Below are 114,092 nucleotides of genomic sequence, written 5' to 3'. Positions count from 1 at the left end.
ACCATCGTTCCCTCGTCTCCCTCGCGTCCCACAACCATCGTTCCCCCCGTTTCCCCGGCAACCGCCGCCATGGATCCCGCGACCACGTCCTCCCCAGCCGCCGCCATCGCTCCCCCGATTCCCTCGCTGCCCGCCGTCACCGTCGCCCCTCCGTCTCAGTCCGCCACGACGCGGACCGCGCCCGGTACGTACTCGCGCTGGCGCACCACGCGGTACCAGCCCTTGGGCAGCGGAATCGCCGCGTGCTCCTCGTGCACCACCCGTCCGCCCTCCGGGAGATGGAGGTAGGAGGTGCCGAACGGGCCGGTCTCGCGGACCAGGGTGCCCGGCCCGACGACGGCGTGCGCATGGCCGGTGACCTCGCCGAGGGCCAGCACCAGCCTGCCGCGGGCGTCCCGCGGCTGACGGGGCAGCCGATCGGTGCCGGGCGGCACGGCCTCCGCCGCCACGGGCACGATCAGGACGTCTCCTTGCCGGTACACAGGTGTCCCCTTTCCTCGTCGGCACCTCGCCGACCGATGACCACGACGCTACGCGGGGGGTCTGACAACGCCCCCTGGCCGAGGGGCTTCCCACAGCCCGTCACCCGCGTTGTCAGTGCGGCTTGGTAGAACTCTTGGCACCACCGCACGATCACGGTCCCGGGAGGCCAGCGCGTCATGTCGAACGTCGAGCACCTGAAGGAACTGCACGGGCTTTTGGCCTTCGAGTTCGAGACCGAGCCGCAGCGGGAGCTGCCGGAGGCGGGCGCCGTGGCGTGGCGGGTGTCCGTCGATCCCTACGGCGACTCGGACGAGGACTTCGAGGAACTGTGGGACCGCTTCCTGGAAACCGTCGATCCCGCCGGCATACGCGCGATCATCGTGGGCCCGTGGGGCGAGGCCTACGACAACGACTCCGGACTCGTCGTGAACTGCCTGGTGAAGGACCGGGAGCGGCTGACCGGTCTGCGAGCCGTGTTCATCGGCGACCTGGAGATGGAGGAGGCGGAGATCTCCTGGATCGAGCAATCCGATGTCACTGCGGTCCTCGCCGCCTATCCGATGCTGGAGGAGTTCGGGATTCGCGGCGGCACCGGCCTGCGTTTCCCGGCGGTGCGCCATGAGCACCTGCGCACGCTGCGGTTCGAGGCCGGCGGGCTGCCCGGCGAGGTCGTGCGCGGTGTCGCCGGAAGCGAACTGCCCGCGCTGGAACACCTCGACATGTGGCTCGGCGTCTCCGAATACGGCGGCGACGCGACGGTGGCCGACCTCGCTCCCATCCTGGCCGGGGGCGGCTTCCCCGCGCTGCGCCACCTCGGCCTGCGCAACAGCGAGATCCAGGACGAGATCACCGCCGCCATCGCGGGCGCCCCGGTCGTCGCCCAGCTGACCTCGCTCGACCTGTCCATGGGCGTGCTCACCGACGAGGGCGCGATCGCGCTGCTCGACGGTCAGCCGCTCACCCATCTCACCCGGCTCGACCTGCACCACAATTACGTCACCGAGCCGGTTGCCGAGCGGATCAGGGCGGCGCTGGAGCCGTCCGGCGTCGAGGTCGACCTGTCCGAGCCCGGCGACACCTGGGAGCACGACGGCGTCGTGCACCGCTACACCGCGGTCGCGGAGTGAGGCTGCCATGATCTTCACCGATCACCGCGAGACCCTGCACGGGCTGCCCGTCTTCACCCTGCCCGAGCCGGGCGAGGAGCCGCTGCCGGCCGCGGGCGAGGTCGCCTGGCGGCTGGACTGCTTCGCGGCCGGGGACATCCCGTTCCCCGAGGTGTGGCGGAGCTTCACGGAGCGGGTGCCGAGCGCGGAGGTCCGGGCGCTCGTCATCGGGCCCTGGTGGGAGGACGAGTACAGCGGGCTGCGCCCGGTACTGGAGCTGCTGCTGGCCGACGCCGGGCGCTTCCCCGCGCTGCGCGCCCTGTTCCTCGCCGACGTCATCGCCGAGGAGTGCGAGATCTCCTGGATCCAGCTCGCCGATGTCACCCCGGTCCTGGAGACGTTCCCGCTGCTGGAGGAGCTGGGAGTACGCGGCGGCGGCTCGCATGAGCTCGACGAGGAGGCCCTGTCGCTGCGGCCCGTGCGGCACGAAGCGCTGCGTGTGCTGCGGTTCGAGTCGGGCGGACTGCCGGGCCGGGTGGTGCGGGCGGTCGGCGCCTGCGAACTGCCCGCCCTGGAGCGGCTGGAGCTGTGGCTCGGGGTGGCGACGTACGGCGGCGATGCGACGGTGGCCGATCTCGCGCCCATCCTGGCCGGGGGCCGCTTCCCGGCATTGCGTCATCTCGGCCTCCAGGACAGCGAAATACAGGACGAGATCGCGGCCGCCGTGGCCTCGGCACCGGTCGTGGCCCAGCTGGAGTCGCTGGATCTGTCCATGGGCATCCTCACCGACGCCGGCGCGGAGGCCCTGCTGCGCGGTCAGCCGCTCACCCATCTCAAGCGGCTCGACCTGCACCACCACTTCCTCGGCGATTCCATGGCCGAGCGGATCGAGGCGGCCCTCGGCTCCGCCGGGACCGAGGTGGACCTCTCCGGTCGTCAGGTGCCGCGCCGCCGGCAGGACGAGGAGTGGCGTTATGTCGCGGTCTCCGAGTAGTCCGGCGACTGGTGCGAGCCTCCGGTTCGCGGTCGTCGGCAACCCAGAGAACCGGCGGACGACCCTGTTCACCGACGCCGTACGCGCCGCCGGGCACCCGGCGCCGCGGGTGCTCGCCTGGCGGGACGTACTGCGCGGCCGGTACGGCTTCGCGCCGGGCGAGCGGGTGCGGATCGACTCCCCCGGTGAGAACACCGAGGTCGACCGGCTTCTGCGGGGCATCGACGATCCCACACGGGTCGAGGGCACAGCCCTGTGGTACCGCCGTTTCATCGCCGCGGTGCGGGAGTTGACGCGAGCGGCGCGCGAGGCGGGCGCGGTGCCGAGCGCGGACGCCGAGGAGATCGCCGTGATGTTCGACAAGCGGCGCTGCCATGCCCGGCTCGCCGCCGCGGGCGTCCCGGTCCCCCCGGCGCTGACCGGCCCGTTCGACGGCTGGGACGGGCTCCGGCGGCAGCTGAAGGAGGCGCGTTTCCCGCGGGTGTTCGTGAAGCCGGCCCATGGCTCGTCGGCCTCCGGTGTCATGGCGCTGTCGGTGGCGGGCCCCGGCCGGGTCAAGGCGACGACGTCCGTGGAGCGGACCGAGGACGGCCGGCTGTACAACTCGCTGCGGGTGCGCGACTACACCTCGGAGCGGGAGGTCGCCGCCCTGGTCGACGCACTGGTCCCGGACGGGATCCATGTGGAGCGCTGGCTGCCGAAGGCCACGCGGGGCGGCCGGGCGGCCGATCTGCGGGTGGTCGTGGTCGCGGGCCGCGCCACGCATGCCGTCCTGCGGACCAGCCGGCACCCCATGACCAACCTGCATCTCGGTGGCGCACGCGGCGATCTGGACGCGGCCCGCGCGGCGATCCGGGCCGCGGGCGGTGACTTCGCAAAAGTCCTGGACGTGGCCGAGCGGGCGGCCGCCTGCTTTCCGGGCACGCTCTGCGTCGGCGTGGACGTCCTGCCCGCCACCGGATGGCGCCGCTTCGCCGTCGGCGAGGTGAACGCCTTCGGGGATCTGCTCCCCCGGCTGACCGGGCTGCCCGGCAGTGGCGCCGAGCGCCTGGACACCTACGCCGCGCAGGTCGCCGCGGCCCCTGCCGTCGTACAGCCGGCGGAAGACATCCCACGGCGGCCCGAGCACGCCGTACCACCCCCGGAGTACGCCGTCCCAACCGCGGCTCACGCCGTACCACCCCCGGATCTCGTCCTGCGGCGGCCGGAGCACGAGGAGCACCACCATGACATCCCCGCTTGACATGACCGAGATCGTGGGCAGCCACGATCTGCTGCTGGTCACGCTCGACACCCTGCGCCACGACGTCGCGCAGGAGCTGGCGGCGGCCGGGCGCATCCCGAATCTGGCCCGGCATCTGCCGGGCGGCGTCTGGGAGCGGCGGCACGCGCCGGGCAGTTTCACCTACGCCTCCCATCAGGCGATGTTCGCGGGTTTCCTGCCGACGCCGGCCGCGCCCGGTCCGCATCCGCGGCTGTTCGCCGCCCGTTTCGCGGGCAGTGAGAGCACCGCGGCGGGCACCTTCGTCTACGACACGCCGGATCTGGTCTCGGGGCTCGCCGCCGTGGGCTACCGCACGGTGTGCATCGGCGGTGTGGGCTTCTTCAACAAGCAGGGCCCGCTGGGCTCGGTGCTGCCGGGGATGTTCCAGGAGAGCCACTGGGAACCGGAGTTCGGGGTCGCCTCCCCCACCTCGTTCGAGGCCCAGGTGGCGTGCGCCGAGAAAGTCGTCGCCGATCTCCCCGAGGACCAGCCGCTGTTCCTCTTCGTGAACGTGTCGGCGCTGCACCAGCCCAACTGGTTCCACCTGCCCGGCGCCACCAAGGAGGCCGGCGACACGCGGGAGTCCCACGCGGCGGCCCTGGAGTACGTGGACCGGCACATGGGCCGGCTGCTGGCCGCTGCCTCCGCCCGCCGCCCGTGCCTCGCCATCGTCTGCTCCGACCACGGCACCGCGTACGGCGAGGACGGCTACACGGGCCACCGCATCGGCCATGACGTCGTCTGGACCATCCCCTATGCCCACTTCTTCCTCGACGAGGCCCGATGACCAGCGCCACCGCGACGGCCACCGCCGTCCGCCCGTACCAGCAGTACGTCTACGCCTATCCGCACAAGACCGCCTACCGCCCGCTGCCCCGTGCGCAGGCGTCGTTGCGCGATCTGTGGGCGGACGAACCGAAGGGCGCCCTGTCGCTCTACTTCCACATCCCGTTCTGCGAGGTGCGCTGCGGGTTCTGCAACCTCTTCACCCGGATCGGTGCGCCGGACGGCCTGGCCGGCGCCTATCTGGACGCGCTGGAGCGGCAGGCGTCCGCGGTGCGCGAGGCGCTGGGCGAGGGGGCGCGGTTCGCGAACGCGGCCTTCGGCGGCGGCACTCCGACGTTCCTGGAGGCGGCGGAGCTGGAGCGGCTGTGCGACCTGGCCGAGCACGCACTGGGCGCCGACCTGACCGCGATCCCCCTGTCGGTGGAGGCCTCGCCCGCCACGGCGAGCGCCGACCGGCTGGCGGTGCTGGCCGAGCGGGGCACCACGCGGCTGAGCCTGGGCGTGCAGAGCTTCGTGGACGCCGAGGCGCGCACCGCCGTACGGCCGCAGCGGCGGGCGGACGTGGAGGCGGCCCTCGGCCGGATCCGCGATGTGCGGATCCCCGTCCTCAACATCGATCTGATCTACGGCATCGACGGGCAGACCGAGGCGTCCTTCACCCGTTCCCTGGACGCGGCCCTCGCCTGGCGGCCGGAGGAGCTGTATCTGTATCCCCTCTATGTGCGCCCGCGCACCGGTCTCGGCCGACAGCGCGAGCGGGCGGCGTCCGGCAACACGGACCGGACGGTGTCCGCCGACGCGGAGTGGGACGAGCAGCGGCTGCGGCTGTACCGGCACGGCCGGGACCATCTGCTCGGGCAGGGCTACGAGCAGGTGTCGATGCGCATGTTCCGCCGCGCGGACGCCCCGGACACCGGCGCGGGCGACTACGCGTGCCAGACGGACGGCATGGTCGGACTCGGCTGCGGCGCGCGCTCGTACACCTCCCGGCTGCACTACTCGTTCGACTACGCGGTGGACATGCACCGCATACGCGGGATCATCGACGCGTACACCGCCCGTTCCGTGGCCGGGTTCCGGCACGCGGACTTCGGCTGGGAGATGACGGGGGACGAGAGTCGGCGCCGTCATCTGCTCCAGTCGCTGCTCCAGGCCGAGGGCATGCCGGTGGCCGGCTACCGGGCCCGGTTCGGCAGCGCGCCCGGCGACGACTTCGCGGCCGAGCTGGACCGGTTCGCCGAGCGGGGCTGGCTGGACGAGACGGCGGGCCCCGGCTTGCTGCGGCTGAGCCCCGAGGGTCTCGCGCATTCGGACGCGGTGGGCCCCGAGTTGTTCTCCGCCGCCGTGCGGGCGCGCATGGCCGCGTACGAGGTGAAGTGACGGCATACGCATGGACCTGACGATTCTCTACCGGGGCCCGCTGGCGTCGTGCGACTACGACTGCCCGTACTGCCCGTTCGCCAAGCGACGCGACAGCCGTGCCCAACTGACCGCTGACCGCGCCGCGTTGGAGCGGTTCGCCGGGTGGGCGGCGGAGCAGCAGGGGGACCGGCTCTCGCTGCTGTTCACGCCGTGGGGCGAGGGTCTGGTGCGGTCCTGGTACCGGCGGGCGCTCGTGGAGCTGAGCCGGCTCCCGCACATCCGCAGGGTGGCGATCCAGACCAACCTCAGCTGCCGCACCGACTGGCTGTCGGCCGCCGACCGGGACACGCTCGCGCTGTGGTGCACGTACCATCCGGGGCAGACGCCGTACGACCGCTTTCTCGCCAAGTGCCGTGATCTGGCCGCCCGCGGCATCCGGCACAGTGTCGGTGTGGTCGGTCTGCCCGAGCACCTGGAGCACGCCCGCCGGCTGCGCGCGGAGCTGCCCGAGCAGGTGTATCTGTGGGTCAACGCCGCCGAGGGACACACCTACACGGACGCGGAGGCCGACGAGTGGACGGCGCTGGATCCGCTGTTCCCCTACAGCCGCCATCCGCACCGCAGCGCGGGCCTGCCCTGCCGTACCGGGGAGTCGGTCGTGTCGGTGGACGGCGAGGGCACGGTGCGCCGCTGCCACTTCGTCCGCGCGGAGCTGGGGAACCTCTACGACGGCTCGTACCGGCGGGCCCTGCGTCCGCGGGCCTGTCCGCTCGCGGTCTGCGACTGCCACATCGGCTACGTCCACCTGGAGACGCTGCCGCTGTACGACGTGTTCGCGGGCGGGGTGCTGGAGCGGATACCGGCGTCGGCTCCGCGCTGAGAGCCGGCGCCGGTCCGTCGACGACGCCATCGCCTACGCGGCGGCGCACGGCGGTCCGTTCGACCGTAGGGTGCTCACCGCGCCGGCCGGTCGATGGCCGCACCCGCTCCGCCGCAGGACGTGATTGACGGAACCGGCGGCACGGGATGATCGTGGGCGGCATGAATGATCACCGTCCGGGCCCCGGCGCCCCCGCCGACTCCCTCCCGGCCACCTCCGCGCATCGCTCGGATGACGAAGCCGCGGAGGTCCGGCGCTTCTGGGGCCGGCTCGGGCTGCCCGGTCTGATCGACGTGCACACGCACTTCATGCCCGAGCGGGTCCTGCGCAAGGTGTGGGAGTACTTCGACGCGCGGGGTCCGCTGACCGGCGGGCTCGCCTGGCCGATCAGCTACCGGCAGCAGGAGGCCGAACGCGCGGCGGTGCTGCGGCGGTTCGGCGTCCGCGCCTTCACCGCCATGCTCTACCCGCACAAACCCGGTATGGCCCGCTGGCTGAACGGCTGGGCGGCCGACTTCGCCCGGCGGACCCCCGACTGCCTGCACACGGCGACCCTGTTTCCCGAGCCGGGCGTCGAGACGTACGTCCGCGAGGCGATCGAGGCGGGCGCGCGGGTGTTCAAGGCGCATGTGCAGGTGGGGGCGTACGACCCGGCCGACGAGCTGCTCCAGCCGGCCTGGGGGGTGCTGGCCGAGGCCCGGATCCCCGTGGTGATCCATTGCGGCTCCGGGCCCGCGCCCGGCAAGCACACCGGCCCCGGACCGATCGCGCGGGTGCTGGCGCGCCACCCGGAGCTGCGGCTGATCGTCGCGCATCTGGGAATGCCGGAGTACGAGGAGTTCCTCGGCCTCGCCGAGCGGCACCGGGAGGTACGGCTGGACACGACGATGGCGTTCACCGATTTCACCGAGGCGTTCATGCCGTTCCCCCGCCGGGTGCTGCCCCGGCTCGCGGAACTCGGCGACCGCGTCCTGCTCGGCTCCGACTTCCCCAACATCCCCTACCCCTACCTCCATCAACTCCACGCCCTGGAGCGGCTGGACCTCGGGGAGGAGTGGCTGCGGGCCGTGTGCCACGACAACGCGGCGGAGCTGTTCGGACGGGCGTGACACCGGCGCGGCGGCCCCGGAGCTGCCGGGCCGGTCAGAGATCCGGGTTGGGGTTGATGATCACCGTGGTGGCGCTGACGCCGTGGTAGTACATCTCCTCGCCCGACCAGTAGCCGTGGAACGACAACTCTCCCCCGTTGACGGTGTACATCCGGGCGGCGGCGGGCTCGAGCTGCTCCTCGTCGCCGGCGAATGCCTCCAGGGTGACGCAGTCGTCGCCGTCCCTGGCCACCACCGCGGCCGCGTGGAACTGGCTCATCTCCCTGTCTCCGGGTTTCAGCGCGACGATCACGAACGCCTGGCCCACCTGGGGGTTCGCAGCCTCGTCGCGGGCGCCGGTGAACTCCCTGGCCATCCGGCGGTTGGTCCCGTCGCTGGGCTGGCCGAAGAACTCGGTGCGCGCGCCCTTCTTGTTGCTGAAGGTGTCGATGGTGCTGGCGTACTGGCCGTGCGGCAGCTGGTTGACGCGGTTGTTGATGATCTCCTCGGCCACGTGCAGGCACTGGTTCAGCACATCGCCGCCCAGCGAGTAGCGGTGGTAGGTCGCACCCAGGAAGTCGGCCTGCTGGTTGTCCGACTGGAGGGCGGGGGAGATGGTGCCGAGGGCGTCGGCCCGTACCCACAGGTAGTGCGCTCCGTCGACGATGGCGAAGGCGCCGCCGGCCGAGACCCGCAGTTCCCCCATACCCTCCACGTCCTGGTCCGTGAAGCGCTGCACGGACCCTTCGGCCTCCGCGGCCGACCGGCCGGCGGTCTCCTCCCGCTCCTGCCGCGCGGCGGGCACCGGACCGGCGAGCACCCGGTGGGCGTTGGCCTCGGCGGCCCGCTCGAACCGGTCGGCGGGATCGCTGACCCGCAGTCCGTCGCCGGTCGGTGTGCCCGCGACCGGGCCCTGCCGCTGCTGGAGGACGTGGGTCAACTCGTGGGCGAGCGTGTGCCGGTCGGCGCCGCCGGGTCCGATCACCACATGGCTGCCGGACGTGTAGGCGCGGGCGCCGAGACCGGCGGCGGAGGACTGGGCAGTCGCGTCGTCATGGACGCGCACATCGGAGAAGTCCTCCCCGAACCGGGCCTCCATCTCCTGCCGGACCGGCTCCGCCAGCGGCCTTCCGGGAGCGCGCAACACCCCGTGCACGGCGGACCGTTGGACCGCCGCCTCCTCTTCGGCGCCGTGCCCGGCCGCCTCTTGGCTCCGGCGCAGAATCCGCACCACGGCCGCGTTGCCGACGCTGCGCTGGAGCGGCGCCAGCGCGCCCGGAGCCTGCCGCGCCGGGGCACTCGGAGCCGACGCCTTGCGGGTGCCGGTGCGCTCGGCCGCCTCCGCGGTGTCTCGGGCGTGCATAGAGGGCTCCTTCACTAGGCTCCTGCCCTCTGGATACAGGCCCGCGGCGGCGGACACCAGGTACCCGAGGGCAGAGCGGTTGCCCGAACGGGCGGTGGCGGGAGCACGGTTCGGCACGCCCCCGCGTACGAGGCCGCCGGTGCCCGCGCACCGCCCTCGGGCTCCGCGGTGATCGCGCAGCGGGAAAGGGCCTGGTCGGCGCGATCGGAGCGGTCCTCCCAGCGAGCGCGTCCGCGGGGCGCGCGGGGCGGGGGGCGAGGATCCGTACGACCGCCCCTCGAATGCCGGCGGCTTGCCGGAGTGGCGCCTGACCATGCGCGCGGCGGGCAGCCTCCGACCGTTCCTTGGCGGCAGATCCTGTCGGGAACACCCGGCGCCGCCCGCCCGGTTCCGGCCACCGGCGGGCTCAGAACAGCAGCACGACCTTGCCCGACAGACCGCCCGCCTCGAAGCGCTCGTGGGCCGCGCGCACCTGCGTGAAGGGGTAGTACGCGGCCACCCGTACCCTCAGCCGCCCCGCGTCGACCAGGCCGGCCAGTTCCGTGAGATCCTCGGCACTCTCCTGAACGTAACTCTTCGCGGCGCCCGGCACATCCGGCAGGGGCGCGTCGGAGACCGAGATGTACGACCCCCCGTCCGCGAGCGCGCTGGAGACGTCGACGCCCGCCGTGTCGAGCACGGCGTCGTACGCCCCCTTCGGAAGCTCCGCGGCGGAGTGCGTCACGGTCGACGCGCCGAACTCCCCGACCACCTCAGTGTGTTCGGGGCGGGAGACCAGGCCGTCGACCGGTACGCCCGCCTGCCGGGCCAGTTGGACCGCCAGGCCGCCCACGGCTCCCGCGGCTCCGGTGACCAGGAGCCGGGTGCGGCTCCCCAGACGAAGCGCCGCGAGGGCCTGTACCGTGGTGGTCCCGGCGAGCGGCAGCGTCGCGGCTTCCGCGAGGGTGAGCGTCGTAGGGGCGTGAGCGAGCAACCGTGCCGGCAGGCGCACCAGTTCGGCCCAGGTACCCAGGCCGGTGGCGAGCTGCGCGGACATCGCGATCACCCGGTCCCCGGCCGCGAACTCGGGCGCGGAACTCGCGACGACGATGCCGGCCAGGTCCCAGCCAAGCGTCGCCGGCAGGGCAGGGCCGACGTCCCAGGCGCGGGTCTTCCAGTCCACCGGGTTCAGACTGCTCGCGACCGTCCGCACCAGCACCTCACCGGCACCCGGCTCCGATCCCGGCTCCGATTTCAGCTCCGACTCCGGGGCGGCGACCTCTCGTACGGTGAGCACCTCGGGCCCGCCGTGGGCGTCGATCCGGACAGCACGCATGGCGACAACTCCTCAAGTTCCGGGCCGGGTCACGGCCGTGCGGGGACCGTCGTGGTCCCGCGTCGGAGCTCACGCTAAAGTCTGACATCGGTGTGAGAGTCAAGCCGGGGAGGGCCGGGATGCGCATCGGCGAGATGGTGCGGCGCACGGGGGTCGGCGAGCGATTGCTGCGCTACTACGAGGAGCAGGGCCTGCTGGCGCCGGAGCGCCTGCCCAGCGGGTACCGCGTCTACACGGACAAGGACGTCGAGACGGTCCGTCGCATCCGCACCCTGCTCGCCGCCGGGCTCACCACGGAGACCATCGCGAAGGTGCTGCCGTGCGTCCGCGACGAGGGTGAACGGCTGGTGCCGGTCTGTCCGGAGCTGGTCGCGGAGCTGCGCCAGGAGCGGGCGCGGATCAGCCGCGCGATCGACGACCTCCAGGCGTCGCGCGGCCTGCTGGACGTCGTCATCGCGGCGGGCCCGCGGCCGGCGGCGGCCTCACGGTAGGCCGGCCGCGACGCGCCGGGCATCCCACCGGGTCGGCTCACCCGGACCACCCGTTCCCCGGCCCGCTCTGTCGAAAGCCGTCACTCCGGCAGTGGTCCGGTGTCCAACTCCAGGAGTTCGCAGCCCAGGTGGTGCAGAGCGCGGTCTATCCCCGGCCGGGTGGCGAGCCGGGGGGTGCGGGCCACGTCGTTGACGACGGTGAGGACGCTCTGCACCCGGACGCGGGCCTCGGCCGGGGTCATGGCCGGGTGGACCGCGCCCAGCAGGTGCAGCCACTCGGCGATGTAGTCGCGCTGGAACTGCCGGGCGCGCAGCCGGTCCGCCTCCTGGAGGTGCTCGGCCTCGGTGGCGATCACCGTCACCAGATGGCGGGAGACCAGCGCGTTGCGGGTGTAGCGCCACACCAGGCGGCGCAGCGCACCCGCGTGGTCCCTCGCCGAGGCGAGCACCTCGGCCAGGTCGACCCACAGCCGTTCGACGCCGCGGTGCACGGCGGTGGCGAGGAGGTCGTGCTTGCTGGCGAAGTGGTGGTAGATGCTCTGTCCGGCGATCCCGACGGCCGCGCCGGTGTCCTCCAGGCTGACCGAGGCGTAGCCGCGCTCGGCGAACAGCTCGGTCGCGGCGGCGAGCAGCGCCTCCCGGCGGGAGCGGTGGCGCAACACGCCGTGCGGCGCGTCGAGTCGGGGTTCGCCGAGTCCGGGCGGGGTCGAGGTGGCGATCCGGTGCATCAGGCCCGCGACGAGATCGGGCTCCGTCAGTTCCACATGCTGGTAGGCGAGGCTCGCCGCCACGCCGAGCGTGCCCCAGGACAGCAGCTCGGTGTGGGCGGGGTCCAGCCCCGGCCGGGCGGCGGTCAGCTGGCCGGCGAGGGTGCGCCGGGCGGCGTGCAGCCGCCGGGTGAGCTCCGCGTGCTGCTCGGCGGGCAGATGCCGGGCCTCGCGCTGCCAGAGCACCCCCAGCTCGCGCCGGGCCAGCGCGGACCCGGCGAAGTCCTTCACCAGGACGTCGAGTTCGCCGGGACCCGCCGGGTACAGCCCGGACAGGCAGGAGTCGAGGGCCTCGGCGACGACGGCGTGCAGCAGTTGCTGCTTGCCGCCGAAGTGCCGGTACAGGGCGGAGGGGCCGATGCCGACGGCGGCCGCGATGTCGCTCATCGCCGCGTTGGCGTAACCGTCGCGGGAGAACAGCTCCCGCGCGGCGGCGATGATCAGCTCTCGCCGGTTGCGCGGACGCGTCGCCCGCACGAGCGGGGCGGCCGTCTCCCCACCGGGCCCGGCCGCCACCGTACAACTCGGGGCGGCCGATCCCGCACCGGACACCGATGGCCCCGCGCCGTCCCCCGGCGCCCCCGTTCGGACCGCGGCCGCAGCGGCCCCCGTGTCCGCCCCCGCTGCCTCCGCCGCGCCCGCGGGCGCGCTCCCCCGCTCCGTTCCGACCCCGATCCTCACCGGCACCTCCAGACAGGCCAGCCGACTCCTCCTGAACCCGTGGACCAGGGCCTTTCTTCCGGATCTTGCCGGGCTCGGCCGTAAGGCACCGCCAACCCGAGCCGACATGATCCGGAAGAAAGACCCTAGCCGAGTTCCAGCGAACGGCCGATGATCTCCTTCATGATCTCCGTCGTGCCCGCGTAGATCCGGCTCACCCTGCTGTCCTGCCAGGCGCGCGCGATCGGGTACTCCAGCATGTAGCCGTACCCGCCGTGCAGCTGGACGCAGGCGTCCATGACCCGGCCCTGGAGTTCGGTGCACCACCACTTGGCCTTGGCCGCGTCGACCACCGTCAACTCGCCCGAGTTCAGCGCCAGTACGCAGCGGTCGAGGTAGTGCTGGGCGATCTCGATCTCGGTGGACAGCTCGGCGAGGCGGTGCCGGGTCACCTGGAGGGAGCCGATCGGCTTGCCGAACGCCTTGCGCTCGCGCACGTACTCGACGGTCCACTCGAAGGCGGCCGTCGCCTGCGCCAGCCCGGCGATCGCGACCGACATCCGCTCCTGTGCGAGGTTGCGCGTCAGCGCGAAGAACCCCTCGCCCTCCTGCCCGAGCAGGTTGGCCGCCGGCACCCTGGCGCCGGTGAAGACCAGCTCGGCGGTGTCCTGCGCGTGCAGGCCGACCTTCTCCAGCTTCCGGCCGCGTTCGAACCCCGGCGTGCCGCGCTCCACGACGATCAGGCTGAGCCCGCGGTGCGGGTGCTCGCCCGTGCGTACGGCGACGACGACCAGGTCGGCGTTGATGCCGTTGGTGATGAACGTCTTCGCGCCGTCGATGACGTAGTGGTCGCCGTCGCGGACGGCCTTGGTGCGGATGCCGGACAGGTCGGAACCGGTGCCGGGCTCGGTCATCGCGACCGCCGTGATCAGCTCGCCGGAGGCGATGCCGGGCAGCCAGCGTGCCTTCTGCTCGTCGTCGGTCTGGTCGAGGAAGTAGGGCAGGACCACGTCCGCGTGCAGGGTCGGGCCGAGGATAGCCGGGATGGCGCCCACCCGCGCGCCCTCCTCGTGCAGGATCGTGTTGTAGCGGAAGTCCTTGATCCCCGCGCCGCCGAACTCCTCGGGCACGGCGATGCCGAGCGCGCCCAGCTCGCCCAGACCGGTGAACAGTGCACGGGGCACGATGCCGGCCTTGTCCCAGTCCGCGTAGTGCGGCACCACGTGCTTGTTGACGAAGGCCCGCACGCTCTCGCGGTAGTCCTCGTGCTCGGCTTCGTAAAGGGTTCGCTTCATGATCAGCTTTCTCAGAGGGATCGAGAACCGCGGTGGTGCCGCCGTGCGACCGAATGCGCCAGCGGAGACTACTCAAGATTCACTTGCGGCGGAAGTAGTGAAATGACGGCGGGTGAAGCGGGGCACTCCGGGACGGTGCGCCCCGCCGCCACACTGATCGAGATTCACAAAAGGTGTCGCCGACTGTGTGCCTGGTCACATCTCGTTCGACTATTGCGCTTTACTAGGACGTCCTAGTATTTCCCTGATCAGCGTCCCCCGACCTGTCCCGGAAGGCCCCCGATGAGCGAACTGCACTCCCCCGTGCACCCCGTACGCCTGGTCACCGCATCCGCTCTGTTCGACGGGCACGACGCGTCGATCAACATCATGCGGCGGATCTTCCAGTCCCAGGGCGCCGAAGTGATCCACCTCGGGCACAACCGGTCGGTGCAGGAGGTCGTGAACGCGGCGCTGGAGGAGGACGCGCACGGCGTGGCCGTCTCCTCCTACCAGGGTGGCCATGTCGAGTACTTCGAGTACCTGGTCGAGTCGTTGCGGGAGCGGGGCGCGGAGCACATCCGGGTGGTCGGCGGCGGGGGCGGGGTGATCGTGCCCGAGGAGATCACCCGGCTTCGCGCACACGGGGTGACCATCTTCTCGCCCGAGGACGGGCAGCGGATGGGCCTCGCCGGGATGATCAACTCGGTGGTGCGGGACTGCGACTTCGACCTGTGGGAGGGCAAGCCCGCCGACGTGGACGCCGTGCTCGCGGGCGACCGGTTCGCCACCGCCCGCGCCATCACGGGCGCCGAACTCGGCAAGCTGCCCACGGAGTTCATGGACCGGCTGCGGACCGCCGCGGCCGGGCGGGTGGTGCCGGTGCTCGGCATCACGGGCACCGGCGGCTCCGGCAAGTCCTCACTGACCGACGAGCTGGTGCGCCGCTTCCGCGTGGACCAGCAGGACAAGCTGCGCATCGCGGTGATCGCCGTCGACCCGACCCGGCGGCGCGGCGGGGGCGCGCTGCTCGGCGACCGGATCCGGATGAACTCCCTCGACGGCAACCGGGTGTTCTTCCGCAGCCTGGCCACGCGCGGCAGCCACGAGCTGCCCGAGCACCTCACCGATGTGATCGACGTGGTCAAGGCCGCCGGGTACGACCTGGTGATCGTGGAGACGCCGGGCATCGGCCAGGGCGACGCGGCGATCGTGCCGTTCGTCGACACCTCGCTGTACGTGATGACGCCGGAGTTCGGCGCCGCGTCCCAGCTGGAGAAGATCGACATGCTCGACTTCGCCGACGTGGTCGCGGTCAACAAGTTCGAGCGGCGCGGCGCCAAGGACGCGCTGCGCGATGTGAGCCGCCAACTGGTGCGCAACCGCGAGGCGTTCGACAAGAAGCCCGAGGACATGCCGGTGTACGGCACCTCGGCCGCGACCTTCCACGACGACGGCGTCACCGCCCTCTTCCAGCATCTGAAGGCGGAGCTGGACGGGAAGGGGCTGCACCTCCAGGAGGGCACCCTCGCCCCCGTCGACGTCCGCCACTCCTCCGGCATCCGCCAGGTGGTGCCCGCGGACCGGGTGCGCTACCTCGCGGAGATCACCGAGGCGGTCCGCGCGTACCACGCCGAGACCGAGGTGCTGGCCGAGGCGGCCCGGCGGGTGCAGCGACTCGACCTGGTCGCGGGCGAGCTGGCGGCAGCCGGTTCGGACGCGGACAGCGTGGCGGCGCTGCTCGCCGACGCCCGCAAGCAGCTCCCGCACGAGGTCGGCGAGCAGATCGAGAACTGGCCCGCCGTCGTCGCGTCGTACTCCGGCGACGAGCAGGTCGTGCGGGTCCGCGACCGGGAGATCCGCACCAGGCTGACCCGTGAGTCGCTGTCCGGCAACAGGATCCCCCGCGTGGCGCTGCCCCGGTTCACCGACCACGGTGAGCTGGTGCGGTTCTGGCGGCGGGAGAACCTGCCCGGCTACTTCCCGTTCACCGCCGGGGTGTTCCCCTTCAAGCGCGACGGCGAGGACCCGGCGCGGATGTTCGCCGGCGAGGGCGATCCGTTCCGCACCAACCGGCGTTTCAAGCTGCTCTCGGAGGGCCAGCCCGCCACCCGGCTGTCCACCGCCTTCGACTCGGTCACCCTCTACGGCCGCGACCCCGGCGAGCGCCCCGACATCTACGGCAAGGTCGGCACCTCCGGCGTCTCGGTCGCGCACCTGGAGGACATGAAGGCGCTGTACGACGGCTTCGACCTGACCGCGCCGACGACCTCGGTCTCGATGACGATCAACGGCCCGGCGCCCACCGTGCTGGCGTTCTTCCTCAACACCGCGATCGACCAGCAGATCGACCGGTTCCGCGCCGACGAGGGCCGCGAGCCCACCACCGAGGAGGCGGCGCGGCTGCGCGCCGACGCGCTGGCCGGCGTCCGCGGCACGGTGCAGGCCGACATCCTCAAGGAGGACCAGGGGCAGAACACCTGCCTGTTCTCCACGGAGTTCTCGCTGCGGATGATGGCCGACATCCAGGAGTGGTTCATCGCGCACAAGGTCCGCAACTTCTACTCGGTCTCCATCTCCGGCTACCACATCGCCGAGGCGGGCGCGAACCCGATCAGCCAGCTCGCGTTCACCCTCGCCAACGGCTTCACCTACGTGGAGGCGTACCTGGCGCGCGGCATGGACGTGGACGACTTCGCGCCCAACCTGTCGTTCTTCTTCTCCAACGGCATGGACCCCGAGTACTCGGTGCTCGGCCGGGTCGCCCGCCGGATCTGGGCGATTGCGATGAAGCGGAAGTACGGCGCCAACGAGCGCGCCCAGAAACTCAAGTACCACGTCCAGACCTCGGGCCGCTCCCTGCACGCCCAGGAGATGGACTTCAACGACATCCGCACCACGCTCCAGGCGCTCATCGCCATCTACGACAACTGCAACAGCCTGCACACCAACGCCTACGACGAGGCGGTCACCACGCCGACCGAGGAGTCCGTCCGCCGGGCCCTGGCCATCCAGCTGATCATCAACCGGGAGTGGGGCCTCGCGATGAACGAGAACCCGCTCCAGGGGTCGTTCATCATCGACGAGCTGACCGACCTGGTCGAGGAGGCGGTGCTGCTGGAGTTCGAGCGGATCAGTGAGCGCGGGGGCGTGCTCGGCGCGATGGAGACCGGTTACCAGCGCGGCCGCATCCAGGACGAGTCGATGCTGTACGAGCAGCGCAAGCACGACGGTTCGCTGCCGATCATCGGCGTCAACACCTTCCGCAACCCGCACGCGGAGGGCGCCGAACCGGGCGCCATCGAGCTGGCCCGTGCCACGGAGCAGGAGAAGCGCTCCCAGCTGGAGCGGGTGCACGACTTCCAGTCCCGGCACCAGCAGGAGGCGCACGCCGCGCTGACCGCCCTGAAGGCGGCGGCGGTCAACGGCGACAACGTCTTCTCGGTGCTCATGGACGCCGCGCGGGTGTGCACCCTCCAGCAGATCACCGAGGCGTTCTTCGAGGTGGGCGGCCAGTACCGGCGCAACGTCTGATGTAGGGCGAGGGGGGCGGGCCACGTGGGCCGCCCCCCTCCTGCCGTCACGCCTGGTACGCGAGCAGCGCCATCATCCCCGCCTCGCCGTGGTAGGCGTTGTGGCAGTGCAGCATCCACTGGCCGGGGTTGTCGGCGTCGAAGTACACGGACACCGTCCGGCCGGGCAGCACGATGGTGGTGTCCTTGCGCGGGCCGCCCGTGCCGAGCTGGTACGTGTGTCCGTGCAGGTGCATCGGATGCCACATGTCCGTCTTGTTGACGAAGTCCAGCCGGACCCGTTCGCCCTGCTCGACCAGGAGGGGGTGAGCGGCGGGGCGCTTCATGTCGTACCGCCTGCCGTTGATGCCCCAGTCGTACGTCGCCATGCCGCCGGTGAGTTCGATCCGGTGGACGCGGTCGGTCCTCTTCGTGTCCAGGCGGACGTCGTCGGCGGCCTTCAGCCCGGCGGCGGACATGATCATGCCGTCCAGTTCCTTCGGGCGGACGGTCGGTTTCGGCGCGGCACCGGAACCGGTGCGCACCAGCGCCATACCGCCGGCGTTCTTGCCCTCGGCGCGGGCGACCAGCGGGAAGACCCCGTCGGCGAGGGTGACGAGGACGTCGTACCGCTCCCCCATGCCCACCAGCAGCGCGTCCACCCGCTGGTGGGCGACCGGGAAGCCGTCCGTATGGGTGATGGTCAGCTGGTGGCCGCCGAGCGCGACCCGGTACGCCGTGTCGCCGCCGGCGTTGACGACGCGCAGCCGCACCCGTGTGCCGGGCTTGCCGGTGTAGACGTCGGGATCGGCCGGCACCCGCCCGTTGACCAGGTGGTACGGGTATGCGACGTCACCGGCGTCGCCGCCGAGCAGGCTGCTTCGGGCGCCCATGAGCATGAACTTCATCGAGCCGGACGACTGCCCGCCGCCCTTGCCCGCGGTGCCGCCGCCCATGTCCATGCCGCTCATGCCGCCCATGCCGTGGCCGGAGGAGCCACCGTGCCCCGGACCGCCGTGCCCGGCACCGCCCGCGTCCATGTCGCCCATGTCCATGTCGCCCATGCCGTGGCTCAGTTCGGCGAGGACCTGGTCGGGGGTGCCGGTGACGCCGTCGATCCAGTCGTCCAGGACGACGACCCACTCGTCGTCGTACGACAGCGGTTCCCGCGGGTCCTCCACGATCAGCGGGGCGTGCAGTCCCCGGTCGAGCTGGACACCGACGTGCGGGTGGAAGAAGTAGGTGCCGGGCGTGTCGGCGAGGAAGCGGTAGGTGAAGGTGTGCCCGGCGCGCACCGGGTCCTGGGTGGCCGGGGGCACGCCGTCCATGTCGGCGCGCAGGGCGATGCCGTGCCAGTGGACGGACGTCGTGGTCCGGTCGGGGAGCTGGTTGGAGAGTTCGGCGGCGAGGGTGTCACCGGCCGAGAGGCGGATCTCCCCGCCCGGCGTACGGCCGTCGTAGGCCCAGCTCTTGGCCATCACCTTCGCGCCGAGGTCGAGCATGGCGGGCGCCGCGGTCAGGGTCACCTCGCGCACCTTTCCGGTGCCCTTGCGCTTCCTCTCGGTGGTGGCCACCACCTTGCTGTCGGGGCTCACCAGGGCCGGCGCGGACCCGGAGCCGCCGCAGGCGGCGAGCGCTCCCGTCCCGGCGACGGCGAGACCGGCCAGCAGGGCGGAACGACGGTTGATGCTGTTCATGGGAATGCCTCTTCTCGGAATGCCGTTTCACCTGCGCGCATGCGGCATCGCCCCCACGGTGTACGGGGGTGCGGGCCGCGCGGTGCCGGCCTAGATCAGCAGTCGGGAGAGGCGGGCGAGATCCGGCGGCGCGCGGTGCGGGTTGCCCGGCAGGCCGCGCCGGGCGAGGACGCCACCCGGCGGGGCGCCTTCGGCGGTGTACGCCGGCACGGTCGGCGGCGCGATCCACTGCGGTGAGCCGACGGCACCGGAGGTGCAGTGCTGCGCGCCGGAGCAGGCGCCGCCCATGTCGTGATCCATGCCGTGGTCCATGACCGAGGCCGACGCGACCGTGTGCCGCCCGTCCCCGGTGGCGCGGTGCGCGGTGGCGCGGTGCGCGGTATGGGCCGTCCCGGACATCGCGGTCATGGTGGTCGCGGGGGCCGCGGGGGCCGCGGGTGCGGTGGGGACCGGGCCCACGTCGTGGTGGACCAGGACGACGAGAGCGGCGAGCAGCGTCAGCACGGCGGTCCGGAACCGGCGCACCGCGCCGCTCCGCGCACCCATCCGCCGGTACATCACCTGCCGCCATCCCCTTTCCGAGCCGCGCCCGCGGAGGCGCTCCTGCTGGCACGTCACTGTACCCCCTGGGGGTACGGGATCGGACGACCGGGGAGAAGGACCCGGCAGGACGTACGACCGCGGGGGTCCCTCGCCTCGCCGGAGCTCTCCGCCCCGGCCGGCGTCACCGCGGGTCAGGGCCGCCGGCCGCATCGGCGAGGTGACAGCGCCCTCCGCCGCTCCGGCGGCTGTCCAAGTGGTTACGGCACCCCGGCTTCGGCCGCCGCCGACCGGACGAGGCGGCTCCCCTGGCGCATGGACGCCATGACACCAACGCGCCAGATCAACCGTCGGCATTCCGCCGATATTTTGTTGCTCCACCACCACGCGGGAACCACGTCTCGGAGGCCATCAGCATGTGCAGGATCTTCGGCTCCTTCGCGGTCGCGGCCACCGGCGCCGAACTGGCCACCGTGTCGGCCCGGCAGCGGCACGGGGGGCCGGACGCCCGCGGGGTCCGCACCGGCCGCGGCTGGTCCCTCGGCTGCGACCGGCTCGCCGTGACCGACCCGGCGGGCGGCGCCCAGCCCTTCGCGCTGCCGACGGCACCCGGCGTGCTGGCCGTACTGAACGGCGAGATCTACAACCACCAGGAACTGCGCGGGCAGTTGACCGCCCGCGGCCACCGCTTCCCGGACCGCTGCGACGGCAGCCTGCTGCCCGCCCTCTACACCGAGTTCGGCCCCTCCTTCACCGACCGGCTGGACGGCATGTTCGCGATCGCCGTGCTCGACCTGCGCGAGCGCCGGCCCCAACTCGTCCTGGCGGTGGACGCGATGGGCATGAAACCCCTGCACTACCACCAGGGTCCGCGCGGCGCCCTGCGGTTCGCCTCCGAGATCCCCGCGCTGCTCGCCTTCGACGGAGTGCCCGCCGCGCCGCGCGAGGACACCCTCGACACCGTCCTGTCCACCCGGACGCCCTTCGGCACCGAGACCGCCCTGCGCGGCATCCGCGTCCTGCCGCCCGGAAGCCTCGCGGTGGCCCGCGGGGGCGAGGGGCTGCGGATGCTGCGCTGCGGGCCGCGCGCCGCGGCGCCCCGCGGCGGGCCGGCGCCGTCGGCCGCGGACGTGCGGGAGTCGCTGCGCCGCGAGGTGCGCCGGCTCGCCGACGTCGACGTGCCGCTGTGCGCCCTGACCAGCGGCGGCCTGGACTCGGGCCTGGTGACCGCCCTCGCCGCGGAGCGCACCGAGCCGCTGCACACCTTCCACCTCGGCTACCGCGGCCGGCTGCCGGGCGCCGAGCACACCTATGCGAAGGCCGTCGCCAAACGCGCCGGCACCCGGCACCACCAGGTCGTCCTCGATCCCGCCGAACTGCCCTCGCTGCTGACCCGCACGGTGCGCCATCTGGGCCAGCCGCACGCCGATCCGACGACCGTCAGCACCTACGCGCTGTTCCGGGCGGTGCGTGAGGCCGGGTTCACCGCGGCGCTCACCGGGGACGGCGCGGACGAACTCTTCGGCGGCTACGACCGCATCCGCGCCGCCCTGGCGGCGCCCGCCGGGTCCGACTGGACGGCGGCCTACGCCGACGCGCTGGCTGCCGCGCCCCGGCTGCTCCGGGAGTGGCTCTACACCCCCGAGTACCGGGCGTTCATCGCCGAACAGGGTTCCGCGGCCGACCGGGTCACGGCCGAGCTGCGCGCCTGCGGCACCGAACGGGCCGCGGCGCTCCAGCGGTTCGAGACGCGGCGCCGGCTGCCCGCGTATCACTTGCGGCGCGTGGACCATCTGAGCATGGCGTGGGCGGTCGAGGCCCGGATGCCGTTCTGCCAGCCGGGCGTGGCGGCCCTGTCCCACCGGCTGCCCGCCGAACTGCGCACCGGCAAAAGGGCGTTGTACGAGGCCGGGCGGGGACTGCTTCCGGCGGCCACGCTGCGGCGGCCCCATCAGCCTTTCACGCTGCCCCTGTCCGCGGTGCTCGCCGCCGACGGGCCGCTGCTGTGGGCCCTGCGCGAACTGCTCTCGCCCGCGCGGCTGCGGCGCACCGGGCAACTGCGCGCCGACCGGGTGCAGGCGCTGTTCGCCCGGCACGCCGAACGCCCCTCCGACCAGGATGCCCTCACCCTGTGGGCGCTCGGCGTACACGAGTTGTGGACCGATGTGGTGCAGGGCCTGCGGGTGTCGACCGGACTCGCGGCGTGACCGGCTCCGGGTGCCCGGTGTCCGCGGTGGGGCAGAAGCGGCGGCACGCTCCTGCCCCGGCGGCCGCTTCCTCCCGGAGGTGCAAAAGGGCCGTGGGCCGAGCCTAGCAGTTCATTTGAGTGGACCAAAGGTGTTGGCTTACCCAAAAAGGCGCGGCGTCTTATCCGCGCCATGGCGGGTCTACGACTCGAAGGAAACATGGACTCCGAGTCCAGGGAGGGCGATTATGGAAATGTCTTCGGAACACGCCCGGCGGCACGGGTCCGAGGACGAAGACCATCGCTCGTTTCCTGGAGGAAAAATTGTCCGCGCCTTCCCGCACCGCCGACTTCCGCACCACCGCCGGCAACAACTGGCCCAGCGCCACGCCCCCGGACAACAACTGGCCGACGGCGACCGCGGCGGTCTGACGCGGCGCGTTCCCCGGCGCCGGGTGAGCTGGACGGCCAGCTCACCCGGCCCCGCCCGTCGTCCAGTCGTCGTCCGCTCCTCATCCGGTCGCGGAAACCACCGGGCGGCAGTCCGGGCACCGGCCCTTGAAAACGATATCCGCGTCGCTCACATCCCAGTCCGGCAAATCCTTCCGCGGGAGCATGGGGGCGTGGTGTACGACGTTTTCCACGCGCCCGCACCGCACACACAGCGCATGCTGGTGCCGAGGGCCCGCGATTTCGAAAACAGCCGGCCAGCCAGGTCGCTCGAATTTCGCGACCAGACCGGCTTCCAGGAAATGCCGCAGCATTTCGTAGACGGCCTGGGAGGTGAGGGTGCCCAGCCGTTCGCGTGCCGCGGCCGTCAGGCTCTCGACGTCGAAGTGATCACCCGACGCGAGCACCTGAAGCACTTCCAGGCGCGCGCTGGTGACCCGCAGCCCCACGTCACGGAGTCGCCGGATCCCCGCCTCGCGCCCCTGAGCCACCGCTTCGCGCGCCATCTCCCCCGCCGGCTGGTGAGACCACAAGTCCGAACGCATCGTACCTCTCGGCTCACCAGGCGCTCGGGGCGCGCGAGGACGGCGACGGCCGGCAAGTCCCGCACCTGGCAGCGGTGTTCAGCCGAGCCAGCCGAGCCGCGCGGCCCGCACGCCCAGCTCGAAGCGGCTGGACGCGCCGAGTTCCTGCATCAACTCGGAGATCATCCGGCTCACCGTGCGCAGCGAGACGCCGAGGCTGCGCGCCACCTTCTCGTCCTTCATCCCGGAGGCGAGCATGCGCAGCGCCGCCCGCTGCTGCTCCGAGAGCCCGTCCCCGCCCCGCGCGGGCAGCGCCTGTTCCCCGTACGGCGTCGCGGTGTGCCAGCAGTGCTCGAACAGCGTCTGGTACGACCGCACGATCGCGGAGCCGCGCGCGAGGATGGCGCCGGCCGAGCCGTCCTCCGGGTCGACCGGAAGGATCGCGAACTGCCCGTCCGCGATGATCATATTCATGGGGACGACGGGCGACAGGCGCACCTGGACGCCCAGCTTCGCCTTCATCCGCAGATGCTCCGCGTCCTCGGGCACCGACGTCAGACGCTGGCTGAAGATGGAGCGGACCTGGACCCCTTTCTCGATCTGCCGCCGGTCCCGGTCGAGGGCGCGCTCGGGGATCTCCCGGCCCCGCGCGATCGGATGCATCGAGGCGAGGTTGCTCTGCACCGTCACCGTGATGTCCTCCAGCACCTGCTGGATACGCCGGTAGTCCGAGAGGATCTCGATCTCCACGCCGACCGTGCGGGCCAGCGTCTCCGTGTGCAGGAAGTTGCCGGCGAGCGTCTTCAGCGTGTGGTGCGCCCGGTCGGCCTGCTCCAGGTGATCGCGCAGCCGGGTGCGCTCGCGCTCCAGCAGCCGCAGCAGGGCGACCTCGGGGGCGATGACCGTGACGACGTCGCTCTCGGCCTCGTCCGGCGCGTCGGGTTCGAGGCGGTTGGCGTGCAGTCGACTGGTTCGCACGATCAGACCGAGGTCGATCAGTTCCGTACGGCAGCGCCCGAGGTCGGCCTCCGACAGACCCATGTCGCAGGCGGCCTTGCGCAGGCTGGACGCCCCCCGTGCCCGAAGATGCCGGTAGAGAGTGAGAGCCAGATCAGTGGATTGCACCCCCGCACCGCCACTGCCATTGATCACCGCGACGCAGCCCCCCTTGTGATTGCGCGAAGCTCTCTCATCACACCTTGTCACAGAGGGGGCCGCAGATCTCCGATGCTGCTTAGTAATGTGACGGTCGTCACGCGCCGGTGCGGCAGGGATGCGCGTTCACGCCAATACGCGGGTAGGCCGGGGCCGTTCACCGCGTCGGCTCACAGCGGCCTCTGCGGTGGAGCCTCGTCCGCGAGCCGGTGACCCGAGGCGCGCAGGGCTGCCGCCAGGACGGACACGTCCTCCGGTGACATGTGCCGAACGAAGTGCTGGAGCGCGGCCTGCCGGTTCCCGGTGCTGCCGAGCGCCTCCTGCATCAGGCTCGCGGTGTACTCCTCGCGGCTGCGCAGCGCCTCGTACAGCCAGGCGCGTCCGGCCTTCTCGCGCCGGAGCATGCCCTTGCGGTGCAGGATGTCCGCGACCGTCATGACGGTCGTATAGGCGACCGGGCGGGTCCGGTTGATGTCGTCGACGACTTCCCGGACCGTGGCGGGCCGTCCCCAGTTCCAGAGACGGTCCATGATTTCGGCTTCCAGACCACCGAGCCGTCGCACCTGTTCCCCTCCGCCGCCCGTCACCGAGGCGCTTCACATCGTAGGACAAGCCTTCCGGATGTGGCATCGCTCCGATCGCGCCCCCGCACCCGATGGTGGGACGCGAGCGGATCAGTCCCCGGCCGAACGGGTGCTCATTCCCCCCGAGCCGTGGAAGTAACCGGTGTTTTGTGTGCTTGCCATGACGAAGCAAGGGCATTCGGTGGCCAGGAGGTTGATAACTATGGTTCCCCTGATTCTGGTTCTTCTGCTGGCCCTGATCCTCTTCGGCGCGGGTTTCGCCCTGAAGGCGCTGTGGTGGATCGCGGTGATCGTGCTTGTGGTGTGGCTGCTGGGCTTCCTGGTCCGGCCCACCGGGAGCGGCGGCCGCCGGGGGCGCTGGTACCGCTGGTAGGCGAGACGGGCCGCCTCGCCAGACGGTAGGCGACACGGACCTCGCGGTACTCCCGGCCGGCGGCAACGCGGTCGGAGAGGTTGGCCCGCTCGCTGCGGGAGGAGGACTCCCGTACGCCGTCGCCGGAGAGCGTACGGCGGTCCGGGGCGCCTCGAACGAGATGTCCCATTCCGGGGATCCAGCGGAGCCGCGCGCGGCAGGTGATCGTTTCACCGGCCCCGTGGCGGCTCCGCCGGGTCCCCGGCGGTCGTTCGTTCACGGGATTCGTCCCGTGACTGCCGGGCACGGCGGCGGACAGGACGCTCCGGCCGCTCGTCGCCGCCTCTGCCCCGCCCCGGCGCCCTTGCTCACGCCCTTGCCGTCACGGGTACGGCGTGTGCGGGCGGTGGTACCGGCCTCGCCCGGCGTCACCGCCCTCCCCCGGCGGCCCTCCTGGCCAACCGCGCGGTCTGCCGGATCGCCCTGCACTCGGCCGCCTTCCCCGCCACGCCGACCACCTCATCTGCGGCAGCGCCCGCCTCCCGCACGGTGCGCCCCACGTCCTCGACGGCCCCACCCGCGCCCGCGCCGACATCCCGCACCGCCGAGCCCGCGCCCCGGCCCACATTCCGAGCCGCACTCCGAGCTGCGCCTGCGCCTCCACGCCGGAGATCCCCAAGTGCACCCGTCGCCGTCCTCGTACGGTGTGCCGACGCGCGGGACCCCGGCGGCGCCGTACCCGGCCGCACGACCGCGAGGTGGCGGCGGGCCGGTGCGCCGGACGGGTGACCACGGCGGACCGGTGACCACGGCGGACGCGTCGCCCGTCGCGGACCGCGGACCCGCCCGGACTGCGCGGGCCGCCGGGCGACGGTTCAGGACGCGAACGCGTCCACCCCGGTCAGCTCGGCCGACAGCGTCCACAGCCGGGCCGCCTGCTCCGGGTCGATCGCCCACTCCTTGACGCCTTCGCGGGCGTCGCCCTCCGGGGCGGGCTCGGCGATGTCGCAGTCCTCCAGGTAGAGGCCGCCGAGACCGTCGAGCTGCGGGGAGGTCGCCGCCCAGACCTGGGTGGCCGCGCCCTGCTGCGGGGTCTTGAACGCCTCGGGGTGGAGCAGGTTGCCGTGCTCGTCGATCCAGCCGCGCTCGATCATCTCCTCCTGCGCGAGGTGCCGTTGGAGCGGGGTGAGGATGCCGCCGGGGTGCAGGGCGAAGGCACGGACCCCGGCGTCGCGGCCGAGCTTGTCGAGATGGACGGCGAACAGGACATTGGCGGTCTTGGCCTGGCCGTACGCCTGCCACTTGTCGTAGCCGCGCCGCCAGTGGACGTCGTCCCAGCGGATTCCGGAGGCGTGGTGGCCGCGCGAGGACACGGAGACGATCCGCGCGCCGCCCGGCGCGATCGCCGGCCACAGCCGGTTGACGAGGGCGAAGTGGCCGAGGTGGTTGGTGGCGAACTGCGCCTCCCAGCCGTCTCCCACCCGCGTCTCCGGGCAGGCCATGATCCCGGCGCTGTCGATCACGATGTCCAGGCTCCGCCCGGAGGCGAGGAACCGCTCCGCGAAGCCGCGCACGCTGTCCAGGTCGCCGAGGTCCAGCTCGTCCACCTCGACGCCGGGCAGCCCGGCCAGTGCCTGCTCGGCGGTCTCGGGACGGCGCGCCGGTACGACGACCGTGGCGCCGGCCTTGACGAGCGAGCGCGTGGTCTCCAGCCCGATCCCCGAGTAACCCCCGGTGACGAGGGCGAGTTTGCCGCTGAGGTCGATGCCCTCCAGGACCTCGTCGGCGGTGCTGGTGGCGCCGAAGCCGGACCCGATCTTGTGCTGTGCAGTACTCATACCGGGAACGCTACGAATTGGAGTGCTCTCCAAGTCAAGTACCGCACCGAGCGCCGGCCGGGAGCGGTCGCCCGGCCGGCTGGCCCTCGGCTGCCCACCACCGCGACCGGCCCGGCGCCCCGGGGACCCGGACATGCGTCAGGGCCTGCGATCCACGGCGGATCGCAGGCCCTGACCGGTCGCCCAGGAGGCCCTGAGCGCGCTACTTGCCGGTGTCCTCGTGGGACAGTTCGAGGTCGAAGTCCGTGGTGCCGCCCGCGTCCACGCGGACCGACCCGGCGACCGGGGCGTACCCGCTGGCGATCACGGTGTACTCGCCGAGATCGAGGTCGGTGAACCCGTAGGCGCCGTCGGGGCCGGTGGTCGCGGTGCCGAGCACATTGCCGGCCGCGTCCAGCAGCGTCACCTTGGCGTCGTCGAGCGGGCCGCCGGTGGCGGCGCTGACGACTCCGTGCAGTCGGGCACCGGCTTCGAGACGGATCTCGCAGGGCTCGCAGGCACCGGGCGTCACCTCGACGGGGACCGCGGCCGGGCGGTAGCCCGGCGCGTTCACGGCGAGGGTGTAGCTGCCCGGAACCAGGTTCGCCAGCGAGAAGCCGCCGTCGGCCGCGGAGGTCGCGGAGGCCACGACCTCGCCGCGCAGATCGGTCGCGACCAGCAGGGCACCCGGCAGCGGGTTCCCCTGAGCGGCGTCCCGGACGGACCCGGCGAGCGCGGCGCTGCTGCCGGTGAGCACGAGGTCGCAGACCACCGGATCGTCGCCGACCAGCACGGTGACGGCCTGCGGCTGACGGGCACCGGCCGCACCGATCAGCACATAGGTGCCGGCGCCCGGCACCGACAGCGTGTACGCGCCGTCCACGCCGCTGACCGCGCGGTCGAGCTGCCGGCCGCGGACGTCGATCAGGGTGATCGCCGCCTGCGGGACCGGGGCGTCCGTGCCGTCGAGGACCCGGCCGCGGACGACCTGTCCGGCCGGCACGGATGCGACGGCCGCGGGGGCGTCCTCGACGAGCGGCGCGGCAGTCGCCTGGCCGCTGTCCGCCGCCACGGCGCTCACCTGGGCGTCCTTCACATCGGCGTCCTCGGCCGGGCTGCCGTTCGCCTCGGCGGCCCGTGCCTCCAGGCCGGACACCTTGCGCAGCGGCACCTCCTTGGTCCACACGGCGACCAGGAAGCCGAGCACCATGATGGCCGCGGCGCACAGGAACACCACGTGCATCGCGTCGGTGAAGCCCTCCTTGAAGGGCTGGGCCAGCCGCGGGTCGAGCTGCTGGATGAAGGAGGAGTCGTCCAGCACGCCCGAGCCGCTGCCGCTCGCGGCGGGGTGCTTGAGCATGTTCAGCACGGGCGCGTTGGCCGGGTCGGAGCGCACGGCCGGGTCGTGCAGGGCGGCCTGGAACGCGGGCGTGCGGGCGGCCGCCCGGAACGCGGAGCTGATCTTGTCGCCGACGGTGCTGAACAGCACGGACAGGAAGATCGCCGTACCGGCGGTGCCGCCCATCTGGCGGAAGAAGGTGGCCGACGCGGTCGCGACGCCCATGTCCTTGGGCTCGACGGAGTTCTGCACGGCCAGGGTCAGGATCTGCATACAGCCGCTGAGGCCGAGGCCGAACAGCGCCATGTAGGCCATGGTCTCCGGCAGCGGGCTGTCCCACTGGACCCGGTAGTGGAACAGCAGCATGGCCGCGATCAGCAGGACCGTGCCGATGACCGGGAAGATCTTGTACTTGCCGGTCTTGGCGATGATGCGGCCGACCACCATGGTGCCGGCGATCATGCCGACCATCAGCGGCAGCATCAGCAGGCCGGACTTGGTGGGGCTGACGCCCTTCACGATCTGGAGGTACAGCGGGACCATCATCATCCCGCCGAACATGCCCATACCGATGAGGATGGACAGCAGGCTCATCTTGCTGAACACGGAGCTGCGGAACAGGCGCATCGGGATCAGCGCCTCGTCGCCCATGGCCCGCTCCACGAACACCCAGGCCACCAGGCCGACCACGCCGACGGCGTAGCAGACGTACGACCTGGTGGAGGTCCAGCCCCAGGTCTGGCCCTGCTCGGCCACGAGCAGCAGCGGCACCACGCCGATGGCGATGGTGAGCGCGCCCCACCAGTCGATGCGGTGCTCGCGCCGGGTGTGCGGAAGGTTCAGCACCTTGGCGACGACAAAGAGCGCGATGATGCCGACCGGGACGTTGACGAGGAACACCCAGCGCCAGCCCGTGATGGCCAGGATGCTGCTGCGACCGGCCAGGAAGCCGCCGATCAGCGGGCCGAGGACGCTGGAGGAGCCGAACATGGCGAGCATGTAGCCCTGGTACCGGGCGCGCTCGCGGGGCGGCACGATGTCACCGATGATCGCCAGCGCCAGCGACATCAGACCACCGGCGCCGATGCCCTGGAAGGCGCGGAAGGCCGACAGCTCGTTCATCGAGGTGGCGAAGGAACAGGCCGCCGAGCCGACGATGAAGATCGTGATGGCCGCGAGGAAGAAGGGCTTGCGGCCGTAGAGGTCGGACAGCTTGCCGTACAGCGGGGTGCTGATGGTCGACGTGATCAGGTAGGCGGTGGTGACCCACGCCTGAGCGCTGAGTCCGTGCAGATCGTCCGCGATGGTGCGGATCGAGGTGCTGACGATGGTCTGGTCGAGGGCCGCGAGGAACATGCCCAGCATGAGACCGCTGAGGATCGTCATGATCTGGCGGTGCGACAGCCGGCCGGCCGGTGGTGGCGGCGCGGATATCGCTGGGGTTCCCCCGCGGGCCGGGGACGCGGACATGGTCATGCGTGCAGATCTCCTTGCCTAACCTCGCCCACCGGGCGCTGCCCGGTCCCGAGGCTCGTGTACGTGCTGTCCACCAGGTCGTCGTTGAGGCGCTTCAGCAGACGGGTGAGATGGGCGCGGTCCTCGGCCGGCCACGGCTCCAGGAGCCGGATCAGCTCCGCCTCGCGGCGGCGTACGGCGCTCTGGTACGCGGCGCGTCCGGCCTCGGTCGCGCTGAGCAGCGAGCCCCTGCGGTCCTCCGGGTCGGGGTGGCGTTCCACCAGCCCCCGGTCCACGAGCGAGCGCACCTGCCGGCTGACCGTCGACAGGTCGAGGAAGACGTCCGCCGCCAGATCGGTCGCGCGGCGCCGCCCGTAGGTCACCAGGCGGGCCAGCAGCACGCGGTCGGCGGCCCCGCACTCGACGCCGGCACGCTGCGTCCAGGCGGCGAAGTGCCGCATGAGGCGCACCATCTCGGCCCCCAGGCCGGACGCGGCGGCCTCGGCGCTCACGGCCTCCTCGCTCGCGGTCCCGGTCCCCCCAGCGGACATACTCACCGCCGCGCTCCCGGCCGCCGTCGCGGTCGTGCCCGCCGTCGCACGGGCGGACGGTACGTCGTCAGGGCGCGCGTCGTCGGCCCGCACGGCGTCCACCCGTACGGCGCCCTCCTGCCCTCTGCGACTCTCGGTGCCGATCATCACTCACATTCCGTTGCTTGCGGCTACCAAGTGAGTGTAGAGCCTGGCCGACACCCCGTGTACGCCGGTGTCGGGTCACGCTTCGGCAATACGACGGGCCGGGCGGTGGGGGGTGCAGGGTACCCGGCCAGCCTGTGTGCCAGGACCGCGCTCCCCGCTGGCCGGGCATCGCGGTACGGCCGCGCCGCCGGGCGGACCGGGCTCTAAGGTGACCGCTGCCGCGCCGGGCCCGTCGGGGACGGGACGCCGGACGGACGCGCGCGCGGGTGACGGCGGGGGGGTGCCACACGGCCGGGTCGGGTCGGGCCGGTTACGGGGGCGTGCGGCGCATACAGGGAGCGCGCACGACGCGTCGTGCATCCGTAGCCCCGCATTCCCGGAACGTTCAGCTCTCCTCCCTGCCAGGGTTCTTCGGCACCCGCCTACGGTCCTTGCGGTCTTCGAGGAGGGGTTCATGGACGCAGTGCTCGCGGTGCGGGCGCGCGGGATCACGAAGTGCTTCGGTGATGTGGTCGCGCTCGACGGTGTCGACCTGGACGTGTCCCGGGGTCGGATCCATGGCCTGGTCGGGCCGAACGGGGCCGGGAAGACGACGCTGCTCGGCCTGCTGCTGGGGCTCGCCGTCGCCGACGCGGGCACTCTGGACATCCTCGGCGTGCCGGTCGGGCGTCCACTTTCGGCCGTTGACGGAGTGGCCGGATTCGTCGACGGTCCCGGCCTGTACCCGTCGTTGACCGCCCGGCAGAACCTGGCCGCGCTCGCCTCGCTGCGCGGACGCGACGCGCGCACGGCGGGGATCGGGGACGTGCTCACCGAGGTCGGGCTGCGCGATGTCGCCGACGACCGGGTGCGCGGCTTCTCGCTCGGCATGCGGCAGCGGCTCGGGCTCGCCGCCGCCCTGCTCACCCGGCCCCGGCTGCTCGTCCTGGACGAGCCGTCCAACGGCCTCGACCCCTCCGGCAAGCGGCAGGTGCACCGGGTCCTTGCCCGGCTCGCGGCGGACGGCACCGGCGTGGTGCTCTCCAGCCACCGGATGGACGACGTCGAGGCGCTGTGCTCCGAGGTGACCATCATCGCCACCGGACGGGTCGTCTTCTCCGGACCGCTCGCCGAACTGGCCGCCGGGAACCGCGAGTTGGAGTACCGGCTGGTCACCTCCGACCCCGCGGCCGCGCGCCGGCTGGCCATCGAGGCGGAGGGCGTCCGGGTCGTCGAGGGCGGCGGCCCGCGGTACGGCGGCGAGGCGTTCGTCGTACGGGCGTCGGTGCCCGCGCTCGACCGGCTCGTGGACCGCGTGGTGCGGTCGGACATCGCGGTGCGCGAACTGGCGCCGGTGGTCTCGCCGTTGGAGGCAGCCTTCCTCGCGCTCACCGAACAGCAGGACCAGCGGGACCAGCAGGAGGCCGGCCGATGACCGCGACGCCGACGGCGGAGCGCCCCGCCCCCGCCCGGCCGGTCTCCGTGTGGCGCGGTTACCGCTTCGAGCTGGTCAAACTCGTGTCGCAGTGGCGGATCCGGCTGCTGGTGCTCGCCTGCTGGGTCGTCCCGGCGGTGTTCGTCGCCGCGGTGAGCGTGCAGAGCACCCTGCCCTCCGACACGCTGTTCGGGCGCTGGATGCACGCCACCGGCTGGGCGGGGCCGCTGGTGGTGCTCGGTTTCGCGGGCACCTGGGCGCTGCCCCTGCTGACCTCGCTGGTCGCGGGTGACGTGTTCGCCGCCGAGGACCGGCTCGGCACCTGGCGCCATCTGCTGGTGGTCGTACGGTCGGCCCGGCGCATCTTCGCCGCCAAGGCGCTGGCGAGCCTGACCGTCATCCTGCTGCTGGTGGCCGGGCTGGCCGTCTCCGGCGCGGTCGGCGGTCTGCTGGCGGTCGGCGATCAACCGCTGGTCGGTCTCGACGGCCGGCTGCTCGCACCCTCGGACGCCGCCGTCAGGGTCCTGCTGGCCTGGGTCGCCGTCCTCGCGCCGACGCTGGCGCTCGCCGGGATCGGGCTGCTGGGCTCGGTGACCCTGGGCCGCTCCCCCATGGGCCTGCTGCTGCCCGCGGTGGTGGCGCTCGCGATGCAGCTCGCGCAGATGCTGCCGCTGCCCCTGGCCGTGCGTCTCGCGCTGCCCGGTTACGCCTTCATCGCCTGGAACGGCCTGTTCACCAGCCCCGAGCAGGTCGGCCCGCTGCTCATCGGCGTCGCGGTGAGCCTTGCCTGGGCCGTCACCGCGACCACGTTGGCCTCCGTGCTGTTCCTGCGGCGCGACTTCACCGACCAGGACTACGACGGCTCGGGCCGGCGCGCGGTGACGGCGGGAGTGCTGCCGCTCGTGGGCCTGCTCGCCGTCTCGGCCGCCGTCATCGCACCGGCGACCGGCGTGTCGGGCTCCGGCATCGAGCAGGACAAGGTACAGCGCTCGCTCGCCACCGCCTTCGCCCACCTGTACCGGATGCAGACCCGGCAGCTCCACCGGCCGGCCGTCACCGAGGAGCAGCTCAGGGCCACGGCAGCCTGCGACAAGGGCAGCGACACGGTCGCCGCCCGCGGTCCGGGCAACGACTGGCGCTGCGTCGTGTCCTGGCATCTCCCCGGCGTCGAGGCCACCGGTACGGCGGTCTACCAGCTCGACGTCACCTCGGACGGGCGGTTCGTCGCGGACGGCGACGGACCGAAGGAAGTGAACGGCTACTTCCTGGTGCGCACCCCCGAGGGGGACGCGCCGAACCCGCTGTGGCAGTTCGACGGGAACGTCGGGCTGCTCCCCACTTCGAAGGGATAACCCATGCAGGTAACACGCCGCAGGCGTGTCCGGAAGGAGCGCCGGGGCTTCCTGTCCAGACGCTCCGGCCGCCGGATACCGCTGGTGACCGCTGTGACCTCCGCGCTCGCGCTCGTCGCCGCCGGTGCCGCCTTCGCGCAGACGCACCAGTTCGGCACCCAGCAGGTCGGCCAGGTCACGCACAAGGGCCAGGTGATCTCCAGCGACCAGTACCTCGCGCCGTACGGCGAGCACCTGGTCGTCGACAACGGCAAGATCATGTCGTCCACGGTCAGCCCGGACGGCACCCACCTCGCCGCCTCCGTCGCCGACGGCGGCGCCGCGCTGGCCGTCGTGGACCTGGACGGCTGGAAGGTGCAGCAGGTCGTCGGCAGCGCCGCGTCGTCCAGCCCGCGCATCAAGGGCAACGACGTCGGCCAGGAGGGTCCCACCTACTCCCCCGACGGCAAGCAGCTGTGGCTCGGCCAGGCCGACGGCTACACCCGCTTCACCGTGAACGCGGACGGCACGGTGGCCGACCCCGCGTACATCAAGATCCCCGCGGACGGCACCAAGCGCGCGCTGGTCGGCGCCGCGGTGTTCTCGGCCGACGGCTCCACCGTGTACTCGGCGGTCAACGGCCAGAACCGGGTGGTCGCCATCGACGCGGCGACCGGGGCCATCGAGCAGAGCTGGCCGGTCGGCAACGCCCCGCGCGGCCTGGTGCAGGTCGGCGACAAGCTGTACGTGAGCAACGAGGGCGGACGCCCGGCGAAGCCCGGCGACACCACCATCAACTCGTACGGCACCCAGATGCCGGCGGACCCCAGGACCGGTGCCACCACGACCGGCACGGTCAGCGTCATCGACCTGGCGCACCCGTCGCAGCCCCCGAGCAGCATCGACGTCGGTCTGCACCCGACCGCGCTGTACGCCAGGAAGGGCGCGGTCCTCGTCACCAACACCGCGACCAACGACGTCTCGGTCATCAGCACGGCCAACGACAAGGTCGTCCAGACGATCTCCACCCAGCCCTGGCCGGAGGCGTCGGTGGGCTACGAGCCCGACGCGGTGGCCCTCACCGGCGACGGGCACCTGCTGGTGACGCTCGGCCGGGCCGACGCGGTCGCCGTCTACCGCTACACCAGCCCGCAGGAGCCGGTGAGTTACATCGGTCTGCTGCCGACGGACTACTTCCCCGCGGAGATCGCGAGCGTCGGCGAGCAGGTGGTGGTCTCCAACACCCGCGGCATCGACGCGCTGCGTCCCACCACCGCCGCCGGGCACGCCACCCACGACACCACGTCGAGCGTGCAGCGCTTCACGCTGCCCGACGACAGCGTGATCCGGGCCCAGACGTCCAAGGTCTTCCAGCAGAACGGCTGGACCGCCGGCTCGGTGCGGCTCGCCAAGGGCAGGAGCGACGCCAGGCCGGTGCCGGTGCCGGCGCGCCTGGGCGACCCGTCGACGATCAAGCACGTCTTCCTGATCGTCAAGGAGAACCGCGCCTACGACCAGGTGCTCGGCGACATGCCGCAGGGCAACGGCGATCCGGCGCTGGCGGAGTTCGGCGAGAACGTCACGCCCAACCAGCACGCCATGGCCGCCCAGTTCGGTCTGTACGACAACACGTACGACATCGGCACCAACTCCGCCGAGGGCCACAACTGGCTGATGCAGGCGGACGACCCGGAGTACTCCGAGTCCTCCGCCGGTGAGTACGCGCGCAGTTACGACACCGAGGACGACGTCCTCGGCCACCAGAAGTCCGGGTTCCTGTGGACCGGGGCGCAGGCGGCGGGCAAGTCGGTGCGGGACTTCGGCGAGTTCCAGCAGTTCCTGACCAAGCCGGCGGGCTCCAGCTGGCAGAACCTGTACTGCGACGCCAGGAACATGGACGCGACGGGGCAGGGTTCCGCCTACAGCCTGTACTCGTCCTCGCCGATCCCGTCGCTCAACGACGTGTCGGTGCACGGCTTCGCCAAGTTCGACACCAGTGTCCCGGACGTCTACCGGGAGCAGGTCTGGAAGCAGGACTTCGAGAAGAACGGTCCGGCGGACCTGAACATGTTCTGGCTCTCCAGCGACCACACCGGTGGTCCGGCGAGCGCCGCGGCCCAGGTCGCGGACAACGACCTCGCCACCGGCAGGATCGTGGACGAGATCTCGCACAGCAGGTACTGGAAGGACTCGGCGATCTTCGTGGTCGAGGACGACTCCCAGGGGGGTCTCGACCACGTCGACGGCCACCGTGCCCCGATCCAGATCATCAGCCCCTGGGCGCAGCACGGCAGGACGGACAGCCGCTACTACTCGCAGATCACCGTGATCCGCACCATCGAGCAGATCCTCGGGATCCACCCGATGAACCAGAAGGACAGCGCGGCCACCCCGATGGCCGGGGTGTTCACCTGGCATCCCGACTACACGCCGTTCACCGCGCTGCCCAACCGGACCTCGCTGACCGACGGTCTGAGCACCCCGCCGTCGTGCGGTGTGGACACTCCGGCGCCGCAGGACCCGAAGGCCGCCGCGGTGCCGGCCACGAAGGTGCCGGCGGCCGAGAAGCCGCTCGCGGCGCAGTGGGACGCCTGGAAGTCCAAGCAGCGGCTGACCGGGCCGAACGCGGTGCCCGACTACGCCAACCCGGCCCAGCTGAACCACTACACGTGGTACCAGACCCACAACTGGGCCAAGCCGTACCCCGGTGAGAAGAAGCTGTACGCACCGGACGACGTGCCGGGCGCGTACCTGCCGTCATCGGAGAACGACGGCTGACGCGGCCCGAGCGGACATGAGGAGATCCCCGGCCGGCGTCACGACCGACCGGGCGCAGGGGCCCCGGCCTGCGTCACCGTCGGCCGGGGGCCCTCTGACTGTTTCCGGTGGGGTGTGCCGGTGCAGGGTTCTTCCATGGCTGATCCTCTTGCTGGAACATGGCCGGCCGGATATCGCGTCCGCCCGGCCACCACCTCGGACACCGGCGCGGTGCACCGTCTGGTCACCGCGTGCGAGCGCGCGCTGCACGGCCGGGCCACGACCGCCGCCGATCGCATCGCGGCCGATCTCGGCATGGCCGGCGGCGAGTCGGCGTGTGACACGGTGCTGGTCACCGACCACGGCCGGAACCCGGCGGCCTGGGGCTGGATACGGGGCCGGCGCGCCACCGTCCATGTGCACCCCGAGCACCGGCACCGGGGGCTCGGCGCCGCGCTCCTCGCCTGGACGGAGGCGCGGGCACGGGAGCTGGGCGGCGACCGGCTGGCCCAGACGGTCTCCGACAGCGATCTCGCGGCCACGGCGCTGCTGCGCTCGGGCGGGTACGCCCGGATGGTCAGCGAGTGGCTGCTGGAGATGCCGCTGCCCGAGGAACCGGAGGTGCCGGAGCCGCCCGCCGGGATCACGGTACGGGCGTTCCGCGCGGGCGACGAGGAAGCCGCGTACCAGCTCACCGAGGACGCGTTCGACGAGTGGCAGCAGCGGCGCAAGCCGTACGCCGAATGGGCGCGGCACACGGTCGGACGGCCCACGTTCGCACCGGCGGCGTCGCCGCTCGCCTTCGCGGGGGACCGGCTGGTCGGTGCGGTGCTGTCGCTGGATCCGGGTGATCCGGGTCCGGATGCGGACGCGGTCGGCGGCGAAGGGTACGTCGAGCGGGTCGCGGTCCGCCGTGACCACCGCGACCGGGGCATCGCACGGCTGCTGCTGCGGGAAGCCTTCCGCGCCTTCTACCTCCAGGGGAAGCGGAGCTGCGTCCTGTGGACCCACTCGGACACGGGGGCGCTGCCGCTGTACGAACGGATCGGGATGACGGTGCGGCGCAGTTCCACGGTGTACGGCAAGGCCCTCGTCGCGGGGTAGCCGACCGGGGCTTCGGGTGTCCCCGAACCGGACTGCCCGTACACGGTGTTGCGCCCCCGGCCCTGAAGCGTCAGGGACCGGGTCCGCGCAGGTTCGCATCCTGCCCTGTCCGCCGACCCGGTCCGCCTCGATGAAGACGTACCGGCGCGCCTCTCGACCGAGCGGGTGCCTTCCGGCGTGCCGGGCCGGTGTCCCCCGCCGCCGGCCGCCGCCGGCTCCTAGCCTCGGAGCATGCCCCGGCTTCCCGCACATGTACGCGCCTGTCTGTTCGACCTCGACGGCGCGCTCACCCAGACCGCCAAGGTGCACTCGGCGGCCTGGAAGGAGATGTTCGACGCCGTGCGGGACTACGACGAGTACGTGGACGGGCGGCCCGGGGAAGACGGGGTGCGGACGTTCCTCGCGGCGCGCGGGGTACGGCCGGCCGAGGGCTCCCCGCAGGATCCGCCGGACGCCGAGACGGTGCACGGTCCGGGCGCCTGGAAGAACGCGCTGGTCCTGCGCCGCATCCGGGAGGACGGCGTGGAGCCGTACGAGGGCTCGGTCCGCTTCGTGCACGAGGTGCGTGCGGCGGGCCTGGCCTGCGCGGTGGTGTCGTCCAGCGCGAACGCACGGGACGTGCTGGCCGCGGAGCCCGGCGCGGCGGCCGTGTTCGAGGACGCCCTCGCGGGTGCCGAGGCCGGGCGGGCGGGGCGGTTCGGACTGGTGGTGGGGGTGGGCCGGGTGGGGCAGGCGGAGCAGCTCCGGGCGCACGGCGCCGACGTGGTCGTCCGTGACCTGGCGGAACTTCTGGAGTCGTCGTGATCACGCATCCCAGCTACACCGTCGAGCCGTGGTCCCTGCGCGAGACCGAGCTGAATCTGGATGTGCTGGCGCAGAGCGAGTCGGTGTTCGCGCTGTCCAACGGGCACGTCGGCTGGCGCGGCAACCTCGACGAGGGCGAGCCGCACGGACTGCCCGGCGCCTATCTCAACGGAGTCCACGAGCGGCACCCGCTGCCGTACGCGGAGGCCGGGTACGGCTATCCCGAGTCAGGTCAGACGGCGATCAACGTCACCGACGGCAAGGTGATCCGGCTGCTGGTGGACGACCACCCGTACGATCTGCGCTACGGTCGGCTGCTCTCCCACGAGCGGGTGCTGGACTTCCGCACCGGTGTGCTCAGCCGCACCGCTCGCTGGACCTCGCCGGGCGGGCGCACGGTCCGGATCACCTCGCGGCGGCTGGTGTCCTTCACGCAGCGCGCGGTGGCCGCCGTGGTCTACGAGGTGGAGCCGGAGGACGGTCCGACCTCGGTGGCCATCCTTTCCGAGCTGATCGCCAACGAGCAGCTCCCGCACGTCGAGGGCGATCCGCGCGTGGCCGCCGCGACCGAGTCCCCGCTGACGGCGGAGGAGCATTACGCCGAGGACACCCGGCTGCGTCTGGTGCACCGGACGGACCGCAGCGGGCTGCGGGTGGGCGCGGCGGCCGACCACCTCGTGGAGGGGCCCGAGAGCACCCGCTGGTCGGCGCAGTGCGAGCCCGATGTCAGCCGGCTGACGCTGACCGCGGACCTGACGCCCGGACAGCCGCTGCGGCTGGTCAAGTTCGTGGCGTACGGCTGGTCCGGGGAGCGTTCGCTGCCGAGCATGCGCGATCAGGTGGACGGGGCGGTGGCCGTCGCCGTCAGTACCGGGTGGGACGGTCTGGTCGCCGAGCAGCGGGCCTATCTCGACGGGTTCTGGTCGGGTGCGGACGTCGAGGTGGAGGGGGACCCGCAGATCCAGCAGGCGGTGCGGTTCGCCCTCTTCCATGTGCTCCAGGCGGCGGCCCGCGGCGAGAACCGGGCGATCCCCGCGAAGGGGCTGACCGGGACCGGGTACGACGGGCACTCCTTCTGGGACACGGAGTCGTATGTGATGCCGGTGCTGACGTTCACCGCGCCCGAGACGGTGGCGTCCGCCCTGCGCTGGCGGCACAGCACGCTGCCCGCGGCCCGTGAGCGCGCCCGCCAACTGGGGTTTCGGGGCGCGGCGTTCCCCTGGCGGACCATCGACGGCGCCGAGTGCTCCGCCTACTGGCCGGCCGGGACCGCCGCCTTCCACATCAACGCGGACATCGCGCTGGCCACGGTCCGCTACATCGCGGCGACCGGCGACGAAGAGTTCGAACGGGGGGTGGGATTCGACCTCCTGGTGAACACCGCCCGGCTGTGGCGCTCGCTCGGCCACCACGACCCGGAGGGCGTCTTCCACGTCGACGGGGTCACCGGGCCCGACGAGTACAGCGCCGTCGCGCGGGACAATCTCTACACCAACCTGATGGCCCGGCAGAACCTGCTGGCCGCCGCGGACGTGGCGATCCGCCATCCGGACCGGGCCGACGAACTGGGGGTGGACGACGAGGAGGCCGCGGCCTGGCGGGACGCGGCGACCCGGATGGCGATCCCGTACAACGAGGCCCTGGGCGTCCACGAACAGTCCGCCGGGTACACGCACTTCCAGCGCTGGGACTTCGAGAGGACCCCGCCCGAGCACTACCCGCTCCTGCTCAACTACCCCTACTTCGACCTGTATCGCAAGCAGGTGGTGAAGCAGGCCGACGTGGTGCTGGCGATGCTGGAGTGCCCGTACGCGTTCAGCGAGGAGGAGAAGGCGCGCAACTTCGCCTACTACGAGGCGCTGACGGTGCGCGACTCCTCCCTGTCGGCCTGCTGCCAGGCGGTGCTCGCCGCCGAGACCGGGCACCTCCGGCTGTCGTACGCCTATCTCGCCGAGGCCGCGCTGATGGACCTGGACGACCTGGAGCACAACACCCGCGACGGGCTGCACATCGCGTCGCTGGCCGGGACGTGGATCGCCCTCGTCGCCGGTTTCGGGGGCCTGCGCTGGCACCTCGGCAAGAGCGAACGGCCGGACGTGCTCGGCTTCGCCCCGCGGCTGCCCGAGGCGCTGTCACGGGTGGTGTTCACGGTGCAGATGCGCGGGCGCCGGCTGAAGGTGGACATCGGCCCGGATCAGGTGCGGTACCAGCTGGTGGAGGGCGAGCCGGTGACGATCCTCCACTACGGCGACCCGGTCGCCGTGGCCGCCGACGCGCCGCAGGACCGGGCCGTCCCGCCCGCGCCGGTGCGCCCGGAGCCGCAGCAGCCACGGGGGCGGCGCCCGGAGGGACTGGCCGAGCAGGACGGCACACCGGAGCAATAGCCGTGGCGGAGGTTCGAGTCCGGTCCGGCGCGGCCCCTGGGCCGGATCTGGGGGCGGGCCCGGAGCCGGGCATGGGCATACCGGCCGTTCACCCGGATGGGTAGATCCCGGCAAGAGTCACGGCGTGGGCGCATGACCGGCCGCCAGGCGGTGAGACATCGGTCATGGAGATGAGCATGGACGAACCGCCGCGGGGCGACCCCTTATCGGCCGCCCCGCGATTCCCGGACGCGTCCGATGTGGTGTTCACCGCGGACTTCACCTCCACGACCCAGTGGGTCGCGGGCCGTTCGCGGGCGTTTCCGGGGGGCGGTCCGGCCCATCCGGACGAGGACCGGCTCGACCGGCTGGCGGCCGACCCCGGCTACTGCCGCTCGGGGGTCTTCCGGGCCACCCGCCGCGCGGACGGGCGTTGGGACACGGGGCTGCTGACCACGGAGGGCAGCCGTGAGGGGTTCACCGTGCAGCCGGGCGACGTACTGGAGGCGCGGGTGCGGCTGCCTCGGGAGACCGGCGCCTGGCCGGCGATCCGGACCTGGCGGGACGGCGGCCAGGGGGTGGACGTGTTCGAGTACCACGTGGACAACCCCGACCATCTGGAGTTCACCAACCGGGTGCGCAGCGCCAGTTGCTACCTCCGCGACGACGCGATCCGCCCCGGCGCCTGGGTGGACCTGCGTACCGAGTTCGGGCCTCGCTGTGTGATCTGGTCGCTGAACGGCGCCTCGGTGTTCGCGGACCACCGGGGCGTGGGACAGGCGTGGCGGGCCCATCTCATCGTCGGTCTCTCGGTGTGCGCCGGGCGCTACCACCCGCCGCCGGAGCCGGCCACGAACGAGATGTCGTTCGAGGTGAGCGCGCTGACCGTGCGCCGTCCCTACGGTGGCGGGCGGACGGCGTACGCGCGCCCGGTATGAGCCGTCCCCCGCGGGTTCCCGTGACGAAGGTGGTCCGTCCATGTCCGTGCCGAGCCTGCTCGCGGTGTTCGCCCACCCGGCTGCTGGGATACGCCGACGCGCGGGTGCCGTGGTCCGCGCCGGGCCGCGCCCGGTTCTGCGACGCTCCGCTGGACGAGGCGGTACGGCGGCTGGTGGCGCACATCCGCGCGTTCCGCCCGGAGATCGTCGTCACGCACGACGCGTACGGCGGGGTGACGGGGCATCCGGATCATGTGCACACGCACCGGGTGACCGTGCTCGCCGTGCCGGGAGGCGGGCGGGCGCCCCGTTGGCCATGCTGGGCTGAGAGTGGCAGTTCTGCGCGATACGAGGAGCACGGCATGCCGACGGACACGATCGGACGATTCATGGCGGCTCTGGATCCCGACCAGCGAGCGGCCATCGGCGCGAAGCCGCGCGCCGAGCAGGAGCAGCTGGCCGCGGCCTGGGAGCGGGAACTGGAGGCCGACGACGAACTGGACACGCTGGACGAACTCTCCCCGCCGGCCGCCGAGGCCGAGGCGGCCCGCCGGGTACTGCACCGCGAAGCGGGGTGAGCCGCCCCCGCTGTCCCCTCCCCGGTCCCGAACCGCCCCGGAGCGCAGGGCCGCCGCGGGTGATCGGCGCACGCTCCCCCGCTCACGCGCGCAGCGCCGCGTCCAACCCCCGGATGTACTCCCCCACGCGCCCGCCCCCGGCAGGAGCCGCGGGCAGGCGGCCGAGGACGGCGGCGACGGCGGCCGGGGCGTGTGCGCGTGCCCGCGCGAGCGCGTCGGCCGCGGCCGTGTGGTCCTCGTCGGCCGCCAGTTCCTGTGCGCGGGCGGCGTGAGCCGCCGCGCCGAGGATGTGTTTGACCTGGTGGGCGTGGGCGAGAGGGTGGAGGAACGCGGCGCCTGCCGCGTGGCTCGCCGCGCGGGCGGCGTCGGCGGCGGCCGGTGACGCGGCCTCGTGTGCCGCGCGGAACGCCGCGAAGCCGCTCAGCCGCAGCGCCTGGGTACGGCGTCCGCCGGCCGCGAAGGCGCGTGCCGCCTCGATGGCCTCACGGGGGCGCGAGTCGTCGGGAACGATCTGTTCGAACAGATCCAGGACCCTGCCCGCGCAGTCGGCCGCGTAGCCCGTGATCTCCCGAAGCTCGTCCTCGGTCAGTTCTATCCGGTCCGCCCGGTCCGGCTTGCTCGGTTTCGTCGGCACGGGCCCATCCTGCCGCAGACCGGACCAGCCGAACGTTTCCCGCTCGACGCCGACCGGCGGGTCCCTGCCGGCCGGCGAGGACGCCGCGGCCGTGCCCGGTCGACTCGCCGAGCACGACCCTGCCGCGATGGGGCGCGCCGCAAGCGGCTACTGTCACCTGTCGTCCGGTGTGCTCCCGATAGGCAGGTGGAGGAAGCTTTTCCATGTCTGGTCACGCGTCGGCCGTGGTGGCGGCCGGGAGCCTGCCGGAGCTGACACTCGCACGCGCGCTGGGGTCGTGGCAGATCGACGTGCCCGCGCTGATACTGATCGCGCTCCTGGGCGGCCTGTACGGCTGGGGTGTGCTGCGAGTGCGCCGGGCGGGCGGAACCTGGTCGCCGGGCCGGGCCCTCGCGTTCACCCTGCTGGGCCTCGGCGGCCTCGCGGTGGCCACCATGTCGAGCCTCGCGGTCTACGACCATGTGCTGTTCTGGCCGGCCGCGGTGCAGAACGTGCTGCTGGACCTCATCACCCCGCTGGGCCTGGCCCTCGGCGATCCGCTGCGGCTCGCCATCGAGGCGCTGCCGGGTGAGGGCGCCGGGCGGGTGCAGCGCGTGATGAGCGGGCGGGTCGTACGACTGCTCACCTTCCCGCTGGTCAGCACGGCCCTGGTGCTGGGGACCGAGCTGACGGTCTACTTCACGCCGTACTTCGCCACCGCCCTGCGCGTCGGCTGGCTGCACGAGCTGATGTACCTGCACCTGCTGGCGGCCGGCTGCCTGTTCGTCGTGCCGGTCCTCACCCGCGAGGAGGCGCTGCCCGCGTGGTGCACTCACCCGGTGCGCGCGGCGCTGGTGTTCCTGGACGGCATCATCGACGCGGTGCCCGGCCTGGTGGTGATGACGCACGGCACGCTGATCGCAGGCGCCTGGTACCTGCGTCACGCGCCGTCCTGGTCGCCGGACGTCCAGCACGACCAGCAGATCGGCGGCGGCGCCATGCTGAGCATCGCGGAGCTGGTCGCGCTGCCCTTCCTGCTGGCGATCCTGGTGCAGTGGGCGCGCGCCGAGCGCGTGCAGGCGGTGGCCCTGGACCGGCGCCTCGACCGGGACCTCGCGCCGGTGGCGCCCCCCGCGTCCGGGTCCGGGCGGGCCGAGGCGCCGTCCGGCGAGGCCGAGGCGGTACGGGTACGGCCCTGGTGGGAGACGGAGCAGAACGAGGTGGCCGCCCGGATCCGCCGCCAGCACGGCGAGGACTGAGGGCGCGGTCAGGGGCGGGTGCCGCGGGCCAGGATGACGGCGTAGCGGCACTCGGCGTCCGTGGTGTTGGCGAAGACGCGCGGCGCGGGGTCGCCGAGTTCGAGGGTGTCGCCCGGCCCGAGTTCATGGATCCGCTCGCCGTCCTGGAAGGTCAGGCGGCCGTCGAGGACCCAGACGACCTGGTGGACGAAGGCGAAGGCCGCGGCCGGGTACGGCACCCGCGCCCCGGCGGGCAGCCGGACCTCGGCGACCTCCGCGGGGAAGTGCGCGCCGGTGATCTGGCGGCGCCGGTAGCCGGTGGCGGGGTCCTGCCACTCGGGCGTCTCGGTGCGGCGGCGCACACCCGCTTCCTCCGCGCCCCCCGGAGCCGGGCCCTCCGCGAGGGCGAGCAGGGAGGCGATGCTCAGCTGGAAGGCGGCGGACAGCTTGCCGAGCACGACGGCGGTGGGGCTGCTCTCGCCGCGCTCGATCCGGTTGATCATGGCGCGGGAGACCCCGGACGCGTCGGCGAGCTGGGCGAGGGTCCAGCCGCGCCGTTCCCGTTCGGCACGGATCCGGGCCGCGATCCGCCCCACCAGGGGATCTACTATGTTGGACATGCTTCCAATATATGAGAGGGATCGCCGGGTGACCGTACGCCCGGCGTGCGCCGGTGATGCGGAGGCGGTGCGGGCGATCCGCAACCACGCGATCGAGCACTCGACGGCCCTGTGGACGGAGATTCCGCAGTCGCCCGCCGAGGGCGCGGCCTGGCTGGGGCGGCATCTGGAGCGCGGTTCGGCGTTCGTGGCCGAGGCGGACGGCGAGGTGGCGGGGTTCGCCGTGTTCGCGCCGTGGCGGGAGCTGGAGGGTTACCGGCACACGGTGGAGGACTCGGTCTACGTGCGCGAGGGCCGGCACGGGCTCGGCATCGGCTCCACGCTGCTCGCCACGCTCATCGCGGCGGCGCGCGCGGCGGGCCACCACCTCGTGATCGCCGGTATCGAATCGGGCAACGGCGCGTCGATCCGGCTCCATGAGCGCTTCGGGTTCGAGCACGCCGGAACCGTCCGGGAGGCCGGGATCAAGTTCGGCCGCCGGTTCGACCTGACACTGATGCGGCTGGCGCTGGACTGAGGAGCGGGGCCGGAGCCCTGGGCTGTTCAGACGCCCGCCGAGATGCGGGGCGGGGCGGACGGCCGTTTACTCGGGACGGGACGGGCGGCCTCCACCGGGGACGGAACGGACGGCCGTCCTCTGGAGCCCGCCCGGCGTCGCCGAATGCCGTCCGGGGGCACCGTCGGCGGTGGAGGTGGAACGGGCGTGAACGACACGGTCGGACAGCCTTCGGCGGCCGGCGGCGAGCGGACCTCCGCGGGTGGTGACCCGGCGCGGACGCTGCTGAGCCGCGGATATCTCCGGCTGCTCGTGCTCTCGCTGGGGCTCGGTGTGCCGATCGCGCTCGCCAGCTTCTTCTTCGTGGGTCTCCAGCACTGGCTCCAGCACCAGGTGTGGCAGGAGCTGCCGCACGTGCTCGGGCTGGGACGCGCCCCCTGGTGGTGGCCGCTGCCCGCGCTGACGCTGGCCGGCCTGATCCTCGCCCCGATCGTCACCCGGCTGCCGGGAGCCGGCGGGCACATCCCGGTGCACGGGCTGGGCGGGGACCCCATCGGCCCCCGCGCCCTGCCGGGCGTGGTGCTGGCCGCCGTCCTCACGCTTCCCCTGGGCGTCACCCTCGGTCCCGAGGCGCCGCTGATGGCGGTCGGGTCCGCGCTCGCCCTGCTCGGGGTGCGCGTGCTGCGGCGGCACCCGGCGGACGCCGCCTCGGCGACGGTGGTGGCCACCGCGGGGTCCACGGCGGCCATCTCCACCATCCTGGGCGGCCCGGTGGTGGCCGCCGTCATGGTCGTGGAGGCCGCCGGTCTCGCCGGGCCCCGGCTCGCCGTGCTGTTGCTGCCCTGTCTCGCCGCGAGCGGGGCGGGCGCGCTGGTGTTCACCGGGTTCGGCCACTGGACCGGTCTGTCGATCGGCGCCCTCGCGCTGCCGAAGGTGCCGCCGGACGCGGTCCCCGACGCGGGCGACTTCCTGTGGGGGCTGCCGGTGGCCGCGCTCATCGCCGTACTCGTCTCGGTGGCCCGCGGGCTCGGGGAGCGAACCCACCGGTGGACCTCCGCGCACGCGACGGCGGTCCGCACGGTGGTGTGCGCCGTGGCCGCCGGGGTCTGTCTGACGGCGTACGCCCTGCTGACCGGCCGCTCGCCCGAGGAGGCGGCGCTGTCGGGGCAGACGACGCTCGGGCAACTATCCGAGAACCCTCAGGGGTGGCCGGTGCTCGCGCTGGTGGCGCTGGTCCTCTGCAAGGCGCTCGCCTGGGGCATCAGCCTGGGCAGCCTGCGCGGCGGCCCGATCTTCCCCGCGGTGCTGGTCGGCGTGGCGACCGGCCTGGTCTTCGCGGGCCTGCCGGGGCTGGGGGCCGCCCCCGCGTTCGCGCTGGGCATCTCGGCGGCCACGACCGTCGTCACCGGGCAGCCGCTGACCAGCTGTGTCCTGGCCGTACTGCTGCTCGGCCGCGACGCGTACAACCAGATGCCGCTGATCGTCCTCGCGGCGGTGACCGCCCTCCTCGTCGGCCGCCTGCGAGCGAGCCGCCGGCCGGAGCCCGCCCCGTCCGGCACATGAGCGGCACACTCGTCCTCGCCCCGGAGGGTCTCCCCGGCATCTCCGCGTCGCACTGGGCTTTCGGTCAGCCTGCCCTGGCCCGGCCGGTCCGGCCGCTGACCGCGCCCCTGGCCGGCACCACCGCAGCCGCCCCGGCCCGGCGCCGCCGGACACGGATGGCCCGGCACCCGCTGGTTCACAGTGCCGAGCGGCGGGCGAGCAGCGCCAGGACCAGCAGCCCCGGAACCAGCGGCAGCCATCCGGTCAGCAGGCGGTAGCCGAGGACCGCCGACACCGCCGCCGGTCCCGGCGCGCCGACCGCCGTGAGCGCGAGGACCAGCGCAGCGTCCAGCGACCCCAGTCCGCCCGGCGTGGGCAGCAGCGCCGCCGCGCCGCTGGCGACCAGGTAGGCCATGACCACGCGGTTCGCGGGCAGGCCGATACCGATCGCATGGACCACGGCAACGACCACTCCGGCATGCAGCAGAGCGAACGCGATCGACCCGCCCCACAGCGCACAGGCCCGCGCCCGGCACCGGTGCACGTCCCGCACGTCGGCGAAGGTACGGGCCACCAGTCGTCGGAGGCGGCCGCTGATCGTGACCACGAGGACGAGGGCTCCGGCCGCCACCGGCACCAGGACAAGCAGATGCGGGGCGCGCGCGGAGAGCCGGACCGTGCCGGGCGAGGCGATCAGCAGGGCCACACCCAGCGCGCAGCGGACGATCCCGCCGACGGCCGCCTTCACCGCCAGCGCGGTCACCGAGCGCCGGGTGGACAGCCCGCACCGTGTCAGGAACCGCAGGTTGACCGCCGTCGCTCCGGCCCCTGCCGGAAGCAGGTGATTGGCGGCGCCGGCCGCGAACTGCGCCGCCACCAGCCGCCACCTGGGCAGTCGTTCGAGCACCGCGCCCTGCTGAGCAACGGCCGCGCACACCCATGTGGCCGCGGCGGCAGCGCAGGCGACCACCAGCCACTCCCCGTCCGCGGCGGCCAGCCGGTCGGTACCGCTCTCCAACGTGGCCCGGTGCGCGGCGAGCATCCCGCCGGCAGCGGCGAGTGCGACCAGGGTCACTCCCAGCTGGACGTACAGGCGCCGGCCCGCGGCGACCAGCAGGCTCGCGGCCTCGGTCACGACGGTCATCTCCCTTTCCGTGCAGGGGGTGCCAAGGATGTGCGGTGAGCGGCGTCCGTCAGCTCGGTCACCGTGGTGCCGACGTCGTGCCCCACCGTCCAGGCGGAGCCGCAGCCGGTGGCCCCGCGCCGGTGGTGAGGCTCGGCGGACCGCGCGGGAAGCCTGGTGCGTGGGGCGCTGGTCGTCATGGCGTTCGGGCCGTCCGCCATCTCGCACCTCTCGTCGTCCCGCACCGGCCGCGGAGCCGGATGCTCCTACAGGTCGTAGGAGGAAGTTCCACCCTACGACGTGCAGGGTGAGAGGCGAGTGAGAAGACGCCTCCGTGCTCCGCAGGAGCGCTCGGCGGCGCCCCAGGCGAGGCGCCGCCGATCAGGTGCGTCAGCGCATGTCCGTGAGGAGAGTGTGGAGTTCGGCCTCCTGCTGCGCCGGCGACATCGGCGGGTTCGGATGGTCGATGCCGAAAGTCTTCAGGACCTGGTCCATCTGAGCGTCGAGGAACGTCCAGCCGGTGTTGTCCAGCGGCTGCAACGAGGCCTGGTCGGCATCCCAGAGATCGCGCAGGGACTGGGCGGCGGCGTGGGCCCCGGTCGCGTCGCCCGACCGTGCGTCCTTGAGCGAGGTGGATGCGAGCTTCCTGAGTGCGTCGACCTTCGCGGGCGGGAACTTCTTCACGGCCTGGCCAGGCGCGAGTTGAACGGTGGAGGTGGCGTCCGTCTCCGGCGCCGGGCCGACGTGCGGCTGGCTGTGAGCCCAGACCAGCAGGGCCGCCGTGGCGACGCCGAGGAGGCCGAAGCCCGCCAGCGCGATGCGCTCCCTGCGCGGGTCGGCGGTGATCTGCGGGGTGTGCGAAGCCTCGTAGGTCTCGGCCACGTCGGAGCGCGTCACCGTCAGGTAGACGACGGTCGCCAGGATCAGGCCGAGGAAGATCAGGCTGGTGGTGAAGGTGCCCAGCGCAAGGCCGGTCGGCTCGCCCGGCTGAGCGACCTTCGGGGAGGCGAGCCAGTCGCCGATGTTGGCGCCCAGCGGGCGGGTCAGGATGTAGGCGAGCCAGAAGGACAGCACCGGGTTCGCGCCGAACTTCCACAAGAGCGTGATCGCCGCGATAAGGCCGAGCGGCAACAGCACCGAAACCCCCGGACTCCACCCGGTGAGCTCCAGGGTCCAGTCACCGGTCGCGGTGCCGAGCGCGAAGGTGACGAGAACGGCGAGCCAGTAGAACGACTCACGCGGCAGCGTCGTGACCGAGTGGATCGAGAGGGTGCGCTCGCGCAGCCACCACACGCCGAAGACCACGGCGAGCAGGACCGAGAACACTGCGGAGCTGATCCACAGCGGCACGTTGAGCTGGTCGGTCAGGATGTCGGTGTAGAGCGTGCCCGTGACACTGACAACGACCACGGTGAGCCAGTACGGAAACGGAACGTACCGCTTCAGCCGCAACTGGACGCCCAGGACCACGACGAACACCGCGGTGAAGATCCAGGCCGTGTTCACCAGCCCGACGCCGAGCTTCATGTTGATCCAGTCGGCGAAGCTCTCACCGACGGTCGTGCACAGGATCTTGATCACCCAGAACCAGACGGTGACCTCGGGAACCTTGTTCAGCATCAGCCGCCCGCTGCGCTGCGCGCGGGCTTCGCTTGTCGTTGTCATGCGGCGAGGTTGGCTCGGCCAACCTGCACATAACCTGACTACGTGATCGCCTGCGGTGTGGGGAAGGTCACCTCGACGCGACCGTGACCATCCGCGATCGCACGGACCGCCACTCCCGCGGACGCGGCGAGACGCTTTACCACCGCCAGCCCCAACCCGTGCCCGCCGCCGCTGGTCACGCCCGCTTCGAAGACCCGGTCGACCTCTGCCGGATCGAACCCCGGACCGTCGTCGAGGACATCGATCACGACGCCCTCAGGCTGGACGCGCCCCGTGACCCAGACGCGTGAACTCGCATGCCGCAGGCCGTTCTCCAACAGGGGTGACAACACAGCCACTACGAGTTCGGTTGCCACAGCGACGTCGACGTCGGCAGGGATGGCGAGTTCGATCGAGCGACCGGCGATCGCCTGTCGCGCCGCCGCCCTGACATCGCAGCGGGTACCGCCGTCGATCCTCGTCCGGGCGGCACCCAGAATCGTCGTGATCGCCGTGTTCAGGCGGTCGACCTCGGTCAGCACAGACTCCGGTGCCACCTGGTGACCGGAGAGCTGCGCCAACTGGGCCTCGCCCCGCAGGGCCGTCAGGGGCGTCCGCAGCTCATGGGCGATCTCGTCGGTGAGCCGGCGCTCGTCCGCGAGCGCGTTGTCCACGCGGTCCAGCAGGCGATCGAGAGTTCGCCCGAGCTCTCCGAATTCGTCCCGCGGAACCCCGAGATCGAATCGGCGCCCGGCTTCCTGGTCGCCCCAGGCGTCGGCGAGGGCGGCCATCATGTGGACCACCCGCAACGCACGACTGACCACGATATGTGCGACGACGCCGGCGAGCAGGATCGAGATGCCGCCCAAGATGAGCGACATGGTCAGGCTGCGCTGCTCCGTCGTCTCGTACGGCGTCAGATCCACCCTCACGACCACCATGACGTGGTGGCCTTCCAGTCGGATCGGCTGGGCATACAGAAGGTCGCTGCCGACCGTGGTGGTCTGGGACCGTCCGGAGCCGACAAGCGCATCGACGCGGTCGAGGACGCTGCCCGGCACGATCCCGTCGATGAGGCGCCCATCGGCGTACACCCACGAGACCGTGTCCAGCGCTTCGTTGCCGCCCTCGATCAGCACCACATGGTCACCGCGTACGGCTACGTTCGCCGCCACCGCCTCCGCACGTGTGTGCGCGAGAGCGTTCGCGTCGGCGTCGGTCACCTGGCTCAGCAACACATGCGAGACCACCACCAGCACGGCGACCACCGCCGTCGCGATGAGAACCGCCAGCGCGACGACTCTCCCCCGGAAACCCGTCACTCCCATCGATAGCCCACCCCGCGGACCGTCGCCAACCGCTCGGCCACGCCCAGCGCGCCGAGTTTGGTCCGTAGCCGGCGGACGAAGGAGTCGAGAGTGTTGTCGCTGACCTGCGCGCCGTGCGGCCAACCCGCAGCGACGAGGGCCTGGCGGCGGACCGCGTCGCCCTGCGAGGCGACAAGCCTGCCCAACAACCGAAACTCGGTCGGCGTCAGACTCTGGCTCGTCGCACCGTGGCTCACGACGTGTTTCGCCGGATCGAGCAGGACACCCCTCGGCGGGGTCGTCGCGGTTGTTCGGCGCAGCAGGGCGCGGACCCTCACCAGCAACTCCGGGATGTCGAACGGTTTCGTCATGTAGTCGTCGGCTCCCGCCTCGAAGCCGCCCACCTTGTGCTGCATGCCGTCCAGAGCGGTGAGCATCAGCACCGGGGCATCGACGCCGCGTGCCCGCAGCGCCAGGCAGACATCCCGGCCGTCGGCGTCCGGGAGCCCCAGATCCAGGACGACCAGGTGAGGGGGCGGCTCAAGTTGCCGCAGCAGGCTGTCCGCGGTGGAAGCGACCGCGATCGTATGGCCGTCGCGCTCGAGTGCACGCTTGAGGACGTCACGGACCGCCGCGTCATCCTCACACACCACAATAGAAGCCACAGGCTGACCCTAGATGCTCCAGCGAACGTTCTCTGCTCTCCCTGCGGGTGCCGCCCGGCGCCCGCGGTCCCCCACCGTACGCCCTGTCTCTACGTGATGTAGTAGCCGTTCCGGGTAGCCTGTTACCCGAAGACGGCGAGGGAAGGCGGACGGTGGGGTGACGGGCCAAGGAGACGAGCAAGCCCACGAGGTGTCCGGCAGGCGAGCTCGCGGCCAACTGGAGAGCGATGTCCTTGCCGCCCTCTGGGCGGCAGACGGTCCGCGGACCGCGCGGGAAGTCCGGGAAAAGCTGCCGGGCGATCTCGCCTACACGACGGTACTCACCATCCTGTCCCGGCTGCACGACAAGGGCATGCTGGTACGGCACCGTGAGGGCCGTGGCTACGCCTACGCACCGGCCCGCGACGAGGCTTCGCACACCGCCCAGCGCATGCACTCCCTGCTGACGGGTGGCTCCGACCGTCAGGCGGTGCTGGCCCGATTCGTCTCGGAGCTGTCCGAACAGGACGAGCACCTGTTGCAGCAGCTGCTGTCCGGGCACGACGACGGGCTCCCCAAGAGCCGGCGCTCGCCCGGGAAGCGGTGAGCCGGTGCTGATCAGCGTCTACATCCCGTTCCTCGTCACGACGGCACTCGCCTTGCTCGCACCCCCCGTGGCGCACCGACTGCCCCCGCGCCCGGCTGCCCTGGCGCTGGCCTGCGCCGCGCTGGTGACGGCGGCCGGGTGGGCGGGATCCCTCGCCCTGCTGGCCTTCACCGGCGTGGCGCAGATCCCGCAGATCGCCGAGGAGGGCCGCTGGTCCGTGTCCGCACTGCGCTCCCACGACCCGGTCTGTGCCGTGGTCGCGGCCGTCAGCACCCTGCTGCTCGCGGCGTGTGTCTTCTCCCTCGGCGTGGCCGCCGTCCGGCAGGGCCGCCACCTGCTCCGGGCCCGGCGGGAGTGCGCCGAGCTGCCAGGGGACACGGAACTGGCCGTACTCGATGACGATGTCCCGCTGGCCTTCGCACTGCCCGGAGCACCGGGCCGGATCGTCGTCTCCCGCGGAATGCTGTGCTGCCTCGGCGACGCCGAGCGCGCGGCACTGCTCGCCCACGAGCGGGCGCATCTGCGCGGGCGTCACCACATCTTCCAGAGCGTGTGGCGACTCACGGCCGCATTGAACCCGTTGCTGCGGCCGGTGGCCGTCGCGGGCAACTTCGTCCTGGAGCGCTGGGCCGACGAGGAGGCCGCCGAGCGGGTCGGTGACCGTACGGTCGTCGCCCACGCCGTGGGCCGCGCCGCCCTCGCATCGGCTGGTGCGTCCCGTCCCGCCGCGCTGGCCGCGACCGGCGGGGTGGTGCCCCAGCGGGTACGGGCCCTGCTCGCCCCGCCGCCCGCCCGCCGCAGCCTGCCCTTGCTGGCGGGCGGCCTGCTGCTGGCCGTGTGCTGCGCGAGCCTGGCCAACGCCGCCTCGGACAGCGACCGCATGCTGGACAGCGCGCAGTGGGCACTGTGCAGGGCACATGCCGACACCCCCACCGCCGCCGCGCCGGCCGGTCACGACGATGCCCCTCGGCACGGACCGGACGGCTGTCGTGCCGTCCTGGATCGTCCGGAGCACGGAGAGCGGCACTTCTGACCTGACCGATCCTCAGCCCCCGTCGCGCGGTCGCCGAGGCGAACCGGGCAAGAGCACAGTGAGGGCGCCCCGCGCATGGCGCATGGGAGAGCCGGCCGCCGCCCAGCGAGAAGGCCGACTCACCGGCGAGCGTGATGGCGGCGCCCCGCCCCGCGCCGGTACGCATCGACTCGGCGATACCCGCGACCCCGATCGCCTTCCACGCCGAGTCCGCGTCCACCGATCCCGGCGGGCCCGCAGGGCGGCACCTCCGCGACGAGCTTCTTGACGACCTCGGCCGCGGCGAAGGCCGTGAGGACGGCGACCGGCGCGGCCGACGCGACGGTCATCGCCTGCGGGCCACGGCGCCCTGCGGTCCACCAGACCGTGATCATGAGGATGCCCCGAGGCCATTCGATCGCCCCTCCCCTCGGCGACGACCATTCTTCTACATCTCGTAGTAACTTGACCGGCGCCAACCGGGCGCCGGGGCCAGAGTGCCAACCGATCCCCACCCGGTGATCATTCCCTAAGCTCTACATCATGTAGTAGCTTCCTTTCTCGGCACCACAGCGGTCGAGTCGTGGCCCTGGCCCGCGCACAGGCGCGGCCTCGGCCTGCCCGCAGCGCCGTCCGGGCCGGGGCATGCCCGGCGTGCCCCGTAACCCATCAGGAGGCGATCCACCGTGGTCCACCGTGACGACCTGGTGCCGGCGTCGGCACCCTCGCCGTCCCCCGCACCGCCGCAGGGCGATACCGGGCGGATCGCGATCATCTCGGCCGGCGTCGGTGCGGGACACGACGGTGCGGCGGCGGGGCTGGCCGAGCGGCTGGCCGACCATGGGTACCTGGTGGACCGGCACGACTTCCTCGAACTGCTGCCCACCGGTACGGGCCGGCTGCTGCGCGGCACTTACCACCGCATGCTGACCTGGATGCCGGACGGCTACCAACGCCTGTACGCGGCCACCGACCGGGCCGCGCGCCCCGGTGCGGTGTGGCGGGCGCTGTTCCGCGCAGCCGAGCAGCGCACCCTGCGGGCGCTCGCGCCGGACACCCGCGCGGTCGTCTCGACCTACCCCGGCGCCAGCCAGGTCCTCGGCGCGCTGCGCCGGCGCGGCAAGCTGACGGTGCCGGCCTTCACCTACCTCACCGACTTCTCCGTCCACGCCCTCTGGGTCGCCCCCGGCATCGACGCCCACCTCGCCGTGCACCCGGTGCCGGCGGCTCAGGCCCATGTACAGGGCGCGGCCGCCGTCACCGTCGCCGGTCCGGTCACCGATGCCCGCTTCACTCCCGCCACGGACGGGCAGCGGACTGCCGCCCGCAAGCGGTTCGCCCTGCCCGCGGACGCGTCCCTGGCCCTGCTGGTCGCCGGGTCGTGGGGCGTCGGACCGGTGCGACGGGCCGCCGCGGAGATACGGGAGACCGGGGTCGCGGTGCCCGTGGTGGTGTGCGGGCGCAACGAGTCCCTCGTGGAAGATCTGCGCGGGGACGGCGTCGAGCACACTTTCGGCTGGGTGGACGACATGCCCGAGCTGATGCACGCCTGCGACGTCCTGGTGCAGAACGCGGGTGGACTGACCTCGCTGGAGGCGTTCGCCGCCGGGCTGCCGGTGGCCAGTTACCGCTGTATCCCCGGTCACGGCCAGACCAACGCGGAAGCCTTGGACGAGGCGGGCCTGGCGGCCTGGATCCGCGACCGGGCGGACCTCGGCCCGGTGCTGAACGAGCTCCTCCACGGGCCGCGCGGTCGGGCGCAGCGTGCGATGGGACTCGACCTGCACCGCCTGGCTCCCGGACCGGTGACCTCCATCGCCGCCAGAGCCGTGCCTCGTCCCGCGCCGGACGCGCAGCCCCCGGCGAGGCGCTTCGCCGGCCGACGGCGCATCGCCCTGACGGCCGTCGCCGTGGCGGCCACGGCCGGTCTGGGCGTCGCCGCCCCGCTGGCATGCGCCTCCACCGAGAAGACCCCCGCCCGTTTCACCGCCGTCGCCCACTACCTGGATGGAGACGGACGATGACCCCGGCCCGTCTCGCCCGTGCCACGGCGCTCGCCTCGGCCGCGGCGGTGCCCGCCCTCGCGGCTTTGCACGCGGCACCCGTGATCTCCACGTTCGGGCCGGTGCGCAACGCGGCCATGCCGCGCCTGGCCGGCCGGGGCCGGCCAGATCACGTAGCGCTCACCTTCGACGACGGTCCCGACCACCGGTCCACCCCGCGCTTCCTCGACTTCCTCGGCGCTCGCGGGCTGCGGGCCACCTTCTTCCTGCTCGGTTCCATGCTGACCGGCTCACCGGGGCTGGCCGAGGAGATGGCTGCGGCCGGGCACGAGATCGCCGTCCACGGCTGGCACCATCGCCCGCTGCTGCTGCGCGGTCCCCGTGCCGCCTGGGAGGACCTCGCCCGCGCACGCGACGCCGTGGCCGAGGTCACCGGCAGGCCACCCGTGTTCTTCCGGCCACCGTACGGAGTGATGAGCACCGCCGCCCATCTGGGTTGCCGCCGCCTCGGCCTGACTCCCGTGCTGTGGACCTGCTGGGGAGAGGACTGGCGCAGGCGGGCCACTCCCCAGTCCGTCGAGCACACCGTCCTGACGGACCTGCGCGGTGGCGGGACCATCCTGCTGCACGACTCCGACTGCACCTCCGCCAACGGCTCCTGGCGCACCACCCTCGCCGCGTTGCCCCGCATCCTCGACACGTGCCAGGAACGCGGCTGGCAGGTCGGCCCCCTGCGCGAACACGGCGTCCCCGGCCTGCCTCGCCGGTGAACGCCCCGCCCGGCGCCGGCTGCACGCGGCTGCGACCGAACGCATCACAGGTCGGGCTGCCGCTCTTTGGCCGGCCCGACCGAAGCAAAGGGTGAGCTGGTCACAGGTGTCGGTTCCGCGACGCGGCTGCGCCGACGGGTCCGGCTCGCGAACGAGACGGAGAGCGCGAGCGCGGTGACGAACGAGATGACGCCGCCCAGGACCAGGGTGAAGCGGGCTCCGAGAGCGTCGGACACCAGACCGACCAGCGGTGCGCCGACGGGGGTGCCGCCGAGGAGGACGAGGAAGTACACGGACAGGACGCGACCCCGCAGCCGGGGGTCGGCATGGAGCTGGATCAGCGCGTTGGCGGTGGTGGTCACGGTCACCGCGGCACATCCGGTGAAGAACAGCAGGACCAGGAACGAGCCGTAGCCCGGCATGAGCCCCTGCGCGGCTTCCAGCACCCCGAAGCCGATCGTGGTGGAGGTCAGACGGCGTGCGGTGGGGGGCTTGCGCTGGTTGGCCCAGTACATCGCGCCGAGGAGGCTGCCCAGGGCGTAGGCGGCGGAGAGGCAGCCGAACGTGGCGGCACCCGTGTGGAACACCGTGATGGCGACGAGCGAGATGGTGACCTGGAAGTTGAGGCCGAAGGTGCCGACGAAGGCGATGAGGCTGATCGGCAGGAGCAGTTCCGGGGTGGTGGCGATGTGGCGGAGGGCCTCGCGGACTCGGGCGGGGCCCGGTCGCGCGCGGACGGAGGCGTCCGGCGCGTCGGTACGGATGGTGATCAGGCCGTAGAGGACGGCCAGGTACGAGGCGGCGTTCAGGAGGAACACCGGGCCGGTGCCGAAGGCTGCGACGGTCAGGCCGGCAAGGGCCGGCCCCGCGGCGCGGGCCACGTTGAACTGGGCGGCGTTCAGACTGACCGCGCTGGCCGTGCGCTCGCGGGAGACGAGTTCACTGATGTAGGCGTTGCGGGCCGGACTGTCCACGGCGGTGGCGGTGCCGAGGGCGAAGGCCAGTACGTAGAGGGACAGCAGGTTGACGGCTCCGGTGACCGTGAGCAGTCCCAGCAGGAGCGACTGGGCGGCCATCGCCGTCTGGGTCCAGAGCAGCATCCGTCGCCTGGGATACCGGTCGGCCAGCACGCCTCCGGTCAGGCCGAGCAGGGTCTGCGGCAGGAACTGCAGCGCGGTCACCATGCCGACCGCGCTGCCGCTGTTGCCGGTGGTGTGGAGGACGAGCAGGTCCTGGGCGGCGCGCTGCATCCACGTGCCGATGTTGGAGACCAGCTGTCCGAACAGGTAGCGCCGGAAGCCGCGGACCGCGAGTGCGTGCGTCACCGGCAGGCGAACGGCGGCGCTCATGACGTCCGACGGGCATACGTGTCGCCTGCTACGGGCACGCCGGCGTCGTCGAGGTGATGGAAGGTCGGACGGGGGTGCATGAGGAACGCGTGGTGGGAGATGTTCCACGCGTAGGCGCCGGCCATGGCGAAGGCGACACGGTCGCCGACGCGCAGCCGTTCGGTCATGACCCGGCTTGCCAGCACATCCTTGGGCGTGCACAGCTGTCCGACCAGCGTCACCGGCTCGTCCCGGACCTGCGGACGGTTCCAGGGCCGCAGCCAGGTGTCGTCGGCGATCACCTCGAAGGGCTGGTCGTGCTGTTTCGCGGCCGGGGTGCGCAGGTGGTGGGTGCCTCCGCGCAGTACGGCGAACGCGTGCCCCCGGCTGAACTTGATGTCCAGGACCTGGGTGACGTACCAGCCGCAGTACGCCGTGACCGAGCGGCCGGGCTCGATCCGCAGGGTGAGGTGGGGGTGGCGGGCGAGGATCCTGCGCAGTCCGGCGCCGAGAGCGGGCCAGTCGAACGTCCTGAGCGGATGCGTGTAGTCGACGCCCATACCGCCGCCGACGTTGACTTCGCGCAGGTCCACCCCGCGGTCGCGGGCCCAGTTCCCGGCCCAGGCAAGGATCTTGTCGACGAGCTGAAGATGGGGCTGGGCCTCGAGGCCGCTGGCGAGGTGGAGGTGGAGGCCACGCAACCGGACGCCCGGAGCCGACTCCATCACCTCCAGGCAACCGTCCAGCTGAACCGGATCCATGCCGAACGGCCCGCCGCCCATGGCCAGGGCGACTCGGCCCACGTCGACGGGCAGGTTGACGCGCAGCAGGACGTCCACGGTCCGGTCGCCCAGCAGGGTGGCCAGCAGACGGAGTTCGTGTTCGCTCTCGATGTGCAGGCGCTCGGCTCCCGCGTCCAGTGCGCGGGTGAGCTCCTGCTGCGTCTTGCCGGGACCGCCGAAGGCGATCGGTGCGCCCGGCACGACCGCGCGGACATGGTCCAGTTCGCCGCCGGAGGCCACCTCGAAGCCGTGGACGTGTTCGGCGAGGGTGTACAGGATCCGGGGGTCGGAGTTGGCCTTGGCCGCGTACAGCAACTCGACGCGGTCCGGCAGTGCGGCCCGGATCATGCGCACGTGTTCGCGCAGGTCGGGCAGGTCGTAGACGTAGGCGGGCAGATCGTCGTCGGGCAGTGCGGCGACGAGGTCGTACGCCTCGGGCCTCATCGGACCACCTCGCGGGGGAAGTCCGCACCGAGCGGGCTGGGCAGGGGCACGTAACCGGCGTGCCGGTCGGCCTTGCGGGACCAGCGCAGCAGCAGGTTGGCCTTGGCCGGCAGCGGTACGCCGGACAGCAGGGCACGCAGGCGCGGCGGTTCGGCGGCGGTTCGGGCGTAGTCGGCGAGGTGGTCGCGGACCAGGCCCCACAGCGCGGGTTCCAGCGTCGGGTCGAGATCGGCCAGCGCGCTGAGCACTTCGGCGGTGTGGTTGACGAGGAGGCAGTACGCGACCCGGTTCCAGCCGTGTTCGGGATCATAGGTGAGGGAAGCGCGCACGTCGTCCGGGAGTTCGTCGAGGGCCTGCCGGTGACGCCCGGACAGGAGCTTGGTGCCCTCCAGGTCGCGGAAGAACATCTGCGCCGGCGTGCCGTCGGCCTCGACTCCGACGACGACGTTCTGCAGGTGGGGTTCGAGCACGACGCCGTGTTCGAAGTAGGCGGCCAGTACCGGCGGGAGCAACAGCCGGAGGTACGCGTCCCACCAGGCCAGGATGTCGCCGTCGCCGCGGTCGAGCAGCTGGGAGACATGGGCTGCGCTGGTCGGATACTCGTCCGCCACCGCGGCGGCGAGCAGGGGTGTGACCCCGGCACGCAGATGGGGGCGCAGGCCGGAGCGGACGATGACGCCGAAGCCTTCCAGGAGGGCGGTGTCGCCGGCCGTGTCGAGGGTGCGGTAGCCCGGCTCGGCCAGGAGCGCGCATCGCGGGAAGCGGTCGGTGAGCCGGGCGAAGACGGGCTGGAGCAGCCGGTTGAGTGCGACGGCACCGGACAGCTCGTAACTCGCGTGCCTGCGGACGCAGTTGGTGAGGCGGACGTTGAGGCTGAACTTCAGGAACGCGTCGGTCTCCGGGGCGTACAGCGTCCGCACCGATGCGGTCGGCACCAGCTCCGGTCCGCCCGAGCCGGTGTCCACGATGTCCCCGGCCCCGACCGCCTCGCGCAACCGGGGGTGCTCCTTCAGCAGCCGGTACTGCCAGGGGTGTACGGGGAGTACCGCGAACTCCGGGTCGGTCACCGGGTGCAGTACGTCCAGCGCGTGCAGCTCCCCCTCCTCCCGTACGAGGTGGCTGCGCACCGCCAGGTAGCGCAGGCGGAAGCTGGTGCCGGTCTCCGGGCCGTACACCAGCCAGTCCGCCGGGTCGCCGGTACGGGCCTTGGGCGTGGGGTGGAAACGGTGGCCGAACACCAGGGACTGCTCCGAGGCCACATACGGGTCCGTGGCCGCCCGGACACCCGCCCGCTCCTCCAGTACGACGCGGATCGTCTCCCGGCTGTCCGCCACCTGGCCCAGGAACTCCTCGTTGGCCAGACCCGTGCGCTGTTCCAGTTCGTCCTGGATGCACCGGGCCAGCTCGCGCCAGTCCACGGTCACCCAGGTGTCGCCGTCGAGCCGCTGCACCGAGTCCTGGAAGCGATGCGCTCCGAGCAACGAGGTCCGACGCAGCGCGGCACGCAGCAGAAGGCCCCGGCGGGGCAGTCGCAGCAGGAGGTGGTCGTCGACGACCGTCACCTGGTGCTCGGGGGCGGACACCTCGCGGACCAGGCAGTTGAGCAGCGTGTGGGTCGTGACGAGGTCGGCCGTCCGCGACGGCTCTGTGGTCGGGGAAGGGACGGTGGTGGCGCCAGCGGTGTGGGGGGCCGTGCCGGTGGTCATGTGGTCGCTCCAGTGGGACAGCGGTCGGTGCCGGAGGTCAACGGCACAGCGCGAGGGGGTTGGGAACGGACGTCCATTGCGCGGCGCCCGGGTTCTCGGACAGACGCATGGCGATGGTCGCCTTGAGCGGCATCGTGTCTCCGAAGAACGCTGCCGCGTCCTCCTGGTCCGGCAGGCTCGCGAAGACGCGGCGTCCGGCATCGGCGACCGTGCCCCACAGCGCTCGTGGATCAGCCGTCCGGGCCCGGCTGAGGACATCGACGAGTTCGCTGAAAACCCCGCTGATCAGGGCGCCGAAGAGTTTGGTGCGCAGCGCGTCGACGTCGTCGCCGGCGCGGGTGCCGAGCAGCGGCGGCAGCGTGAAGCCGCATCGGGCCAGGCGGCGCGGGCTGACCCGTACCCCGTCCAGGTCCCGGTACAGCACCCGCACCGGCCGCCCGTCGCGCAGGACGACCAGGGTGTTCTGGCCGTGTGCCTCCAGTGCCACCCCCATGGACAGCAGCGTCAGGGCCGGGGGCAGGAGGAGATCGGCGAGGTCCGCCAGCCAGCGCACCGGGTCCCCCGACACCATGGCGGCTCCGGTCGCGTGCACGGCCGTGAGCGGTACCGCGATCTCCCCGGCGTCGAGGTGGCACTCGGTCGATTCGCGGATCATGGTGGTGAGGCTCGCGGAGGGCTGTCCGTCCACGCAGACCGAGCCGCCGCCCAGTTCCCGCAGGACGCGCAGGCTGCCGCTGTGTCCGGCCTTGTCGGTGACGGCCGTGACCAGGTCGGACAGCGGGGGTCCGTCGGCGACCTCGGCCGGGGAGATGGTGCGCCGGTAGTTGGTGACCTGGACGTCGAGCGCGGTCTTGATGTGGCAGCCGGGCAGGGCGTCCAGCGGTGCGAGGGTACGCAGCGACAGCAGGGGGCGGGCTGGGATCGTCTCCTCCACGACGGCCAGGTCGGGGTGGTGCCCGAGCAGGTGGTCCCGCTGCCAGGGGTGCACCGGCAGCAGGTAGGTGTCGCCGTCGCGCAGGGTTCGCGGCCAGTCGCCGGCGCCCTGCCAGCGGTCGGCCGGGACCCGGACCAGGGCCAGCGGGACGACCGGGTGGTGTTCGGGCGCGTAGGCGAGCACGTCGGTGACGGACATGCCGGTGCGCGTCCGGCAGCAGGGGTGCTGCGGGTGCCCGTCGACGACCGCCTGCTCGGCATCCGCCGAGTCGGCCGGAGTGGCCTTCCGGTCCGCGTTCGCGGCTCTTGCCAGGGCCAGGTTGACGACGCTGTTGTCGAGTTCGGCCGCGAGTCGCTCCGCCGCGGGGCTGCGCAGGCCCAGGTGTGACAGCAGCCGGGCCGGGTCGCTGATCGGACCCTCCGGTCCCGACACGGCGAAGTCCTGCGGAACCTCGGCGAACGGCCGGGCGCCGGCCTCGGCCGCCGAGAGTGAACCGCCCCGCCGCAGCTCGACCACCAAGGATGCGGCCTCACGGCGACGCGCGCCCACACCGGGCAGGGGTTCTCGTGCGAAGGCACCCCACAGACGGCTCAGCACGGTCGCGCGTGCTCCCGGCAGTGCGATCGCGAAGGGTTCCGCCAGGTCCGGGCGGATGCGGCGCAGATCTTCCATGGGCATGTAGAGTTCCTGGATTTCGCGGTGACGGGTTGTCCGGTGGTGCTCCGGTGGCACCGACCGCACAACCGACGCTACGGGAAGACGATCAAGGGAATTGCCAGAGCGAATACAACGGGAAGTCCGGGATTCCCCCGAAGCGGCGTTTCGCCTTGCGCGATCGCGGCCGATCCGCCGAGGAGGACGCCGCGGCCTGCAAACTGACCTTGGATCAGGTTCCGGCTGCCACCTGGGAGAACGAGTGCCGGCGTCCGATCCCCTGACTCCTTGTTTACTCCGTGCTGGCCAGTTCCTTGATGTCGTTAACACGGCGCGCTTCGGCGAATGAGCCGACCGTGGAAGATCACTGGCTCGGGGGAGCTTGCGGCGTTTGCGCCACGCGCGGTGGCCGCCGTCTGTGAGCCTTTCGGCATGCGTGTCTTGCTGATCGAGGACGACGACCGGGTGGCCGGGCCGTTGGCGGAGGGGCTGCGCCGTTTCGGGTTCACCGTGGAACACGCCAGAACGGGGGCCGAGGGCCTCGCCGCGCCGGAGGTGGCGATGGTGCTGCTGGACCTGGGGCTGCCGGACATGGACGGCATCGACGTGTGCCGGACGCTGAGATCCCGCTCGTCCGTACCGATCATCATGATCACGGCCAGGGACGACGAGGTGGACCGTGTGCTCGGGCTCGAACTGGGTGCGGACGACTACGTCTCCAAGCCGTTCGGCGTTCGGGAGCTCGTCGCCCGTATCCGTGCCGTCACCCGCCGCGCCCGAGCAGCGGTTCCGGACCCGCAGGGTCAATCTTCGAACCCAGCGGACGGGCTGAGTCATTCCGGGACACCCGATGTCCAGCGGATCGGCCCTCTGACCGTCGACCGTCGCGCCCGGCAGGTACACCTGCACCAGTCGCCCATCGCCCTCGCGCCCAAGGAGTTCGACCTGCTCACCTGCCTCGCCACGGACCCCGGCGCCGTCTGCTCCCGCCGGCAGATCCTCGACACGGTCTGGGAACCCAACTTTTTCGGCCCCACCAAGACCCTGGACGTCCACATCGCCGCGCTGCGGCGCAAACTGGGCGACGCGTCCTGGATCGAGAACATCCGCGGAATCGGCTTCCGCCTCGTCCCCCCGGCACATCTCGACGCCACGCCCGCCGCGGTGCAGACGCGCGGCGGAGAGATCCGGTGACCCGTCGCATCCTGCTCAGCCACCTGAGCCTGATACTGCTCGTCCTGCTCGCGCTCGAAGTGCCCTTCGGCGTCCTCTACGCCCGCAGCGAGCTGTCCCGCTATGCGCGCACAGCGGAGCAAGGGGCGATGACCCTCGCCGAGGTCTGCGAGGACAAGATGGAGCACGGGCTGACAGCCGACCTGCCCGACCTCGCCCGCGCCTACGGGCGGCGGACCGGCGGCACCGTGCTCGTCACCGACCGCCGAGGCATCGTCCTCACCGACACCGCTGCCCGCGCCATGGTCGGCAAGGACCTGTCCGCCGAGCCGGACATCTCCACGGCACTTCACGATCACCGCGCTGTCGGGACGCGCAAAGCTCCTCGCACAGACGGTGAACTCCTTTTCGTCACCGTCCCCGGCGGGTCCGATGCCGCCGTCGCCTGCGTGGTGCGAACGGTGTATGCACTGGACCCGCTCAGAACGAGGGTGCACACCGCCTGGCTGGTCCTCCTGGCGGCCGGCCTGGGGGTCCTCGCCGCCGCCTCCCTGATCGGGTTCACTCTTGCGCGCTCGATCACCCGACCCGTTCAGGCCCTGGAACGCGCCACAGCTCAACTCGCCGAAGGCCGGATCACCGATCCGCCGGCCACCGACCACGGGCCACCGGAACTGCGTCGGCTCGCGGCGTCGTTCACGCGGACCGCGACCCGGCTTCAGCACCTGCTCCAGGCTCAGCAGGCGTTCGCCTCCGACGTGTCACACCAGCTGAAGACGCCCCTGACGTCTCTACGACTGCGCCTGGAGAACTTCGAGCCGCACCTCGCCCCCTGCGCACAGGACAGCCTCGACAAGGCACTCGTGGAGCTGGAGCGCCTCAGCCGCATGGTGCAGGGGCTGCTCGCTCTCGCACGGATGGAGAACGCCGAGATCCGGGCAGAGGCAGCCGACCTCGACAGCGTCGTCGCCGATCGCGCGGGCATCTGGACCGCCTTCGCCGACGAACAGCAGGTCGACATCATCGTGTCCGGAGGCACGTCCGTTCCGGTCTTGGCTGTCCCCGGCGCACTGGAGCAGATCCTCGACAACCTGCTCTCCAACGCGCTCCGCGTGTCCGCACCGGGAACCTCCGTCACGCTGTCCGTCGTCACCATTCCCGGACAAGGTCCCCGCATCCCGCCCATGGCCGAGCTGCATGTGATCGACCAGGGCCCCGGCATGACAGAGGCCGAACGCCACCGGGCCTTCGACCGGTTCTGGCGAGCTCCCCATGCCGACCACGACGGCACCGGCCTCGGTCTGCCCCTGGTCCGGCACCTGGCCCGCGCCGGAGGCGGCGAGGTCACCCTGGAGACGGCCCCCGGCGGCGGACTCGACGCCGTCGTCCGCCTGCGGCACGTCGAATGCCGCACCCAGCAGGATCGCCTTGTCACCGCAGCGGACGTCGACTCGGCAGCGCGATCGACACCTGCGCGGTGATCATGCTCGCCCACGCCGTCGTCGCCGTCGCCGCCGTCGCCGAGCAGCGGGAAGGGCGACGCCTGTTCCGGGACCCGGACGCCCGCGAAGCCGAAGGCGTGGTCCGGCCCCAGTCCGTCGGTGGCCCGCAGCACGGCTTCGGCGCACCGTCAGGGGGCGAGCGCGAGGTCTGCGCCGCACGGGAGGGAGACGACGGTGTCCTCACGGGCGATCGTGTACGGGGACCGGCCACGGTCGTAGTCGACGCCGCGAGGAACTCCATACGCGAGTCGATCGCGGCCCCCGGCCGATTGACCGTTCGCGCGTCGGCGGGATTTCATGAGGACCATGTCCAGCGGCGCGTCCCACACGAGTGATCCGGTGCTTTTCCCCGCCACCCCCGAGGAGTGGGAGAGGTGGCTGGAGGACAACCACGCGGTGGTCACGGGGATCTGGCTGAAGCTCGCCCGCAAGGGCGTCGCCGGGCCCGGCGGGGTCGACTACCAGGGCGCGCTGGAGTCGGCGCTCTGCTTCGGCTGGATCGACGGCCAGAAGCGGAAGCTGGACGAATGCCACTGGCTGCAGCGCTTCACCCCCCGGCGGCCCACCAGCCGGTGGTCCCAGGTCAACCGGGAGAAGGCCACGCGCCTCATCGAGGAGGGCCGGATGCGGCCCGCCGGGCTGCGCGAGGTGGAACGGGCCCGCGCGGACGGCCGCTGGGCGGCGGCCTACGCAAGTCCGCGCGCGGCCACCGTGCCCGACGACCTCCGGGCGGCCCTGGACGCCGTCCCGGCAGCCGCCGCGTTCTTCACCGCCCTGGACGGCCGCAACCGCTACTCGGTCCTCCACCGGATCGAGGAGGCGAAGAAGCCCGAGACCAGGGCGGCCCGCATCGCCCGGTTCGTCACCATGCTCGCCGAGGGGAAGAAGCCGCACCCCTAGGGCCACGGCTTGCCGCCGGTGCCACGCCTCCAGCGCCGCCACCGCCTCCACCGCTTACGATGCGGGAGCAAAGCCTCATCGAGCCGTATACCGACGTCGACTGGAGCGGTCATGACCGGTGGCCCCGAACCGATCAGTGCCGAAGCGCGGCGTGCGCTGGAGCAGGAGCTCGCGGATCTGCGGGAGGAACGGCGGATGGTCGCCGGGACCCTGAAGGACGATCCCGAGGTGGGTGACCAGGCCGACCAGGCGGACGAGTTGCAGCGGGTGGACCAGCTCGACCGGCTGGACCGGCGGATCGCCGACATCACCGAGCGGCTGCACGAGGCGGATCAGGCCGGGCCCGCGCGCACCGATGTGGTCGGGGTGGGCAGCACGGTCACCGTGCGGTTCGCGAACGGCTCGGTGGAGACGCTGTCCATCGGCGAGGGTGCCGAGGCGCTGGACCAGAACCTGGTCACCGAGGACAGCCCGCTCGGCCGGGCGCTGCTCGGCCGCCGGGCCGGGGACAGCGTGCGGTACGACACTCCGGACGGCCCCGCGAGCGCGGTGGTGGAGTCGATCGGCGGCTCGTCCGCGTAGGAACGCCGGGCAGCCGTAAGGGGGCCGGGGGGCCGGTCAGCTCTCGGGCTTGCGGACCGAGCAGTGCAGGGTGTCCTTCGCGACGTCCGCGACGATCGTGTCCCCCGGCTCGGCCTCGCCGCTCAGCAGCAGCGTGGCGATGCGGTTGTCCAACTCCGCCTGGATGGTGCGGCGCAGCGGTCGGGCGCCGAACTCCGGCTGGTGGCCATGGGCGATGAGCAGCTTCTTCGCGGCCTCGGTGACCTCCAGCTTCATGCCCTGGGCGTGCACCCGGCGCTTGCTCTGGTCCAGCAGGTGGTCCACGATCTGCGACAGGTCGTCCTCGGTGAGCCCGTGGAAGATGATGATGTCGTCGATGCGGTTGAGGAACTCCGGCAGGAAGCGGCCCCGCAGGTCGTCCATCAGCTCGTCCTTCAGCTCGGACACATCGCCCTTGTGGTCGAGGATGCGGTGCGCGCCGATGTTGGACGTCATGATGACGACGCAGTGCCGGAAGTCGACGGTGCGGCCCTGGGAGTCGGTGAGGCGGCCGTCGTCCAGGATCTGGAGCAGGGTGTTGAAGACATCGGGGTGCGCCTTCTCCACCTCGTCGAACAGCACGACGCTGTACGGCTGCCGGCGTACCTTCTCGGTGAGCTGGCCCGCCTCCTCGTAGCCGACGTATCCGGGCGGCGCGCCGACGAGGCGGGCGACGGTGTGCTTCTCCTGGAACTCGCTCATGTCGAAGCGGACCATGCGGTCCTCCTCGCCGAACAGCAACTCGGCGAGGGTCTTGGCCAGTTCGGTCTTGCCGACACCGGTCGGGCCGAGGAACAGGAAGGAACCCACGGGCCGGTTGGGGTCGCCCATGCCGGCGCGGTTGCGTCGTACGGCCTGCGACACGGCGGTGACCGCCTCGTCCTGGCCGACGATGCGGGCGTGCATCTCCTCCTCCAGCTTGAGGAGTTTCTCCTTCTCGCTGGCGGTGAGCTGGGAGACGGGGATGCCGGTGCGCCGGGAGACGATGTCGGCGATGTCGGCGGCGGTGACGGAGACGACGCCCTCGCGGCGCTCCTCGATGCCGGCGAGTTCGGCCTCCGTCTCGGCGATCTCCCGCTTCAGTTCCGACGCCCGCTCGAAGTCCTCGGCGGACACGGCCTGTTCGAGTTCGCGGCGCAGCTTGGCGATGCGGTCCTCGCGGCTGACGACCTCGGTGGAGCGGCCGGCGCTGCGCAGCCGTACCCGCGCGCCGGCCTGGTCCAGGACGTCGATGGCCTTGTCGGGCAGGAAGCGGTCGGTGATGTACCGGTCGGACATCTCGGCGGCGGCCACCAACGCGCTGTCGTCGAAACGTACTTGGTGGTGTGCCTCGTAGGCGTCCCGCAGCCCTTCGAGGATCTGCACCGTCTCGTCGACGGTCGGCTCGGGCACCATCACCGGCTGGAACCGGCGCTCCAGGGCGGCGTCCTTCTCGACGTACTTGCGGTACTCGTCGATGGTGGTGGCGCCGACGACGTGCAAGTCGCCGCGCGCCAGGGCGGGTTTGAGCATGTTGCCCGCGTCCATGGCACCCTCGCCGGTGGCGCCGGCGCCGACGACCGTGTGCAGTTCGTCGATGAAGAGGATGATGTTGCCGCTCGCGGCCTGGACCTCCTCGATGACCTTCTTCAGCCGCTCCTCGAACTGGCCCCGGTACTGGGCGCCCGCCACCATGCCCGACAGGTCGAGCGCGACGACCCGCTTGTCCTTGAGGGTGTCGGGGACCTCGCCGGCCACGATGCGCTGGGCGAGGCCCTCCACGATGGCGGTCTTGCCGACGCCGGGTTCGCCGATCAGCACGGGGTTGTTCTTCGAGCGCCGGGACAGGATCTCGACGGTCTGCTCGATCTCCTCGGCGCGGCCCACCACCGGGTCCAGCTTGCCGGCCTTGGCCTCGTCGGTGAGGTCGCGGCCGAACTCGTCCAGGGTGGTGGCCGGCTGCTTGCGCTCGGCCGGCGTGTTCTCGCTGCGGGCGGCCTGTTCGGCGAGGCCCGAGAGCTTGCGCGCGTCCATGCCCTCGGCCCGCAGCAGCCGGGCGGCCCCGCTGTCGCTGTCACCGAGCAGCGCGGCGAGGATGTGCTCGGGACCGATGTACGACACCCCGGCCGCCTGCGACTGGGCGTAGGCGGCGCCGAGGGTGCGCTTGGCCGCCGGGGTGAGGCCGGGCTGCGCGGAGGGCTGGCCGGACTCGCGCGGCAGCACCTTGGCGATCTCGGCCGCGAGGCTGTCGGGGTCCACGTCCACCTGGAGCAGCAGCCGGCGTGAGGGCTCGACCTTGGTGGCCGCCCACAGCAGATGCTCCGTGTCGAGGTCGGAGGTGCCGTCCTCGGCGGCCCGGCGCGCGGCCAGGTTGAGGAGTTCCTGCGACGACTCCGTCAGCAGCCGCCCGATCGGCACGCGCTGCACCGCGGGCGGGGAGGAGGCCGGCGACATCCCGAAAAAACGATTCAGCAGATCGCTGAAGGGGTCCTGGGAACCGAAGGGGGTGCCGAACGGCATCGACATGAGAACTCCAGGGGCGCAAAGGGGGTCAGTACTCACTGAACCCCGGCGCCGAGTGGCCCGCAAGCGGAGGCCGGGCGGGGGGATCGTCGAGGAAGTCGAGGGTCGGCACATGGAAGAGACAGCCCGTGACCGGCACGGAGAAGTCGAGGATCCGGTCGTGCGACGCGGTGTCCCGGCCGAGGAACATGTTGCGCAGCATCGACTCCGTGACCTCGGGGGTGCGGGCGTAGCCGATGAAGTAGGTGCCGTACTCGCCCTGCGCGATGTTCCCGAAGGGCATGTTCTCGCGCACGATCTTGCGTTCGTCGCCGTGCTCGTCGGTGACGGTGTTGAGGGCCACGTGGGAGTCGGCGGGTTTGGCGTCGTCGGGGAGTTCGATGTTGGCGAGTCTGGTGCGCCCGATGGCCTTCTCCTGCTCCTCGACGGACAGGGCGTTCCAGCCCTTCATGTCGTGCAGGTACTTCTGCACGGTCACATAGCTGCCGCCGCGGAAGTCCGGATCCTCGTCGCCGATGAAGACCGCGTCGTCAGCGACCTGGCCCTCGGGGCTCTCGCTGCCGTCCACGAAGCCGAGCAGATCGCGTTCGTCGAAGAACTTGAAGCCGTGCACCTCGTCCACCACGGTGGCCGCGCCGTCGAGTCGCTCGGCGAACTGCCGGGCCAGCTCGAAGCAGAGGTCCATGCGGCGGCAGCGGACGTGGAAGAGGAGGTCGCCCGGAGTGCCGGGGGCGTGGTGGCGGGGGCCGTTCAGCTCCCTGAAGGGGTGCAGATCGCGGGGGCGCGGCCCGCTGAACAGCCGGCTCCAGGCGGCGGAGCCGATGCCGACGACGCAGCTCAGCTCCTCGGGCGGAGCGCGGAAGGCGATCGAACGGCGCAGCGCGGACACGTCCTGCAGCAGGTCCCGGACGGTGTCCTCGCCGCCCTGGTCGACGGTGACGACGAGGAACACGGCGGCCCTGGCGGGCGGGACGACGACGGGCTGCGACTCGGGCACGGGGACCTGCCTCCTCGTACGGGACGGAGCCGGACCGTTCCAGCATGGCGCGGCCCCGCGCGCTCGGCAGGTCGGCGGGCCGGTGGGGGCATAGCGTGAGGGGGTGCGCGACCGGGTGACCTGCGTCCACCGGGTGACCGACGCCGACACCGCGCGGGCGCTGGGCAGCGGCGAGGTGCCGGTGCTCGGCACGCCCCGGCTGATCGCGTGGCTGGAGGCGGCGACCGTGCGCGCCGCCGCGCCGTTCACCGGTCCGGGCGAGACCACCGTGGGAACCGCCGTACGCGTGCGGCATCTGCGCGCGACGCCGGTCGGCGGCCGGGTCGAGGTGACGGCGGATCCCCCGGCCCGGACGGGCGCGGGGCGGCTCACCTTCGCGGTGCGGGCCGTCGACGGGCGGGGCCTGCCGGTCGCGGAGGGCGAGATCGAGCGGGCGGTCGTGGACCGGCGGCGGTTCCTCCGCGGCGGCCCCTGACCCAGGCCGGGTCACACGGGGGCGTGCCCCGCCAGGTAGTCGCGCACGGCCACGGGCAGCGCGATGTCCGCAGTCTGTTCGACCGGCGTCCAGCGGATGTCCCCGGGCGCGAACCGGGCGCCGTCCGAGGGGTCCTCGCTGAGGAGCTGGCAGGGCACGGCCGCGGTGCCGTCCAGCGCCGGGGAGCCGTCGGCCAGGTAGCCGGTCGTCTCGTAGACGACGCGGGCGGCGGTGGCCTGCGCCGTCTCGGCGGGCTGCGCGCTGCCCGCCGGCAGCGTCCAGGCGTCGGCCTCCCGGACCAGCAGCAGCCGTCCGTCGTACACGACGACGGCCTGTACGGCGTTCTCCATGCGCTTCCTCCCCCTGGCCCGGCTCCCGCGGTCGCTGCTGGCCTACCCCGGCGGGCGCCCCCGCACACGGGTCAGGCGGTGTCCGCGGGCCGGTACAGCACCGGCAGATCGCCGGGCCGTACCCGGACGGTCACCGGCAAGGTGGCCTCCACCTCGCCGTCGGCGCCGTAGGGGACGGGGCCGGCGGCCTCGATGCGCAGCTCCTTGGCGCGCAGGACGCGGACTTCGGGGCGGCGGATGTGGGCGCCGGTCTTCAGTTCGTTCATCAGGGTGAAGAACAGCCGGCGGGGCGCCTCCTTGATCATCACGATGTGCAGCAGGCCGTCGTCCACGCGGGCGCCGGGGGCGATCCGCCGACCGGAGCCGTAATAGGGGGAGTTGGCGGCGACGACCGTGTAGCCGCGGTGGGTGTGCTCCTCGCCGTCGACGGTGACGCGGTAGTCGGCGGCCCGCCAGGTGGTCACCGCGCGCAGGCCGCCCGCGTAGTAGGCGGCGGCGCCGCGCAGCAGCCGGGTGTGGTTGGCGTGCCGGTTGGCCAGCGCGTCGACCCCGGCGTACACGCTGCCGAGGACCACGGCGCGCCGGTGGACGGCGGACTCCACCTCGATGGTGTCGACGGGCCGGGGCTCGGCGTGCAGCAGGATGCCGGCGAGCGCGGCGGGGTCGGCCGGCAGATCGAGGGCGCGGGCGAAGTCGTTGCCGCGGCCGGCCGGTACGAGGCCGAACACGGTTCCGGTGCCGCTGAGCGCGCCCCCGATGCCGCCGGTGATGCCGTCGCCGCCGACGGCGAGCACGATCCGGCCCCGCTCACCGGCCCGGCGGGCGATGTTCCGCGCGTCGGCCAGGCTGTGGCTGTACTCGGTCTCCAGACCGGCCCCGGCCTCCCTGAGCAGACGGGCCACCTGGAGCAGCGTGGCCGCCGCGGTGGAGCCGCCCGCGGTCGGGTTGACGACGGCGGTGAACTGGCGCATCGGGGGTGCCTCCGGGGCAGGCGGTGGATGGGGTCGGTCGGTGGGCGAGTCAGTCGGTGGGCGGGTCAGTCGGTGGGCGAGTCAGTCGGTGGGCAGCAGGACGCCGGGGTTGAGCAGTCCGCCGGGGTCGAGGCGGTGCTTGACGGCGCGCAGGGCCTCGGCGGCCAGTTCTCCGGTCTCCCTGAGATACCAGTCGCGGTGGTCGGTGCCCACCCCGTGGTGGTGGGAGATGGTGCCCCCGGCGGCCAGGATCGCCTCGTTGGCCGCGTGCTTGGCGGGCGTCCAGTGGGCCACCGGGTCCTCGCCCCCGGCGCTGACGACGGTGAAGTACAGCGAGGCGCCGTTCTCGTACACATGGGAGATGTGGCACATCACCAGCGGCGGGGTGCCCGCCCCGGTGAGGGTGTCGGTGAGCGCGGTGCGCACCGCCGTGTACAGCTCGGGGACACGGGACCAGAACGCGGCGGTCTCCAGGGTCTCGGCGAAGGCGCCGACGTCGAGGAGGGCGTCGCGCAGGTACGGCGCGGAGAACCGGCCGTGGGCCCAGCGCTCGCCGGGCCCGGTGCCGAGCGGGGTGCCACCGCAGGCGGTGAGGACGGCGGCGGCCTGCTCGCGCCGGTACGCGGTCTCCTCGGGCGTGCCCTCGTAGCCGGCGATGGCGAGGCAGCCGGCGTCGCTCCGGCCGAGGCCGGCGCCTATCTCGTCGGGCGAGGCGAGGCCGATGAGGGTCTCGGTCTCGTCGGACAGGCGCAGCACGGTCGGACGCGGTCCGTCCTGGGCGAGCCTGCGCAGCGCGGCGGCGCCCTCCTCGAAGGAGGCGAACCGCCAGCCCTCGTAGATCTTCGTCTGGGGCAGGGGGCGCACGCGCACGGTGACGGAGGTGATGACGCCGAAGGCGCCCTCGGAGCCGAGGATCAGCTGGCGCAGGTCGGGGCCCGCGGCGGAGCGGGGGGCGCGGCCGGTCTCGACGGTGCCCTCGGGGGTGGCGAGGGTCAGGGCGAGGACCATCTCGTCGAAGCGGCCGTACCCGGCGGACGCCTGGCCGCTGGAGCGGGCCGCGGCGAAGCCGCCGATGCTGGCCCACTCGAAGGACTGCGGGAAGTGGCCGAGGGTGAAGCCCTGTTCGGCGAGGAGGGCCTCGGCGTCGGGGGCGCGCAGGCCGGGCTGGAGGACGGCGGTGCGCGAGACGGGGTCCAGGTCGAGCAGGGCGTCCATGCGGCGCAGGTCGAGCGCGACGAACGCACCGCGCTCCGGGGCGAGTCCGCCGACGACGGAGGTGCCGCCGCCGAACGGGACGACGGCCAGCGCGTGGTCCGCGCAGACCCGCAGGACGGCGATGACCTCGTCGTGGGTGGCGGGCAAGACCACGGCCTGCGGGACGTCGGTGACATCGCCGGTGCGGATGCGCAGCAGGTCGGGGGTGGACTTGCCGCGGGTGTGCCGGACGCGGCTCTCGGCGTCGGTGCGCACGTGCTCGGCGCCGCCGACGGCCGCGGCGAGCGCCGCCAGGGCCGCGGGCCCGGCCGTGGGGGCGGGCGGGCGGAGGTCGTCCAGGGCGAGCGCGGGGGTGCTGCGCGGCTTGACGCCGAGCAGGTCGCGCAGCAGCCCGGTCACCGAGTCGGGCAGCGGTGCCGCCTTGGCCGGGTCGCCCCAGCCGTTCCACAGCATGTCCATTGAACGGTCGTCCTCACAAAGGTCGGTGTGCTCGGTCCGGGCGGCGTCCGGGGCGTATGGCGATGGTCCGCCGGCTTCCGTCCGACTCGGGGGCGTTACACTGTTACACATGACGCCTATTCGTCACAACGGTACGGAAGACGCGGAGAGCGATCCGATCCTCGACGCGGTGCGCGACTGCGTGCTGGCCGTCGGGGTCCGCCGCACGACCCTCGCCGACGTGGCCCGCCGCGCCGGTGTCTCCCGGATGACCCTCTACCGGCGCTGGCCGGACCTGCGCACGCTGGTGGGCGATCTGATGACCCGTGAGTGGATCGACGTGGCCGGCCGGGCGATCCCCGAGCCGGCGCCCGGCCTCGACACGCGCACCCGGATCGTGGAAGGGCTGGTGGCGGGCGTCGAGGCGTTCCGGGCGCACCCCCTGTTCCGCAAGATCGTCGACGTCGATCCGGAGCTGCTGCTCCCCTATGTGCTCGACCGGCGCGGGGCGAGCCAGCTGGCGCTGCTCGGGCTGCTGACCGAGAGCCTGCGCGAGGGCCACGCGGACGGCTCCGTGCGCCGCGCGCACACCGAACGCCAGGCGCGCGCCCTGCTGTTGACGGTGCAGTCCTTCACCCTGTCCCTGCGCACGATGACCGACGAGGACGATCCGGAGCTGGACTCCGCCGCCTTCCTCGGCGAGCTGCGCGCCCTCCTGGAGAGGATCCTCAGGCCATGAGTCACACCGAGGCGGTACCCGGCTCGTCCCTCAGCGCGGCCCGGCGTGCCCGCGAACTGACCGAGGCCGCGGAACGGGTGGCCGACGTACTGGTCGTCGGGCTCGGCGCGACCGGGGCCGGGGTCGCCCTGGACGCGGCGGCCCGCGGTCTGGACGTCGTCGCGGTGGACGCCCACGACCTGGCCTTCGGCACCTCGCGCTGGAGTTCCAAACTCATCCACGGCGGGCTGCGCTATCTGGCGTCCGCGCAGTTCGACGTGGCCCACGAGAGCGCGGTGGAGCGGGGGGTGCTGATGACCCGCACCGCCCCGCATCTGGTCGGCGCGCAGCCGTTCGTGCTGCCGCTGACGCCGATGGTGTCGACGGCTCAGGCGGCCGTGGCCTGGGCCGGGCTGCGGGCCGGGGACATGCTGCGGCTGGCGGCGCGCACCCCGCGCCAGGTGCTGCCCGCGCCGCGCCGGCTGTCGGCGACGGAGGCGCGGCACCTGGCGCCCGCGGTGCGCGGGGCCGGGCTGCGCGGGGGACTGCTGTCCTGGGACGGGCGGGTCACCGACGACGCCCGGCTGGTGACCGCGCTGGCCCGCACGGCGGCGGCGCACGGCGCACGGGTGCTGACCCGCGTCCGGGTGCTGGAGCTGACCGGTGGCGGCGCCCGCGTCCGGGACGAACTCACCGGCGAGGAGGGCGAGATCAGGGCGCGTGTGGTGGTCAACGCCGCCGGGGTGTGGGCGGGCGGCCTGGTCGACGGCATCCGGATCCGGCCCTCCCGCGGCACGCATCTGGTGCTGCGCTCCGAGCGGCTCGGGGAGCTGCCGGCCGGGCTGCACATCCCGATCCCCGGCGAGACCAACCGCTTCGTGCTGGTGCTGCCCCAGGGGGACGGCCGGGTGTACGTCGGCCTCACCGACGAGCCCGTCGACGGGGGCGTCCCGGACGTGCCGGAGGTGCCGGAGACGGACATCGGCTTCCTGCTGGACGTGCTCGGCTCGGCCCTGGACGTGCCCGTCGCCCGTGCCGAGGTCGTCGGCGCCTTCGCCGGACTGCGGCCGCTGCTGGACCTGTCGGGGGGCGCCGGGACGACCCGCACCTCCGACATCTCCCGCCGGCACGCGGTGCTGACCTCGCCGGACGGGGTGACCACGGTGGTCGGCGGCAAGCTCACCACGTACCGCCGGATGGCCGAGGACGCCGTGGACGCCGCCGCGGCGGCCGGTGGGCTGTCCGTACCGCCGTCCCCCACCGCCGGGCTGCCGCTGGTCGGTGCCGCCGCGCCCGGACGGCTGCGCGCCCTGCCCGTCCCCCGGCGGCTGGTCCGCCGCTACGGCACGGAGGCCGTGGCCGTGCACGCCCTCGCCGTCCGGGACCCCGCCCTCGCCGCGCCCGTACTGCCCGGCCATCCGGTCACCCGCGCCGAACTCGTGTGGGCGGCCCGGCACGAGGGCGCCCTGGACGAGTCCGACCTGCTCGACCGCCGTACCCGCATCGGCCTGGTGCCGCAGGACCGGGAGGCGGCGCTGGGGGTGGCGCGGGAGGTGATGGCGGAAGGGGTGCCGGCCTGAGGGCGTCCGAGGTCCGGCGGTGTCCTCACACCAGCCGCCGGATCTCTCCCCGCACCCGGTAGAAGCCTCCCGCCGCGGGATGCAGGGCGTCCACGACGTAGCGGGCGCCCGGCACGCGTATCGCGCGGGGGAACTGGACGTTCCACGCGGGGTCGTAGCCGCCGGAGACGACGTGGACCCGCAGGCGGCCGGATTCCTGGACGCACTCCACGACGACGGAACCGGTCGGGGCCTGGGCCACGGTGGCGACCGCGTCGACGGCGGTGGCCGGGGCGTACGCGGGGAGGGCGGCGGCGAGTTTGACGTCGCGGACGACCGGCACCGAACCCTGCTGGGCCGCGCCGATGGCGGACTCGCCCGCGTCCACGCACACCAGGGAGCCGTCCGTGGTCACCAGGTACAGCCGCTCGTCGCGGTACTGCATCGACAACGCCGAGCCGCTGCCCGTGCCGAGCTTCCACAGCCGGGTGCCGTCGCGGTCGAAGCAGTACACGGACGAGGCCGAGTCCCCGGCGAACACGAACCGGCCGCCCGGCGACGTGGCGCAGGAGTAGACCGCGCCGTCGCAGGCGTACGTCGCCTCGATCGCGCCGGTCGCCTTCGACAGCCGCTGCACCACGCGGTGCCCGGTGCCCGCGTACACCGCGTCGGCCTCCTGCCAGCCGAACAGCACCCCGCCGCGTGTGCCGGTGTGCCACAACTCGCCGCCTCCGTCCGGGTGGTAGGCGGTGACGCCCTGGTGGTGGCCGTGGTAGACGGCGCGGTCGTCGGCACGCACCATCCAGCCGCTCCCGCCGCCGCTGCGGCGGGCCCACTGGTGTTCGTCCTCGTGGTCGATCACGGTGAGCCGGCCCTCGCGGTCGGAGACGTTGAGCACACCCTCGTGGATGTCCAGCCAGAAGATGTCGACGTCGGCGGCGATGTCGTAGGCGGCGAAGGGCAGCTTGGCGGACAGGTCGTACACCTTGCCGTCGTCGCAGCCCGCGTAGATCCAGAAGTCGTCGGCGACCAGGCACTTCACGCCGTCCGGCAGTCCGAAGCGGGCCAGTACGGTGCCCTCGTGGTCCAGGGTGTAGACGTCACCCGCCTGGTTGCCGACCCAGCAGTGGTCGTCGTCCACATGGATGCCGAACGCCGCCGAGCCGGTCCGGAACCGCCACAGCACCGGCGCCACGGCGCGCGCGGTGGAGGGGGCCGAGCCGACCTCGCGCCGGGTCACCTGCCGCGGGGCCCGGCCGCCGGGCACCGCCGGGGCGTACCCCTTGCGGACCTTCTCCCCCACCTTCTTCGCCGCCGCGGCACGTGCCTTCTCCACGGTCGGGAACGTGCTGGTCTGCGTCTGGCCGCCCGCGCCGATCCTGCCGTACCGCACCGTGACCACGAGGCCCTCGACGCTCACCTCGTAGAACTTGTGGGCGCCCCCGCCCTCCTGCGACAGCTCCAGATACGTCGTCTCCGCCGCGGTCACCGCAGACATGGCACACCCCTCCCCACAACAGACCCCGGCCGTCCCCGCAGGTCCTCACTGATCACACCGTAGGCGGGGGCACTGACAATCGACCGGGCGGCGGGGCACCCGCACGGCTCAGCCGCCGAGCAACTCCGCGAAGCGGCGCGTGTCGATGTTGCCGCCCGAGGCGATGACGCCGACACGGGGCGGGAGATCGCCGACGCGCCCGGCGAGGAGGGCGGCCAGGCCGGTGGCACCGCTGGGTTCGAAGACGGCCTTCAGCCGGTCGAAGGCGAAGCGCATGGCGTCGAGGATCTCGGCGTCGCCGACCAGCGCGACCGAGTCGACCAGGTGCCGGTTGATCGCGAAGGTCAGCTCGCCGGGGACGGCGACCGCCTGGCCGTCGGCGACGGTGCGGGGCACGGGAACCGCGACCCGGCTGCCGCGCTCCAGGGACCGCTTGGTGTCGTCGCTGCCCTCCGGCTCCACGCCGACGACCCGGACGTCCCGGTGCAGCCCCTTGGCCGCGACGGCGCTGCCGGCGACCAGCCCGCCGCCTCCGACGGGTACCAGCAGGACGTCCAACGGGCCGGTCTCCTCCAGGAGTTCCAGGGCGGCGGTGCCCTGGCCCGCGATGACGTCCGGGTGGTCGTAGGGCGGGATCAGGGTCAGGCCCCGCTCCTTCGCGAGCGCCGTGCCGAGCGCCACGCGGTCCTGGGTGTAGCGGTCGTAGGTGACGACCTCGGCGCCGTACCCGGCGGTGGCGTCCATCTTGGAGCGGGGCGCGTCCTCGGGCATCAGGATGACGGCGCTGGTGCCCAGTTCGCGGGCGGCGAGGGCGGTGGCCTGGGCGTGGTTGCCGGAGGAGAACGCGGCGACGCCCTTGGCGCGTTCCCCGGCCGAGAGCCGGGCGATGGCGTTGTAGGCGCCGCGGATCTTGAAGGCGCCCATCCGCTGGAGGTTCTCGCACTTGATGAACACCCGCGCGCCCACCCGTTCGTCGAGGGTGCGCGAGGTCAGCACCGGGGTGCGGTGGACGAAGCCCTTGACGCGCTCGGCGGCCGCGCGGATGTCGTCGAGGGTCACGGGCAGGTCGGCGGCGCCGGGCATGGCGAAGTCCTCTTTCTGTACCGGGTGTTGGTCGGTGCTGCTGCTCAAGACGGGTGCGCGCGGGTCCCTCCGGGGCCGGAGGAGGACCGTGGGCTCATCGCGGATCCGAGGGCGGTTTCGCGTAGTTGTAGATCGTGGCCCGCGAGACGCCGAGGAGGTCGGCGATGGTCCGCGCGGCGTCGCGGGGCTCGAAGTAGCCGTCCCGGTTGAGCTGTCGCACGAGCGCCCTCTTGTCCGTCCGGCTCAGCGACCGCGGCGGGGCGCCGCGCTCGGCGGCGAACTCCTCGATCACGCGGCGCAGTTCGCGTGTGTGGCGGTCGCGCAGTGTCTCCAGGGGCTTGTCGCCGTGTCCGCTGTCGGTGGCCACGAGGTTCGCCAGGGCGAGCGTCACGGGCGACAGCACGGAGACGTCGAGGTTGAGGCAGAGCGCCGCGATGTACCGGCCCTCGGCGTTCTTGATGCCGATGGAGGTGCTTTTCACCGGGCGGCCGTCCGGGAAGCGGTTGGGGTAGTTCTGGACGACATCGGGGAAGTCGGGATCGGCGATGCGGCGAAGGCCCAACTCGGTGGCCGGGTCACCTGGCTGACGGCCCGACAGGTTGTTCTCGATGGTCCGGATCGAGTGGTCCGCGTCCCGCAGGTCGTGCAGGACCACCTCGCACAGGCCCGGAAACATCCGGCCCAGGGCGACGGCGATCTTCTCGGCCTCCTGGACGAGATGCTCGTCCGCCGCCGCACCGTCCATCCGCCGCCCTCTCCCCTGAGACCCCTTGGCCTAAAAATCCATTTCTGGACAGTGAGGCTAAGCGATCGGCCGGCCACTGTCCAGGGAGTACCGCCGCGACCGGATCCGGTCCGGGGCGTCGGCGGACCTCGGCCAGGACGACGAGTCCGGACGACGTTACGACTCGGGCCGGGTGCCGGGTGCCGGGCGGAGCGATGCGTCCCGCGGGCGGAGACGGCTGAAACACCGGTACCGGAGGGGGCGGGGCGGGGAACTACCCGAGCGCATGGATTATCCGTTCCCCGCCCCGGCTCGACCCCCCACCCGCAGCCGCCGACGCATCGGCGGTGTGGCGGGGGCCGGTCTGGGGCACCGCGGCACGCAGGGGGCGTACCGCGAGCGTCTCGAGGTGCCGTGACGCACGGGGTGGCCACGGCGACCGAAGATCTCGTTCAGACCTTCCGTCGCCGTTCGCCCGGCGGCCAACGGAGACGGACCGACCGGGTGACACATCGGGACGACCGGCCGGCTGCCGCACGCGGACCGGCGCGCCGGCTACCGGCGGTCGTCGCCCTCGGCGGTCCCCGGCTCGGTCATCGAGCGGTGCATGGCGGCCTTGGCGCTGTCCGGCAGGACCTTGTTCGCGGCGCCTTGGGCCTTGGTCTTCAGGGAGCCCGTGACGACCGAGCCGCGGCCGTGCGTGATCGCCTCGTACGCCTGCCGGGCCACGTCGTCCGGGTCGTCCTTCTCCATCGTGCCGAGCTTGGTGTCCCCGAGGCCGGCACGGCGGAAGAAATCGGTGTCCGTCGGTCCGGGCAGGAACGCGGTGACGCTGACGCCCGTGTCCTTCACCTCCTCGCGCAGCGCCTCGGCGAACGACTGCACGAACGACTTCGAGGCGTTGTACACGGGCTGGAAGGGGCCCGGCGCGGTCGCCGCGATCGAGGACGTGAACGCGAGCCTGCCGGTGCCGCGGCGGACCATGTCGCGCAGCAGCGGTTTGGCGAGCCGTACGGTCGAGGTCACGTTCAGATCGACGACGGAGAGGTCGTCGGCGAGATCGGTGTCCGTGAAGGCCCCGCCCTGCCCGACCCCGGCGTTGAGCACGGCGACGTCGATGTCCAGGCCGCTCGTCGCGCCGACCAGCCGGCCGACGCCGTCGGCGTCCCGCAGGTCGGCCCGCACGGCGCGGACCCCGGCGCCGGTCTCCCGCAGCCGGTCCGCCGCCTGGTCCAGGCGGCCGTCCTCCGCGTTGATCACCAGATCGTAGCCGTGCTCGGCGAACTGCCTGGCCAGTGCGTATCCGATTCCGCTGGACGCCCCGGTCACCAGGGCGAGTGGCTTCTCCTCGTTCATACGCTCCGGGGTAACCAGCGTCGCGGGGCCCAACCCCGGCGGGGGCCTCCGGCCGGGGGGCGAGGCGGGGCGGTCCGCGTCCACGTGGCGGCACCGGCCGACGATCCGCATCGCGGCCCCGGCCGATCTGCCGCGTGCCGACCCCGCCGCTGGGCCACGCCTCGGCGCCCGCCGACAGGCCGCGTCGCAGCCCCCACCGACGAGCCGCACCGTGGCCCCGCAGATCGGCCGCATGCCGACCCCCACCGGTGGGCCGCGCACCGGCCCCACCAACAGACCGCATCGCAACCTGCGCCGATAGGCCGCGTCGCGGCTCCCACCGACGAGCCGCACTGCGGCCCCGCCGATCGGCCGCGTGCCGACCCCCGCCGACAGGCCGCACCGTGGCCCCGCAGATCGGCCGCATGCCAACCCCCACCGATCGGCCGCGCACCAGCCCCACCAACAGACCACATCACGGCCCCCACCGACAGACCACATCGCAGCCCCCACCGACGAGCCACACCGCGACCCCGCCGATCGACCGCATGCCGACCCCCACCGATCGGCCGCGCACCAGCCCCACCAACAGACCGCATCGCGACCCCCGCCGACAGCCGCGTACCGGCCCCCGCCGACAGGCCGCACCGTGGCCCCCGCCGATCGGCCGCATGGTGGCCCCCCACCGATGGTGCGACATTGGGATGAGACGGTCCGACGATCAGGCCGTCCGACGAAGGTCACCCTGGAGGCGCGATGGGGCGTGACGTCCCGGCGCTCGTGTTCACCCGCGAGGACCGCCGCCGGTACCGGGTCAAGATGCAGGAGTGCCTGGACGCGTTCGCGAAGATGCTGCGGGAGGCGCGCTTCGACGCCGAGCGGCCGCAGGTGGGCCTGGAGATAGAGCTGAATCTGGTGGACGACGACGCCGAGCCCGCCATGCGCAACAGCGACGTGCTGGACGCGATCTCCGACCCGGCGTGGTCCACCGAGCTGGGCCGCTTCAACCTGGAGATCAATGTGCCGCCGAGACGGCTGACGGCGGGCGGACCGGACGCCTGGGAATCGGAGATACGGGCCGCGCTCGACCACGCCGACGAGCGGGCGCGCACGGTCGGCGCCCGGCTGATCACGGTCGGCATCCTGCCCACGCTGCGGCAGGAGGACATCGGCGAGGAGACGCTGTCGGAGAATCCCCGCTACCGCCTGCTCAACGACCAGGTCTTCGCGGCCCGCGGCGAGGACCTGCGCATCGAGGTGGACGGCGTCGACCGGCTGCGCACCTACGCGGACAGCATCACCCCGGAGGCAGCCTGCACCAGCACCCAGTTTCATCTCCAGGTCTCTCCGGAGGAGTTCGCCGACTACTGGAACGCGGCGCAGGCCATCGCCGGCGTCCAGGTGGCGCTCGCGGCGAACGCGCCCTTCCTGTTCGGCAAGGAGTTGTGGCACGAGACCCGGATCCCGCTGTTCGAACAGGCCACGGACACCCGCCCGCAGGAGATCAAGGTGCAGGGTGTACGGCCGCGGGTGTGGTTCGGGGAGCGATGGATCACCAGCGTCTTCGACCTGTTCGAGGAGAACGTGCGCTACTTCCCCGCCCTGCTCCCCCTGGTCGACGACGAGGACCCGGTGGAGACGCTGGACCGCGGCGACGTGCCCGAACTCGGTGAACTCACCCTGCACAACGGCACGATCTACCGCTGGAACCGCCCCGTCTACGCCGTCTTCCGGGACCGGCCGCACATCCGCGTGGAGAACCGGGTGCTGCCCGCCGGGCCGACCGTCGCCGACACCCTCGCCAACGGCGCCTTCTACTACGGGCTCACCCGCGCGCTGGTCGAGGAGGACCGGCCGGTGTGGTCGCGGATGTCCTTCAAGGCCGCCGAGGAGAACCTGCACAGCGCGGCCCGGCACGGCATGGAGGCGCTGCTGTACTGGCCCGGCGCCGGCGAGGTCACGGCGCCCGAACTGGTGCTGCGCCGGCTGCTGCCGCTCGCCCACCGCGGACTGGAGCGCTCCGGGATGGACGCGGCCTGGCGGGAGCCGCTGCTCGGCATCATCGAGCAGCGCTGTGTGGCGGCCCGCAACGGCGCCGTGTGGCAGAAGGAGATGTTCCACCACATCATCGGCACCGCACACTGCTCCCGGCACGAGGCGCTGCGGCGCATGACACAGCTGTACATCGACTACATGCATCTCAACGCCCCGGTCCACACCTGGCCGGTCGACTGATCCGCGTCGACTCCCCCACTCCTCAGGCCAGTACGAGAACCAGCGGGATCCCCCGGCAGGGCACCAGCCGCATGCCCTCGTGGACGCCGGTCCGGTGCTCCCCGAGCAGCAGTTCACCGAAGTCCGGGCCCCTGGTGAGGGATCCGGCCAGGTGCGCGGGGTCCGCGGAGGCGGCGACGCGGCCGCGGGCGTTCACCAGATGGGCGGGGCGCGCGAGGTGCCGCAGCAGCGGCAGCACGGCGGCCTCGAAGTGGCGCAGATACACATCGGCCGCGGCCACTCCGGCGAACTCCCCCTGTGCGTATACCGGTTCGGACAGGGTGAGGCTGTACTCGTCGGAGCAGAGATAGTCGACGTACGGTCCGGCGACCGCCCGGCGTCCGGTGGCGCGGGGCAGCGCGAACCAGTCCCAGTGGGTGTAGTCGGAGTACGCCGACCGGCCGGGGTCGAGGTCGAGCAGCAGCGGTCGTACGTCGCCCCCGGCGGCGCACTGCCACCACTCCAGCCAGGCGGGCACATCGGCCAGCAGCCCCGGAGCGGCGACGAAGCCGGCGCCGGAGACCAACGCGTCGCACCTGAGGCGCTGGTGGAGTCCGGGGCGGAGGCAGGCGAGGTCGGCGCTGACCGCCGGGCGCCCCTCGGCACTCACTCGGGCGAGCAGGGCCGTCGCCTCGGCGCGGGTGGCCGCGACCGCGTCGAAGACGGCCTCCAGGGCGCCGCCCACCTGCGCGGCCACCCGCAGTTCCGACTCCGTGCCGGAGGCGGCGAGTTCGGGGCTGACGCCCATCGGGTCCTCCAGCGGACGAAAACCGGGCGCGGCGCGCTCAGAGTCCGAGACGTACGGCGACGAGCCGCGCCACCGGCTCCCTGACGCACCGCTCGGCCAGCGTGCCGGCCGTTGCGTGGTCCCCATCCTGCACGGCGGAGATCAACCCGCGCTGCCGGTCCGCAACTTCTTCACGACAGGAGTCGTCGGCGAGCACGAGACACGGCAGCGCGCCCACTTCGCCCTGAAGCGCGAGCTGTTCGCGGGTGAGCCGGGCGGACTGGGCGGCGGCCGCGAGTTCCACATGGAAACGGCCGTACAGCCGACAGCGCGCCGCCGCGTCGTCGGTCCGCGTCAACTCCGCTGCCGTGCGGCGCAGTTGTACCAGGTCCTCGGGTTCGGTGCGCTGGGCGGCGAGCCGGGCGGCGGCGCCGGACAGGGCGGCCCAGTGATCGCCGAGATCGCGCAGTTCCTCCGTGCTCCAGCCGCGCAGCCGGGACCTGAGCCGGTCCCCGGCGGGCAGCTCGGGCAGCGACACGAAGCTGCCGCCGCCGCGGCCCCGGCGGGTGATGAGCAGTCCCTGCTGCCGCAGGGCCATGAGGGCCTCCCGCAACGTGACGGTGGAGACACCGAGCCGCCCCGCGAGTTCACTCTCGCCCGGCAGTTGCTCGCCGTCGGCAAGGAGGCCCAGCTCTATCGCGTCGCCGAGGCGGCGGACGACGGTGTCCACGCGGGCCCGGTTCTCCACCGGGCTGAACACGGCCCTGCGGGCGCCGCCGTCGATCTGCTCCTGCCTCACGGCCATCACCTCGTGCGTTGACTCAAGCTTTACCCCAACGGGCTCTTGAGTCGAGAACTATGACTTCATATGTTTGCGGACAACGTACCGCGCGCCAGAAAGGTTCCCCTATGCAGGGAGTTGCGATCCGGCTGCACGACCTGCGCAAGTCGTTCGGCGAGACGGCCGCCGTCGCGGGAGTCGATCTGGAGATACGGGACGGCGAGTTCTTCTCGATGCTCGGCCCGTCCGGTTCCGGGAAGACCACGGTGCTGCGGCTCGTCGCCGGGTTCGAGACCCCCGACGCGGGCCGGATCGAACTGGCCGGTCAGGAGGTCACCGGGCTCGCCCCCTTCGAGCGGGACGTGCACACCGTCTTCCAGGACTACGCGCTGTTCCCGCACATGACGGTCGAACAGAACGTGGCGTACGCGCTGAAGATCCGCAAGGTGCCCAAGGCCCAGCGGCTCGCCCGTACCCGCGAGGCGCTCGCGCGGGTGCGGCTGGAGGGCTACGGCGCCCGGCGGCCCGCCCAGCTGTCCGGCGGCCAGCGGCAGCGCGTCGCGCTCGCCCGCGCCCTCGTCGGCCGCCCCCGTGTGCTGCTCCTGGACGAGCCGCTGGGCGCCCTCGACCTGAAGCTGCGCGAGCGGATGCAGAGCGAACTCAAGGCGATCCAGCGGGAGGTGGGGATCACCTTCGTGTTCGTCACCCACGACCAGGCGGAGGCGCTGACCATGAGCGACCGGATCGCCGTCTTCGACCGTGGCCGCATCGCCCAGGTCGGCACCCCCGCGGAGATCTACGAACGCCCGGCGACGCCCTTCGTCGCGGCCTTCGTCGGCACCTCCAACCTGCTCGACGGAGAGACGGCCCGGCGGCTGGTCGGCGCCGAGGGCGTCTACAACATCCGCCCGGAGAAGATCCGCGTCCTGAAGGAGTCCGCGGAGGCGGACCAGCCCGAACACACCACCGCCACCGGCATGGTCGCCGATGTCGTCTACCTCGGGGACACCACCCGGCTCCTCGTCGACCTCGACGGCGGCGGCCGGCTCACCGCGGTGCAGCAGAATCTGGAGACCTCCGCCGAGGACGTCGCGGCCTACCGCGGCAGCCGGGTCCGCCTCCAGTGGCACCGCCGCCACGCCGTCCGCCTGCCCTCCTGACCCCACCCTTGGAGAAACGCCGTGCGTCTCACCCGAACCCTGCGCACCGCCGCCTGCGCCGGTGCCGCGCTGCTGCTCGCCGCCGCCTGCGACTCCTCCGGCTCCACCTCGGCCACCGGCCTCAACCCGCCCGATCTGAAGGCCCCCACGAAACTCGGCAGGACCGAGGGGCAGGTCAACCTGATCGCCTGGGCCGGCTATGTGGAGGACGGCTCGAACGACCCGAGGATCGACTGGGTCCACGACTTCGAGTCGCGGACGGGCTGCCAGGTCCACTCCAAGGTCGCCGCCAGCTCGGACGAGATGGTCAAGCTGATGAAGACCGGCGAGTACGACGCCGTGTCCGCCTCCGGTGACGCCTCCCTGCGCCTGATCGCCTCCGGCGACGCGGCCCCCGTCAACACCGATCTCGTGCCCAACTACAAGGATGTCTTCAGCGGGTTGAAGAACGGCGCCTGGAACTCGGTGGACGGGAGGATGTACGGCATCCCGCACGGCCGGGGCGCCAATCTGCTGATGTACAACACCGAGAAGGTGAAGCCCGCGCCCACCTCCTGGTCCGCGGTCTTCGAGGGCGCGTCCAGATACAAGGGGCACGTGACCGCGTACGACTCGCCGATCTACATCGCCGACGCGGCCCTCTATCTCAAGGCCACCAGGCCGGAGTTGAAGATCAAGGATCCGTACGCGCTGGACCAGAAGCAGTTCGACGCGGCCGTGGCCCTGCTGAAGAAGCAGAACGCGGACGTCGGCGAGTACTGGGGCGACTACCTCAAGGAGGTCTCCGCCTTCAAGAGCGGCGACTCGGTCGTCGGGACCACCTGGCAGGTGACCGCCAACCTCGCGGCCTCCGAGGGTGCCAAGGTCAAGGCGCTGGTGCCGAAGGAGGGTTCGACGGGCTGGTCGGACACCTGGATGGTCTCCAGCAAGGCCAAGCACCCCAACTGCGCCTACAAATGGCTGAACTGGATCGTCTCCCCCAAGGTCAACGCCGAGGTCGCCGAGTACTTCGGCGAGGCTCCGGCCAACTCCAGGGCGTGCGCGCAGACGTCGGACAAGAACTTCTGCACGGTCTACCACGCGGCCGACGAGAACTACTGGAAGCGGATCGCCTTCTGGAACACCCCGATCGAGCAGTGCCTGGACGGCCGCACGGACGTGAAGTGCGTGCCCTACGCCAAGTGGGTGCAGGCCTGGACCGAGATCAAGGGCTGACCGGTGGCGAGCGAAGCGACCGCCGCGGAACGGGCCTCGGGGATACGGCGGCTCGCCGGGGCCCTGCACCGCCGGCCCCGGCTGCGTCTGACCCTGCTCCTCACCGCGCCGCTCCTGTGGCTGATCGTCCTGTATCTGGGCTCGCTCGCGGTGCTGTTCGCCTCCGCGTTCTGGACCACCGACTCCTTCACCTCCCAGGTGGTGAAGGTCTGGTCGGCGGACAACTTCCACCAGTTGGTGACGGTGCCGGTGTTCCGCGAGGTGATCGTGCGCAGCGTCGGCGTCGCGCTGGCGGTGACCGTGCTGTGCGCGCTGATCGCCTTCCCGGTCGCCTTCTACACCGCGCGGGTGGCCCCACCGCGCCGGCGCCCGCTGCTGGTGGTCGCCATCCTCACCCCGCTGTGGGCGAGTTACCTGGTCAAGGTGTACGCGTGGCGGCTGATCCTGTCGAGGGGCGGGCTCGCCGACTGGCTGCTCGCACCGTTCGGGACCGGCGGCCCCGGATTCGGGCTGCCGGCCACCGTGCTCACGCTGACGTACCTGTGGCTGCCGTACATGATCCTGCCGATCCACACCGCGCTCGAACAGCTCCCGGCACGGCTGCTCGACGCGTCGGCGGACCTCGGGGCCCGTGCGGGGCGCACCTTCCGTTCGGTGGTGCTGCCGATGGTGCTGCCGTCGGTGGCGGCGGGCTCGGTGTTCACCTTCTCGCTGAGCCTCGGCGACTACATCACCGTGCAGATCGTCGGCGGCAAGACGCAGCTGATCGGCAATCTCGTGTACTCCAACATCGAGTTGAACCTGCCCATGGCCGCCGCGCTCGGCACCGTCCCCGTGCTCGTGATCGTCCTGTACCTGCTGGCGATCCGCCGCACCGGCGCCCTGAGCAGCCTGTGACCGGCCCCCGTGCCGGCCTCCGGAGAGGATGAGCGACGTGCATCTCACCCGCAGTGCGCGCATCGCCCTGCGCATCGGCGCCGGGCTCGGTTTCGCGGTGATCTACGTCCCGCTGCTGCTGGTCCTCGCCAACTCGCTGAACCCGGACCGCAGCGCGAGCTGGCCGCCGCCGGGGGTGACCGGGCGCTGGTGGTCGGCGGCCCTGCACGACTCGGGCGCCCGGCACGCCCTGTGGGTGTCGGTGAAGGCGGGGCTCGGGGCGACCGCGATCGCGCTGGTCCTCGGCACGCTGATCGCGTTCGCCGTGGCCCGGCACCGCTTCTTCGGCCGGGGCACGGTGTCGTTCGTGGTGGTGCTGCCGATCGCGCTGCCCGGCATCGTCACGGGCATCGCCCTCAACTCGGCCTTCAGTACGGTGCTCCAGCCGCTCGGGGTGGGTCTCGGGCTGTTCACGGTGATCGTCGGGCATGCCACGTTCTGCATCGTCGTGGTGTTCAACAACGTGGTGGCCCGGCTGCGGCGGACGACGGGCTCGTACGAGGAGGCGGCGATGGACCTCGGCGCGACCAGCTTCCGCGCCTTCGTGGACGTCACCTTCCCGCTGGTGCGCTCGGCGCTGCTGGCCGGTGCGCTGCTGTCGTTCGCACTGTCCTTCGACGAGATCGTGGTCACCACGTTCACGGCGGGACCCGGCATCGAGACCCTGCCGATCTGGATCTTCGACAACATGACGCGGCCCCAGCAGGCACCGGTGGTCAATGTGGTGGCCGCCGTGCTGGTGCTGCTGTCGGTGGTGCCGATCTATCTGGCGCAGCGGCTGTCGGCGGACACCGCGACCTCCAGCCGGGTGTGAGCCGGGGGCCGGACACGCGCGGGTGCGGGCCGGTCCGGGTGTGGCGCCCGCCGTGATGGAACCCTGCGGCCCATGAGCAACCCTCCGAGCGTGAACAGCTATGTCGACCGGGTCACCGCGGGTCCCGGCGGAGCGATGACGGACGAGGCCGGCATCATCACCGGCGACCTCACCGTGGCCACGGTCCTGCGGTCCGACGGCCGCAGTGCGCGCGTCGCCGTGCAGCACTTCGGCGGTGACACCTGGTACACCCTCACCGGCAGCCCGGCGCCCGTCCCCGAGGGGCGGCTCGCCGCCTATCACCGGGATCTGCTGGGCCGTATCCGCCGAGGTGGCGGCACCTGCGCGACCTGACGTCCAGTCATCTCCGGGCGGCGAGCGAACAGTTGATTCTTTCATGAACATGCAAAAGGCGGCTCCCGCACCTTGACCGGAGTTTGGTCCAGACCAATTATGGCCTAGACCAGCAGCCCCGGCCGGGCCCTGCCGTGCGACACCCCCCGCTCGATCGACTGTCGTTCGCCAACCGGGAGTACCCGATGACACGTCCGAGATCCGTACGCGCCCTGCTCACCGGCGTGGCCACCCTGGCCGCGTCCGCGGGGCTGGCCCTGGGCATCGGGGGTACCGCACACGCGGCGACCCCGCTGCCCGCGCATGTCTTCGCCCCCTACTTCGAGGCCTACAACGGCGAGAGCCCCGCCGCGCTCGCCCAGTCCTCCGGCGCCAAGTACCTCACCATGGCGTTCATCCAGACCGAGAAGAAGGGCTCCTGCACGCCCTACTGGGACGGCGACACCAGCACGCCCATCGCCTCCTCGGTCTACGGCTCCGACTTCAGCACCATCCGCTCGCGCGGCGGCGACGTCATCCCCTCGCTGGGCGGATACGCCGCCGACGACGGCGGCACCGAGATCGCCGACAGCTGCACCAGCGTCGACTCCATCGCGGCCGCCTACGAGAAGATCATCACCACGTACGACGTCTCCCGGCTCGACATGGACGTCGAGGACAACTCGCTGACCAACCAGGCCGGCATCGACCGCCGCAACCAGGCCATCAAGAAGGTCCAGGACTGGGCCGCCGCCAACGGGCGCTCGGTGCAGTTCTCGTACACCCTGCCCACCACCACGACCGGGCTCGCCGACAGCGGGCTCGCGGTGCTGCGCAGCGCCAAGAACGCGGGCGCCAAGGTGGACGTCGTCAACCTCATGACGTTCGACTACTACGACGGCGCCACCCATCACATGGCCACCGACACCCAGACGGCCGCGACCGGCCTGCACGGCCAGCTCGCCTCGCTGTACGCGAACCTGTCCGACAGCCAGCTGTGGAACATGATCGGCGTCACCGAGATGCCCGGCATCGACGACTACGGCGCGGCCGAGACCTTCACCACCGCCGACGCCCCGGCGGTGTACGACTGGGCGGTCTCCAAGGGCATCAACACCCTCTCCTTCTGGGCGCTCCAGCGCGACAACGGCGGCTGCCCCGGCACCGGCGGCTCCGACAGCTGCTCGGGCATCAGCCAGGACACCTGGTACTTCACGCACACCTTCGCGCCGTTCTCGGGCGGTACGACCACCCCGCCGGCCAACGATTTCTCCCTCGCCCTCTCCCCCGCCTCCGCCGCCGTCGATCCCGGCGCCTCCACGACGGCGACCGTGAAGACGTCGGTGGCCTCGGGCAGCGCGCAGTCCGTGGGGCTGACGGTCAGTGGGGCGCCGAGCGGGGTGACCGCGACGCTGAGCCCCACGTCGGTCACCGCCGGCGGCAGCTCCACGCTCACCGTGAAGACGACCGCCGCCACCGCGCCGGGCACCTACTCGCTGACCGTCACCGGCACGGCGGGCTCGGCCACGCACAGCTCCACCTTCAGCCTGACCGTGAACGGGTCCGGCGGCACCCCGACGGCACTCGCCAACGGCGGCTTCGAGAGCGGCTCGCTGTCGCCCTGGACCTGCGACAGCGGGGCCGCGGTGGTCTCCTCCCCGGCGCACAGCGGCAGCCACGCGCTCCAGACCGCGCCGACCTCCTCCTCGACCGGCCAGTGCGCCCAGACCCTCACCCTCAAGCCGAACACGTCGTACACGCTCAGCGGCTGGGTGCAGGGGTCATACGCCTACCTCGGCGCGAGCGGGGGCGCGACGGCCAGCACCTGGACCTCGTCCTCCTCCTGGCAGAAGCTGACGGTGCCGTTCACCACCGGCTCCTCCGGCACGGTCACCGTGTACGTGCACGGCTGGTACGGCCAGGGCACCGTCTACGCCGACGACCTCGCCCTGTCCTGACCCGTCCCTTCCCGCGGCTGGGCCCGTCCGGTGAGCGCACCGGACGGGCCCAGCCGTCTGCCCCCGGCGACGCGCGGCGATCTTCCGATGGCTGAGAGAGGCTGTGGGTGAGACTCCTCGGGACGAGACGACCGCAGGCAGGGGAGACGGGCGTGATCGGACTGGCCGCGGTGTTCGCCGTCGCGGGCGCGGCGAGCAACGCCGTGGGCACCGCGTTCCAGCGCAAGGCCGCCTCCGCGAGCGACCGCGGCGGGATCCGGCTGCTCGCGGAGCTGGTGCGCCGGCCGTTCTGGATGATCGGCATGGCCGGTGTGATCTGCGCGGCCCTGTTCCAGAGCCTGGCCCTGGTCAACGGTCCGCTGGCGCTGGTGCAGCCGCTGTTCATCCTGGAGCTGCCGTTCGCGCTGCTGGTGGCCGCCCCGCTGATGCACCGGCGGCTGCCCCGCTCGGGTTGGTGGGGCGTGGCGAGCTGTGTGGCGGGGCTCGCCGTACTGCTGATCGCGGCCGCGCCGCACGGAGCGACCGACCAGGCCCCGCTCACCCGCTGGGTCCCGGCACTGTGCCTGTGCGTCGGCGCGATGGCCGCCGCCGTGCTCCTCGCCACCCCCGGCAGCCCGGCGGCCCGGCGTGCCGCCCTGCTGGCCGCCGCGTCCGCCACGGGCAACGCGCTGACCGCCGCGCTGCTGAAGTCGGCCTCGGGCACCTTTGCCGACGAGGGTTTCCAGGCGTTCCTGCGTTCCTGGCAGACGTACGGCTTCGCGCTCGCCGGGGTGGCCGCCGTCCTGCTCCTGGAGAACGCGCTCCAGGCGGGTCCGCTGGTCGCGGCCCAGCCCGCGCTGACCATCGGCGACGCGGTGGTGAGCCTGGCCCTCGGCATCGCCCTGTTCCACGAGCGGATCCGCACGGGCTGGTGGCTGGTGCCGGAGGCGTGCGGGGCGCTGGTGATCGTCGCGGGCGTGCTGGTGCTGAGCCGGGCGGTGCAGCGGATCGCGATCGTGCCGGTGCCGACCGCGGAGGAGATCGAGAGCTGACCGGCCCCAACTCCGGCTCCGTCTCCGTCTCCGTCTCTGAAGTATGAATATCCTTTATGCACCACGCCGCGATAAATGAGCCCGCTCATATGCTTATCGTCCATATTATGCGTCGCGTCGGGCGGATCGAACGCCCCGGTCGAGGAGGCGATGGCGTGGCGACGCAGGGAATCAGCCGCCGGAGTGTGGCGCGCCTGGGCCTCGGTGCGGGACTCGGCGTGGCGGCCGCCGCGCTGAGCGGATGCGACGGCGGTGGATGGGGCCTCGGCTCCGGCGGACCCGGCGGGCAGCAGCAGGCGCCCCGGCCGATCGGCGACGGCTCGACCGCCTATACCGGACGCCAGCCGAACCAGCCGGACGCGCCCACCCCGCTGGAGCCGGGCGAGACTCCGCCGCAGTTCGTGGTGTTCTCCTGGGACGGCGCGGGCGAACTCGGCACCGGACTCTTCCCGCGCTTCCTGGAACTCGCGCGCGAGCACGACGCCCGTATGACCTTCTTCCTCTCCGGCCTCTACCTGCTGCCGGAGGACAAGAAGCGGCTGTACCGGCCGCCGAACAACCCGGTCGGCGCCTCGGACATCGGCTATCTCACGAACGCGCACATCAAGGAGACCCTGAAGTACGTCCGCCAGGCATGGCTCGACGGGCACGAGATCGGCACGCACTTCAACGGGCACTTCTGCGAGGGCTCCGGATCGGTGGCCGACTGGACCCCGGCGCAGTGGCGCTCGGAGATCGAGCAGGCCCGGACCTTCGTCACGACCTGGCGCACCAACACCGGCTGGCACGACGAGCCGCCGCTGCCCTTCGACTACGACAAGGAACTCGTGGGCGGCCGCACCCCCTGTCTGCTCGGCCAGGAGAACCTGCTGCCGACCGCCCGCGCGCTGGGCTGGCGGTACGACGCCTCGTCACCGGGCGGGGTGCAGCGCTGGCCGCGGAAGCGGAACGGCGTGTGGGATCTGCCGTTGCAGGGCATCCCGTTCCCCGGACGCAGCTTCGAGGTGCTGTCCATGGACTGGAACATGCTGGCCAACCAGTCCCTGAACTCGACGCGCGCGCCGTCGTACAACTACCCCTACTGGCGGGCCCAGACTTCGCAGGCGTACCTGGCGGGATTCGACCGGGCCTACGAGACCAACCGCGCGCCGCTGTTCATCGGCAACCACTTCGAGCAGTGGAACGGCGGCATCTACATGGACGCGGTCGAGGAGGCGCTGCGGCAGATCGCCGGGCGGCCGGAGGTGCGGCTCGTCTCCTTCCGGCAGTTCGTCGACTGGCTCGACGCCCAGGACCCGGCGATCCTCGCGCAACTGCGCACCCTGGAGGTGGGCGAGAAGCCAGCCGACGGCTGGAATTCGTACCTGCGCCCGGCCAAGTAGGGGCGGACCACGGTGTCCAGGGTGGCCAAGACGCTCTGTCCACCGTTCCGACGCGCTGTCCGCCCTGCCGACGCACTGTCCACCGTTCCGGTGTCCGCGCCCGCCGGATGGCCCAGCCGGGTACAGATGGTGCCTGGATACGGCGCGCAGCAGGGTACAGGCTCATAGGTATGCACAGCACTCAGAACACCGAGACATCCGGCCCGGCCTCCGCCGGGCTGCTGGCCGGCAAGGTCGCCTTCGTCACCGGCGCCGGGCGCGGCATCGGCGCGGCGGCGGCGCGACTTTTCGCACGGGAGGGCGCACGGGTGCTGCTCGCCGCGCGTACGGAGGACCAACTGGCGGCGGTGGCCGAGGAGATCCGGGCGGCGGGCGGCACCGCGGACCACGTGGTCTGCGACCTCTCCGACGGGGCGAGCGTGCGCGCCGCCGTGGACCGCGCGGTGGAGCGGTTCGGCCGGCTCGACGTCGCGTTCAACAACGGGGCGACGATCCAGCGGCCCGGCCCCATGGACGAGTTTCCGGAGGCCGACCTCGACTGGATCTACACGGTGAACATGAAGGGCGTCTGGCTGGCCATGGCCGCCGAGGTGGCCGCCATCCGGGCGAGCGCCGGGACCGGAGCCATCGTCAACAACTCGTCGGTGGGCAGCCTGCGCGGGAATCCCGAGCTGCCCGCCTACGCGGCGACGAAGCGCGCGGTGAACAGCCTGACCGCGTCGGCCGCCGTGACCTACGGCCCCGAGGGCATCCGCGTCAACGCGATCGCGCCGGGCTTCACGCTGACGGAGATGACCCAGACCTGGGAGGCGGACTCGCCCGGTGTGTCGGAGCGGATCACGGCGGGGATCCCGCTGGGCCGGCCGGCCGCCCCGGAGGAGATCGCCGAGGCCGCCGCGTGGCTGCTCAGCGACCGGTCCTCCTTCGTGACCGGCACGGTGCTCAGGGTCGACGGGGGCGCCCGCGCCTGATCCGGGTCCTCGTCAGCCGAGGCCCAGGACGCTCATCGTGCGCTCGGCCATACGCTGCTCGCCGAGCGCGTTGGGGTGCACCGGCACGATGTTCGACCCGAACAGCAGCGGCTCGATCCACCGGGTGCCCGAGGGCTGGCAGGCGTCGTGTCCGTCGGACGCCTGCGAGAAGTCCACGTAGGTGGCCCCGGTCTCCTGGGCGGCGCGCTGCACCACGGAGTTGAGGTGGGCCTGGAGGGCGCGCAGGTACGGGATGTCGCCGGAGGCGATGGGCAGCTTGACGAAGCAGGACGCCTCGAAGGCGGTGGGCACGATCCACGGATAGCCCAGCACCGCCACACGGGCGTGGGGTGCCTTGGCCCGCAGGGTGGTCAGGGCACTCTTCAGCGCGGGATAGGTGTTGGCGTCGATCGCGTCGTCGAAGGACGTGCCGTACTTGTCCTTGCAGGGGTGGCCGAACCCGGCACTGAGGACGCCGGCGGTGCCGCAGTCCACGATGGCGTTCAGGAAGGTGCTGTTGTCGTTGCCGCCGATGGTCAGCGTCACCAGGTCGGTGTTCGCGTTCACCGCGTCCAACTGCGGTGCCACGCCGGGATACTGGGACTGGGTGAAGTCCTTGGTCTCGGCGCCGCCGCAGGTGACGTCGGTCAGCGAGGCGCCGGTCGCCTGCGCGAGGACGTGCGGGTAGTTCACCGTGGAGCGCAGGCAGAGCAGATTGCTGGTGTCGACGGGCGTGACACCCGAGCCGGCGCTGTAACTGTCGCCAAGGGCCGCGTAGTTGAGCGGCGTCGCCGCATGAGCGGGGGCGGCGGTGAGGCCGAGGGCCAGCGTGCCGGCGAGTGCGGATGCCGCGGCGGCGGCACGGCGCAGGGCAGGGGTGGGCATAGGGAGTGCTCCCTCTTCTACGCGACGGGTGTGGGGCAGGGGGTATCGCCGGCCGCCGGGGCGCTGCGTGGGGTGCGCACGACGAGGGCCGTGGAGCAGGGAGTTGCGGGTACTACCAGCGAGTTCTACCGCTAGGTAATGTGCGGGCAGCTGATCGCCGAGTCAACATTGCGGACCGAAGTTCTTGAAATGCTCATGAAACGTGAGTGACAAATAGCCGTGACACGCAGGGGACTTGGCGTCGGCATGGATCATTCGAGCACGAACGCCGCCGAGAGCGGTGGACCGGCGGCCGCCGGTTCCGTCGTGTCGGCGCCCGGCCCCTCGCCGGTGCCGGACGGCCGCGCACGGATACGGCGCTCGAGAGCCGATCCTCTCGGCGCTGACCTGCGGGAACGGGGATAGAGTGCGGAGTGCGGCGAATTCTCGGCGGCATCCTCCCGCACCTCGCCGCACCGGTGTTCCCTTTGTCGAAAGGACGACCATGGACCAGTCCTCCCCCGCGCCGACCGTGGAGCGCGTGGACGCACGGCACCGTTACGAGATCCTGGTGGGCGGCGAGCGCGCCGGCCTGACCGCCTACCGCGACCGGGGCGAGCAGCGGGTCTTCTTCCACACCGAGATCGACGACGCCCACGCCGGGCAGGGCCTGGCCGGACGACTGGTCGAGTACGCCCTCACCGACGTGCGCGCACTCGGCAAGCGGATCGTGCCGGTGTGCCCGTACGTCGCCGGGTTCCTGAAGAAGCACGAGGAGTTCGCGGACATCACGGACGAGGTGACCCCCGAGATCCTGAGCTGGCTCGATTCCCAACTCGGCTGAGCCGCGGCGCGCAACTCCCGCCCGGTGCGCGGGCCTTGCCATCCCCGCCCGGCGATGGCAAGATCCGTCCAGCTCGAACAGCAGCCATCCGGTTGCCGTTTCTCCCTCCGAAGGACTGAAGTCCATGGTTTCGGCGTCCCGCAGCGGCCGCCGTCGGAACTGAGCCCTCTGCCCCACGGCAGCGCGCTCCCCGTTCCCACGCTCTCCTCACGGCGGCCCGACGTCGCGGTGTCCCGCACACCGCCGCCTCGCTCACCGAGGCGCTCCCCCGTACGCACGACCGCTTTCACCGTGAGGACTTCTCAGCGTGCACACCGATGTCCAGAGCTTTGCCGTCGCCCATCTCCTGCGCCGCCCGGCGGCCTGCCGGGTGGGCGGCTTCGTCGTGGGATTCGATCCGGCCACGACGAGCCCGTACGTCAACTACGCCACCCCCGTTCCGGGCGCCGGACCCACCGACGCGGACGTGGCGGACCTGATCGACGCGTTCCGCTCCCGCGGACTCGTACCCCGGCTGGAATTCGCCCCGGACGCCGCCCCGGCGGTCGAACCGGCGCTCCGGCGGGCCGGATTCACCACGGAGGCGGTGCACGAATACCTGGTCTGCACCCCCGCGACACTCACCGTCCCGCGGTCCTCGCCGGAACCGGGGGCCGGCATCCGGGTGGAGACGCCGGTCACCGACGGGGACTACGTCGCCATCGACACCGCGCTCGCCGAGGCGTTCGGCGGCGCATGGGCCCCCTCCCCGCAGGGCGCGGCCCGGCTGCGGCGCACCGAGGAGGGCGGCGGCGCGGTCCGCTTCGTCCGGGCCGGGGACGGGACCTGTGCGGGCGGTGCGCTGTGCTCCGCGCCCGCCGAGGGCACCGCGGAGCTGGCGGGCGTCGGCACCCTGCCCGCGTACCGGGGCCGGGGCATCGCCGCGGCGGTCACCGCGAGCCTGGCCGGGACGCTGTTCGGCCGGGGGGCCCGGAGCGTATGGCTGGAGTACTCGGGCGAGGGCTCACGCCGCGTATACGAACGCGTGGGCTTCCGGCCCGGCGGCACCCGGCTGTATCTGACGCACCGGGGGTGAGGGGATCCATCAGGGCAGCGGGTTGTCCTTGACGAAGCGCTCGGGCCGCACCGGCACGGTCGCGTTGGAGGTGGCGAGCACCGGCGAACCGCTCCGCAAGGCCACGTCCGAGGTCTCCGACGGCTGGACCGGCCGCCTCGCCGCCTCCTGCTCCACCGGCGGGGGAACGGCGCGGTCGCCGGCGAGCGGTTCCGCTCACAGCTGCCGCCGCACCCCCGCCTCCCGCTCCGCCTGCTCCAACTGCGTGGCGAGGTCGCCCTGGAGGGATGTACGGGCCCGGCCGCGGCGGCCCAGGGGCAGGACCGTGCGCTGGGCGGTGTCCTCCAGGAGCAGGGCGAAGCCGCCGTACAGGGCGAACGCGGAGAGGAGGACGCCGAGCCAGCCGGCCGCGGTCTGCAGGGCGGGTCCGGCACCGGCGTCGTACGCGCCCGTCAGGGCGAAGCGGCACGCTCCGATCAGCAGGAGCACACCGAAGAGTGGTTTGCCGGGGAGCGCGGCGACGAAGAGGAGCAGCATCAGCGGGGCGACGGCCAGCACGAACACCGCGAGAGTCGGGCTGCGCCGGCCGGCTGGTCCGAGCAGGGTGACCAGCGCCGTGCCCGCCCAGGTGGCGCCGAGGACGCACAGGGCGCAGGCGGCGCCGCCGTCGCGGGCGAGGAAGGCGAGCGTGCCGGCGAGCAGCTCCAGGGGCACCGCGAAAACCAGGATCAGCAGCATCAGCGGCGCCGTCTGGGCCACCGGCACCCAGTGCAGCTGCTGGGCGGACAGCAGCACGCTGCCGGTGCCGAAGGCGAAGAAGCCCAGCGGCAGGCTGCTGGCCAGCGGCCTGAGCATGATCCTGGTCAGATCCTCGGGGCGCGGCGGCCCGCTCGCCGGGTCGTGCGTCCCCGCTCCTGGTGGCGGCATCCGGATCACTCCGTCCCTCGGGCCCGTGCCGTGCGTCCACGTCACGGAGTACCCCTTCGCGTCCGGTGCGTACGCCCCCGCTGCCGGAGCGCAGGTCCGGGCGTTGTCGCGGAATTGTCCGCGAACGGTAACAGCGGGAGCGCGGGCGGCCCGCCCGCCGTCCTGCCAGGTGCGGTGCAGGAGACGAGAGCCGGGGACACGGCGGGAAGCAGGGGGCGGGACATGGCGCGGCACGCGGGGCGGGGCTGGTACGGCCGGGTGATCGGAGCGGCGGTCGGGGTGACGGCGATGGCGGCCGCCGCCTCGGTGTGGACCGCGCAGGCGGGGCAGAACCACTCCCCGGCGGCGCCGGCCCAGCACACCGCGCCCAAGACGGTGGCCGTATCGCCCGTCATCGCCCACTCCTCCGACGGCGGCGCGCACGCCGTCAACATCACCATCGACGACGGCCCCGACCCGACCTGGACCCCGCAGGTGCTCCAGGTGCTGCGGGAGAACGGTGTCAAGGCGACGTTCTGCATGATCGGCCCTCAGGCGCAGGCGCATCCGGACGTCGTCAGGCAGGTGGTCGCGGCCGGGCACCGGCTGTGCGACCACACGGTGTCGCACGACACCGGCATGGACCACAAGTCCGAGTCCTACCAGTCGCAGCAGATCCTGGACGCCGAGCGGCAGATCACCGAGGCGTCCGGGGGCGTGCGCCCGATGTACTACCGGGCGCCGGGCGGCGCGTTCACGCCGTACAGCCGCAAGCTCGCGGCGGCGCACGGGATGCGGCCGCTGGGCTGGAACGTGGACTCCAAGGATTTCGACCGGCCGGGCACGGCCGCCATCCTCGCCACCGTCAAGAGCGAGCTGCCCAACGGGCCCACCCTGCTCTTTCACGACGCGGGCGGCGACCGCTCGCAGACCGTGGCCGCGCTGCGCACCCTGCTGCCGTGGCTGAAGCAGCAGGGCTACGGCTTCGGCTTCCCCGTGCGCTGAACCGGGCACCGGTCGATGTACCGGCCGGTGAACCCCCGGAAAATTCTTGGCCACCGAACACCCCGGACGGGTGTTCGGTTCCCTCCGGGTGTCTACGATGAGGCCGTTCCGCCGGTGCGCAAAGCGTCCCGCGGACCGCTGCGTACGTCGTCCGGAAAGGCTCAGCATGCCGTTGCCCCGCCTCGGCACGCGGTCGCGTCGTCTCCGGACGGCGCCGGCCGTGTTCCTCGTCGTCGCCGTGGTGCTCGCGTCGGCGGCCCTGTGCACCGGCGGTTCCCGGCCGGAGAAGACCGCCGCCCGGCGCGTCGTCGTCGAGGTCTCCGAGAGTCACTGCGGCCGGGGCTGGACCCGGCCCGAGCCCGGAGTGCAGACCTTCGACCTGCACAACACCTCCGACGGCGCCGCCGAGGTCTATCTGGAGGATCCGGCCACCCACGCCGTGTACGGCGAGGTGGAGGGCGTCGGCCCCGGCACCACACGGCAGTTGACGGTCCGGGTGGGCGAGGGCGCGTACGCGTTCATGTGCGTGCCCGACGACGCGGACGCCGTCACCGGTCCCACCGTCCACGTCACCGGCGGGCGGCGCGGCCCGGGCGCCGTGCCGGTCACCGAGCACGATCTGATCCCGCCCGCGCTCGCCTACCAGAAGTGGGTGGGCGGCGGACTCGCCACCGCGGTACGGCTCTCGGCCGAGCTGAAGGACGCGATCGACCGCGGCGACCTCGCCGCCGCCCGCGCGGCCTGGCTGCCGGCGCACCTCCAGTACGAGCGGCTCGGCGCGGCGTACGACGCGTTCGGCGACGCCGACGGAAAGATCAACGGCACCGACGCCGGACTGTCCCGCGGGGTCCACGACAAGGACTTCACCGGGTTCCACCGCATCGAGTACGGCCTGTGGCACGGCGAGCCGGCGAGCGGGTTGCGCGCCCCGGCGGCTGCCCTGGTCACGGCGCTCACCGGACTGCGCGACAGCTGGGCGCAGAGCCGGATGGACCCCGCCCAGCTCGGGCTGCGCGCGCACGAGATCCTGGAGAACACCGTGCAGTTCGAGCTGACCGGCCGCACCGACTACGGCAGCGGCAGCAATCTCGCCACCGCCCGCGCCAATCTCGACGGCACCCGCGAGGTACTGTCCCGGCTGCGTCCGCTGCTCACCACCCGGTACGCCGATCTGCCGGAGCTGGACCGGGAGTCGACGCGCGCCGGGCAGATCCTCGACGGGTTCCGGCACGGCGGGCACTGGACCGCGCTCGGCGGTCTGACCCGCGCCCAGCGGGAGCGGACCGACTCCGTGCTCGACGGCCTCGTGGAGCGGCTGGCGTCGGTGGCGACCCTGTGCGACCCCCGGAGGACCGTGTGAGCACCGCCGAACGACCGAATGGACTCGCCCGGCGCGGCTTTCTGCGCGGCGCGGCCCTCGCCGGTGCGGGACTCGCCACCAGCGCCGCCGCACCCGAACCGGCCGAGGGCGCACCGGTGTCCGCCCTCGCCCCGTTCCACGGCGTCCACCAGGCGTCGGCGATCGCGGCCCCCCGCCGTACCTGTGTGTTCGCCGCGCTCGACGTGACCGCCGAGAGCCGTGCCGAACTCGGCGACGTGCTGCGCACGTTGACCGAGCGGGCGCGGCTGCTCACCACGGGCGGCAGCCCGGACCCGGTGGGCGTCACCGGGCCCCCCGCCGACTCGGGCATCCTCGGCGACCGGCCGCCCGGCGGGCAGCTGGCCGTCACCGTGGGCGTGGGCGCCTCGCTGTTCGACGACCGGTTCGGGCTGAGCGCGCGCCGGCCCAGGCTGCTGACCGCCATGCCGGCCTTCCCCGACGACGATCTCAAGGCCGAGTGGTGCCACGGCGATCTCAGCCTCCAACTGCACGCCGACGACCCGGACGTCACCCTGCACGCGCTGCGCGACATGACCCGGCACACACGCGGCGGCCTCCAGGTCCGCTGGCGGATGGACGGCTTCGCCAGCCCGCCCAGGCCCTCCGGCACTCCGCGCAATCTGCTGGGGTTCCGGGACGGCACCGCCAACCCGGATACCACGAGCGCCCGCGAGATGGACCGACTGGTCTGGGTGGGGCGGGACTCGGGCGAGCCGGACTGGGCCGTCGGGGGCAGCTACCAGGTCGTACGGCTGATCCGGATGCTGGTGGAGTTCTGGGACCGGGTCTCGCTCGGCGAGCAGGAGCGGATGATCGGCCGGTCCCGCTCCTCCGGGGCGCCGCTGGACGGCGACCGCGAGCACGACGTGCCGCGGTACGCCGACGACCCCAAGGGCGACGTCATCCCGCTGGACGCGCACATCCGGCTGGCCAACCCGCGCACCCCGGCCACCGCCCGGCAGCGGCTGCTGCGCCGCGCCTACAACTACGACCGGGGTATGGACGCCAACGGCAACCTGGACATGGGCCTGCTGTTCTCCTGCTACCAGCAGGACGTTGTACGGCAGTTCGAGACCGTGCAGCACCGGCTGGCCGGCGAGCCGCTGACCGACTACATCAGCCCGTTCGGCGGCGGCTACTTCTTCGCGCTGCCCGGTGTGCGCGATGTCCAGGACTGGTACGGACGCGCCCTGTTCGCCTGACGTGTCCACTCCTTCAGCGAACCGGTCCGGGCCATTTTCCCTGGCCACGCGGGCAGTTCAGCCGAACCTGTCCGGACAACCCGGCGGCCCGCTCGGTCAACACACCGTCAAGTTTTCCCACAGGTTCCCTGACTCGGTGTTCACCCGCACGACATCATTGCTCCGCCATCGTGCCCCGCAAGGCGCGCAGCATGCCTGCTCGTACACCGCACAGACGTTCTGTCCAAAGGGGTAGACCACCATGGCCAGCAGAGGAAGACGAGCCGCGATGCGCAGCCTGGGCGCGCTCGCGGGGGTCGCGGCGCTCACCGCGCTCGGCAGCAACGCGCCCGGCTGGGCGGCGACGTCCGCCCACGGTCACGGGTCCTCGTCGACCGCGACGCCGATCAAGCACGTCGTCGTGCTTTTCGACGAGAACATCTCCTTCGACCACTACTTCGCCACGTACCCGAAGGCCGCCAACACCGACGGCACGAAGTTCACCGCGTCGAAGCACACCCCGAAGGACATCGACACCCTCGCCAACGCCGGGCTGCTCAAGCACAACCCGAACCAGTACGCGCCGAAGCGCCTGTCGCCGTCCCAGGCGCTGACCTGCGACCAGAACCATTCCTACGGCCCGGAGCAGTACGCCTACAACGGCGGCAGGGCCGACCAGTTCGTGCAGAACACCGAGGTCGACAAGTGCAGCGGCGGCCTGTTCGGCGAGCCGGGCCTGGCGATGGACTACTACGACGGCAACACCGTCACCGCGCTGTGGAACTACGCCCAGCACTACACGCTGAGCGACCGCGCCTACAGCTCCAACTACGGGCCGTCCACCCCCGGCGCCCTCAACCTGGCCTCCGGCAACACGCACGGCGTGGTCTCCATCGACCCGGCCACCGGCAAGCAGACCGCCAAGCCGGACTCGTACACGGTCCAGTCGCCGGACGCCAACGGTGTCGGCACGGTCGTCAACGACCCCGACCCGGCCTGGGACGACTGCTCTGACAAGGACCACACCAGCAGCAACGCGCTGGCGTCGATGCAGGGCAGGAACGTCGGTGACCTGCTCAACGCCAAGAAGGTGTCCTGGGGCTGGTTCCAGGGCGGCTTCCGTCCGTCGACCGCGTGGAACGGCCAGTCGGGCTCGTACGCCAAGTGCGACACCACGCACACCAACGTGGGCGGCGCGGCCGCGGTGGACTACAGCCCGCACCACAACCCGTTCTCGTACTACAAGTCGACGGCCAACCCGCACCACCTGCCGCCGAAGTCCGTCTCCGAGATCGGCCACAGCGGTCAGGCCAACCACAACTACGACCTGACCGATTTCTCCGCCGCGCTCAAGGCGGGCAAGCTGCCGTCCGTCAGCTTCCTCAAGGCCGGCGAGTACCAGGACGGCCACGCCGGGTACTCGGACCCGCTCGACGAGCAGCACTTCCTGGTCGGCGAGATCAACGCCATCCAGAGCTCGCCGCAGTGGAAGTCCACCGCGATCGTGGTCGCCTACGACGACTCCGACGGCTGGTACGACCACGCGTTCGTCGCCCCGCGCAACGGCTCGACCGACACCTCGGTCGGCTCCAACGGCAAGGCCACCGACAGCCCGGCCTGCCAGCAGGGCCCGAAGGCGGCCGGCGGCTACGCGGACCGCTGCGGCCCCGGCACCCGGCAGCCGCTGCTGGTCATCTCGCCGTACAGCAAGGTGAACAAGGTCGACCACACGCTGACCGACCAGGCGTCCATCACCCGCTTCATCGAGGACAACTGGCACACCGGCCGCATCGGTGACGCCTCGTTCGACGCGAAGGCCGGCTCGCTCCGCGGGATGTTCGACTTCCGGCACCCGAACGACAAGCAGGTGCTGCTGAACACCGACGGCTCGGTGAAGTCCGTCGGCCCGATCAGGCACGTCGCCCCGGTGCACACCAGCATCACGCCCGGCCCGGCCCTCCAGAACGCCGCCGACACCACGGACGCGTCCTTCCCGGCCCTCCCGGTCGGTCTCGGCGTCGGTGCCCTGCTGGCCGCCGGTCTGACGGGCACGTACTTCACGATGCGCCGCCGTCAGCAGGCCTGACGACAGCGAGCCCACCGTGTGTGCCCCCCGGTCGCCGGCCGGGGGGCACACCCCTGTCCGCGCCGGAAAACCAGTGGTCAGGGCCCCGGCCGTGCTGCTGGGATGGCGTGATGCGAAGCGAGATCCCGATGACCGTGGACCGGGGCGCCTTCCCGGACGCGGTGACGCCGTGGGAGCAGGAGTCCTGGCGGGCCGCGGCCCTCGACTGGGTCCGGGAGCGGCTGGCCGGGCACGGTCTGCGCGGGGACGGCGCGCTGCGGGTGCGGCTGCGGCCGTGGTCGGTGCTGGTGCGGGTGCCCGTGGCCGGGCGGGAGGCGGTCTGGTTCAAGGCGAACCCGCCATCCGCCGCCTTCGAGGGCCCGCTGACCGCCGCGCTGGCCCGCTGGGTGCCCGGACATGTGCTTAAGCCGCTGGCCGTGGACGCGGGGCGCGCCTGGTCGCTGCTGCCGGACGGCGGCGATCTGTTCCGGCAGGTGCTGGCGCAGGAGCCGGTCGGACCGGAGGTCTGGGAGGACCTGCTGCGCCAGTACGCGGGTGTGCAGCGCGCCCTGACGCCGTACGCCGGGGAACTGGAGCGGCTGGGGGTCCCGGCGGCCCGCACCCCGGATCTGCCGGAGGTGTTCGACCGGTTGCTGGCGGCGGACACCGCGCTCGACGCCGGGGCACGCGTCCGGGTGGCGGCCGTACGGCCCCGGCTCGTGGACTGGTGCGCCGAACTCGCCGCGCTCGGCATCGAGGACACCCTCGACCACGCGGATCTGCACGACGGGCAGCTGTTCAGGCCGGCGCCGGGCCGGTTCACGTTCTTCGACTGGGGGGACGCGGCCGTCTCGCACCCGTTCTGCAGCCTCCGGGTCACCGCCGAACAGGTCCGCGAGCGGTACGGCCCGCAGGCCCTGCCCCGGCTGCGCGACGCCTACCTGGAGCCCTGGACCGGCACCGGCCGGCCGGCCGCGGACCTGCGGCGGGCCGCGAGCCTCGCCTGGCGGCTCAGCTGCCTGGGCCGCGCCACCTCCTGGGGCCGGATGTTCCCCCATCCGGGACGCCCCGCACCCGGCGCCGCGCAGAGCGCCGAATGGCTGCTGGGCCTCCTCGACGAGCCGCCGATCTAGGGTCCTTCGTTGTCCCAGGGCCCTTCGTCCGGCCCCCGGACCCGGCATGATCCACACGAGCCGCCCTGGGCGCGCCGGAGCGCATGCGGCGCCCCGTCCCCGAGCGTGCCCGCCGGGGGCGGCGGGGGCGGTGCGGTGTCCCGGCGGGTTGCGCCACCGGCGGGACCGCGCCGACCCTGGAGCGATGACGCATCCGGGAGACGGCGTGGCCCCGGCGGACGGCCACGATTTCGGCCGGCGGCGGTTCCTGGCCCTGTGCGCGGGCGCGGGGCTCGGTACGGCCGCCGCGTGCACGGCCGCGCCGACGAGGTCCCGGAGCGGCGGGACCCGGCCGGAGTCGGAGCGCGACGCGCCGGGCACCGCGGCCTGGCGGCTCGGCCCGACCGGCCCGCCGGACGCGGTGAGCGGCTATGCGGACCGGGTGAGCGTGACGCCGGGCGAGACCTTCGGCCTGCACGTGTCGACCACCGCGGCGACGTTCCGGGTCTCGGCGTTCCGCGTCGGCTGGTACGGCGGCGCCGGAGCCCGGCGGATCTGGGCCTCGGGCCGGATACCCGGCCGGGCGCAGGCCGCCCCTCGGGTGCTGCCCGCCACCCGTACCGTGCGCGCCGACTGGCCTCTCGCGCTGCCCGTGGACACCACCGGCTGGCCGGAGGGCGCCTATCTGCTGCGCCTGGAGGCGGACACCGGACACCAGCGGTACGTCCCGTTCGTGGTCCGCTCCACCGACGGCGCGGGCCGCACGGTCCTGCTCCACGCCCCCGCTACCTGGCAGGCGTACAACCGCTGGGGCGGCGCCAGCCTGTACGCCGGAGCGGACGGCGCGTACACCACCCGGTCCCTCGCGGTCGGTTTCGACCGGCCCTACGACGGCAGCGGTGCGGAGAAGTTCCTGACCTACGAGCGGGCGCTGGTGGTGCTCGCCGAGCGCCTCGGCATCCCGCTCGCGTACAGCACGGGTACCGACGTCCACCGGGACCCCGGAGTGCTGCGGGGCGCGCACGCCGTGGTCTGCGCGGGGCACGACGAGTACTGGACGCCCGAGCAGCGCGCCCATGTCACCGCCGCGCGGGACGCCGGAACGAACCTCGCCTTCCTCGGCGCGAACACCTGCTTCCGCCGGGTGCGGCTGGAGGCCGGGGAGAGCGCGGGGGATCGTACGGTGGTCTGCTACAAGAGCGACTACCGCGCGGACCCGTGCTATCCGTCCGCCCCGGCACGGGTCACCACCGACTACCGGCTGCCGCCCGGCGCCGACCCCGAGTCCGCGCTCACCGGCGTGTTCTACGAGGGCTACCCCGTGGACGCGCCGTATGTCGTACGGGCGCCGGACCACTGGGCCTACGAGGGCACCGGCGTCCGTGCCGGGGAGGGCTTCGCGCATCTGGTGGGCGTGGAGTACGACCGGGTCACCCCCGGCGCCCCCACGCCCGGCCCGCTGGAGATCACCGCGCATTCCCCCCTGGTGTGCGCGGGGCGGGCGAGCCACAGCGACTCGGCGTACTACACCACCCCCGCCGGGGCCGGGGTGTTCGCGACCGGCACCATGCGCTGGGTGGAGGGCCTGCTGGCCGGGACGGGCGAACTCGGCCGGGACCACGGGATGGACGCGCGCACCCGTGCCTTCGTCACCCGCACCACGGAGAACGTGCTGCGGATGTTCGCCCTGGGCCCGGCGGCCCGCCACGCGCCGCCGCCCGACGCCGACACCGGTGCGGTGTACGGCGGTTGACCGGCGCCCCGGTCAGCCCTCCTGCGCCCGCAACTGGTTCTGGCGGGCCTTGTTGAACAGGCGCCACAGATGCTTGGCCACGGCGCACGGCGCGGAGTCGGCCCGGCACTGGCGGCAGGCGCGGGTGTGCTGCTCGTACTGGATACGGGCGTCTTCTAAAGCGTCACTGACAGTAGACATGGACATCTCCGGGAAAGACATGACATCGGACGGCGCGCCGACTTGACTGGCCGATGCAACCATTCCCAAAGGTGATCATGTTACTGACAGTAATGACAACCGTGGTGCAACGACTGAACGCTCGGCAGCGAGCCCCGGCTCCGGGTTCGCATACGACGGCGCACTATTGCACACTGTTCGCAATAACTCAGCAAGTGCAGGAAGGGTGGGGCATGGGCTCTCCGATCGTCCTCGGTATCGAGTCGTCGTGCGACGAGACCGGCGCGGGACTCGTCCGGGACGGACGCCTGCTCGGGCACGCCGTGGCATCGAGCATGGACGAGCACGCGCGCTACGGCGGAGTGGTGCCCGAGATCGCCTCGCGCGCCCATCTGCACGCCCTGCGCCCGGTCGTCCGGAAGGCACTGGAGGAGGCGGGGCTGCTCCTGTCCGACATCGGCGCGGTGGCCGTCACCACGGGGCCGGGGCTGTCCGGCGCACTCCAGGTGGGACTGGCCGGCGCGAAGGGGCTCGCCTACGCGCTGGGCGTGCCGCTGTACGGCGTGCACCACCTGGCCGGGCATGTCGCCGCCGACACGCTGGAGCACGGCCCGCTGCCCGACCCCTGCGTGGTGCTGATCGTCTCCGGCGGCCACACCTCGCTCCTCCTCGTGCGCGACCTGGCCCGCGACCCCATCGCGCATCTCGGGGACACCCTCGACGACGCGGCCGGCGAGTGCTTCGACAAGGTCGCCCGCGTCTTCGGCCTGCCCTATCCCGGCGGCCCGGCTGTCGACCGGGCCGCGCGCGACGGGAATCCGCGCGCCGTCCCCTTCCCCCGGCCGCTCCCCGGCTCGTACGACTTCTCCTTCTCCGGCCTGAAGACGGCCGCCGCCCGCTGGGCGGAGTCCCACACGGGACCCGCCGGGCTGCCCGTGCCCGACGGGGCGGCGTCCTTGCAGGAGGCCATCGCCGACGTGCTGACCCGCAAGGCGGTCGCCGCCTGTACCGAGCACGGGGTCGGCACCCTGATCGTGGTCGGCGGGGTCGCCGCGAACTCGCGGGTGCGGTCGCTGGCCGAGGAGCGCTGCCGGGCGGCGGGAATCGCGCTGCGGGTACCGCCGCTGCGACTGTGCACGGACAACGGCGCGATGATCGCGGCCGTCGGCGACCTCCTCGTCCGGGCCGGTGCCGAGCCGGCACCGCTGGACGTGTCGATCGATCCTTCGGCTCCGCTGGAGTACGCGGCCCTGCATCCGGTCGTGCGGAACGCGGGCGCGGCATGACGGAGTTCCGTGCCCTCACCCGCGCGCGCCGGACTGACGGCCACGACGGTGTCACCGCGCGCCGCGAACGGTCGGGCGCCTCCCGCGAGCGCGGACCGGTGACGGCTGCCACGCCCGCAGCCGCAGGCTGTTGCCGACCACGAGCAGGGAACTGACGGACATCGCCGCCGCTGCGAACATGGGGGTGAGCAGACCGGCCATGGCGAGCGGCACGGTGACGACGTTGTAGCCGAACGCCCACAGGAGATTGGCGCGGATCGTGCCGAGCGCGGTGCGCGCGAGCCGTACCGCGTCCGCGAGTGCGTCGATGTCCCCATTCACCAGGGTCACGTCAGCCGCGCCGATCGCCGCGTCCGCGCCGCTTCCCATGGCGATGCCCAGGTCGGCTCCGGCCAGCGCCGCCGCGTCGTTGACGCCGTCACCGACGACGGCGACACGGTGTCCGCCGCCGCGCAGCCGTCGGACGAGGGCGGCCTTGGCCTCGGGAGTGCAGCGCGCGTGCACCTCGTCGATACCGAGGTGGGCGGCGACGGCGCGGGCAGGCGCCGCGCGGTCTCCGGTGGCGAGCACGGGGCGCACCCCCAGCCGCCGCAACCGGTCCACGGCCCGGTAGGCGCCGGGCCGCAGGACGTCCCCGATCTCGATCAGGGCCTCCTCGGCACCGTCCACCCGCACCACGACCGCGGTGTTCCCGGCGGCCTCGGCGGCCGGCAAGGCGTGCGCGAGCGGGGCCGGCAACTCGTCGTCCGGAGCGTGGACTTCGACCAGGCGACCGCCGATCCGGCCGCGTACGCCATGGCCCGGTACGGCGGTGAAGTCCCCTGCGGGCGGCAGCTCCCGACCGCCCGGATTCCGTGCGGCGTGGGCCGCGACGGCCCGGCCGAGCGGGTGCTCCGAGCCCTGTTCGAGGCCGCCGGCCAGCCGCAGCACCTCCGCGGAGCCCAGCCCGCCGGGCACCGAGGTGACCCGGACGACGCTCATCCGTCCCGAGGTCAGGGTGCCGGTCTTGTCCAGGACCACGGCGTCGAGATGCCGCAGCCCTTCGAGGGCCGCTGGGCCGCTGACGAGGACGCCGAGTTGGGCACCGCGTCCCGTCGCGGCCATCAGCGCGGTGGGCGTCGCCAGGCCCAGGGCGCACGGGCAGGCGACGACGAGCACGGCCACGCACGCGGTGATCGCGGCCTGGGGCTCCGCTCCGGCGCCGAGCCAGAATCCGAGCGTGGCGACCGCGAGGGCGAGCACCACTGGGACGAAGACACCCGCGACCTTGTCGGCCAGGCGCTGTGCCCGCGCCTTACCGCTCTGAGCTTCCGTCACCAGACTGGCGATGCGGGCGAGTTGGGTGTCCGTGCCGACGGCGGTGGCCCGCACCAGCAACAGACCCCCGGCGTTGACCGCGCCGCCGACGACCGGATCACCCGGACCGACCTCGACCGGTTCGCTCTCTCCGGTGACCAGCGCGAGATCGACGGCGGATCTGCCCTCGACCACGGCACCGTCCGTGGCGACCCGCTCACCGGGCCGCACGATGAACTCCTGCCCGGCCGTCAGTTCCCCGATCGGTACGCGTCTTTCTCCGTCGGCGTGCCGGACCGACACCTCCTTCACCGCGAGCTGGGCGAGGGAGCGCAGCGCGGCGCCGGTGCCCCGCCGGGCCCGCGCTTCGAGGAAGCGGCCCAGGAGGACGAACAGCGGTACGCCCGCGGCTGCTTCGAGGTAGATGTGTGCCGCGCCACCGGAGGCGGCGGGCATGAGGGTGAACGGCATCCGCATGCCGGGGCCGCCCGCCCCGCCGAGGAACAGCGCGTACGCCGACCAGGAGAAGGACGCCGTCACGCCCAGCGACACCAGCGTGTCCATGGTCGCCGCGGCGTGCCGCAGCCCCCGCACGGCGCGCACATGGAAGGGCCAGGCTCCCCAGACGGCGACCGGGGCCGCGAGCGCGAAGCTAAGCCACTGCCAGTCGCGGAACTGGAGGGCCGGCGCCATGGACAGGACCAGCACGGGCACGGCCAGCGCGGCCGTGCCGATCAGCCGTGCACGTTCCCGCCGCTCCTGTGCGCCGGGGCCGGCCTCGGCCTCCGCGGCCGCGGGTGCCAGGGGCGGCTCCGGCAACGCGGCTGTGTAGCCCGCCTGTTCGACACAGGTGATCAGCTGCTCGGGGCTCACCTCCGGCGGATGGCGGACGCGGGCCCGGCCGGTCGCCAGGTTGACGGTGGCGGTGACGCCGTCCAGTCGGGCGAGCTTCCTCTCGACCCGCGTCACACAGGCGGCGCAGGTCATGCCGCCGACCGTGAGATCGGTGACCATGTCCGGGGCCACGGGCTCGGCGGCCATCAGTCGCCGCTCCCGTGACTCATGTCCATACCGCCCGTGTCGCGCATGTCCATGCCTCCGTCGTGGCCTCCGGTTCCGCTCGGCGCGGGGCGGGTTCCGGGCAGGCCGGGGGCCATGGGGCCGACGGACGCGCCGACGGCCCAGGCGACCGCGAACACCGCCGCCAGCAGCATGAGGAAGCCGTACAGCACGAGGGGTGGGGGCGTCTTGCGTGCCCTCACGGCCGCGGGGTCCGCGGCGCGCGAGGGGGTCTGGTGCGTCAACCGAGTCTCCAGGGTGCGTCGTACGGCCGATTCCTGTCCCGCCGTACCACTCCAGATGTCGGACCCGCGCACCGCCGGGTTCCCGTGCGGTGGCATGGCGGAGGTCACACCAGCAGGACGAGCGTGACCGCCATGCCGAGGCCCATGGCCGCGTGGCAGAACAGGCCGGGGATGTCGGCGTCGTCCCGTACGGCCGCCTCCCGTGCGCGGGCGGGGGCGGACCTGGCCCGGTCGAAGGCCGTTGCCAGCCGGCGCAGGGCGAACGCGGCGAGCAGGACGGCCAGTACGGCAGCCGTCACGCGATCGCCCGCGCCGGTCAGGGTCATCGCCGAGGCACCGGAGGAGCCGGCCATGTCCATTCCGGGCATGGCCTGCATCGCGCCGCCTGCGCCGCCCGCGGCCGTTCCGGCGCCGTCCATGACGGCGGCCATCCAGACCATGGCCCCCGTCATCAGCACGTGCGGCAATGCGGTCGCGCACGCCCCGAGCCGGTGCGCGGAGTCGGCCCGCAGCGGAACGGAGCAGGCGAACCACAGCGCGCCCGCCCCGAACAGGACGATCTGCGGCGCCGCCGGCAGGTCCATGCCCCACGGCCAGACCATGGCGGCCATGACCAGGCCCATGGCGGCGTGCAGCGCGTGGTCCACCCGGTGGGTGCCGGTCCGGCCCGGAGCCGTGGCCGCTCCGATGCCGTGCAGCACGGACAGGGCGAAGACGAGGGTCAGCAGCCAGCGCAGTCCGCTCGCGGCGATCACGGCGCCACCGCGCCCCGGCGCCGGCGCACGGACCCGATGAGCAGGTCCGCGGCGAGGAAGGCCAGCAGGGGGAGGCCGAACAGCGGAACGTAGTAACCGACGACGGCGGCCAGGACCACGGCGGGGGCCAGTACCGCTCCGGGTATCCGGCGCCACCCGCCGCGTGCCGGTGCCCGTCCGAACGACAGGCCGCCCGAGCGGGTCGGCCGCCGCAGCCACCACATCCGGTAGCCCCACAGGATCATGGCGATCAGGCAGATCGCGAGCAGCGCCAGCGCGATCTGGTTGGGGAGGCCGAACAGCAGACCCATGTGGGCGTCGATGCCCCATCGGGTCAGCTTGGCCAGGACCGGGTAGTCGGCGAACCTCAGTTCCGCCGTCACCTTGCCGGTGCCGGGATCCACGGCCACCGAGTCCTGGCGCTCCGGCCAGCTGCGCGTGTTCTCCTTCACCACGTAGGCGGATCCGGCCTCGGCGGGCGGCGTGACGACGAGCGGCCCGCGCAGTCCATCGGCATGTGCGGCCGCCGTCACGGCGTCGATGCCCACGTCCTTCGTGCGGACGGCGGCGGAGGCACCGACGCGGTGTGCTGGGACGGCTGTCGAGATCGCGGGGGTGCCGCCGCCCAGAGCGTCCTGGATGCTGCCGATGCCGGGCCCGGCGTGGGCGGACCAGGTCATGCCCGTGGCGGACAGACCCAGCAGGCCGATCGAGGCCCACAGACCGACCGCACCGTGCCAGGACATGGTGCGCCGCCGGCCCCTGGCACCGCCGCGCGGCAGCAGGACGGAGCGCAGCCGCCGCCGGGTGCGGGGAGCGCCGAGCCACAGGGCGAGTCCGCCCAGCACCTCGACCCAGAGCCAACTGGCCGCCAGTTCGCTGTAGTTGCGGCCGAACTCGCCCAGGTGCAGGGTGCGGTGCAGACGGTCGAGCCAGGCCCGGACGGGCAGCCACTGGCCGTAGGTCCGCAGGGTGCCGAGCACCTGGTGGCCGTACGGGTCGACGAACGCGGTCAGGGTGGAGCCGTCGGGGAGTCCGGGCTTGCTGAAGACGACGCGGGTGCTGTCGCCGCGGCCGGGCGCCGGGGTGACGGACACCAGGGCGCCCTCGGGTACCGCCCGCCTGGCGGCGGCCACTTGACTGGCCAGCGAGTCGGCCTCGCCCCGCGGGGTGACCTTCAGTTCATGCCGGTAGAGCACCGATTCGAGCTGCGGAGTGGCCGTGTAGGCCAGGCCGGTCAGGGCCGCGACGAGGATGAAGGGGCCGATGAGTACGCCCGCGTAGAAGTGCAGCCGCAGCAGCAGCGGGCGCACACTGCTCCATGGTCCCGCAGTGGCCGTGGCCCCGCTCCCCGAGGTACCGGCGTGCGGCGTGGCGGTCGTCTCGGGGTGCGCACCGCCCGGCGGGGCGGCCGCCTTCCCCGGTCCGGCTGCGGCGCGGTGGCTTTCAGGCATGGCGAACGTGTCTCCTCGGCTGTTGCGGTGTCCGGTTTCCGGGGCCCGCAGGAGGAGTCGGGTGCTTGTCCGGCAAAGTTCCCGCGGTCGCGGCGTGACCGTCGCCACAGCGCCGGCCCGCGACAGCACGGTGAGAGCCGCCTGCCGCCGAGCGCGATCCACCCCATCAACAGGCAGTCGTGGCGGACGGGCCTTTGGTTCCCGGCCGTGGACCGACAGCGTGGGACGGCCCGTCACCCGGTGCGGGTGCCACCGGATGCGCGGCCGTCGCTGCTAGCTTCGCGCACCTGGTTCGAGATCGGCGCCCGGATCGCGGGCGGGTACGGAGGCAGCGTTGGCGAAGACGGGCGGATCACCGGACAAGGCGGCCGGCGCCCCGGTCCTGGGGCGTCGCAGCGTCCTGGCGTCGGCGGCCCTGGCGGCCGGGGCGCCGGCGGTGGCCGCTTGCGATCAGGGCGCCGCGCGGCCTGCACCGCGACGGCGTGCCGCACCGCGTCAGGGCGCCGCGGCCCGGCTGGTCGCCGTGCCCATGGAGAGCCGCGGCGTCGACTGGCTCAGATCGGCCCTTCAGGTAGCGGTGCGGATCGAGTTCGCCACCATCCCGCCGTACCTCTGCGGCTGGTGGTCCGTCAAAAACCGCAAGTGCGACGCCGCCCGGCTGATCCGGCGCGTCGTCTCCGACGAGATGTACCACCTCGGCATCGTCTGCAATCTGCTGACCGGCCTGGGCGGCAGGCCCCGCCTCAGGCAGTCCGCGCCCGTCTATCCGGGGCCGCTGCCGGGCGGGGTGCATCCGGGGGTCGACGTGTACCTGTCCGGCCTGACCAAGGCGCTCGTACGGGACGTGATGATGGCCATCGAGGCACCCGCGGCACCGCTCACCGACAGCGCGCGGGACCCCCTCAGCATCGGCCTCTTCTACGAGGAACTGCTGAAGGCGTTCCGGGCGGTGGCACCCGACCTCTCCGCCGACCGGCAGCTGCACGAGCGGATCGGCGACGACACCCTGAGACCGATCAGGACCGCCGCGGACATCGAGCGCTCGATCGAGATCATCAAGGACCAGGGGGAGGGCACCGCGGCGTCACCGGCCGACGGCACTCGGGACGGCCACATGGCGCACTACTACGCCTTCGCGGAGATCCACCACGGCCGGCAACTGCGCGATTCCGGCGGCACCTGGCAGTTCACCGGGGCGCCGGTCCCCTTCCCCGACACACGGCCCATGGGCAGGGTTCCGGCGGGCGGCTGGCCGCGGCCGCCCGCCGCTGCCCGGCGGCTCCTGGACGACTTCGACAGCACGTACGCCCACCTGCTGGAAGCGCTGGACACCGCGTGGGGCGAAGGCGACCGCCACAGTCTGCGGACCGCGGTGCGGCGCATGCGCCAACTGGAGGCCCCGGCCGTCGGACTCATGGAACTGCCGGTCACCGGCACCGAGTCGACCTACGGTCCGCAGTTCCGCCCGCACGGTTGACGACGGACGCGGGCATGCGGGCCGGAGCGCCGACGGGCCCGCGGGCCCCGCGTCGGCGGTGGAGCGCGCCCGCCGCTGCGGGCGGTGGCCGGCGTACCGTCCGTCGGCCGGTCCGCGACGGCGGGCGCGTGCCATCAGGCGTCGACCGGTGCGGCCTCGCGGACCGGTCGCCTGGCGCGGACCGGTCCCGGATCGCGGAGCGGCTCGGCCGCCTCCAGTGCTCCGGCGAGGCTCAGCCGGGCGCGGGCGACCCTGGAGCGGACCGTGCCGACCGGGCATCTGCTGGCGGCGGCGGCTTCGGCGTACGGCAGCCCGAGCAACTGGGTGAGGACGAACGCCTCACGCCGGTCGTCCGGCAGGGAGTCGACGAGGTCCATGAGGGCGACGCCCTCCTCGAAGCCGGGCAGGCCGAGCGGCTGACTGTGCTCGGCGGCGGTCTGCCAGTCGCCGGTGTCCGTCAGCCGGGGCCGGGTGGAGGCGTGCCGCAGGCTGTCCACCACCGCCCGGCGGGCGATGGCCAGCAGCCACGTCCGGGCCGAGGAGCGTCCCTCGAACCGGTGCAGGCTGCCCAGGGCGCGCAGGAACGTGTCCTGGGTGAGGTCGTCGGCCTTCTGCGGATCGCCGGCCAGGTGGGCCACGTAACGGCGCACATCACGCTGGAGCGCGCGGACGAACCGGTCGACCGCGTCGCCGTCGCCGCCCGCGGCAGCCAGGGCCCATGCGGTGACCGTCTCGTCGGTCACGGCGGGCAGGGCAGGGCTCATGGCCCGTGGTCCTTTCGCTGGACCCGTGCTGCGGAGCCGGCGAACGGGCGTGCCGGTGCCGTCGACGAGCGGGCACGGCGGTGCCGCCGACCGCGCACGGGTGGGAGAGATCCGCCCGTGACCTACACACGAGCGGGGAGCCCGCCGCGTGGAGGTCACGGGGCGGGGAGCCGGCTGTCAGACGACAGCGATCTCTCGGGGCGGACCTCGGGTGGTGAGAGTGTGGGCGAGCAGCAGGCGCCGCGGGCCTCGGGTGCGCCGCGGGCGGGGCCGCGGGCGGGGCGGGCGCGGGGAAGGCAGCAGGACGGCCAGGACGAGCCGCAGCGGCACGAAGGCCCGGTCCGCCACCGCCCGCAGCAGGCGGAACGCCGCCCGCTCACCCTGGGCGAGCCACAGCCCGCACAGCAGGGCGGCCATCAGGTGGGCGGCCAGCATCCCCCAGGAAGCCGTTCCGGTCATGCCCACCATGTGGTGCGTACCGGCCATGCCGCTCACGCCTGTCATGCCCGTCATGTCACCCATGCCGGCCATGGAGTGACCGGAGTGTCCCATCGCGGCCATGCCGGGCGCGGACGGCGGCTCCGTCATGCGCGTCAGTCCGGAGCGCACCGCCAAGTGGTAGGCGTGCGCGGCGGTTTCGGCGTCCGGATCGGCCCCGCACAGCAGGAACCGCGCCCACCACCTGGCGGTGGCGGCGTCATCCGGTACGGCCGCGCCCGGCTGCCGGGCGGCCTGAGCGAGCGTGAAGCACAGGTGCAGGCAGGCCTGCACGCCGACCGTCAGCGCGACCACGCCGGTCCGGCCGCGCTCGGCGCCACCGAGCGTCCAGCCGAGGGCCCCCACCGCCGTCGCCGAGGCGAGCAGGGCCCACCACGGCACCGGGGAGCCCGACATCAGCACGTGGCCGATGGCC

At 72.6% G+C, this 114,092-nt stretch carries 98 protein-coding genes and 1 pseudogene (2 of these 99 cut by a window edge); 55 read left to right on the top strand and 44 right to left on the bottom strand.

What is annotated here, in order from left to right; genetic code table 11:
- Both ACZ7EC_RS13180 and ACZ7EC_RS13175 read right to left on the bottom strand, forming a co-directional pair.
- On the bottom strand, positions 1-5 hold the beginning of the coding sequence (locus ACZ7EC_RS13180) for a DUF6745 domain-containing protein (protein ID WP_471061887.1). Its footprint begins 1,141 nt before the window's first position; 5 of the gene's 1,146 nt are visible here — the first part of the coding sequence; its start codon is at positions 3-5; its stop codon lies beyond the left edge, outside the window.
- Positions 6-155: 150 nt separating this feature from the next.
- Positions 156-482, bottom strand: a complete 327-nt coding sequence (locus ACZ7EC_RS13175; protein WP_471061884.1) for a hypothetical protein — start codon at positions 480-482, stop codon at positions 156-158.
- A 177-nt stretch (positions 483-659) separates the two neighbouring features.
- Here ACZ7EC_RS13175 and ACZ7EC_RS13170 point away from each other — a divergent pair, with 177 nt between their 5' ends.
- The 7 genes from ACZ7EC_RS13170 (at position 660) to ACZ7EC_RS13140 (ending at position 7,984) form a co-directional block, all read left to right on the top strand.
- The gene (locus tag ACZ7EC_RS13170) at positions 660-1,610 is read left to right on the top strand and encodes an STM4015 family protein (protein WP_471061882.1); all 951 of its coding nucleotides are present in this window, start codon (positions 660-662) and stop codon (positions 1,608-1,610) included.
- Between the two features lie 7 nt (positions 1,611-1,617).
- Positions 1,618-2,583 (top strand): STM4015 family protein, encoded by a 966-nt coding sequence (locus tag ACZ7EC_RS13165; RefSeq protein WP_471061880.1) that lies wholly within the window; start codon positions 1,618-1,620, stop codon positions 2,581-2,583.
- Positions 2,564-3,826 carry an STM4014 family protein gene (locus tag ACZ7EC_RS13160; protein ID WP_471061877.1) on the top strand — a complete coding sequence of 421 codons (1,263 nt, stop codon included), beginning with the start codon at positions 2,564-2,566 and terminating at the stop codon, positions 3,824-3,826. The genes ACZ7EC_RS13165 and ACZ7EC_RS13160 overlap by 20 nt, the downstream gene beginning before the upstream one ends.
- Position 3,827: 1 nt before the next feature.
- On the top strand, positions 3,828-4,634 hold the full coding sequence (locus ACZ7EC_RS13155; protein WP_471062066.1) for an STM4013/SEN3800 family hydrolase: 807 nt from the start codon (positions 3,828-3,830) through the stop codon (positions 4,632-4,634).
- Positions 4,631-6,013: an STM4012 family radical SAM protein gene (locus ACZ7EC_RS13150; protein ID WP_471061874.1), complete on the top strand. Its 1,383-nt coding sequence runs from the start codon at positions 4,631-4,633 to the stop codon at positions 6,011-6,013. Before ACZ7EC_RS13155 ends, ACZ7EC_RS13150 begins: the two co-directional genes overlap by 4 nt.
- Positions 6,014-6,023: 10 nt before the next feature.
- Positions 6,024-6,875, top strand: coding sequence for an STM4011 family radical SAM protein (locus ACZ7EC_RS13145; RefSeq protein ID WP_471061871.1), 852 nt, complete (start codon positions 6,024-6,026; stop codon positions 6,873-6,875).
- A 161-nt stretch (positions 6,876-7,036) separates the two neighbouring features.
- Positions 7,037-7,984 carry an amidohydrolase family protein gene (locus ACZ7EC_RS13140; protein WP_471061869.1) on the top strand — a complete coding sequence of 316 codons (948 nt, stop codon included), beginning with the start codon at positions 7,037-7,039 and terminating at the stop codon, positions 7,982-7,984.
- A 34-nt stretch (positions 7,985-8,018) separates the two neighbouring features.
- Here the strand turns inward: ACZ7EC_RS13140 and ACZ7EC_RS13135 are convergent, their stop codons facing one another.
- Positions 8,019-9,326 carry an eCIS core domain-containing protein gene (locus ACZ7EC_RS13135; RefSeq protein ID WP_471061867.1) on the bottom strand — a complete coding sequence of 436 codons (1,308 nt, stop codon included), beginning with the start codon at positions 9,324-9,326 and terminating at the stop codon, positions 8,019-8,021.
- Between the two features lie 406 nt (positions 9,327-9,732).
- Positions 9,733-10,641 (bottom strand): NADP-dependent oxidoreductase, encoded by a 909-nt coding sequence (locus ACZ7EC_RS13130; protein ID WP_471061865.1) that lies wholly within the window; start codon positions 10,639-10,641, stop codon positions 9,733-9,735.
- 119 nt (positions 10,642-10,760) lie between these two features.
- Here ACZ7EC_RS13130 and ACZ7EC_RS13125 point away from each other — a divergent pair, with 119 nt between their 5' ends.
- The gene (locus tag ACZ7EC_RS13125; protein WP_471061862.1) at positions 10,761-11,132 is read left to right on the top strand and encodes a MerR family transcriptional regulator; all 372 of its coding nucleotides are present in this window, start codon (positions 10,761-10,763) and stop codon (positions 11,130-11,132) included.
- A gap of 80 nt (positions 11,133-11,212) precedes the next feature.
- Here the strand turns inward: ACZ7EC_RS13125 and ACZ7EC_RS13120 are convergent, their stop codons facing one another.
- Positions 11,213-12,415, bottom strand: coding sequence for a TetR/AcrR family transcriptional regulator (locus ACZ7EC_RS13120; RefSeq protein ID WP_471061859.1), 1,203 nt, complete (start codon positions 12,413-12,415; stop codon positions 11,213-11,215).
- Between the two features lie 290 nt (positions 12,416-12,705).
- The gene (locus ACZ7EC_RS13115) at positions 12,706-13,854 is read right to left on the bottom strand and encodes an acyl-CoA dehydrogenase family protein (protein WP_471061856.1); all 1,149 of its coding nucleotides are present in this window, start codon (positions 13,852-13,854) and stop codon (positions 12,706-12,708) included.
- A 282-nt stretch (positions 13,855-14,136) separates the two neighbouring features.
- On the opposite strand from ACZ7EC_RS13115, the gene icmF reads away from it, so the two are divergent.
- The gene (icmF, locus tag ACZ7EC_RS13110) at positions 14,137-17,367 is read left to right on the top strand and encodes a fused isobutyryl-CoA mutase/GTPase IcmF (RefSeq protein WP_471061853.1); all 3,231 of its coding nucleotides are present in this window, start codon (positions 14,137-14,139) and stop codon (positions 17,365-17,367) included.
- A gap of 46 nt (positions 17,368-17,413) precedes the next feature.
- Here the strand turns inward: icmF and ACZ7EC_RS13105 are convergent, their stop codons facing one another.
- Positions 17,414-19,042, bottom strand: coding sequence for a multicopper oxidase family protein (locus ACZ7EC_RS13105; protein ID WP_471061850.1), 1,629 nt, complete (start codon positions 19,040-19,042; stop codon positions 17,414-17,416).
- A 90-nt stretch (positions 19,043-19,132) separates the two neighbouring features.
- Positions 19,133-19,588 carry a hypothetical protein gene (locus ACZ7EC_RS13100; protein WP_471061848.1) on the bottom strand — a complete coding sequence of 152 codons (456 nt, stop codon included), beginning with the start codon at positions 19,586-19,588 and terminating at the stop codon, positions 19,133-19,135.
- Positions 19,589-19,998: 410 nt separating this feature from the next.
- Here ACZ7EC_RS13100 and asnB point away from each other — a divergent pair, with 410 nt between their 5' ends.
- Entirely contained in the window at positions 19,999-21,789 is a 1,791-nt protein-coding gene (gene asnB / locus ACZ7EC_RS13095; RefSeq protein WP_471061845.1) for an asparagine synthase (glutamine-hydrolyzing), read from the top strand.
- Between the two features lie 490 nt (positions 21,790-22,279).
- Here asnB and ACZ7EC_RS13090 read toward each other — a convergent pair whose 3' ends face one another.
- The 3 genes from ACZ7EC_RS13090 to ACZ7EC_RS13080 form a co-directional block, all read right to left on the bottom strand.
- Positions 22,280-22,723 (bottom strand): Fur family transcriptional regulator, encoded by a 444-nt coding sequence (locus tag ACZ7EC_RS13090; RefSeq protein WP_471061843.1) that lies wholly within the window; start codon positions 22,721-22,723, stop codon positions 22,280-22,282.
- Between the two features lie 117 nt (positions 22,724-22,840).
- Entirely contained in the window at positions 22,841-23,782 is a 942-nt protein-coding gene (locus ACZ7EC_RS13085) for a helix-turn-helix transcriptional regulator (RefSeq protein ID WP_471061840.1), read from the bottom strand.
- Between the two features lie 284 nt (positions 23,783-24,066).
- Positions 24,067-24,459 (bottom strand): BlaI/MecI/CopY family transcriptional regulator, encoded by a 393-nt coding sequence (locus tag ACZ7EC_RS13080; RefSeq protein WP_471061837.1) that lies wholly within the window; start codon positions 24,457-24,459, stop codon positions 24,067-24,069.
- A 223-nt stretch (positions 24,460-24,682) separates the two neighbouring features.
- On the opposite strand from ACZ7EC_RS13080, the gene ACZ7EC_RS13075 reads away from it, so the two are divergent.
- Positions 24,683-24,853 carry a hydrophobic protein gene (locus tag ACZ7EC_RS13075; protein WP_471061835.1) on the top strand — a complete coding sequence of 57 codons (171 nt, stop codon included), beginning with the start codon at positions 24,683-24,685 and terminating at the stop codon, positions 24,851-24,853.
- Positions 24,854-25,707: 854 nt separating this feature from the next.
- On the opposite strand, the gene ACZ7EC_RS13070 is transcribed toward ACZ7EC_RS13075, so the two are convergent.
- The 3 genes from ACZ7EC_RS13070 to ACZ7EC_RS13060 form a co-directional block, all read right to left on the bottom strand.
- A complete protein-coding gene (locus tag ACZ7EC_RS13070; RefSeq protein WP_471061832.1) occupies positions 25,708-26,670 on the bottom strand; it encodes an SDR family NAD(P)-dependent oxidoreductase in 963 nt (320 codons plus the stop codon).
- Between the two features lie 202 nt (positions 26,671-26,872).
- Positions 26,873-29,464, bottom strand: coding sequence for an MFS transporter (locus tag ACZ7EC_RS13065; RefSeq protein WP_471061829.1), 2,592 nt, complete (start codon positions 29,462-29,464; stop codon positions 26,873-26,875).
- Positions 29,461-30,141: a MarR family winged helix-turn-helix transcriptional regulator gene (locus tag ACZ7EC_RS13060; protein WP_471061826.1), complete on the bottom strand. Its 681-nt coding sequence runs from the start codon at positions 30,139-30,141 to the stop codon at positions 29,461-29,463. Before ACZ7EC_RS13060 ends, ACZ7EC_RS13065 begins: the two co-directional genes overlap by 4 nt.
- Before the next feature lie 454 nt (positions 30,142-30,595).
- Here ACZ7EC_RS13060 and ACZ7EC_RS13055 point away from each other — a divergent pair, with 454 nt between their 5' ends.
- From ACZ7EC_RS13055 to ACZ7EC_RS13015, 9 genes and pseudogenes are all read left to right on the top strand, one after another.
- A complete protein-coding gene (locus ACZ7EC_RS13055; RefSeq protein ID WP_471061823.1) occupies positions 30,596-31,555 on the top strand; it encodes an ABC transporter ATP-binding protein in 960 nt (319 codons plus the stop codon).
- On the top strand, positions 31,552-32,907 hold the full coding sequence (locus ACZ7EC_RS13050; protein ID WP_471061820.1) for an ABC transporter permease: 1,356 nt from the start codon (positions 31,552-31,554) through the stop codon (positions 32,905-32,907). The genes ACZ7EC_RS13055 and ACZ7EC_RS13050 overlap by 4 nt, the downstream gene beginning before the upstream one ends.
- A gap of 3 nt (positions 32,908-32,910) precedes the next feature.
- Positions 32,911-35,664: an alkaline phosphatase family protein gene (locus tag ACZ7EC_RS13045; RefSeq protein WP_471061817.1), complete on the top strand. Its 2,754-nt coding sequence runs from the start codon at positions 32,911-32,913 to the stop codon at positions 35,662-35,664.
- 135 nt (positions 35,665-35,799) lie between these two features.
- Complete coding sequence (locus tag ACZ7EC_RS13040; protein ID WP_471061814.1) at positions 35,800-36,747, top strand: GNAT family N-acetyltransferase; 948 nt, start codon at positions 35,800-35,802, stop codon at positions 36,745-36,747.
- 231 nt (positions 36,748-36,978) lie between these two features.
- Positions 36,979-37,551 carry an HAD family hydrolase gene (locus tag ACZ7EC_RS13035; protein WP_471061812.1) on the top strand — a complete coding sequence of 191 codons (573 nt, stop codon included), beginning with the start codon at positions 36,979-36,981 and terminating at the stop codon, positions 37,549-37,551.
- The gene (locus ACZ7EC_RS13030; RefSeq protein WP_471061810.1) at positions 37,548-39,935 is read left to right on the top strand and encodes a glycoside hydrolase family 65 protein; all 2,388 of its coding nucleotides are present in this window, start codon (positions 37,548-37,550) and stop codon (positions 39,933-39,935) included. Before ACZ7EC_RS13035 ends, ACZ7EC_RS13030 begins: the two co-directional genes overlap by 4 nt.
- 176 nt (positions 39,936-40,111) lie before the next feature.
- Positions 40,112-40,852: a beta-glucanase gene (locus tag ACZ7EC_RS13025; protein ID WP_471061807.1), complete on the top strand. Its 741-nt coding sequence runs from the start codon at positions 40,112-40,114 to the stop codon at positions 40,850-40,852.
- A 77-nt stretch (positions 40,853-40,929) separates the two neighbouring features.
- A pseudogene (locus ACZ7EC_RS13020) lies at positions 40,930-41,169 on the top strand (PIG-L deacetylase family protein); the annotation flags it as partial.
- Positions 41,170-41,214: 45 nt separating this feature from the next.
- The gene (locus ACZ7EC_RS13015; RefSeq protein WP_471062063.1) at positions 41,215-41,430 is read left to right on the top strand and encodes a hypothetical protein; all 216 of its coding nucleotides are present in this window, start codon (positions 41,215-41,217) and stop codon (positions 41,428-41,430) included.
- Between the two features lie 82 nt (positions 41,431-41,512).
- On the opposite strand, the gene ACZ7EC_RS13010 is transcribed toward ACZ7EC_RS13015, so the two are convergent.
- Positions 41,513-42,064 carry a putative immunity protein gene (locus ACZ7EC_RS13010; RefSeq protein WP_471061804.1) on the bottom strand — a complete coding sequence of 184 codons (552 nt, stop codon included), beginning with the start codon at positions 42,062-42,064 and terminating at the stop codon, positions 41,513-41,515.
- A gap of 203 nt (positions 42,065-42,267) precedes the next feature.
- Between ACZ7EC_RS13010 and ACZ7EC_RS13005 the strand changes: the two genes are divergently transcribed.
- A complete protein-coding gene (locus ACZ7EC_RS13005) occupies positions 42,268-43,302 on the top strand; it encodes a cytochrome c oxidase assembly protein (protein WP_471061802.1) in 1,035 nt (344 codons plus the stop codon).
- A gap of 8 nt (positions 43,303-43,310) precedes the next feature.
- Here the strand turns inward: ACZ7EC_RS13005 and ACZ7EC_RS13000 are convergent, their stop codons facing one another.
- Positions 43,311-43,901 carry a helix-turn-helix domain-containing protein gene (locus ACZ7EC_RS13000; protein WP_471061800.1) on the bottom strand — a complete coding sequence of 197 codons (591 nt, stop codon included), beginning with the start codon at positions 43,899-43,901 and terminating at the stop codon, positions 43,311-43,313.
- Between the two features lie 28 nt (positions 43,902-43,929).
- On the opposite strand from ACZ7EC_RS13000, the gene ACZ7EC_RS12995 reads away from it, so the two are divergent.
- Entirely contained in the window at positions 43,930-44,418 is a 489-nt protein-coding gene (locus tag ACZ7EC_RS12995) for a GNAT family N-acetyltransferase (RefSeq protein WP_471061797.1), read from the top strand.
- Positions 44,419-44,604: 186 nt separating this feature from the next.
- Entirely contained in the window at positions 44,605-45,960 is a 1,356-nt protein-coding gene (locus tag ACZ7EC_RS12990; RefSeq protein WP_471061794.1) for a chloride channel protein, read from the top strand.
- 175 nt (positions 45,961-46,135) lie between these two features.
- On the opposite strand, the gene ACZ7EC_RS12985 is transcribed toward ACZ7EC_RS12990, so the two are convergent.
- The 4 genes from ACZ7EC_RS12985 to ACZ7EC_RS12970 form a co-directional block, all read right to left on the bottom strand.
- The gene (locus tag ACZ7EC_RS12985) at positions 46,136-47,083 is read right to left on the bottom strand and encodes a lysylphosphatidylglycerol synthase transmembrane domain-containing protein (protein ID WP_471061792.1); all 948 of its coding nucleotides are present in this window, start codon (positions 47,081-47,083) and stop codon (positions 46,136-46,138) included.
- 369 nt (positions 47,084-47,452) lie between these two features.
- Positions 47,453-48,727 carry a COG4705 family protein gene (locus ACZ7EC_RS12980; protein ID WP_471061790.1) on the bottom strand — a complete coding sequence of 425 codons (1,275 nt, stop codon included), beginning with the start codon at positions 48,725-48,727 and terminating at the stop codon, positions 47,453-47,455.
- Between the two features lie 38 nt (positions 48,728-48,765).
- Entirely contained in the window at positions 48,766-50,034 is a 1,269-nt protein-coding gene (locus ACZ7EC_RS12975) for a sensor histidine kinase (protein WP_471061788.1), read from the bottom strand.
- Entirely contained in the window at positions 50,025-50,678 is a 654-nt protein-coding gene (locus ACZ7EC_RS12970) for a response regulator transcription factor (protein ID WP_471061785.1), read from the bottom strand. The genes ACZ7EC_RS12975 and ACZ7EC_RS12970 overlap by 10 nt, the downstream gene beginning before the upstream one ends.
- A gap of 157 nt (positions 50,679-50,835) precedes the next feature.
- On the opposite strand from ACZ7EC_RS12970, the gene ACZ7EC_RS12965 reads away from it, so the two are divergent.
- The 4 genes from ACZ7EC_RS12965 to ACZ7EC_RS12950 all read left to right on the top strand — a co-directional run bounded on the left by ACZ7EC_RS12965 (position 50,836) and on the right by ACZ7EC_RS12950 (position 55,049).
- Complete coding sequence (locus tag ACZ7EC_RS12965) at positions 50,836-51,264, top strand: BlaI/MecI/CopY family transcriptional regulator (protein ID WP_471061783.1); 429 nt, start codon at positions 50,836-50,838, stop codon at positions 51,262-51,264.
- A gap of 4 nt (positions 51,265-51,268) precedes the next feature.
- Positions 51,269-52,297: a M56 family metallopeptidase gene (locus ACZ7EC_RS12960; RefSeq protein ID WP_471061780.1), complete on the top strand. Its 1,029-nt coding sequence runs from the start codon at positions 51,269-51,271 to the stop codon at positions 52,295-52,297.
- Between the two features lie 665 nt (positions 52,298-52,962).
- The gene (locus ACZ7EC_RS12955) at positions 52,963-54,300 is read left to right on the top strand and encodes an MGDG synthase family glycosyltransferase (protein WP_471061777.1); all 1,338 of its coding nucleotides are present in this window, start codon (positions 52,963-52,965) and stop codon (positions 54,298-54,300) included.
- Entirely contained in the window at positions 54,297-55,049 is a 753-nt protein-coding gene (locus ACZ7EC_RS12950) for a polysaccharide deacetylase family protein (protein WP_471061774.1), read from the top strand. The genes ACZ7EC_RS12955 and ACZ7EC_RS12950 overlap by 4 nt, the downstream gene beginning before the upstream one ends.
- A 44-nt stretch (positions 55,050-55,093) precedes the next feature.
- Here ACZ7EC_RS12950 and ACZ7EC_RS12945 read toward each other — a convergent pair whose 3' ends face one another.
- From ACZ7EC_RS12945 to ACZ7EC_RS12930, 4 genes are read right to left on the bottom strand one after another with little or no spacing between them, the layout of a single operon-like run.
- Positions 55,094-56,398, bottom strand: coding sequence for an MFS transporter (locus ACZ7EC_RS12945; RefSeq protein ID WP_471061771.1), 1,305 nt, complete (start codon positions 56,396-56,398; stop codon positions 55,094-55,096).
- Entirely contained in the window at positions 56,395-57,603 is a 1,209-nt protein-coding gene (locus ACZ7EC_RS12940) for a type III PLP-dependent enzyme (protein ID WP_471061769.1), read from the bottom strand. Before ACZ7EC_RS12940 ends, ACZ7EC_RS12945 begins: the two co-directional genes overlap by 4 nt.
- Entirely contained in the window at positions 57,600-59,309 is a 1,710-nt protein-coding gene (locus tag ACZ7EC_RS12935; protein ID WP_471061766.1) for an IucA/IucC family protein, read from the bottom strand. The genes ACZ7EC_RS12940 and ACZ7EC_RS12935 overlap by 4 nt, the downstream gene beginning before the upstream one ends.
- Positions 59,310-59,346: 37 nt before the next feature.
- Positions 59,347-60,921 carry an IucA/IucC family protein gene (locus ACZ7EC_RS12930; protein ID WP_471061764.1) on the bottom strand — a complete coding sequence of 525 codons (1,575 nt, stop codon included), beginning with the start codon at positions 60,919-60,921 and terminating at the stop codon, positions 59,347-59,349.
- Positions 60,922-61,329: 408 nt separating this feature from the next.
- Between ACZ7EC_RS12930 and ACZ7EC_RS12925 the strand changes: the two genes are divergently transcribed.
- The 5 genes from ACZ7EC_RS12925 (at position 61,330) to ACZ7EC_RS12905 (ending at position 65,054) form a co-directional block, all read left to right on the top strand.
- Positions 61,330-62,091, top strand: coding sequence for a response regulator transcription factor (locus ACZ7EC_RS12925; protein WP_471061761.1), 762 nt, complete (start codon positions 61,330-61,332; stop codon positions 62,089-62,091).
- Complete coding sequence (locus ACZ7EC_RS12920) at positions 62,088-63,551, top strand: sensor histidine kinase (protein WP_471061758.1); 1,464 nt, start codon at positions 62,088-62,090, stop codon at positions 63,549-63,551. The genes ACZ7EC_RS12925 and ACZ7EC_RS12920 overlap by 4 nt, the downstream gene beginning before the upstream one ends.
- Positions 63,548-63,907 carry a hypothetical protein gene (locus tag ACZ7EC_RS12915; RefSeq protein ID WP_471061755.1) on the top strand — a complete coding sequence of 120 codons (360 nt, stop codon included), beginning with the start codon at positions 63,548-63,550 and terminating at the stop codon, positions 63,905-63,907. The genes ACZ7EC_RS12920 and ACZ7EC_RS12915 overlap by 4 nt, the downstream gene beginning before the upstream one ends.
- Positions 63,879-64,472: a YdeI/OmpD-associated family protein gene (locus ACZ7EC_RS12910; RefSeq protein ID WP_471061752.1), complete on the top strand. Its 594-nt coding sequence runs from the start codon at positions 63,879-63,881 to the stop codon at positions 64,470-64,472. Before ACZ7EC_RS12915 ends, ACZ7EC_RS12910 begins: the two co-directional genes overlap by 29 nt.
- Positions 64,473-64,583: 111 nt before the next feature.
- Positions 64,584-65,054, top strand: coding sequence for a GreA/GreB family elongation factor (locus ACZ7EC_RS12905; protein ID WP_471061749.1), 471 nt, complete (start codon positions 64,584-64,586; stop codon positions 65,052-65,054).
- A gap of 36 nt (positions 65,055-65,090) precedes the next feature.
- Here ACZ7EC_RS12905 and ACZ7EC_RS12900 read toward each other — a convergent pair whose 3' ends face one another.
- Positions 65,091-67,577: an ATP-dependent Clp protease ATP-binding subunit gene (locus ACZ7EC_RS12900; RefSeq protein WP_471061748.1), complete on the bottom strand. Its 2,487-nt coding sequence runs from the start codon at positions 67,575-67,577 to the stop codon at positions 65,091-65,093.
- Between the two features lie 25 nt (positions 67,578-67,602).
- On the bottom strand, positions 67,603-68,571 hold the full coding sequence (locus ACZ7EC_RS12895; protein WP_471061745.1) for a Dyp-type peroxidase: 969 nt from the start codon (positions 68,569-68,571) through the stop codon (positions 67,603-67,605).
- Positions 68,572-68,674: 103 nt separating this feature from the next.
- On the opposite strand from ACZ7EC_RS12895, the gene ACZ7EC_RS12890 reads away from it, so the two are divergent.
- Complete coding sequence (locus ACZ7EC_RS12890) at positions 68,675-69,046, top strand: thioesterase family protein (protein WP_471061744.1); 372 nt, start codon at positions 68,675-68,677, stop codon at positions 69,044-69,046.
- Positions 69,047-69,057: 11 nt separating this feature from the next.
- Here the strand turns inward: ACZ7EC_RS12890 and ACZ7EC_RS12885 are convergent, their stop codons facing one another.
- From ACZ7EC_RS12885 to ACZ7EC_RS12875, 3 genes are all read right to left on the bottom strand, one after another.
- On the bottom strand, positions 69,058-69,396 hold the full coding sequence (locus ACZ7EC_RS12885) for an NUDIX hydrolase (protein ID WP_471061742.1): 339 nt from the start codon (positions 69,394-69,396) through the stop codon (positions 69,058-69,060).
- Positions 69,397-69,467: 71 nt separating this feature from the next.
- Positions 69,468-70,367 (bottom strand): diacylglycerol kinase family protein, encoded by a 900-nt coding sequence (locus ACZ7EC_RS12880; protein ID WP_471061740.1) that lies wholly within the window; start codon positions 70,365-70,367, stop codon positions 69,468-69,470.
- A gap of 81 nt (positions 70,368-70,448) precedes the next feature.
- The gene (locus tag ACZ7EC_RS12875; protein WP_471061738.1) at positions 70,449-72,041 is read right to left on the bottom strand and encodes an FAD-binding oxidoreductase; all 1,593 of its coding nucleotides are present in this window, start codon (positions 72,039-72,041) and stop codon (positions 70,449-70,451) included.
- A gap of 109 nt (positions 72,042-72,150) precedes the next feature.
- On the opposite strand from ACZ7EC_RS12875, the gene ACZ7EC_RS12870 reads away from it, so the two are divergent.
- Together ACZ7EC_RS12870 and ACZ7EC_RS12865 are read left to right on the top strand one after the other, a co-directional pair.
- Entirely contained in the window at positions 72,151-72,759 is a 609-nt protein-coding gene (locus tag ACZ7EC_RS12870; protein WP_471061736.1) for a TetR/AcrR family transcriptional regulator, read from the top strand.
- Positions 72,756-74,318 carry a glycerol-3-phosphate dehydrogenase/oxidase gene (locus tag ACZ7EC_RS12865; RefSeq protein WP_471061734.1) on the top strand — a complete coding sequence of 521 codons (1,563 nt, stop codon included), beginning with the start codon at positions 72,756-72,758 and terminating at the stop codon, positions 74,316-74,318. Before ACZ7EC_RS12870 ends, ACZ7EC_RS12865 begins: the two co-directional genes overlap by 4 nt.
- A gap of 25 nt (positions 74,319-74,343) precedes the next feature.
- On the opposite strand, the gene ACZ7EC_RS12860 is transcribed toward ACZ7EC_RS12865, so the two are convergent.
- The 4 genes from ACZ7EC_RS12860 to ACZ7EC_RS12845 all read right to left on the bottom strand — a co-directional run bounded on the left by ACZ7EC_RS12860 (position 74,344) and on the right by ACZ7EC_RS12845 (position 78,958).
- The gene (locus tag ACZ7EC_RS12860) at positions 74,344-75,795 is read right to left on the bottom strand and encodes a WGR domain-containing protein (protein WP_471061733.1); all 1,452 of its coding nucleotides are present in this window, start codon (positions 75,793-75,795) and stop codon (positions 74,344-74,346) included.
- Between the two features lie 108 nt (positions 75,796-75,903).
- Positions 75,904-76,878, bottom strand: a complete 975-nt coding sequence (locus ACZ7EC_RS12855) for a pyridoxal-phosphate dependent enzyme (RefSeq protein ID WP_471061731.1) — start codon at positions 76,876-76,878, stop codon at positions 75,904-75,906.
- 94 nt (positions 76,879-76,972) lie between these two features.
- Complete coding sequence (locus ACZ7EC_RS12850) at positions 76,973-77,623, bottom strand: helix-turn-helix transcriptional regulator (RefSeq protein WP_471061729.1); 651 nt, start codon at positions 77,621-77,623, stop codon at positions 76,973-76,975.
- Between the two features lie 534 nt (positions 77,624-78,157).
- Positions 78,158-78,958, bottom strand: a complete 801-nt coding sequence (locus ACZ7EC_RS12845) for an SDR family NAD(P)-dependent oxidoreductase (RefSeq protein WP_471061727.1) — start codon at positions 78,956-78,958, stop codon at positions 78,158-78,160.
- Positions 78,959-79,693: 735 nt separating this feature from the next.
- Between ACZ7EC_RS12845 and ACZ7EC_RS12840 the strand changes: the two genes are divergently transcribed.
- The gene (locus ACZ7EC_RS12840; protein ID WP_471061725.1) at positions 79,694-81,172 is read left to right on the top strand and encodes a glutamate-cysteine ligase family protein; all 1,479 of its coding nucleotides are present in this window, start codon (positions 79,694-79,696) and stop codon (positions 81,170-81,172) included.
- A gap of 22 nt (positions 81,173-81,194) precedes the next feature.
- Here ACZ7EC_RS12840 and ACZ7EC_RS12835 read toward each other — a convergent pair whose 3' ends face one another.
- Both ACZ7EC_RS12835 and ACZ7EC_RS12830 read right to left on the bottom strand, forming a co-directional pair.
- Positions 81,195-81,959: a PDC sensor domain-containing protein gene (locus ACZ7EC_RS12835; protein WP_471061723.1), complete on the bottom strand. Its 765-nt coding sequence runs from the start codon at positions 81,957-81,959 to the stop codon at positions 81,195-81,197.
- A 37-nt stretch (positions 81,960-81,996) separates the two neighbouring features.
- Positions 81,997-82,743 carry a FadR/GntR family transcriptional regulator gene (locus ACZ7EC_RS12830; protein WP_471061720.1) on the bottom strand — a complete coding sequence of 249 codons (747 nt, stop codon included), beginning with the start codon at positions 82,741-82,743 and terminating at the stop codon, positions 81,997-81,999.
- A gap of 104 nt (positions 82,744-82,847) precedes the next feature.
- On the opposite strand from ACZ7EC_RS12830, the gene ACZ7EC_RS12825 reads away from it, so the two are divergent.
- The 9 genes from ACZ7EC_RS12825 (at position 82,848) to ACZ7EC_RS12785 (ending at position 92,519) form a co-directional block, all read left to right on the top strand.
- Positions 82,848-83,879: an ABC transporter ATP-binding protein gene (locus tag ACZ7EC_RS12825; protein ID WP_471061717.1), complete on the top strand. Its 1,032-nt coding sequence runs from the start codon at positions 82,848-82,850 to the stop codon at positions 83,877-83,879.
- 21 nt (positions 83,880-83,900) lie between these two features.
- Complete coding sequence (locus tag ACZ7EC_RS12820) at positions 83,901-85,094, top strand: ABC transporter substrate-binding protein (RefSeq protein WP_471061714.1); 1,194 nt, start codon at positions 83,901-83,903, stop codon at positions 85,092-85,094.
- A gap of 3 nt (positions 85,095-85,097) precedes the next feature.
- Positions 85,098-85,991 (top strand): ABC transporter permease, encoded by an 894-nt coding sequence (locus tag ACZ7EC_RS12815; RefSeq protein ID WP_471061711.1) that lies wholly within the window; start codon positions 85,098-85,100, stop codon positions 85,989-85,991.
- A 37-nt stretch (positions 85,992-86,028) separates the two neighbouring features.
- Positions 86,029-86,844, top strand: a complete 816-nt coding sequence (locus tag ACZ7EC_RS12810) for an ABC transporter permease (protein WP_471062061.1) — start codon at positions 86,029-86,031, stop codon at positions 86,842-86,844.
- Between the two features lie 72 nt (positions 86,845-86,916).
- Positions 86,917-87,198 (top strand): hypothetical protein, encoded by a 282-nt coding sequence (locus ACZ7EC_RS12805; RefSeq protein WP_471061708.1) that lies wholly within the window; start codon positions 86,917-86,919, stop codon positions 87,196-87,198.
- Positions 87,199-87,383: 185 nt separating this feature from the next.
- A complete protein-coding gene (locus tag ACZ7EC_RS12800) occupies positions 87,384-89,135 on the top strand; it encodes a carbohydrate binding domain-containing protein (protein WP_471061705.1) in 1,752 nt (583 codons plus the stop codon).
- Between the two features lie 152 nt (positions 89,136-89,287).
- Positions 89,288-90,166 (top strand): DMT family transporter, encoded by an 879-nt coding sequence (locus tag ACZ7EC_RS12795; protein WP_471061702.1) that lies wholly within the window; start codon positions 89,288-89,290, stop codon positions 90,164-90,166.
- A gap of 185 nt (positions 90,167-90,351) precedes the next feature.
- Entirely contained in the window at positions 90,352-91,548 is a 1,197-nt protein-coding gene (locus ACZ7EC_RS12790; protein ID WP_471062059.1) for a polysaccharide deacetylase family protein, read from the top strand.
- A 170-nt stretch (positions 91,549-91,718) separates the two neighbouring features.
- Positions 91,719-92,519, top strand: a complete 801-nt coding sequence (locus ACZ7EC_RS12785) for an SDR family NAD(P)-dependent oxidoreductase (RefSeq protein ID WP_471061699.1) — start codon at positions 91,719-91,721, stop codon at positions 92,517-92,519.
- A gap of 12 nt (positions 92,520-92,531) precedes the next feature.
- Here ACZ7EC_RS12785 and ACZ7EC_RS12780 read toward each other — a convergent pair whose 3' ends face one another.
- Positions 92,532-93,404 carry an SGNH/GDSL hydrolase family protein gene (locus tag ACZ7EC_RS12780; protein WP_471061697.1) on the bottom strand — a complete coding sequence of 291 codons (873 nt, stop codon included), beginning with the start codon at positions 93,402-93,404 and terminating at the stop codon, positions 92,532-92,534.
- A 484-nt stretch (positions 93,405-93,888) separates the two neighbouring features.
- Here ACZ7EC_RS12780 and ACZ7EC_RS12775 point away from each other — a divergent pair, with 484 nt between their 5' ends.
- A complete protein-coding gene (locus ACZ7EC_RS12775; RefSeq protein ID WP_471061695.1) occupies positions 93,889-94,227 on the top strand; it encodes a GNAT family N-acetyltransferase in 339 nt (112 codons plus the stop codon).
- Positions 94,228-94,534: 307 nt separating this feature from the next.
- Positions 94,535-95,302, top strand: a complete 768-nt coding sequence (locus ACZ7EC_RS12770) for a GNAT family N-acetyltransferase (protein WP_471061692.1) — start codon at positions 94,535-94,537, stop codon at positions 95,300-95,302.
- Between the two features lie 195 nt (positions 95,303-95,497).
- On the opposite strand, the gene ACZ7EC_RS12765 is transcribed toward ACZ7EC_RS12770, so the two are convergent.
- A complete protein-coding gene (locus ACZ7EC_RS12765; protein ID WP_471061689.1) occupies positions 95,498-96,253 on the bottom strand; it encodes an acetate uptake transporter family protein in 756 nt (251 codons plus the stop codon).
- Positions 96,254-96,430: 177 nt separating this feature from the next.
- Here ACZ7EC_RS12765 and ACZ7EC_RS12760 point away from each other — a divergent pair, with 177 nt between their 5' ends.
- From ACZ7EC_RS12760 to ACZ7EC_RS12735, 6 genes are all read left to right on the top strand, one after another.
- Positions 96,431-97,192, top strand: a complete 762-nt coding sequence (locus tag ACZ7EC_RS12760) for a polysaccharide deacetylase family protein (RefSeq protein ID WP_471061686.1) — start codon at positions 96,431-96,433, stop codon at positions 97,190-97,192.
- Positions 97,193-97,358: 166 nt separating this feature from the next.
- Positions 97,359-98,552, top strand: coding sequence for an EfeM/EfeO family lipoprotein (locus ACZ7EC_RS12755; protein ID WP_471061684.1), 1,194 nt, complete (start codon positions 97,359-97,361; stop codon positions 98,550-98,552).
- Positions 98,549-99,775 (top strand): iron uptake transporter deferrochelatase/peroxidase subunit, encoded by a 1,227-nt coding sequence (gene efeB, locus ACZ7EC_RS12750; protein ID WP_471061681.1) that lies wholly within the window; start codon positions 98,549-98,551, stop codon positions 99,773-99,775. Before ACZ7EC_RS12755 ends, efeB begins: the two co-directional genes overlap by 4 nt.
- A 241-nt stretch (positions 99,776-100,016) precedes the next feature.
- Complete coding sequence (locus tag ACZ7EC_RS12745) at positions 100,017-101,840, top strand: phospholipase C (RefSeq protein ID WP_471061679.1); 1,824 nt, start codon at positions 100,017-100,019, stop codon at positions 101,838-101,840.
- A 110-nt stretch (positions 101,841-101,950) separates the two neighbouring features.
- A complete protein-coding gene (locus ACZ7EC_RS12740) occupies positions 101,951-102,952 on the top strand; it encodes a phosphotransferase (RefSeq protein WP_471061676.1) in 1,002 nt (333 codons plus the stop codon).
- A 184-nt stretch (positions 102,953-103,136) separates the two neighbouring features.
- Entirely contained in the window at positions 103,137-104,684 is a 1,548-nt protein-coding gene (locus ACZ7EC_RS12735) for a N,N-dimethylformamidase beta subunit family domain-containing protein (RefSeq protein WP_471061673.1), read from the top strand.
- 12 nt (positions 104,685-104,696) lie between these two features.
- On the opposite strand, the gene ACZ7EC_RS12730 is transcribed toward ACZ7EC_RS12735, so the two are convergent.
- Complete coding sequence (locus tag ACZ7EC_RS12730) at positions 104,697-104,864, bottom strand: hypothetical protein (RefSeq protein ID WP_471061670.1); 168 nt, start codon at positions 104,862-104,864, stop codon at positions 104,697-104,699.
- 212 nt (positions 104,865-105,076) lie between these two features.
- Between ACZ7EC_RS12730 and tsaD the strand changes: the two genes are divergently transcribed.
- Positions 105,077-106,129, top strand: coding sequence for a tRNA (adenosine(37)-N6)-threonylcarbamoyltransferase complex transferase subunit TsaD (gene tsaD, locus ACZ7EC_RS12725; protein WP_471061668.1), 1,053 nt, complete (start codon positions 105,077-105,079; stop codon positions 106,127-106,129).
- A 51-nt stretch (positions 106,130-106,180) separates the two neighbouring features.
- Here tsaD and ACZ7EC_RS12720 read toward each other — a convergent pair whose 3' ends face one another.
- The 4 genes from ACZ7EC_RS12720 to ACZ7EC_RS12705 form a co-directional block, all read right to left on the bottom strand.
- Positions 106,181-108,466 carry a heavy metal translocating P-type ATPase gene (locus ACZ7EC_RS12720; RefSeq protein WP_471061666.1) on the bottom strand — a complete coding sequence of 762 codons (2,286 nt, stop codon included), beginning with the start codon at positions 108,464-108,466 and terminating at the stop codon, positions 106,181-106,183.
- The gene (locus ACZ7EC_RS12715) at positions 108,466-108,729 is read right to left on the bottom strand and encodes a hypothetical protein (RefSeq protein ID WP_471061663.1); all 264 of its coding nucleotides are present in this window, start codon (positions 108,727-108,729) and stop codon (positions 108,466-108,468) included. Before ACZ7EC_RS12715 ends, ACZ7EC_RS12720 begins: the two co-directional genes overlap by 1 nt.
- Before the next feature lie 104 nt (positions 108,730-108,833).
- Positions 108,834-109,484 (bottom strand): DUF5134 domain-containing protein, encoded by a 651-nt coding sequence (locus tag ACZ7EC_RS12710; protein ID WP_471061660.1) that lies wholly within the window; start codon positions 109,482-109,484, stop codon positions 108,834-108,836.
- The gene (locus ACZ7EC_RS12705) at positions 109,481-110,938 is read right to left on the bottom strand and encodes a PepSY-associated TM helix domain-containing protein (RefSeq protein WP_471061658.1); all 1,458 of its coding nucleotides are present in this window, start codon (positions 110,936-110,938) and stop codon (positions 109,481-109,483) included. The genes ACZ7EC_RS12710 and ACZ7EC_RS12705 overlap by 4 nt, the downstream gene beginning before the upstream one ends.
- A 334-nt stretch (positions 110,939-111,272) precedes the next feature.
- Between ACZ7EC_RS12705 and ACZ7EC_RS12700 the strand changes: the two genes are divergently transcribed.
- The gene (locus tag ACZ7EC_RS12700; protein ID WP_471061656.1) at positions 111,273-112,415 is read left to right on the top strand and encodes a ferritin-like domain-containing protein; all 1,143 of its coding nucleotides are present in this window, start codon (positions 111,273-111,275) and stop codon (positions 112,413-112,415) included.
- 134 nt (positions 112,416-112,549) lie between these two features.
- On the opposite strand, the gene ACZ7EC_RS12695 is transcribed toward ACZ7EC_RS12700, so the two are convergent.
- Both ACZ7EC_RS12695 and ACZ7EC_RS12690 read right to left on the bottom strand, forming a co-directional pair.
- Entirely contained in the window at positions 112,550-113,179 is a 630-nt protein-coding gene (locus tag ACZ7EC_RS12695) for a sigma-70 family RNA polymerase sigma factor (RefSeq protein WP_471061653.1), read from the bottom strand.
- 177 nt (positions 113,180-113,356) lie between these two features.
- A protein-coding gene (locus tag ACZ7EC_RS12690; protein ID WP_471061650.1) for a hypothetical protein crosses the window boundary here: on the bottom strand, positions 113,357-114,092 show its 3' portion. It continues 68 nt past the right edge of the window; only the last 736 of its 804 coding nucleotides appear in the window; its start codon lies beyond the right edge, outside the window; its stop codon occupies positions 113,357-113,359.

It is taken from the genome of Streptomyces sp. NPDC037203 (assembly GCF_055605065.1).
This window is presented reverse-complemented; position numbering and strand designations above follow the sequence as displayed.

Bases quoted from the DNA above. Each gene is read 5' to 3' on its own strand.
- ACZ7EC_RS12730 (WP_471061670.1), bottom strand. From the start codon at position 104,864: ATGTCTACTGTCAGTGACGCTTTAGAAGACGCCCGTATCCAGTACGAG.
- ACZ7EC_RS13075 (WP_471061835.1), top strand. From the start codon at position 24,683: ATGGTTCCCCTGATTCTGGTTCTTCTGCTGGCCCTGATCCTCTTCGGC.
- ACZ7EC_RS12975 (WP_471061788.1), bottom strand. From the start codon at position 50,034: ATGGGAGTGACGGGTTTCCGGGGGAGAGTCGTCGCGCTGGCGGTTCTC.
- ACZ7EC_RS13025 (WP_471061807.1), top strand. From the start codon at position 40,112: ATGGACGAACCGCCGCGGGGCGACCCCTTATCGGCCGCCCCGCGATTC.
- ACZ7EC_RS13050 (WP_471061820.1), top strand. From the start codon at position 31,552: ATGACCGCGACGCCGACGGCGGAGCGCCCCGCCCCCGCCCGGCCGGTC.
- ACZ7EC_RS13105 (WP_471061850.1), bottom strand. From the start codon at position 19,042: ATGAACAGCATCAACCGTCGTTCCGCCCTGCTGGCCGGTCTCGCCGTC.
- ACZ7EC_RS12940 (WP_471061769.1), bottom strand. From the start codon at position 57,603: ATGAGGCCCGAGGCGTACGACCTCGTCGCCGCACTGCCCGACGACGAT.
- ACZ7EC_RS12755 (WP_471061684.1), top strand. From the start codon at position 97,359: ATGCCGTTGCCCCGCCTCGGCACGCGGTCGCGTCGTCTCCGGACGGCG.
- ACZ7EC_RS12695 (WP_471061653.1), bottom strand. From the start codon at position 113,179: ATGAGCCCTGCCCTGCCCGCCGTGACCGACGAGACGGTCACCGCATGG.
- ACZ7EC_RS13130 (WP_471061865.1), bottom strand. From the start codon at position 10,641: ATGCGTGCTGTCCGGATCGACGCCCACGGCGGGCCCGAGGTGCTCACC.
- ACZ7EC_RS12910 (WP_471061752.1), top strand. From the start codon at position 63,879: ATGTCCAGCGGCGCGTCCCACACGAGTGATCCGGTGCTTTTCCCCGCC.
- icmF (WP_471061853.1), top strand. From the start codon at position 14,137: ATGAGCGAACTGCACTCCCCCGTGCACCCCGTACGCCTGGTCACCGCA.
- ACZ7EC_RS13135 (WP_471061867.1), bottom strand. From the start codon at position 9,326: ATGCACGCCCGAGACACCGCGGAGGCGGCCGAGCGCACCGGCACCCGC.
- ACZ7EC_RS12830 (WP_471061720.1), bottom strand. From the start codon at position 82,743: ATGGCCGTGAGGCAGGAGCAGATCGACGGCGGCGCCCGCAGGGCCGTG.
- ACZ7EC_RS12785 (WP_471061699.1), top strand. From the start codon at position 91,719: ATGCACAGCACTCAGAACACCGAGACATCCGGCCCGGCCTCCGCCGGG.
- ACZ7EC_RS13155 (WP_471062066.1), top strand. From the start codon at position 3,828: ATGACCGAGATCGTGGGCAGCCACGATCTGCTGCTGGTCACGCTCGAC.
- ACZ7EC_RS13055 (WP_471061823.1), top strand. From the start codon at position 30,596: ATGGACGCAGTGCTCGCGGTGCGGGCGCGCGGGATCACGAAGTGCTTC.
- ACZ7EC_RS12900 (WP_471061748.1), bottom strand. From the start codon at position 67,577: ATGTCGATGCCGTTCGGCACCCCCTTCGGTTCCCAGGACCCCTTCAGC.
- ACZ7EC_RS13040 (WP_471061814.1), top strand. From the start codon at position 35,800: ATGGCTGATCCTCTTGCTGGAACATGGCCGGCCGGATATCGCGTCCGC.
- ACZ7EC_RS12845 (WP_471061727.1), bottom strand. From the start codon at position 78,958: ATGAACGAGGAGAAGCCACTCGCCCTGGTGACCGGGGCGTCCAGCGGA.
- ACZ7EC_RS13085 (WP_471061840.1), bottom strand. From the start codon at position 23,782: ATGGGTCTGTCGGAGGCCGACCTCGGGCGCTGCCGTACGGAACTGATC.
- ACZ7EC_RS12720 (WP_471061666.1), bottom strand. From the start codon at position 108,466: ATGGCCGCCGAGCCCGTGGCCCCGGACATGGTCACCGATCTCACGGTC.
- ACZ7EC_RS13160 (WP_471061877.1), top strand. From the start codon at position 2,564: ATGTCGCGGTCTCCGAGTAGTCCGGCGACTGGTGCGAGCCTCCGGTTC.
- ACZ7EC_RS13100 (WP_471061848.1), bottom strand. From the start codon at position 19,588: ATGGGTGCGCGGAGCGGCGCGGTGCGCCGGTTCCGGACCGCCGTGCTG.
- ACZ7EC_RS12745 (WP_471061679.1), top strand. From the start codon at position 100,017: ATGGCCAGCAGAGGAAGACGAGCCGCGATGCGCAGCCTGGGCGCGCTC.
- ACZ7EC_RS13070 (WP_471061832.1), bottom strand. From the start codon at position 26,670: ATGAGTACTGCACAGCACAAGATCGGGTCCGGCTTCGGCGCCACCAGC.
- ACZ7EC_RS12825 (WP_471061717.1), top strand. From the start codon at position 82,848: ATGCAGGGAGTTGCGATCCGGCTGCACGACCTGCGCAAGTCGTTCGGC.
- ACZ7EC_RS13065 (WP_471061829.1), bottom strand. From the start codon at position 29,464: ATGACCATGTCCGCGTCCCCGGCCCGCGGGGGAACCCCAGCGATATCC.
- ACZ7EC_RS13060 (WP_471061826.1), bottom strand. From the start codon at position 30,141: ATGATCGGCACCGAGAGTCGCAGAGGGCAGGAGGGCGCCGTACGGGTG.
- ACZ7EC_RS13090 (WP_471061843.1), bottom strand. From the start codon at position 22,723: ATGGCGCGCGAAGCGGTGGCTCAGGGGCGCGAGGCGGGGATCCGGCGA.
- ACZ7EC_RS13045 (WP_471061817.1), top strand. From the start codon at position 32,911: ATGCAGGTAACACGCCGCAGGCGTGTCCGGAAGGAGCGCCGGGGCTTC.
- ACZ7EC_RS12865 (WP_471061734.1), top strand. From the start codon at position 72,756: ATGAGTCACACCGAGGCGGTACCCGGCTCGTCCCTCAGCGCGGCCCGG.
- ACZ7EC_RS12705 (WP_471061658.1), bottom strand. From the start codon at position 110,938: ATGCCTGAAAGCCACCGCGCCGCAGCCGGACCGGGGAAGGCGGCCGCC.
- ACZ7EC_RS12880 (WP_471061740.1), bottom strand. From the start codon at position 70,367: ATGCGCCAGTTCACCGCCGTCGTCAACCCGACCGCGGGCGGCTCCACC.
- ACZ7EC_RS13035 (WP_471061812.1), top strand. From the start codon at position 36,979: ATGCCCCGGCTTCCCGCACATGTACGCGCCTGTCTGTTCGACCTCGAC.
- ACZ7EC_RS13170 (WP_471061882.1), top strand. From the start codon at position 660: ATGTCGAACGTCGAGCACCTGAAGGAACTGCACGGGCTTTTGGCCTTC.
- ACZ7EC_RS13150 (WP_471061874.1), top strand. From the start codon at position 4,631: ATGACCAGCGCCACCGCGACGGCCACCGCCGTCCGCCCGTACCAGCAG.
- ACZ7EC_RS12985 (WP_471061792.1), bottom strand. From the start codon at position 47,083: ATGACCGTCGTGACCGAGGCCGCGAGCCTGCTGGTCGCCGCGGGCCGG.
- ACZ7EC_RS12875 (WP_471061738.1), bottom strand. From the start codon at position 72,041: ATGGACATGCTGTGGAACGGCTGGGGCGACCCGGCCAAGGCGGCACCG.
- ACZ7EC_RS12860 (WP_471061733.1), bottom strand. From the start codon at position 75,795: ATGTCTGCGGTGACCGCGGCGGAGACGACGTATCTGGAGCTGTCGCAG.
- ACZ7EC_RS12870 (WP_471061736.1), top strand. From the start codon at position 72,151: ATGACGCCTATTCGTCACAACGGTACGGAAGACGCGGAGAGCGATCCG.
- ACZ7EC_RS12930 (WP_471061764.1), bottom strand. From the start codon at position 60,921: ATGCCCATGGAAGATCTGCGCCGCATCCGCCCGGACCTGGCGGAACCC.
- ACZ7EC_RS13015 (WP_471062063.1), top strand. From the start codon at position 41,215: ATGCCGACGGACACGATCGGACGATTCATGGCGGCTCTGGATCCCGAC.
- ACZ7EC_RS12840 (WP_471061725.1), top strand. From the start codon at position 79,694: ATGGGGCGTGACGTCCCGGCGCTCGTGTTCACCCGCGAGGACCGCCGC.
- ACZ7EC_RS13005 (WP_471061802.1), top strand. From the start codon at position 42,268: ATGTCTGGTCACGCGTCGGCCGTGGTGGCGGCCGGGAGCCTGCCGGAG.
- ACZ7EC_RS12740 (WP_471061676.1), top strand. From the start codon at position 101,951: ATGCGAAGCGAGATCCCGATGACCGTGGACCGGGGCGCCTTCCCGGAC.
- ACZ7EC_RS12780 (WP_471061697.1), bottom strand. From the start codon at position 93,404: ATGCCCACCCCTGCCCTGCGCCGTGCCGCCGCCGCGGCATCCGCACTC.
- ACZ7EC_RS12980 (WP_471061790.1), bottom strand. From the start codon at position 48,727: ATGACAACGACAAGCGAAGCCCGCGCGCAGCGCAGCGGGCGGCTGATG.
- ACZ7EC_RS12735 (WP_471061673.1), top strand. From the start codon at position 103,137: ATGACGCATCCGGGAGACGGCGTGGCCCCGGCGGACGGCCACGATTTC.
- ACZ7EC_RS12945 (WP_471061771.1), bottom strand. From the start codon at position 56,398: ATGAGCGCCGCCGTTCGCCTGCCGGTGACGCACGCACTCGCGGTCCGC.
- ACZ7EC_RS12935 (WP_471061766.1), bottom strand. From the start codon at position 59,309: ATGACCACCGGCACGGCCCCCCACACCGCTGGCGCCACCACCGTCCCT.
- tsaD (WP_471061668.1), top strand. From the start codon at position 105,077: ATGGGCTCTCCGATCGTCCTCGGTATCGAGTCGTCGTGCGACGAGACC.
- ACZ7EC_RS12805 (WP_471061708.1), top strand. From the start codon at position 86,917: ATGAGCAACCCTCCGAGCGTGAACAGCTATGTCGACCGGGTCACCGCG.
- ACZ7EC_RS13125 (WP_471061862.1), top strand. From the start codon at position 10,761: ATGCGCATCGGCGAGATGGTGCGGCGCACGGGGGTCGGCGAGCGATTG.
- ACZ7EC_RS12950 (WP_471061774.1), top strand. From the start codon at position 54,297: ATGACCCCGGCCCGTCTCGCCCGTGCCACGGCGCTCGCCTCGGCCGCG.
- asnB (WP_471061845.1), top strand. From the start codon at position 19,999: ATGTGCAGGATCTTCGGCTCCTTCGCGGTCGCGGCCACCGGCGCCGAA.
- ACZ7EC_RS12850 (WP_471061729.1), bottom strand. From the start codon at position 77,623: ATGGACGGTGCGGCGGCGGACGAGCATCTCGTCCAGGAGGCCGAGAAG.
- ACZ7EC_RS12760 (WP_471061686.1), top strand. From the start codon at position 96,431: ATGGCGCGGCACGCGGGGCGGGGCTGGTACGGCCGGGTGATCGGAGCG.
- ACZ7EC_RS12800 (WP_471061705.1), top strand. From the start codon at position 87,384: ATGACACGTCCGAGATCCGTACGCGCCCTGCTCACCGGCGTGGCCACC.
- ACZ7EC_RS12925 (WP_471061761.1), top strand. From the start codon at position 61,330: ATGCGTGTCTTGCTGATCGAGGACGACGACCGGGTGGCCGGGCCGTTG.
- ACZ7EC_RS12885 (WP_471061742.1), bottom strand. From the start codon at position 69,396: ATGGAGAACGCCGTACAGGCCGTCGTCGTGTACGACGGACGGCTGCTG.
- ACZ7EC_RS12905 (WP_471061749.1), top strand. From the start codon at position 64,584: ATGACCGGTGGCCCCGAACCGATCAGTGCCGAAGCGCGGCGTGCGCTG.
- ACZ7EC_RS13000 (WP_471061800.1), bottom strand. From the start codon at position 43,901: ATGTCCAACATAGTAGATCCCCTGGTGGGGCGGATCGCGGCCCGGATC.
- ACZ7EC_RS12835 (WP_471061723.1), bottom strand. From the start codon at position 81,959: ATGGGCGTCAGCCCCGAACTCGCCGCCTCCGGCACGGAGTCGGAACTG.
- ACZ7EC_RS13145 (WP_471061871.1), top strand. From the start codon at position 6,024: ATGGACCTGACGATTCTCTACCGGGGCCCGCTGGCGTCGTGCGACTAC.
- ACZ7EC_RS13165 (WP_471061880.1), top strand. From the start codon at position 1,618: ATGATCTTCACCGATCACCGCGAGACCCTGCACGGGCTGCCCGTCTTC.
- ACZ7EC_RS13140 (WP_471061869.1), top strand. From the start codon at position 7,037: ATGAATGATCACCGTCCGGGCCCCGGCGCCCCCGCCGACTCCCTCCCG.
- ACZ7EC_RS13115 (WP_471061856.1), bottom strand. From the start codon at position 13,854: ATGAAGCGAACCCTTTACGAAGCCGAGCACGAGGACTACCGCGAGAGC.
- ACZ7EC_RS12775 (WP_471061695.1), top strand. From the start codon at position 93,889: ATGGACCAGTCCTCCCCCGCGCCGACCGTGGAGCGCGTGGACGCACGG.
- ACZ7EC_RS12855 (WP_471061731.1), bottom strand. From the start codon at position 76,878: ATGCCCGGCGCCGCCGACCTGCCCGTGACCCTCGACGACATCCGCGCG.